This window comes from Dokdonella soli (assembly GCF_039523175.1).
Taxonomy (GTDB): domain Bacteria; phylum Pseudomonadota; class Gammaproteobacteria; order Xanthomonadales; family Rhodanobacteraceae; genus Dokdonella_A; species Dokdonella_A soli.
Genome location: NZ_BAAAEU010000010.1, coordinates 113728 through 226338 on the forward strand (window position 1 = coordinate 113728; position 112611 = coordinate 226338).

At 66.7% G+C, this 112611-nt stretch carries 109 protein-coding genes and 1 other RNA gene (2 of these 110 cut by a window edge); 66 read left to right on the forward strand and 44 right to left on the reverse strand.

What is annotated here, in order from left to right; all coding sequences use genetic code 11:
* From rpiA to ABD002_RS11180, 7 genes are all read right to left on the reverse strand, one after another.
* On the reverse strand, window positions 1–140 hold the 5' end (the start) of the coding sequence (rpiA, locus tag ABD002_RS11150; protein WP_343791011.1) for a ribose-5-phosphate isomerase RpiA. Its footprint begins 505 nt before the window's first position; only the first 140 of its 645 coding nucleotides appear in the window; the start codon lies at window positions 138–140; the stop codon falls past the left edge of the window.
* A 48-nt stretch (window positions 141–188) separates the two neighbouring features.
* A complete protein-coding gene (locus tag ABD002_RS11155) occupies window positions 189–647 on the reverse strand; it encodes an EVE domain-containing protein (RefSeq protein ID WP_343791014.1) in 459 nt (152 codons plus the stop codon).
* Between the two features lie 57 nt (window positions 648–704).
* Window positions 705–1340, reverse strand: a complete 636-nt coding sequence (locus ABD002_RS11160; protein WP_343791017.1) for a 5-formyltetrahydrofolate cyclo-ligase — start codon at window positions 1338–1340, stop codon at window positions 705–707.
* Between the two features lie 195 nt (window positions 1341–1535).
* Window positions 1536–1723: non-coding RNA, 6S RNA (gene ssrS / locus ABD002_RS11165), on the reverse strand.
* A 7-nt stretch (window positions 1724–1730) separates the two neighbouring features.
* A complete protein-coding gene (locus tag ABD002_RS11170) occupies window positions 1731–2033 on the reverse strand; it encodes a cell division protein ZapA (protein WP_343791020.1) in 303 nt (100 codons plus the stop codon).
* Window positions 2030–2248, reverse strand: a complete 219-nt coding sequence (locus tag ABD002_RS11175; RefSeq protein ID WP_343791023.1) for a TIGR02449 family protein — start codon at window positions 2246–2248, stop codon at window positions 2030–2032. Before ABD002_RS11175 ends, ABD002_RS11170 begins: the two co-directional genes overlap by 4 nt.
* Window positions 2249–2323: 75 nt before the next feature.
* Window positions 2324–6856, reverse strand: coding sequence for an EAL domain-containing protein (locus ABD002_RS11180; protein ID WP_343791025.1), 4533 nt, complete (start codon window positions 6854–6856; stop codon window positions 2324–2326).
* 168 nt (window positions 6857–7024) lie between these two features.
* Here ABD002_RS11180 and ABD002_RS11185 point away from each other — a divergent pair, with 168 nt between their 5' ends.
* The 6 genes from ABD002_RS11185 to ABD002_RS11210 all read left to right on the forward strand — a co-directional run bounded on the left by ABD002_RS11185 (window position 7025) and on the right by ABD002_RS11210 (window position 11760).
* Complete coding sequence (locus ABD002_RS11185; RefSeq protein WP_343791027.1) at window positions 7025–7576, forward strand: UPF0149 family protein; 552 nt, start codon at window positions 7025–7027, stop codon at window positions 7574–7576.
* Between the two features lie 123 nt (window positions 7577–7699).
* A complete protein-coding gene (gene pepP, locus ABD002_RS11190; RefSeq protein ID WP_343791029.1) occupies window positions 7700–9013 on the forward strand; it encodes a Xaa-Pro aminopeptidase in 1314 nt (437 codons plus the stop codon).
* Window positions 9010–10410 (forward strand): AcvB/VirJ family lysyl-phosphatidylglycerol hydrolase, encoded by a 1401-nt coding sequence (locus tag ABD002_RS11195; protein WP_343791031.1) that lies wholly within the window; start codon window positions 9010–9012, stop codon window positions 10408–10410. Before pepP ends, ABD002_RS11195 begins: the two co-directional genes overlap by 4 nt.
* A gap of 84 nt (window positions 10411–10494) precedes the next feature.
* Window positions 10495–10908: a hypothetical protein gene (locus ABD002_RS11200; RefSeq protein WP_343791033.1), complete on the forward strand. Its 414-nt coding sequence runs from the start codon at window positions 10495–10497 to the stop codon at window positions 10906–10908.
* A 118-nt stretch (window positions 10909–11026) separates the two neighbouring features.
* The gene (locus tag ABD002_RS11205) at window positions 11027–11485 is read left to right on the forward strand and encodes a hypothetical protein (protein WP_343791035.1); all 459 of its coding nucleotides are present in this window, start codon (window positions 11027–11029) and stop codon (window positions 11483–11485) included.
* An 8-nt stretch (window positions 11486–11493) separates the two neighbouring features.
* A complete protein-coding gene (locus ABD002_RS11210; protein ID WP_343791037.1) occupies window positions 11494–11760 on the forward strand; it encodes a hypothetical protein in 267 nt (88 codons plus the stop codon).
* 9 nt (window positions 11761–11769) lie between these two features.
* Here the strand turns inward: ABD002_RS11210 and mprF are convergent, their stop codons facing one another.
* From mprF to ABD002_RS11260, 10 genes are all read right to left on the reverse strand, one after another.
* Window positions 11770–14397: a bifunctional lysylphosphatidylglycerol flippase/synthetase MprF gene (gene mprF, locus ABD002_RS11215; RefSeq protein ID WP_343791039.1), complete on the reverse strand. Its 2628-nt coding sequence runs from the start codon at window positions 14395–14397 to the stop codon at window positions 11770–11772.
* 69 nt (window positions 14398–14466) lie between these two features.
* Window positions 14467–15339, reverse strand: a complete 873-nt coding sequence (locus tag ABD002_RS11220; protein ID WP_343791041.1) for an alpha/beta hydrolase — start codon at window positions 15337–15339, stop codon at window positions 14467–14469.
* Between the two features lie 282 nt (window positions 15340–15621).
* Window positions 15622–15753: a cytochrome bd-I oxidase subunit CydX gene (cydX, locus tag ABD002_RS11225; protein ID WP_343791043.1), complete on the reverse strand. Its 132-nt coding sequence runs from the start codon at window positions 15751–15753 to the stop codon at window positions 15622–15624.
* Window positions 15754–15872: 119 nt separating this feature from the next.
* The gene (cydB, locus tag ABD002_RS11230; RefSeq protein ID WP_343791045.1) at window positions 15873–17006 is read right to left on the reverse strand and encodes a cytochrome d ubiquinol oxidase subunit II; all 1134 of its coding nucleotides are present in this window, start codon (window positions 17004–17006) and stop codon (window positions 15873–15875) included.
* Window positions 17007–17011: 5 nt separating this feature from the next.
* Complete coding sequence (locus ABD002_RS11235; RefSeq protein WP_343791048.1) at window positions 17012–17170, reverse strand: hypothetical protein; 159 nt, start codon at window positions 17168–17170, stop codon at window positions 17012–17014.
* Entirely contained in the window at window positions 17167–18720 is a 1554-nt protein-coding gene (locus tag ABD002_RS11240; protein WP_343791051.1) for a cytochrome ubiquinol oxidase subunit I, read from the reverse strand. Before ABD002_RS11240 ends, ABD002_RS11235 begins: the two co-directional genes overlap by 4 nt.
* Window positions 18710–18928 (reverse strand): cytochrome oxidase putative small subunit CydP, encoded by a 219-nt coding sequence (gene cydP / locus ABD002_RS11245; protein WP_343791054.1) that lies wholly within the window; start codon window positions 18926–18928, stop codon window positions 18710–18712. Before cydP ends, ABD002_RS11240 begins: the two co-directional genes overlap by 11 nt.
* A gap of 122 nt (window positions 18929–19050) precedes the next feature.
* A complete protein-coding gene (pepQ, locus tag ABD002_RS11250; RefSeq protein ID WP_343791057.1) occupies window positions 19051–20385 on the reverse strand; it encodes a Xaa-Pro dipeptidase in 1335 nt (444 codons plus the stop codon).
* Window positions 20386–20478: 93 nt separating this feature from the next.
* Window positions 20479–21090 carry an NAD(P)-dependent oxidoreductase gene (locus tag ABD002_RS11255; protein ID WP_343791060.1) on the reverse strand — a complete coding sequence of 204 codons (612 nt, stop codon included), beginning with the start codon at window positions 21088–21090 and terminating at the stop codon, window positions 20479–20481.
* A 108-nt stretch (window positions 21091–21198) separates the two neighbouring features.
* On the reverse strand, window positions 21199–21711 hold the full coding sequence (locus tag ABD002_RS11260; protein WP_343791063.1) for a DUF3016 domain-containing protein: 513 nt from the start codon (window positions 21709–21711) through the stop codon (window positions 21199–21201).
* 436 nt (window positions 21712–22147) lie between these two features.
* Between ABD002_RS11260 and thiC the strand changes: the two genes are divergently transcribed.
* From thiC to ABD002_RS11275, 3 genes are read left to right on the forward strand one after another with little or no spacing between them, the layout of a single operon-like run.
* Window positions 22148–24025 (forward strand): phosphomethylpyrimidine synthase ThiC, encoded by a 1878-nt coding sequence (gene thiC / locus ABD002_RS11265; RefSeq protein ID WP_343791066.1) that lies wholly within the window; start codon window positions 22148–22150, stop codon window positions 24023–24025.
* A gap of 56 nt (window positions 24026–24081) precedes the next feature.
* Window positions 24082–25074, forward strand: a complete 993-nt coding sequence (locus ABD002_RS11270) for a DUF2333 family protein (RefSeq protein ID WP_343791069.1) — start codon at window positions 24082–24084, stop codon at window positions 25072–25074.
* Window positions 25075–25111: 37 nt separating this feature from the next.
* Window positions 25112–26824 carry an ArnT family glycosyltransferase gene (locus ABD002_RS11275; protein ID WP_343791072.1) on the forward strand — a complete coding sequence of 571 codons (1713 nt, stop codon included), beginning with the start codon at window positions 25112–25114 and terminating at the stop codon, window positions 26822–26824.
* 44 nt (window positions 26825–26868) lie between these two features.
* Here the strand turns inward: ABD002_RS11275 and ppa are convergent, their stop codons facing one another.
* The 3 genes from ppa to ABD002_RS11290 all read right to left on the reverse strand — a co-directional run bounded on the left by ppa (window position 26869) and on the right by ABD002_RS11290 (window position 31306).
* Entirely contained in the window at window positions 26869–27417 is a 549-nt protein-coding gene (gene ppa, locus ABD002_RS11280; RefSeq protein ID WP_343791075.1) for an inorganic diphosphatase, read from the reverse strand.
* A 233-nt stretch (window positions 27418–27650) separates the two neighbouring features.
* Complete coding sequence (locus tag ABD002_RS11285; protein WP_343791078.1) at window positions 27651–28946, reverse strand: thioredoxin family protein; 1296 nt, start codon at window positions 28944–28946, stop codon at window positions 27651–27653.
* A 329-nt stretch (window positions 28947–29275) separates the two neighbouring features.
* Window positions 29276–31306 (reverse strand): sodium-translocating pyrophosphatase, encoded by a 2031-nt coding sequence (locus ABD002_RS11290; RefSeq protein WP_343791081.1) that lies wholly within the window; start codon window positions 31304–31306, stop codon window positions 29276–29278.
* Window positions 31307–31495: 189 nt separating this feature from the next.
* Between ABD002_RS11290 and ABD002_RS11295 the strand changes: the two genes are divergently transcribed.
* Complete coding sequence (locus ABD002_RS11295) at window positions 31496–31729, forward strand: hypothetical protein (RefSeq protein WP_343791083.1); 234 nt, start codon at window positions 31496–31498, stop codon at window positions 31727–31729.
* On the opposite strand, the gene ABD002_RS11300 is transcribed toward ABD002_RS11295, so the two are convergent.
* The gene (locus tag ABD002_RS11300) at window positions 31708–33315 is read right to left on the reverse strand and encodes a hypothetical protein (RefSeq protein ID WP_343791086.1); all 1608 of its coding nucleotides are present in this window, start codon (window positions 33313–33315) and stop codon (window positions 31708–31710) included. The genes ABD002_RS11295 and ABD002_RS11300 overlap by 22 nt on opposite strands.
* Window positions 33316–33391: 76 nt before the next feature.
* Complete coding sequence (locus ABD002_RS11305; RefSeq protein ID WP_343791089.1) at window positions 33392–34645, reverse strand: 6-phosphofructokinase; 1254 nt, start codon at window positions 34643–34645, stop codon at window positions 33392–33394.
* A 155-nt stretch (window positions 34646–34800) separates the two neighbouring features.
* On the opposite strand from ABD002_RS11305, the gene ABD002_RS11310 reads away from it, so the two are divergent.
* The 5 genes from ABD002_RS11310 to ABD002_RS11330 all read left to right on the forward strand — a co-directional run bounded on the left by ABD002_RS11310 (window position 34801) and on the right by ABD002_RS11330 (window position 38547).
* Window positions 34801–35391 (forward strand): adenylate kinase, encoded by a 591-nt coding sequence (locus ABD002_RS11310; protein WP_343791092.1) that lies wholly within the window; start codon window positions 34801–34803, stop codon window positions 35389–35391.
* A gap of 54 nt (window positions 35392–35445) precedes the next feature.
* Window positions 35446–35994: a hypothetical protein gene (locus tag ABD002_RS11315; RefSeq protein WP_343791095.1), complete on the forward strand. Its 549-nt coding sequence runs from the start codon at window positions 35446–35448 to the stop codon at window positions 35992–35994.
* A 26-nt stretch (window positions 35995–36020) separates the two neighbouring features.
* Complete coding sequence (gene mpl, locus ABD002_RS11320; RefSeq protein ID WP_343791097.1) at window positions 36021–37373, forward strand: UDP-N-acetylmuramate:L-alanyl-gamma-D-glutamyl-meso-diaminopimelate ligase; 1353 nt, start codon at window positions 36021–36023, stop codon at window positions 37371–37373.
* Between the two features lie 65 nt (window positions 37374–37438).
* Window positions 37439–38026: an LON peptidase substrate-binding domain-containing protein gene (locus tag ABD002_RS11325; RefSeq protein WP_343791100.1), complete on the forward strand. Its 588-nt coding sequence runs from the start codon at window positions 37439–37441 to the stop codon at window positions 38024–38026.
* 83 nt (window positions 38027–38109) lie between these two features.
* Window positions 38110–38547, forward strand: a complete 438-nt coding sequence (locus tag ABD002_RS11330) for a VOC family protein (protein ID WP_343791103.1) — start codon at window positions 38110–38112, stop codon at window positions 38545–38547.
* Window positions 38548–38559: 12 nt separating this feature from the next.
* Here the strand turns inward: ABD002_RS11330 and ABD002_RS11335 are convergent, their stop codons facing one another.
* Window positions 38560–39678, reverse strand: a complete 1119-nt coding sequence (locus tag ABD002_RS11335) for a trans-sulfuration enzyme family protein (RefSeq protein WP_343791106.1) — start codon at window positions 39676–39678, stop codon at window positions 38560–38562.
* A gap of 167 nt (window positions 39679–39845) precedes the next feature.
* Between ABD002_RS11335 and ABD002_RS11340 the strand changes: the two genes are divergently transcribed.
* On the forward strand, window positions 39846–41096 hold the full coding sequence (locus ABD002_RS11340) for an acetylornithine transaminase (protein WP_343791109.1): 1251 nt from the start codon (window positions 39846–39848) through the stop codon (window positions 41094–41096).
* Window positions 41097–41265: 169 nt separating this feature from the next.
* Complete coding sequence (locus ABD002_RS11345; protein WP_343791112.1) at window positions 41266–41949, forward strand: hypothetical protein; 684 nt, start codon at window positions 41266–41268, stop codon at window positions 41947–41949.
* 116 nt (window positions 41950–42065) lie between these two features.
* Here ABD002_RS11345 and ABD002_RS11350 read toward each other — a convergent pair whose 3' ends face one another.
* The 4 genes from ABD002_RS11350 to thiE form a co-directional block, all read right to left on the reverse strand.
* Complete coding sequence (locus ABD002_RS11350) at window positions 42066–42722, reverse strand: helix-turn-helix transcriptional regulator (RefSeq protein ID WP_343791115.1); 657 nt, start codon at window positions 42720–42722, stop codon at window positions 42066–42068.
* Complete coding sequence (locus ABD002_RS11355; RefSeq protein WP_343791118.1) at window positions 42719–43387, reverse strand: hypothetical protein; 669 nt, start codon at window positions 43385–43387, stop codon at window positions 42719–42721. Before ABD002_RS11355 ends, ABD002_RS11350 begins: the two co-directional genes overlap by 4 nt.
* Before the next feature lie 102 nt (window positions 43388–43489).
* A complete protein-coding gene (gene hemL, locus ABD002_RS11360) occupies window positions 43490–44782 on the reverse strand; it encodes a glutamate-1-semialdehyde 2,1-aminomutase (protein WP_343791121.1) in 1293 nt (430 codons plus the stop codon).
* Window positions 44783–44905: 123 nt separating this feature from the next.
* The gene (thiE, locus tag ABD002_RS11365) at window positions 44906–45541 is read right to left on the reverse strand and encodes a thiamine phosphate synthase (RefSeq protein ID WP_343791124.1); all 636 of its coding nucleotides are present in this window, start codon (window positions 45539–45541) and stop codon (window positions 44906–44908) included.
* Between the two features lie 37 nt (window positions 45542–45578).
* Here thiE and ABD002_RS11370 point away from each other — a divergent pair, with 37 nt between their 5' ends.
* Complete coding sequence (locus ABD002_RS11370) at window positions 45579–45830, forward strand: rubredoxin (protein WP_379989066.1); 252 nt, start codon at window positions 45579–45581, stop codon at window positions 45828–45830.
* A 268-nt stretch (window positions 45831–46098) separates the two neighbouring features.
* Here the strand turns inward: ABD002_RS11370 and ABD002_RS11375 are convergent, their stop codons facing one another.
* On the reverse strand, window positions 46099–46542 hold the full coding sequence (locus tag ABD002_RS11375) for a DUF192 domain-containing protein (protein ID WP_343791130.1): 444 nt from the start codon (window positions 46540–46542) through the stop codon (window positions 46099–46101).
* A gap of 57 nt (window positions 46543–46599) precedes the next feature.
* Complete coding sequence (locus ABD002_RS11380; RefSeq protein ID WP_343791132.1) at window positions 46600–47538, reverse strand: carbohydrate kinase family protein; 939 nt, start codon at window positions 47536–47538, stop codon at window positions 46600–46602.
* 283 nt (window positions 47539–47821) lie between these two features.
* Here ABD002_RS11380 and ABD002_RS11385 point away from each other — a divergent pair, with 283 nt between their 5' ends.
* The 12 genes from ABD002_RS11385 (at window position 47822) to ABD002_RS11440 (ending at window position 61822) form a co-directional block, all read left to right on the forward strand.
* A complete protein-coding gene (locus ABD002_RS11385) occupies window positions 47822–48868 on the forward strand; it encodes a rod shape-determining protein (protein ID WP_343791135.1) in 1047 nt (348 codons plus the stop codon).
* Between the two features lie 131 nt (window positions 48869–48999).
* Complete coding sequence (gene mreC, locus ABD002_RS11390) at window positions 49000–49938, forward strand: rod shape-determining protein MreC (RefSeq protein WP_343791138.1); 939 nt, start codon at window positions 49000–49002, stop codon at window positions 49936–49938.
* On the forward strand, window positions 49935–50423 hold the full coding sequence (gene mreD, locus ABD002_RS11395) for a rod shape-determining protein MreD (RefSeq protein ID WP_343791141.1): 489 nt from the start codon (window positions 49935–49937) through the stop codon (window positions 50421–50423). The genes mreC and mreD overlap by 4 nt, the downstream gene beginning before the upstream one ends.
* Window positions 50424–50434: 11 nt before the next feature.
* Window positions 50435–52336 (forward strand): penicillin-binding protein 2, encoded by a 1902-nt coding sequence (gene mrdA / locus ABD002_RS11400; protein ID WP_343791144.1) that lies wholly within the window; start codon window positions 50435–50437, stop codon window positions 52334–52336.
* Window positions 52333–53451 carry a rod shape-determining protein RodA gene (gene rodA / locus ABD002_RS11405; protein ID WP_343791147.1) on the forward strand — a complete coding sequence of 373 codons (1119 nt, stop codon included), beginning with the start codon at window positions 52333–52335 and terminating at the stop codon, window positions 53449–53451. Before mrdA ends, rodA begins: the two co-directional genes overlap by 4 nt.
* 245 nt (window positions 53452–53696) lie before the next feature.
* Entirely contained in the window at window positions 53697–54602 is a 906-nt protein-coding gene (gene mltB / locus ABD002_RS11410) for a lytic murein transglycosylase B (protein WP_343791150.1), read from the forward strand.
* Window positions 54599–55582, forward strand: a complete 984-nt coding sequence (locus ABD002_RS11415) for a septal ring lytic transglycosylase RlpA family protein (RefSeq protein ID WP_343791152.1) — start codon at window positions 54599–54601, stop codon at window positions 55580–55582. Before mltB ends, ABD002_RS11415 begins: the two co-directional genes overlap by 4 nt.
* 344 nt (window positions 55583–55926) lie before the next feature.
* Window positions 55927–57300: a D-alanyl-D-alanine carboxypeptidase family protein gene (locus ABD002_RS11420; protein ID WP_343791154.1), complete on the forward strand. Its 1374-nt coding sequence runs from the start codon at window positions 55927–55929 to the stop codon at window positions 57298–57300.
* A 67-nt stretch (window positions 57301–57367) separates the two neighbouring features.
* Window positions 57368–57658 (forward strand): DUF493 family protein, encoded by a 291-nt coding sequence (locus tag ABD002_RS11425; RefSeq protein WP_343791156.1) that lies wholly within the window; start codon window positions 57368–57370, stop codon window positions 57656–57658.
* A gap of 68 nt (window positions 57659–57726) precedes the next feature.
* A complete protein-coding gene (lipB, locus tag ABD002_RS11430; RefSeq protein ID WP_343791412.1) occupies window positions 57727–58422 on the forward strand; it encodes a lipoyl(octanoyl) transferase LipB in 696 nt (231 codons plus the stop codon).
* Window positions 58419–59426: a lipoyl synthase gene (gene lipA, locus ABD002_RS11435; protein ID WP_343791158.1), complete on the forward strand. Its 1008-nt coding sequence runs from the start codon at window positions 58419–58421 to the stop codon at window positions 59424–59426. The genes lipB and lipA overlap by 4 nt, the downstream gene beginning before the upstream one ends.
* Before the next feature lie 116 nt (window positions 59427–59542).
* Window positions 59543–61822: a carboxy terminal-processing peptidase gene (locus ABD002_RS11440; RefSeq protein ID WP_343791160.1), complete on the forward strand. Its 2280-nt coding sequence runs from the start codon at window positions 59543–59545 to the stop codon at window positions 61820–61822.
* A 173-nt stretch (window positions 61823–61995) separates the two neighbouring features.
* Here ABD002_RS11440 and ABD002_RS11445 read toward each other — a convergent pair whose 3' ends face one another.
* The 4 genes from ABD002_RS11445 to ABD002_RS11460 form a co-directional block, all read right to left on the reverse strand.
* Complete coding sequence (locus ABD002_RS11445) at window positions 61996–63369, reverse strand: leucyl aminopeptidase family protein (protein WP_343791162.1); 1374 nt, start codon at window positions 63367–63369, stop codon at window positions 61996–61998.
* A gap of 82 nt (window positions 63370–63451) precedes the next feature.
* Window positions 63452–64174 (reverse strand): HAD family hydrolase, encoded by a 723-nt coding sequence (locus tag ABD002_RS11450; protein ID WP_343791164.1) that lies wholly within the window; start codon window positions 64172–64174, stop codon window positions 63452–63454.
* Window positions 64174–65541 (reverse strand): substrate-binding domain-containing protein, encoded by a 1368-nt coding sequence (locus ABD002_RS11455; protein WP_343791166.1) that lies wholly within the window; start codon window positions 65539–65541, stop codon window positions 64174–64176. The genes ABD002_RS11450 and ABD002_RS11455 overlap by 1 nt, the downstream gene beginning before the upstream one ends.
* 121 nt (window positions 65542–65662) lie before the next feature.
* Complete coding sequence (locus tag ABD002_RS11460) at window positions 65663–67069, reverse strand: DegQ family serine endoprotease (protein WP_343791168.1); 1407 nt, start codon at window positions 67067–67069, stop codon at window positions 65663–65665.
* A gap of 11 nt (window positions 67070–67080) precedes the next feature.
* On the opposite strand from ABD002_RS11460, the gene ABD002_RS11465 reads away from it, so the two are divergent.
* Complete coding sequence (locus tag ABD002_RS11465; RefSeq protein WP_343791170.1) at window positions 67081–67383, forward strand: hypothetical protein; 303 nt, start codon at window positions 67081–67083, stop codon at window positions 67381–67383.
* A gap of 151 nt (window positions 67384–67534) precedes the next feature.
* The gene (locus ABD002_RS11470; RefSeq protein ID WP_343791172.1) at window positions 67535–71002 is read left to right on the forward strand and encodes an adenosylcobalamin-dependent ribonucleoside-diphosphate reductase; all 3468 of its coding nucleotides are present in this window, start codon (window positions 67535–67537) and stop codon (window positions 71000–71002) included.
* Window positions 71003–71008: 6 nt separating this feature from the next.
* Here ABD002_RS11470 and ABD002_RS11475 read toward each other — a convergent pair whose 3' ends face one another.
* Window positions 71009–71302: a hypothetical protein gene (locus ABD002_RS11475; RefSeq protein WP_343791174.1), complete on the reverse strand. Its 294-nt coding sequence runs from the start codon at window positions 71300–71302 to the stop codon at window positions 71009–71011.
* Between ABD002_RS11475 and ABD002_RS11480 the strand changes: the two genes are divergently transcribed.
* From ABD002_RS11480 to lepB, 3 genes are all read left to right on the forward strand, one after another.
* Window positions 71289–71630 (forward strand): hypothetical protein, encoded by a 342-nt coding sequence (locus ABD002_RS11480; RefSeq protein WP_343791176.1) that lies wholly within the window; start codon window positions 71289–71291, stop codon window positions 71628–71630. The genes ABD002_RS11475 and ABD002_RS11480 overlap by 14 nt on opposite strands.
* A gap of 133 nt (window positions 71631–71763) precedes the next feature.
* The gene (locus ABD002_RS11485) at window positions 71764–72564 is read left to right on the forward strand and encodes a TSCPD domain-containing protein (protein WP_343791178.1); all 801 of its coding nucleotides are present in this window, start codon (window positions 71764–71766) and stop codon (window positions 72562–72564) included.
* A gap of 690 nt (window positions 72565–73254) precedes the next feature.
* Window positions 73255–74151: a signal peptidase I gene (gene lepB, locus ABD002_RS11490; protein ID WP_343791180.1), complete on the forward strand. Its 897-nt coding sequence runs from the start codon at window positions 73255–73257 to the stop codon at window positions 74149–74151.
* Between the two features lie 295 nt (window positions 74152–74446).
* On the opposite strand, the gene ABD002_RS11495 is transcribed toward lepB, so the two are convergent.
* Window positions 74447–74869, reverse strand: coding sequence for a DUF6326 family protein (locus ABD002_RS11495; protein WP_343791182.1), 423 nt, complete (start codon window positions 74867–74869; stop codon window positions 74447–74449).
* 100 nt (window positions 74870–74969) lie between these two features.
* Window positions 74970–75839 (reverse strand): DUF4386 domain-containing protein, encoded by an 870-nt coding sequence (locus tag ABD002_RS11500; protein WP_343791184.1) that lies wholly within the window; start codon window positions 75837–75839, stop codon window positions 74970–74972.
* Window positions 75840–75866: 27 nt separating this feature from the next.
* Here ABD002_RS11500 and ABD002_RS11505 point away from each other — a divergent pair, with 27 nt between their 5' ends.
* Window positions 75867–76511: a hypothetical protein gene (locus tag ABD002_RS11505; RefSeq protein WP_343791186.1), complete on the forward strand. Its 645-nt coding sequence runs from the start codon at window positions 75867–75869 to the stop codon at window positions 76509–76511.
* Between the two features lie 210 nt (window positions 76512–76721).
* On the opposite strand, the gene ABD002_RS11510 is transcribed toward ABD002_RS11505, so the two are convergent.
* Both ABD002_RS11510 and ABD002_RS11515 read right to left on the reverse strand, forming a co-directional pair.
* Window positions 76722–77552, reverse strand: a complete 831-nt coding sequence (locus tag ABD002_RS11510) for a hypothetical protein (RefSeq protein WP_343791188.1) — start codon at window positions 77550–77552, stop codon at window positions 76722–76724.
* 42 nt (window positions 77553–77594) lie between these two features.
* Window positions 77595–78731: a glycosyltransferase gene (locus ABD002_RS11515; protein WP_343791190.1), complete on the reverse strand. Its 1137-nt coding sequence runs from the start codon at window positions 78729–78731 to the stop codon at window positions 77595–77597.
* 336 nt (window positions 78732–79067) lie between these two features.
* On the opposite strand from ABD002_RS11515, the gene ABD002_RS11520 reads away from it, so the two are divergent.
* Window positions 79068–79685, forward strand: a complete 618-nt coding sequence (locus ABD002_RS11520) for a hypothetical protein (RefSeq protein ID WP_343791192.1) — start codon at window positions 79068–79070, stop codon at window positions 79683–79685.
* A gap of 54 nt (window positions 79686–79739) precedes the next feature.
* Here the strand turns inward: ABD002_RS11520 and ABD002_RS11525 are convergent, their stop codons facing one another.
* Window positions 79740–80486, reverse strand: coding sequence for an AraC family transcriptional regulator (locus tag ABD002_RS11525; protein ID WP_343791194.1), 747 nt, complete (start codon window positions 80484–80486; stop codon window positions 79740–79742).
* A 140-nt stretch (window positions 80487–80626) separates the two neighbouring features.
* Between ABD002_RS11525 and ABD002_RS11530 the strand changes: the two genes are divergently transcribed.
* The 16 genes from ABD002_RS11530 (at window position 80627) to ABD002_RS11605 (ending at window position 95880) form a co-directional block, all read left to right on the forward strand.
* A complete protein-coding gene (locus ABD002_RS11530; protein WP_343791196.1) occupies window positions 80627–81568 on the forward strand; it encodes a 4-hydroxyproline epimerase in 942 nt (313 codons plus the stop codon).
* The gene (locus tag ABD002_RS11535) at window positions 81565–82665 is read left to right on the forward strand and encodes an NAD(P)/FAD-dependent oxidoreductase (RefSeq protein WP_343791198.1); all 1101 of its coding nucleotides are present in this window, start codon (window positions 81565–81567) and stop codon (window positions 82663–82665) included. Before ABD002_RS11530 ends, ABD002_RS11535 begins: the two co-directional genes overlap by 4 nt.
* The gene (locus tag ABD002_RS11540; protein ID WP_343791200.1) at window positions 82662–82913 is read left to right on the forward strand and encodes a (2Fe-2S)-binding protein; all 252 of its coding nucleotides are present in this window, start codon (window positions 82662–82664) and stop codon (window positions 82911–82913) included. Before ABD002_RS11535 ends, ABD002_RS11540 begins: the two co-directional genes overlap by 4 nt.
* The gene (locus ABD002_RS11545; RefSeq protein WP_343791202.1) at window positions 82906–84195 is read left to right on the forward strand and encodes an FAD-dependent oxidoreductase; all 1290 of its coding nucleotides are present in this window, start codon (window positions 82906–82908) and stop codon (window positions 84193–84195) included. Before ABD002_RS11540 ends, ABD002_RS11545 begins: the two co-directional genes overlap by 8 nt.
* Window positions 84196–84197: 2 nt before the next feature.
* Window positions 84198–85103: a dihydrodipicolinate synthase family protein gene (locus tag ABD002_RS11550; RefSeq protein WP_343791204.1), complete on the forward strand. Its 906-nt coding sequence runs from the start codon at window positions 84198–84200 to the stop codon at window positions 85101–85103.
* Between the two features lies 1 nt (window position 85104).
* The gene (locus ABD002_RS11555; RefSeq protein WP_343791206.1) at window positions 85105–86721 is read left to right on the forward strand and encodes an aldehyde dehydrogenase family protein; all 1617 of its coding nucleotides are present in this window, start codon (window positions 85105–85107) and stop codon (window positions 86719–86721) included.
* A complete protein-coding gene (locus tag ABD002_RS11560) occupies window positions 86718–87920 on the forward strand; it encodes a M24 family metallopeptidase (RefSeq protein WP_343791208.1) in 1203 nt (400 codons plus the stop codon). Before ABD002_RS11555 ends, ABD002_RS11560 begins: the two co-directional genes overlap by 4 nt.
* A 41-nt stretch (window positions 87921–87961) precedes the next feature.
* Window positions 87962–89377 (forward strand): amino acid permease, encoded by a 1416-nt coding sequence (locus ABD002_RS11565; RefSeq protein ID WP_343791210.1) that lies wholly within the window; start codon window positions 87962–87964, stop codon window positions 89375–89377.
* A gap of 318 nt (window positions 89378–89695) precedes the next feature.
* Window positions 89696–91090: an NfeD family protein gene (locus ABD002_RS11570; protein WP_343791212.1), complete on the forward strand. Its 1395-nt coding sequence runs from the start codon at window positions 89696–89698 to the stop codon at window positions 91088–91090.
* Window positions 91090–91845: a slipin family protein gene (locus tag ABD002_RS11575; RefSeq protein WP_343791214.1), complete on the forward strand. Its 756-nt coding sequence runs from the start codon at window positions 91090–91092 to the stop codon at window positions 91843–91845. Before ABD002_RS11570 ends, ABD002_RS11575 begins: the two co-directional genes overlap by 1 nt.
* Before the next feature lie 101 nt (window positions 91846–91946).
* On the forward strand, window positions 91947–92771 hold the full coding sequence (locus ABD002_RS11580) for a DUF4097 family beta strand repeat-containing protein (protein ID WP_343791216.1): 825 nt from the start codon (window positions 91947–91949) through the stop codon (window positions 92769–92771).
* A gap of 65 nt (window positions 92772–92836) precedes the next feature.
* Window positions 92837–93553: a uracil-DNA glycosylase family protein gene (locus ABD002_RS11585; protein WP_343791218.1), complete on the forward strand. Its 717-nt coding sequence runs from the start codon at window positions 92837–92839 to the stop codon at window positions 93551–93553.
* Window positions 93550–93933: a DUF488 domain-containing protein gene (locus ABD002_RS11590; RefSeq protein ID WP_343791219.1), complete on the forward strand. Its 384-nt coding sequence runs from the start codon at window positions 93550–93552 to the stop codon at window positions 93931–93933. Before ABD002_RS11585 ends, ABD002_RS11590 begins: the two co-directional genes overlap by 4 nt.
* A 97-nt stretch (window positions 93934–94030) precedes the next feature.
* Window positions 94031–94357 (forward strand): thioredoxin, encoded by a 327-nt coding sequence (gene trxA / locus ABD002_RS11595; protein WP_343791221.1) that lies wholly within the window; start codon window positions 94031–94033, stop codon window positions 94355–94357.
* 18 nt (window positions 94358–94375) lie between these two features.
* Window positions 94376–94939, forward strand: a complete 564-nt coding sequence (locus ABD002_RS11600; protein ID WP_343791223.1) for a hypothetical protein — start codon at window positions 94376–94378, stop codon at window positions 94937–94939.
* Window positions 94940–95121: 182 nt separating this feature from the next.
* Complete coding sequence (locus ABD002_RS11605) at window positions 95122–95880, forward strand: NYN domain-containing protein (RefSeq protein ID WP_343791225.1); 759 nt, start codon at window positions 95122–95124, stop codon at window positions 95878–95880.
* A gap of 25 nt (window positions 95881–95905) precedes the next feature.
* Here the strand turns inward: ABD002_RS11605 and ABD002_RS11610 are convergent, their stop codons facing one another.
* Window positions 95906–96397, reverse strand: coding sequence for a hypothetical protein (locus ABD002_RS11610; protein ID WP_343791227.1), 492 nt, complete (start codon window positions 96395–96397; stop codon window positions 95906–95908).
* A 28-nt stretch (window positions 96398–96425) separates the two neighbouring features.
* Here ABD002_RS11610 and ABD002_RS11615 point away from each other — a divergent pair, with 28 nt between their 5' ends.
* The 5 genes from ABD002_RS11615 to ABD002_RS11635 all read left to right on the forward strand — a co-directional run bounded on the left by ABD002_RS11615 (window position 96426) and on the right by ABD002_RS11635 (window position 100533).
* On the forward strand, window positions 96426–96878 hold the full coding sequence (locus ABD002_RS11615; protein WP_343791229.1) for a hypothetical protein: 453 nt from the start codon (window positions 96426–96428) through the stop codon (window positions 96876–96878).
* 164 nt (window positions 96879–97042) lie between these two features.
* Window positions 97043–97858 carry a hypothetical protein gene (locus ABD002_RS11620; protein ID WP_343791231.1) on the forward strand — a complete coding sequence of 272 codons (816 nt, stop codon included), beginning with the start codon at window positions 97043–97045 and terminating at the stop codon, window positions 97856–97858.
* A gap of 9 nt (window positions 97859–97867) precedes the next feature.
* Window positions 97868–98743 (forward strand): hypothetical protein, encoded by an 876-nt coding sequence (locus ABD002_RS11625; RefSeq protein ID WP_343791233.1) that lies wholly within the window; start codon window positions 97868–97870, stop codon window positions 98741–98743.
* A gap of 220 nt (window positions 98744–98963) precedes the next feature.
* Window positions 98964–99983 (forward strand): S1C family serine protease, encoded by a 1020-nt coding sequence (locus ABD002_RS11630; protein WP_343791235.1) that lies wholly within the window; start codon window positions 98964–98966, stop codon window positions 99981–99983.
* A gap of 64 nt (window positions 99984–100047) precedes the next feature.
* Window positions 100048–100533, forward strand: coding sequence for a TlpA family protein disulfide reductase (locus ABD002_RS11635; protein ID WP_343791237.1), 486 nt, complete (start codon window positions 100048–100050; stop codon window positions 100531–100533).
* Between the two features lie 190 nt (window positions 100534–100723).
* Here the strand turns inward: ABD002_RS11635 and ABD002_RS11640 are convergent, their stop codons facing one another.
* Both ABD002_RS11640 and ABD002_RS11645 read right to left on the reverse strand, forming a co-directional pair.
* Entirely contained in the window at window positions 100724–101059 is a 336-nt protein-coding gene (locus ABD002_RS11640; RefSeq protein ID WP_343791239.1) for a cupin domain-containing protein, read from the reverse strand.
* The gene (locus tag ABD002_RS11645) at window positions 101056–101520 is read right to left on the reverse strand and encodes an OsmC family protein (protein ID WP_343791241.1); all 465 of its coding nucleotides are present in this window, start codon (window positions 101518–101520) and stop codon (window positions 101056–101058) included. Before ABD002_RS11645 ends, ABD002_RS11640 begins: the two co-directional genes overlap by 4 nt.
* A 188-nt stretch (window positions 101521–101708) precedes the next feature.
* Here ABD002_RS11645 and ABD002_RS11650 point away from each other — a divergent pair, with 188 nt between their 5' ends.
* The 3 genes from ABD002_RS11650 (at window position 101709) to ABD002_RS11660 (ending at window position 104204) form a co-directional block, all read left to right on the forward strand.
* Window positions 101709–101948 carry a DUF1272 domain-containing protein gene (locus ABD002_RS11650; RefSeq protein WP_343791243.1) on the forward strand — a complete coding sequence of 80 codons (240 nt, stop codon included), beginning with the start codon at window positions 101709–101711 and terminating at the stop codon, window positions 101946–101948.
* Between the two features lie 92 nt (window positions 101949–102040).
* Window positions 102041–103234 (forward strand): phosphoglycerate kinase, encoded by a 1194-nt coding sequence (locus ABD002_RS11655; RefSeq protein ID WP_343791245.1) that lies wholly within the window; start codon window positions 102041–102043, stop codon window positions 103232–103234.
* A 277-nt stretch (window positions 103235–103511) separates the two neighbouring features.
* Window positions 103512–104204: an HAD hydrolase-like protein gene (locus tag ABD002_RS11660; protein ID WP_343791247.1), complete on the forward strand. Its 693-nt coding sequence runs from the start codon at window positions 103512–103514 to the stop codon at window positions 104202–104204.
* Between the two features lie 112 nt (window positions 104205–104316).
* On the opposite strand, the gene ABD002_RS11665 is transcribed toward ABD002_RS11660, so the two are convergent.
* Window positions 104317–104748 carry an organic hydroperoxide resistance protein gene (locus tag ABD002_RS11665; RefSeq protein ID WP_343791249.1) on the reverse strand — a complete coding sequence of 144 codons (432 nt, stop codon included), beginning with the start codon at window positions 104746–104748 and terminating at the stop codon, window positions 104317–104319.
* 171 nt (window positions 104749–104919) lie between these two features.
* Here ABD002_RS11665 and pyk point away from each other — a divergent pair, with 171 nt between their 5' ends.
* The 5 genes from pyk (at window position 104920) to ABD002_RS11690 (ending at window position 109742) form a co-directional block, all read left to right on the forward strand.
* Window positions 104920–106386 carry a pyruvate kinase gene (gene pyk / locus ABD002_RS11670; protein WP_343791250.1) on the forward strand — a complete coding sequence of 489 codons (1467 nt, stop codon included), beginning with the start codon at window positions 104920–104922 and terminating at the stop codon, window positions 106384–106386.
* 30 nt (window positions 106387–106416) lie between these two features.
* Window positions 106417–106962, forward strand: coding sequence for a hypothetical protein (locus ABD002_RS11675; RefSeq protein WP_343791251.1), 546 nt, complete (start codon window positions 106417–106419; stop codon window positions 106960–106962).
* 182 nt (window positions 106963–107144) lie between these two features.
* Entirely contained in the window at window positions 107145–107525 is a 381-nt protein-coding gene (locus tag ABD002_RS11680; RefSeq protein WP_343791252.1) for an energy transducer TonB, read from the forward strand.
* Window positions 107526–107541: 16 nt separating this feature from the next.
* Window positions 107542–108600, forward strand: a complete 1059-nt coding sequence (locus tag ABD002_RS11685; RefSeq protein ID WP_343791253.1) for a hypothetical protein — start codon at window positions 107542–107544, stop codon at window positions 108598–108600.
* Between the two features lie 131 nt (window positions 108601–108731).
* Entirely contained in the window at window positions 108732–109742 is a 1011-nt protein-coding gene (locus ABD002_RS11690; protein ID WP_343791254.1) for a class I fructose-bisphosphate aldolase, read from the forward strand.
* 199 nt (window positions 109743–109941) lie between these two features.
* On the opposite strand, the gene ABD002_RS11695 is transcribed toward ABD002_RS11690, so the two are convergent.
* Window positions 109942–112611, reverse strand: the 3' portion of a protein-coding gene (locus tag ABD002_RS11695) for a hypothetical protein (RefSeq protein ID WP_343791255.1). 732 nt of this gene lie beyond the right edge of the window; only the last 2670 of its 3402 coding nucleotides appear in the window; its start codon lies beyond the right edge, outside the window — the gene reads right to left on this strand; it ends in the stop codon at window positions 109942–109944.

A 112611-nucleotide genomic window follows, 5' to 3' on the forward strand; every position in this document is an offset into this window, starting at 1 on the left:
TCGATCAGATGCTTGCGTTCGGCCAATGCGTCGATGAAGTGCGCGACGGTGGAGCCGGTGCCGACACCCACGACCATGCCGTCCTCGACATAGCGCAGGGCAGCGCGGCCGGCGATGCGTTTTTCCTCGTCCTTGGTCATTCGTCGTCTCCGGTCATGCGTGGAAAAGCATCGCGGTGGAAGCCGCTGCTACCTTGTTTCGAGGGAAAGGATGCAATCCCATTGCGGCTTCGTCACCGGCAGCACGGACAGGCGGTTGCCGCGGCGGAGCAGCGAGAATTCATCGAGCTTGGGCAGCTCCTTGAGTTCGGTCAGCGTGATCGTGCGCTTCAGCTTGCGCTTGAACGCGACGTCGACCAGCATCCAGCGCGGATTCTCGGTTGTGCTTGCCGGATCGAAATAGTCGCTCTTGCGATCGAACTGGGTCGGATCCGGATACGCCTCGCTGGCGACCTCGGCGATGCCGACGACGCCGGGCTCCGCACAACTCGAATGGTAGAACAGCACGCCGTCGCCGGGCCGCATGCCATCGCGCATGAAATTGCGCGCCTGGTAGTTGCGCACGCCGGTCCAGGGCTCGGTCCTGACCCGCGCGAGGTCGTCGATCGAGAACGCGTCGGGCTCCGATTTCATCAGCCAGTAGTGCATGGGCGTTTGCCTTCGCCTCGGGATGGCGCGAACTTTAGCAGCCGCGGCTTGTCGCGATCACGCCGCGGGTGGAGTGAGATCGATCAGCTCGCGCTCGGTTGCGACATAGTCGAGCCGGACGTCCCATGGCATCGCCGTGATCGGCGCGACTTCCTGCAGCGCATAGCCGACACCGACCAGCACGGGCTTGCCGACATCGGTGCGGTCGCGCAGGAACGCGAAGCTGCGATCGTAGTAGCCGCCGCCGAAACCGAGGCGATGGCCAGCACGGTCGAAACCGAGCAACGGAAGCAGTACGAGATCGAGCTGTTCCGGCGTCAGCAGGTCCGCGACTGCGTGTTCGGGTTCCGGAATGCCATATCCGTTCGTCGAAATCGCGATGCCCGGGCGCCACGGCGCGAAACGCAGCAGCCGGTCCGCGCCGATGACCGGCAGGTACCAGGTCTGCCCGCGCTCGCGCAGGCCAGACATCAGCGCAGCCAGCGGCAATTCGCCGGCCACGGCCCAGTAGCCGCCGACGCGCCGATCGGTCAGGAATTCGGGTATCCGCTCGAGTTGGGCGACCAGTCCCTGCGATGCGGCGATGCGCTCTGGGGCGGACAGCGCCGCACGCTGCTCCCGCAGCCGCTTGCGCAAGGCGGAGCGTTCGTTGTCGTTCGGCGGCAGCGAAGATGCAGGCACGTCGGATTGCATGGCATGCCCCGGTTCGCGTCAGGCCGTCAAACGACCGCACGACGACGTCCGTCGAAGCCTGCTGTTTGTTGAGAAGTGCGGCCACGGGTGGCCGCTTCTGGACCCTGTGAGCGCGTTGGACTACACGAACAATCGTGCCCGAACAATCGCGCCTGCAGGTGGTGGCGATCACGGACGATCGCAAAAACAAAAGCGGCGTCCTCCGCCATGTCGGTGCGCATCGAACGACCTTGATCCATCGGGATCAGGTGGGAAGACTGACGAAGCCATAAGGCTTTCCACACGAGGGTGGACGTGCACACAGGCTTTCGTTTCGTCGTCCCGGGTCGTCTATAGGAACAAGGCAATATGTAAGAGTGCGCTGCCGGGCACCGCAGAGGACACCTGCCGCTATTGTAGTGACGTCGCGAAGGCGCGTTCAAGCTTCGCGTGCAGTGCTTGCAGTTTCTCTGCCAACTGCGTCGAATCGGTCGAATTGCGGCGACGCTCGTCCAGCAACTCGTGGCTGATGTTCAATGCGGCCAGGATCGCGATGCGATCGAGCGTCGCCGAGCGCGCGTTGTTGCGCATCTCGCGCATCTTGGCGTCGAGATAGTGTGCCGCGTCGAGCAGGCCGGGACGCTCCTCGGCCGTGCAGGCGATCAGGAATTCGCGGTCGAGGATGCTGACCTTGACCGGCTCGCTGGCGCTCATCCTTGATTCTGCTCCAGCGACTTCAGCCGCATGATCATTGCCTCGACGCGCGAGCGCGCCTGCTCGTTGCGTGCGAGCAACTGTGCCCGCTCGGTCGCCAGTTGCTCCTGGCTGTGGCGCAGGCTGCGGTTTTCCTCCTGCAGGGCCCGGCACAGTTCGAGGAGCCGATCGAGTCGGTCCCCAATGGCCAGCAGGCTTTGCTCATGCGCGGACATGCGCTGAAATATAGCATCGCCGCCGCGCGGTTTGTCATCCGTGGTAGCGCGAGGACCGAACCGCGACGACGAGCGTCAGGGATGCGGTTCACCGAGGGCGACACGCCGCCGCTGCGCGCGTTCGCGCAGGAACGCGAGGCACTGGTCGGGCGGCAGCGGGAACGCCAGCCAGTGGCCCTGGATCTCGTCGCAATCCTGTTCGCGCAGGTACTCGACCTGCTCGGCGCGTTCGACGCCTTCGGCGACGACATTCAGTCCGAGCGAATGCGCCATCGTGATCACGGTCGCGGTGATCGCCTCGTCGTCCGGATCGGTGGTGATGTCGCCGACGAACTCCTTGTCGATCTTCAGCGTATCGATCGGCAGGCGCTTCAAGTAGCTCAGCGACGAATAGCCGGTGCCGAAATCGTCGATCGCGAGCGTCACGCCGATCGCCTTGAGCCGGCGCAGCGTGGTGATCGACTGCTCGGCGTTCGCCATGACCATGCTTTCGGTCAGCTCGAGTTCGAGCTGGTTCGGCGCGATGTCGTGCTCGGCGAGCACGTCGCACAGGCGTCGGATCAGGTCGCCGCGCCGCAGTTGCGCGACCGACACGTTGACCGACATCGTGATGTCGTGGATGCCGGCCTCTCGCCAGCGTGCGAGCTGCGCGCAGGCCTGCGCGACGACCCAGTCGCCGATTTCGACGATCAGGCCGGTTTCCTCGGCGATCGGGATGAACACGCCCGGCGAGACGTTGCCGAGGTCTCCGCTGCGCCAGCGCAGCAGCGCCTCGACACCGGTGATGCGCTCGTCGAGCAGCGACAATTTCGGTTGGTACACCAGCGAGAGCTCGTTGCGCTCCAGCGCCTTGCGCAGCGCGGCGACCGTGGTCGCACGCAGGCGCGCGGCCGCGTCCATCGCCTCGGTGTAGACCATCCAGGTCTTGCGGCCGTGTTCCTTGGCCTGGTACATCGCGGTATCGGCGAACTTCAGCAGGTCGGTCGGCACCTGGCCGTGGTCCGGGTAGAGGCTGATGCCGATCGACGGCGAGATCACGACTTCCTGGCCGTTGTCGAGTTCCAGCGGCTCCTCGAACGCGGCGATGACCTTCTCGGCGACGCGTTCGGCTTCGGCGCTGCCGATATCCTCGAGCACGATCGTGAATTCGTCGCCGCCGAGGCGCGCGACCGAATCGCCCTCGCGCACGACCTGACGCAGACGATTGCCCGCGGCCTTCAGCATGCGATCGCCGGCGGCGTGACCCATCGAATCGTTGACGTGCTTGAAGCGGTCGAGGTCGAGGAACAGCACCGCTATCTTGTGCGCGCCGCGCCGCGCGCGGACGATCGCGTGACCGATGCGTTCGCTGAGCAGGGTGCGGTTCGGCAGGCCGGTCAGCGCGTCGTAGTTGGCGAGGTAGCGCAGCTCCTGCTCGGTGCGCTTGCGATCGGTGATGTCGGAAATCACGCTGACGTAGTGCGTGCGCACGCCGTTGGCGTCGCGCACCTCGGAAATCTCGGACCAGCTGAGGAATTCGTCGCCATCCTTGCGCCGCTGCCAGAGTTCGCCGCGCCAGTGTCCGCTGCGGGCGAGCTTGTCGCGTATCGCGACGTAGTGCTCGGCCGGATGCTGCGAGCAATTCAGCAGCGCGGTCGGCTGCCCGGCGATCTCCTCCTGGCGCCAACCGGTGATGCGCGTGAATGCGGGATTGACCGTGAGGAAGTGATAGTCGAGGTCGCTCACCGCGACCGCCTCGGCCATGCTGCGGATGACTTCCTGGGCGACGCGACGGTCCTGCTCGGCGGCGCGCTCTTCGGTGACGTCGCGCGCGGTGCCGCACATGCGCAGTGGCTGGCCATCCTCGTCGCGCTCGACGATCTTGCCGCGCGCGAGCGACCAGGTCCAGCGGCCGTCGCGGCGGCGCAGGCGGTGTTCCGACTCGAACGTGTCGGTGGTGCGGTTGATGTGGTTTTCCAGCCGGCGCTCGACCGCCGGCAGATCGTCCACATGCAGGTGCTCGCGCAGCCATGCGTAGGGAAGCCGCGCCGGCCGTCGCTGCACGCCCTTGAACAGATCGCCGGTACCGGTCACCACGACCTCGTTGCGCGCGATGCTCCAGTCCCAGAAATCGTCGCCCGAGCCCCACAGCGCGAGGCGCAGGCGGTCCTCGCGCTCCTTGAGGTCGCGGTGATAGGCCCGCTCCTCGCTGCGCCGCCGCCGGTGTGCGCGCCAGGCGAGCAGGAGCGCGGCCGCGGCGATCAGCACGTACGCCACCTTTGCGGCCGGGCTGTCCCACCATGGCGGTGTTACGTGCAGCGCGATCGTCGCGATGCGGTCGTTCCAGTAGCCGTCGTGGTTGCTTCCACGCACCTTGAACGTGTAGCGCCCGGGGTCGAGATTGGTGTAGGTCGCCTCGTGCCGCGCACCGGCTTCGATCCAGTGATCGTCGAAGCCGTCGAGCTGATAAGCAAACTGGTTGCGGTCGGGCGCGGTGAAGTCGAGCGCGGCAAACTCGAAGCGAACGATGCGGTCGGCCGCCTCCATCTGCAGCTGGCTGCCTTCGTGCAGCACATGCGCATCGCGGTTGCCGATGCGCACGTTGGTGAACACGACCGGCGCCGCATAGCGGCTGCCGACGATCGCCTGCGGAGAGAACAGGTTGAGGCCGTTCACTCCGCCGAATGCGAGCTGGCCGTCACGCAGCATCGCGCAGGCACTGCCGTTGAATTCCATCCCCTGCAGGCCATCGGCGAGCGTGAACGTGCGGAAGGTGCTGCTGGTGCGATCGAACGAGGCGATGCCGCGGTTCGTGCTCAGCCAGAGTCGACCCATGCGGTCATCCGCGATCGCATACACGGTGCCGCTCGGCAATCCGTCGCGGGGCAGCCAGCGCGTAAACCGCGCATGTTCCGCGTCGAGCACATCGAGCCGGTCGAGGCCGGATTGCGTGCCGATCCACAGCTGGCCGTCCTCGGTTTCCTGGAATGCGCGCACGAGGTTCGCGGAAAGCGAGTGTGCATCGGCGGGATCGTTGCGGAACACGCGCACGCTGCGCTGGACCGGATCGATCAGGTTCAGCCCGGTCATCGTGCCGACCCAGATGCGCCCTTCGCGGTCTTCGTGCAACACCACGATGCGGTCGTCGGCGAGGCCACCGATCGCGGTCTCGCTGGCGTCGCGACGGAACAGGGTCCATGTCCGCTTCCCCGGACTGTGCTGCACGAGGCCGCCGCGCGCGCTGCCGATCCACAGTGTGCCGTCGCGTGCGCTGAGCAGGCTGCGCACGTCGACATCGGGCAGCCCGTGCGCGCCCTTTGCGTCCGTGGGCAGGAACGAAGCCTGGCGATGCACGGGATCGAGCAGGGCTACGCCGTGATTGGTTCCGACCCAGAGCCGTCCACCGCCGGCGTCTGCGAAGGCAGACACGGTCACCCGCGGGTCGCGCGCGGTGTCCTTCAGGCCGTTGGCGATCAGGTCGGTGTAATGATCGAACCGGTTCGCGGCACGATCGTAACGCTTCGGCCCGTCGCCATCCGCGCCCAGCCAGAGTCCGCCGCTGGCGTCCTCGAACAACGCGCGGATGTAGTTCGCCGCGGTACTTGCGGGCCCGGGTTCGCGATCGGCCACATAGCGAAACAGCGTTCCGTTCGGATCCACCTTGGCGATCCCGCGTTCCAGCGTGCCGACCCAGAGCAGGCCGGAACGATCGATGTCGAGGCTGGTGACGGTGGCGTCAGGCGGGCTCCCGGCCAGGCCATTGTCCGGCTTGAGCCACTGGGTCTGGTTGCCGGCGGCGTCGAACACGGCCAGGCCCTCGTTGGGAACCGCGAACCACAGGCGGCCACGCGGATCCTCGACCATCGCGGTGACCGGATAGTGGCCCTGCGCCGGCCATGCCTGTTCCGCCGAACCATCCGGCATGATCCGGTAGACGCCATTCGCCGTCGCGACATGCAGTCGCCGGGCGTGGTCGAGCAGCAGCGCCTGCGGGTCGTCGATCCGGTCCGTGGCGACGCGCTCCAGCGCATCCGTGCCCGGTACCAGACGCAGCAGGCCAGCCGAACTGGCGATCCACAGTGTTCCGTCGTCGGTGAGATCGAGCTTGCGCACGTGCAGCGCGCCGTTGTCCTCCTGGACGATCGGCAATCTGCGTTTCGTGCGGCCGTTGGTGGTGTCGACCAGCGCGATGCCCGCGTCGCTGGCGATCCACAGCCCCTGTCGCGGATCGAACCGCAAGGCGCGCACGGTCGACCAGGAGGCGTCCGTACCGGGCTCGGTCGTGCCCATGTGTTGGAACACGCCGGTCGACGGCGTGTGGCGGATCAGCCCGAGCGTGCTGGAGCCGATCCAGATGTTGCCGTCGCCATCCTCGGCCAGCGCCGTCACCGGACCCGCGGGCGGGCTGTCCGGGTCATCGCCGGAATGCTCGTAGGTGTTGAAGCCGTAGCCGTCGTACTGCTGCAAGCCGCCCGCGGTGCCGATCCAGATGAAACCGGCACGGTCCTGCAGGAACGCGATCACCGAGTTCTGGGCGAGGCCATGATCGGTGCCGATCGTCTGGAAGAAGAAATCACGCCGGACCGCTTCGCCCTGTGCCGACGCCGAGCACACGATGCAGGCGATCAACAGGCAGGAGCGCCAACACCAACGCCGACGCGACCCCGCCAATGGCGACCCGGAAAACTTCATGGGCGCGAGCTTACAGACTCCAACGTTGTGCCAGTGTAGGCAAACGCAGTCGGCTCCGCCACGCGCAGGTAGACTGATGCCGACTCCGAAGCCAGCCGGTCCGCGATGCACCCCGACCTCACCCATGCCGAACTCGCGAAAGCGCTCGACAGACTGCGCCTCGGCGTCAATGCCAGCGACCTGCACGGCTCGCTGACCGGCTACCTTTGCGCAGGCGCGCAAACCGACGCCGACGGTTGGCTGGACGCTCTGCAGCTCGATTTCGACGATCCCGGCCTGGCTCGCAACGAGATCCTGCAGCGGCTGTATCGCAGCTGCCTCGCCCAGTTCGGGGCCACACCCGCCAGCGTCGATCCGCTGTTGCCTGCGTCCAGCGCGCCGCTGGCGTGCCGCGCCGACGCGCTGGTCGAATGGTGCCGCGGTTTCCTTGGCGGCTTCGGACTCGCTGGCGCGGCGGCGCGCGCCGGGCTGACCGCCGATGCGACCGAGATCCTCGCTGACCTCGGCACCATCGCGGCATCGCGCTTCGACTACGCGGACACCGCCGGCGATGAGCAGGCGCTGGCTGACGTGCTCGACTTCGTGCGCACCGGTGCCGCGCTGCTGCATCGTGATGTCCGGCGCGCCGCTCGCGCTGCGCCGCATTCGCTGCACTGACGCGTACGCAGCGCCGTTGCAACGCGTGGTGGCCACCGAATCGGCGTCGAGCTCGAACATCGTCGTGCCGATTCAATAGAATGGGCGGCGCAATCCGCGGCCACGAACCGGACCCATGCATCGATGATCGAACCCAGGGAATACGCGCGCCGTCGCCGCCAGTTGATGCGCATGGCCGGCAACGACGCGATCGTGATCGTCGCCGCCGCGCCGGAGCGCGTGCGCAACAACGATGCGCACTATCCGTACCGCCAGGACAGCGATTTCCACTACCTGACCGGCTTCGCCGAGCCGGATGCGGTGCTCGCGCTGGTGCCCGGACGCGAACCGGGCGAGATGATCCTGTTCTGCCGCGAGCGCGATCCCGAGCGCGAACGCTGGGACGGCCCGCGCGCCGGCACCGAGGGCGCGGTCGCCGCGTTCGGCATGGACGATGCGTTTCCGATCGACGACATCGACGACATCCTGCCGGGATTGATCGAAGGCCGCGCGCGCGTCTACTACCACTTCGGCCGCGACACCGAGTTCGACCTGAAATTGATCGGCTGGGTCAACCGCGTGCGCGCACAGGTGCGTCAGGGCGCGAAGCCGCCGCACGAGTTCGTCGCGCTGTCGCACCTCCTGCACGACCTGCGCCTGTACAAGTCGCGCAACGAACTGCGCCTGATGCGCAAGTCCGCGAAGATCGCCGCCGATGCGCACCTGCGCGCGATGCAGGCGGCCCGACCCGGCATGAACGAGCACGAGGTCGAGGCGGAACTGCTGCACACCTTCCGCAAGCATGGCGCGGTGCCGAGCTACGAGCCGATCGTCGGCGGCGGCGCGAATGGCTGCGTGCTGCACTATCGCGCGAACAACGCGCCACTCGTTGATGGCGACCTGCTGCTGATCGACGCAGGCGCCGAGTACGAATGCTACGCGTCCGACATCACGCGCACGTTCCCGGTCAACGGACGTTACTCGCCCGAACAGCGCGCGCTCTACGACATCGTGCTCGCCGCACAGCTCGCGGCGATCGAGGAAGTACGCGCCGGTCGTTCGTTCGACGCCTACCACGACGCGGCGGTGCGTACGATCACCAAGGGCTTGATCAAGCTCGGCCTGCTCGGTGGCAGCGTCGACAGGAACCTGCGCGAGCATGCGTACCGCAAGTTCTACATGCACAAGACCGGACACTGGCTCGGCCTCGACGTGCACGACGTCGGCGACTACCGCGTCGACGGCGAGTTCCGTGTGCTCGAACCCGGCATGGTCGTCACCGTCGAACCCGGTCTCTACATCGCGCCGGACCAGAAGGGCGTGCCGGCGAAGTTCCGCGGCATCGGCATCCGCATCGAGGACGATGTCATCGTGACCGACGGCGAGCCGGAGGTCATCTCCGCCGGCGTGCCCAAGCATGCGGACGAGATCGAAGCGCTCATGGCGGCACGCGCATGAGTGCACTGCAGGCGTTGCTCTCGCTGCTGTTCGGCCTGTTCGCGTCTGCCGCGTCTGCTGAGACGCTCGACTACGGCTTGTTCGGTACGCTCCATCTCAGTCGTCCGGCCGGTGCGATCGCACATACCGTGCTGCTGTTTTCCGATCGCGACGGCTGGACGCCGCGCCAGGATGGCCTCGGCGATGCGCTCGCGAAGCAGGGCGCGTTCGTGGTCGGCATCGATCTGCCGGCGTATCTGAAGCGCATGGAGTCGATCAAGGACAAGTGCTCGTATCCGGCCGGCCATGTCGAGGAGGTCGCGCACTGGATCGAGCGCCACGAAGGCTTGGCAAGCTACACGTATCCGCTGGTGGTCGGCGATGGCGCCGGCGCAACGTTCGCGTATGCACTGGCCGCGCAGGCGCCGGCCGGTACGTTTGAGGGCCTGCTCACGCTGGGCTGGGATGCGGGATTGCGTTTCCCGAAAGGATTCTGTCCCGGCGACGCCGGCGCGATGACCGCGTCCGGCGATGGCGGCTTCCATGTCGTGCCGGTGCCGAAGTTGCCGCTGCCGTGGCTGCCGCAACCGTTCGCTGCCGGTGCGCGGATCGGCGGTCTCGGCGCATCGCTGGCGACCGGCTGGCATGCGCTCGGCGCATTGCTGCCGCCGCTTGCAGTGCGTGAGGCCGGCCCCGGTCTCGGTGTCGCCTACGCGCGCTGGCGCCATCGCGAGGACGCCGCGACGACCGCGCTGCCGGACGACGTCGCCGACCTGCCGCTGACCGACATCGCGCCGACCGCTGCAGCGAAGCCGGATGAGGCACACCGTATCGCGATCATCATCACCGGCGATGGCGGCTGGGCCGGCCTCGACCGCGGCGTCGCCGATGCACTGACCGCGCACGGCATCCGCGTGATCGGTTTCTCCACGCTGAAGTTCTTCTGGCACAAGCAGACGCCGGACGCCGCGGCCGCGGCGATCAGTCGCGTCATCGCGCACTACGGCAAGGGCGATCCAGCGGCCCGCTTCGTGCTGATCGGCTATTCGTTCGGCGCGAGCCTGGTGCCGGTCTTGATCAATCGCCTGCCCGAGGAATCGCGCCAGCGCGTGCAGGGCGGCGTGATGATCTCGCCGGATGACACCGCGGTGTTCGAGATCCATGTCGGCGACTGGTTCGGTTCGACGAAGCACGATGATGCGCTGCCGATCGGTCCCGAGCTTGCCGCGAGCAAGGTGCCGCTGGTCTGCGTGCACGGCTCGGACGAGGACGACAGCTTTTGCCTGAAACCGCAGCCGACGCAGGTCCGCGTCGTCGATCTCGCCGGCGGACATCACTACAACGGCGACTACGCGGCGCTCGGTGCGCTGATCGTGAGCAGCTTGCCGATGGCGCCGGCTGCGGCGCGTTCGCCCTAGGCTGGAATGCGGCCACGCGGCGGTTCCGGCGCCGTGCCCGTATACTTGTGGCCCCACGCCTCACACCCCGCCAGCGCAGCGCCGATGATCAGCCGACCGAATGTCCCGAACGCCGCGCACGCGTGCTTTGCGATCGTTGCCTTGGCATTGGGCGGCATCACCGGCGACCTGCGCGCCGATCCGCCGCTGCAGTCGGCGCAAGGCCACACAGAGCAGGCGGCCGCACCGACGATCGCGGTCGTCACCCTGCACGCGGCAGGGGAGGAAGCGGATCCCGATATCGTTCCCGCTCCGGGTGCAGGGCCTGGCATCGCTTTCGACGAACTGCCGCGTGAGATCGGCGTACGCGTACGCGTGCTCACGCGTGGCGAACACGTGCATGTCGGCATGGTCCGCGCTGCTGATGCGCGCCACGTCACGCTGTCGGTATCCCAGCGCGGCGGCAGCGCGACCTATGTGTTGTCGCGCGACCAGATCGAGCGCATCGATCCGGGCTGAGCACGCCCTTCCGCACCTGCAAAAGTGACCGCTGTAGCGGAATGCGTCACCAGGTTGTGCTCCCATGCGCGTGCCATCGCGCGACCGCGCGGTCGCCGGACGCGAGGGGGTTCGGGCAATGACGAAGAAGATTCCGACCGGCTGGACGCTGGGCTGCGGATTGCTGTTCGCTCTGTCCGCGCAGGCGGCAACGCTGGAGGAGGACGAGGCACGCATCGAGGCGTTGCTGCAGGCCGAGCATGCCGCCGCGGTGCGCTCCGATATGTCCACGATCGCGGTCGCGGTCCCCGACACACCGGCGCCGGTGGTTGCAGAGGTTGTCGCTCCGCCCGCGGATGCAGTCACGAATGAGGACTGGCTGGCGCCGGCGCCAGCCCGCGACAGTGATCTGCAATTCGCCGATCTCGCTCAGCATGTCGGCGGCAGGGTCTCGATCGTCACGGCCGGCGAGCGCGTGCATCGCGGCACGATCGTTGCCGCGAATGCGCGCCAGGTGATCCTGCAGGTGCGCCAACCCGGCGGCCATGCGAGCTACACGTTGCGTCGCGAACAGGTGGTCCGCATCGACGCGCGCTGAGCGCCGCCATGTTCACGTTGATCTATCTCGTCTTCATGATGCCGGTGCTGGCCGGGCTGCTGTACCTGCTGGGTGTCGCGCGTGTCTGGCGGCAGAGTTGGGTTCTGGCGGTGTTCATGCTGCCGTTCTGGCCGACTGTGCCTGCGCAGCGCCTGCTCGCCGGGCGCACCGACTACGCGCACGGCGAGACGTACTCCGACCACGGCTTGCTCGACCACAGCGCGCGCTACGACCTTGCCGGCCTCGTCACCGGCACGAGCCTGCTGCCACGCTGAGCCCCGCGATCAGCGACCGATCAGGAACCGGCGATAGCCGCCGGCGACCAGCGCCGCGATGTCGATCAGCAGCCCCGGCACCCACAGCCCGCGCGGGTAGGCGAGGTAGGAGCCGGTCCACTCCGGACCGAACTTCTCCTTGTAGCGGCGCAGGCCCTGGTAGTTGTAGAAGCGGCCGCCGTACTGGAACGCGAGCGCGGCGAGGCGCTCGTTGACTCGCGCGTACGGGTTGTCGCCGACCGCGGACAAGGGCGCCATGCCAAGGCTGAAGCTCGCATAGCCCTGTTCCTTGGCCCATTGCATGACCCGCGCGAACAGGAAGTCCATCGTGCCGCGCGGTGCGCCATCGATGTGGCGCATCAGGTCGACGCTGGCGGTGCCGTTCGGTCCGTACGGCGGCAGCACGTTCGCGAACGCGATCACCTCGCCTGCGCGGCGCACGAGTGCGAGCGGACTCCACGCGAAATAGTCCGGATCGAAATGGCCGAGCGAGAAGCTCTTCTCGTGCGCGCCCTTGTCCTCGAGCCAGGCGTCGGAAACGCGCTCGAGGTCGGTCATCAGCACGGTGTCGAACGGCGGTTCGACGAGTTCGAACGTGAGTTGTTCCTTGACCGAGCGATTGACCGCCTGGCGCAGGTCTTCCCAGCGCTTGCCGGCCAGCGTGAACTCGGAAAGACGGATCGTCGCGAGTTCGCCGAGCTTGAACAGGTCGAATCCGAGGTCGTGGTACAGCGAGAGATCCGGTTCGAGCACCTCGTAGAACACCGGCACGCGATCCTGCGCGTCGGCGAAGTGGCGGAAATCGAGGATCGCGCGCTTGATCGCGGCTTCCGGGCCGCACGGCGAGCCGAGCGCGACGAGGCGGTCGCGCACCGCGCCATAGGCGACTACCGCGTGATTGTCCGCGGACCAGAACAGGTGCTTGTCGCCCATGAACGACAGATGCGCGAATTCGCCGCCGCCATGCGCGTGGTACACCGTACGTGCGCGCTCCAGCTCCTCGTGCGCCGGCAGTTTCAGCGGTGGGCGCCTGACCGAGAACGACTGCCAGATCAGGTAGATCGCCAGCCCGAGCAGAGCCGCGAACAGGCCGCGGCCGATCCGCGAGGAATGCTCGCCGACGCCGAAATACCAGAGGTCGAAGCTGTCGTCGCCCAGCACGGCCCAGACGCCGACCGCGAAGAACGCGCAGACGACGATGATCAGGCCGCTGAGCCAGGTGAACGTGGTCAGCGAGGTCAGGCTCATCGCGCGCTGGGTGAATTCGCGCTTGCGCATGCGCAGCAGCACCGCGACCGCAAGCAGGAACAACGCCTCGCCGAAATGCAGGCCCTTGGTCACCGCGAGCACCGCGCCGACCACCAGCACCCAGAGCGTGAGCCGGTAGGCGACACGCAGGCGTCCGTCGATGCCGCGGCCGAGGCCGAGCAGCAGCACGCCGGTCAGGATCGACAGCCAGTACGAGCTTTCGACCGCGGCCAGTGGCAGGTGCTGGCGCACCACCTCGATGTGCTCGCGCACGGCCGGAATCGCGGCCGAGCCGAGCAGCACCAGCCCGGAACCGAACGTGAGCACCGCGAGCACGCGGATGCCGAGACCGGCGAGCAGACTCGCCGGCAGGCCGAGCACGCCGAACAGCGGATGCGTCTGCAGGCGTGCGGCGACGCGCGCGACGCCGGGCAGCTGGCCGGCGAGCATGCCGGAGCCGACATAGAGTCCGGTCAGCAGCGGCAGCAGGTAGTAGCCGATGCGGAACAGGAACAGACCGGACAGCACCTGCGCGTTGTCGTAGCCGCCGCTGGTCAGCGCAAGCAGCATCAGGCCATCGAAGACGCCGAAGCCGCCCGGGATCAGGCTGAGCAGGCCGAGCGTCTGCGCCGCGGCGAAGCTCGCGAGCAGCGGGCCGGGTTTCACGTGCGCGCCGGATATGTACAGGCAACCGTACAGCACGGCCGCGCTCAGGACCCAGTCGATCAGTGACAGCGCGGCCAGCGCCAGCTTCAGGCGCAGCGGCGGCAGGTCCAGCCCGCGCGGCAGCCAGCGCATCAACCGACGCCGCGTGGTCAGGATCAGGAATGCCGGCAGGTAGCACGCGGCCGCGACCAGCACCGCTACGCTGAGCCAGCGCGTCGTCGCGCTTGGCGTGATCGGCAGCGAGCCGAACGCGAGCGTCGCGATGATCAGCACGGACAACCCGAGCGGCAGCGACAGCACCTGCAACCCGATCAGCGCGGCGCCGACCGGCAGTTCGACGCGCCGTGCGGTGAAGCCGAGCAGGCGCACGCCGGAACCGATCGCGCCGGAGAGGTTGAGGACGTTCGCGAGCGCATTCGCGACGAACGCGAGGCGGAACACCTCGCGCGTCGGCACGTGCATGCCGAGCCAGCGCGCGATCACCACATCGATCAGGCCGGTGAACGCGACCGCAACCAGCGCGAGCAGTGCGATGCCGAGCGCGGGCCAGGTCGGCACGTCGAGCAGCGTGCGCTGCATTTCGGGCAGGTCGAACTCGTCGATGCCGCGCACGACCAGCCAGCCGACCAGCGCGAGGAACGCGATCGGCACCAGCCAGCGCAGGCGTGCCGCCCAGCCGCGCGCGACCGGCGGACTGGGGCTGGCAGCGGTTTCGGTGCTCATGCGAACGCCCTTCTTCCCTGAGACTTCGCGAAGTTTAGCCGCGCGGGACGCCCACGCGCGCGACCCCGATCAATACTTCGCGCTGGCGTCGAGCAGATCCTTGACGCTCTGCACGTACTGCGGCATCCAGTTCTTCGGCACGCCGAAACCGTGGCCGACCTTCGGCAGCATGACGGCTTTCGAGTCCTTCTGTCCGGCGGCGAAATCCGACGCGAACTTCGGATCGCAGACCTGGTCCGCCTCGCCCTGCAGGATGCGCCACGGTGCGTTGACCGTCTCGCGTTTGTCGAACATCCAGGTCGGCGGTTGCTTCTGCCAATGCTGGGTCAGGCCGCCGGCGCCGGCGCAGAACGGTTTGTGGATCAGCAGGTCCGGACAGAAACCGAGGCTGATGCCGCCGCCGAGACGCTGGCCGGCGTCCGCGGCGAGTGCGGCGTACACGATGGTGGCGCCGGAGGAGTAGCCGATCACGATCGGGCGCGTGTCCGGCGGCAGGTTCAGCTTGCGCGCGAGATCGGCGCCGAGCTTCGCGAGCACGCCGTGCGCGTCGCTGCACTGCGCGCCGCCGCCGTCGAGGCCCTTCAGGAACTGCGGCGTGCTGAAGCCGGCGACCCAGTAGCCGAGCGCGGCCGCCTGGTGTGCCATGTCGGTGACGCCGAGGTTCCAGCCGCCGTCACCGGAGGCAAACAATGCGAGTCCCTTGCTTTCGCCGGCCGGCCGGTACACCGCGACCTCGCCGAAGCCGTCGATGCTGATCCAGCGGTCGACCTGCGGATCGCGGACAGGTGCCGCGGTCTTGCGCGGCTTGGACGGCACCTTGCCCGAGTGCGCGGTGGCAGGCTTGGTCGCGTCGCCCAAGGAGGGATCGGCGGCCTGCGCGGTCAGGGCGGTGCAAAGGGCGAATGCCAGCGTAGTGGCGGCGAAGCGGGAAGAACGGCTCAAGCGACGGATTCCGGGACAGACAACCGCGGCACGCTAGCCGATGACGGCGTTGCTGTCACGCGGTCGCAGTTTGAATACCCACCACCGTTCGCGCTGTGGTATCGAGGGGTGAACGGTTTCTGGGTCCGCCGTTCATGGTGACTCGCGCCATCCTGGCGCTCGCCCTACGGGCCAGCTTCGCTGTTCGCGCGCGTTCCTGCGCGCGTCGTCGATACCTCGCCACGAACGGCTATTCATTCAAACAGAGGCAGTACGCGCGCGCGCGGACTGATTCGCGTCGATTCAGTGCGGCGGCGCTTCTTCGTCGGCCTTGCGCCGCGCGACATCGTCGGCGTGCAGTTCGAACCACATCGCATTCAGGATCGCGAATGCGCAGGCGAGGCCGAGGCCGAGAATCCAGCTGAAATACCACATGGGGCAAACCTCCGGTTTGCGGGAATGGAGAATGGGGAATCGGGAATGGCAGAGCGGTCCGTGAGCACGTGGAGCCGCTGTTCGCATTCCCGATTCTCAATTCCCGATTCCCGGCTCCATCAATACATTCCGTGCGATTGCTTCACATGTTCCAGGCTGACCCGTCCGCGCAGCACGCGGTACACCCAGGTCGTGTAACCGATCACGATCGGCAGCAGCACGGCCGTGACCAGCAGCATCAACCCGAGTGTGGTCCTGCTGCTCGATGCGTCCCAGACGGTCAGGCTGCTGCGCGGATCGAGGCTCGACGGCAGCAGGAATGGAAACAGCGCGAAACCCGCCGAGGTGATCGTGCCGGCGACCGCGAACGCGCTGGCGACGAACGCACTTGCATGGCGCCGACGCACGGAAAGCCGTGGCGCGGCCAGCGCAGCGAGGATTGCGATGCCCGCGGCGACGCAGGCCCAGTTGCCGAGCGGGCCGTTGCCAAGCCAGCCCCCGCTGTGCGCGACCTCCTTCAGCAGCGGATTGGACGGCCCCCCCGCGGCAATGCCGCCGTCAATCGCGTAGCCGGTCACGCCAAAGGCGAGCCACACGCCGGCAGCCACGTACAGCGCGACGAACGCGAACGACAGACTGCGCAGCAGGTGTTCGGCGCGCCGCGCGATCACCTCGTCCGCCTTCACCGCCGCCCAGGCGGCGCCATGCATCAGCAACAGCGCGACCGACACCAGGCCGACCAGCAACGGGAACGGTCGCAGCAGTCCGAGAAAGCCGCCTTCGTAACTCATGCGCAGCGTCTCGTCGTAGCGGAACGGCACGCCGAGGAACAGGTTGCCGAACGCGACGCCGAAGATCAGCGCCGGGATCAGGCCGGCGATCGTCAGGATCCGGTCCCAGGTTTCGCGCCAGCGCGGATCGGTGAGTTTGTTGCGGAAGTTGAAACCGACCGGGCGCACGATGAACGCGAGCAGCAGCACCAGCATCGCGAAATAGAAGCCCGAGAACGCGGCCGCGTACAGCAGCGGCCATGCCGCGAACACCGCGCCGGCGCCGAGGATCAGCCAGACCTGGTTGCCTTCCCAGACCGGCTCGATCGTCTCCAGCAATGCACGGCGTTCGTCGTCGTCCCGGGCGAGCACGCGCAGCAACGCGGCGACACCGAGGTCGAAGCCGTCCATGACCGCGAAGCCGATCAGCAAGGCGCCGAGCAGCAGCCACCAGACGATGCGCAGGGTTTCGTAGTCGAGCATAGGAGTCACCGTTGCTGCTCTTTTGTCGTCATTCCGGCGAAAGCCGGAATCCAGTTTCGCTCTGTTGGAAGATCAAGTTGGATTCCGGCTTGACCAGCCGTTCGGCTGTTTAAAGCCGCCGGAATGACGAAGTGGGCGCGTGGCGTGATGCCGCAAGTGTTCATGCTCGCGACTCCGCAGCCGGCGGCCACATGCCGAGGCCGTCGGGGCCCTTGCGCGCGTATTTCAGCATCAGGATCGCGTCGACGACCGCGAGCGCGGTGTAGAAGATCACAAAGCCGGCGAGGCTGGTCGCGACCTGCGCCGCAGACACCGACGACACGCCGAGCGCGGTCGGCAGCACGCCTTCGATCGCCCACGGCTGGCGGCCGTATTCGGCGACGATCCAGCCGAGTTCGATCGCCAGCCACGGCAGCGGCAGGCTCCACAGCGCGACCTTCAGGTACCAGCGATGCCGGTCGAGTTCGCGCCTTGCGGCGAGCCAGAACGAGAAGCCGAACAACGCGATGAACCACATCCCGCAGCCGACCATGATGCGGAATGCCCAGAACAGCACCGGCACGTTCGGGATCGTGCTCGCCGCGGCCTTGCCGATGTCGGCCGGCGTCGCCCTAGCCGGATCGTCGAGCACACGCTTGAGCAGCAATGCGTAGCCGAGATCCCTCTTGTGCGCCTCGAACTCCGCACGTGCCTGCGCGTCGTCGCGGTTCGCGTGCAACCTCTGCATCGCCGCGTACGCCTGCATGCCGTTGCCGATGCGCTGCTCGGCGTCGGCGACGAGTTCCTTGATGCCGGGAAGCACGCCACTCAGCGAGCGCGTACCGATGATGCCCATGACCCACGGAATGTGGATCGCGAAGTGCGTCGTGCGCTCCGCGACATCCGGGAACCCGAAAGCGGTGAACGACGCGGGCGCAGGTTCGGTTTCCCACATCGCCTCGATCGCGGCGAGCTTCATCTTCTGGTTCTCGGACACCGTGTAGCCCGATTCATCGCCGAGCACGACCACGCTGAGTGCGGCGGCGAGGCCGAAACTCGCAGCGACCGTCATCGAGCGCTTCGCGAAGTCCACATTGCGGCCCCTGAGCAGGTACCAGGCGCTGATCGACAGCACGAACATCGCGCCGAGCACGTAGCCGGCGCTGACCGTGTGCACGAACTTCGACTGCGCGACCGGGTTGAAGATCACTGCGCCGAAGTCGGTGATCTCCATGCGCATCGTGTCGAAGTTGAACTCGCTGCCGACCGGATTCTGCATCCACGCATTCGCGATCAGGATCCACAGCGCGGAAAGATTGGTGCCGAGCGCGAGCAGGAACGTGACGATCAGATGCTTCACGCGCGACAGCCGGTCCCAGCCGAAGAAGAACAGGCCGATGAAGGTCGCCTCGAGGAAGAACGCCATCAGGCCTTCGATCGCCAGCGGCGTGCCGAAGATGTCGCCGACGTAGTGCGCGTAGTAGGCCCAGTTGGTGCCGAACTGGAATTCCATCGTCACGCCGGTGGCGACGCCCATCGCGAAGTTGATCCCGAACAGCACGCCCCAGAACTGCGTCATGCGTTTCCAGATCTCGCGCCCGGTCATCACGTAGACCGCTTCCATGATCGCGAGCATCCACGACAGGCCCAGCGTCAGCGGCACGAACAGGAAGTGATACAGCGCCGTCAGCGCGAACTGCAGGCGCGACAGGACAACGACGGTCTCATCGATCATGCGCGGCCTCGGCGGCGGGTGCGAGCAGGCGGTTTTCGATCGCGCCTGGACGTGTGTCGGGACGCGGATGCGGACGGAAGCAGACGAACCAGATCAGCGTCAGCAGGATCAGCTTGACCACGATGATCGCCGTGAACTCGATACCGAAGCGGCGGCCGCCGCGGCTGCGGAACCAGGACGATGCTGACGGGCGATTCGGCATATCCATGAGGCAAGCTCCGGAACTGCCGCAAAAGTATACGCCGCCTCCGCGCGGGCCAATGCGGTGCGATGCCGCGCGGCCGGATGCCGCGCGGTGCATGGTCGCGGCGCGGCGCCGCGCCGCGAGGATCAGCCGGCGGCAGCGAACGCGTCGCGGGTCAGGTTTTCTGGCTCGCCGTCGGTGCAGACCACGTCGTCCTCGATACGGATGCCGCCGTACTTGCGGAACGCATCGACCTTGGTCCAGTCGATGTCCTTCGCGGCCGGTTTCGCCTTGAGTTCGGCGAGCAGCATGTCGATGAAATAGAGGCCCGGTTCGATCGTGACGACCATGCCGGGTTCGAGTACGCGCGTCATGCGCAGGTAGGGATGGCCGGCCGGGCGCGGGATCGTGCCGCCGCTGTCGCTGGCCTGGAAGCCGGCGACGTCGTGCACCTGCAGGCCGATCGGATGGCCGAGACCGTGCGGGAAGAACGCGCTGGTCACGCGGTTCTCCACTGCGCTCTCCGCGCTCATGCGGATGAAGCCGTGGTCCTTGAGGATGCCGGCCAGCACGTGATGCGCGTGGATGTGCAGCTCCGGATAGCTCTGTCCGGCACGCACCTTCGTGCAGAAGCCGCGCTGCGCAGCGTCGACCGCGTCAATCAGCGCGGAGAATTCCGACGCCTCCGCGCTGGCGTAGGTGCGCGTGATGTCGCTCGCATAGCCGTGGAAGCTCGCACCCGCGTCGATCAGGAACGAGTGTGCATGCGCCGGCGGCGCATGACCGAGTTCGGTGTAGTGCAGCACCGCACCGTGCTCGTTCAGCGCGATGATGTTGCCGTACGGGAGTTCGTTGTCGGTCTGGCGCGTCGCGGCAAGATATGCCAGGTGGATGTCGAACTCTGACTCGCCGGCGCGAAACGCGGCCTCGGCGGCCCGGTGAGCACGCGCGCCGAGCTTGCTCGCCACGCGCATCATCGCCAGTTCGTACGCGGTCTTGTACGAACGCTGGTAGTGCAGATAGTCGAGCGCCGCGGCCGGATTGTTCGGCGTGAAACCGTCGAGCGCCGCGTTCGCCTCGCCGAGGATCGCGCAGCGCGCGGCGTCGTTCGGCAGATGCGCGCGCGCTTCCTTCGCGTCGCGGATGATCACGATGTCGAAGTGCTCGACCCAGTAGCCGGCCGGCGCCTCCGGCACGACATGCCAGTAGTCGTGCGGCTGCAGGTAGACCAGCTTCGGCTTGCGCCCCGGCGTGTAGACCAGCCACGATCCCGGCGCCTTGGTCACCGGCAGCCAGTGCTTGAAATGCGGATTCACCGCGAAGGGATACGGGCGGTCGTCCAGGAACTGGTACGCCGCCTGTCCGGCGGCGACGACCAGGTGATCAAAGCCGCCGCGCAGCAGCGCCTTGTCGGCGCGCGCCTTCAACGTCGACAGGTGGGGCGGATAGAGCTGGTGCAGATCGGGATGCTGGATGTCCATGGGCCAATCCTTGCGACGAACGCCGATTCTGCCACGAGCACGCGCCGACGCACCGCCGCACGTTCTCGGCGGCGCACCGTTGCGGGCATGCCATCAGTAGCCGACCGTGAAGCGCCGTCGTGAATGCGCCGGGCGTTCCAGCTCGTCGAGGAACGCGATCGCGAAATCCTCGATCGAGACCCAGCTCTTGCCGGTGGCATCGGTCAGCAGGCTGTCGCCGCCCAGGCGGAATTTCCCGGTGCGCTGCCCCGGCATGAAGCTTTCGGATGGCGAAAGGAAGGTCCAGTCGAGGTCACGTTCCCGGCGCAGTGCACCGAGGAAATCGCGGCCTGCGTTCGCCTCGCCGAGATAGGCGGCCGGGAAGCCTGGCGTGTCGGCCAGCTGAACGCCGGGCCCGACCTCGAGGCTGCCAGCGCCGCCGACGACGAGCAGGCGCCGCACACCGGCGCGCTTGACCGGACCGATGATCGCCGCGGCTGGTGCGCCGAGGAATCTGACTGCGCTGAATACCGCATCGTGGTCGGCCAGCGCGGCGACCAGCGCATCGCCGTCCGCAATGTCGACATTGCGCGTGGTCAGGCGTTCGCGCGGCGCAAGCGAAGACGCGTGGCGCGCCAGCGCCGTGACGCGATGTCCGCGCTGCAGCGCCTCGTCGAGCAGGCGGCTGCCGACGTTGCCGGTTGCGCCGATGATCGCGATGTCCATGATCGACTCCCGCGGAAGACGGTGCGCGGGACATTGTGCGCCGAATCGACGCATTCTGTTGATGCCGGTTCCGGCGCCATCAGTCCCGCAGGCGTCGTTCCGTCCGCGCTAATCGTGCCGCGTGCGCGGCGCCGCGAACTCGCGAAGTAACCAATCGTCGAGCAGGCGCTTCTCGTAGCGCAGCGGATCGTCGCGGTTGGGCGTGGAGCGATTCAGGAACGCGGGATCGCGCAGCTTTTCCTCGCCGCCGCGCAGGCGCGCGCCGTCACTGCCGGTCAGCGTGTAGCGCAGGTCGATGCTCGGCGGGTAGATGTCCTTGACGATGCGGATATCGTCCCAGCGCGGTCCGCGCCACGGCTCGCAGATACCGGCCCGGCGGATGTCGGTGATGGTCACGTCCAGATGCTGGCCGGGAGCGAGCACCTGGTCGGCACGCCGCCGCAGGTGGCGCGCGAGTTCGCCCAGCCATTCCACGGGTTTCGCGCGGGTGCTGCATGCGCTCTCGCGCACATCGGCGAAGCCGGCCGGATCGGTCCAGTCAACGCCGATACGCGATGGTGGTTCGCTCTTCGCGAGCGCGGTCGCGCCGGCGGTCGTCAGCGCCAGAGCGGCGGGGATCAACGGCAGCCAACGTCTGGAAGTTCGCAAGCATTTCATAATTTTCACCTCTCCACGCTGCGTGCGGCGCATGAACGCCTGCGCGCACGTCTACCGTCAAGGACGAACCCACGCAGCAAACCGTCGCCGGTGCGCGGAGGGCTTGCGCCGCGACAACGGAATCCGCGCCGGATCCCGGCGAGCCTTCGTGTTTGCAGTGTCGCGCCCTTGCCGGATAGCGGCTGCGCGGCGAACGTGCTTGAATGCGCATCTTGAAGCGGGGGTGCCGGCGGTCGTCGGCTGAGAGAGTCCCTTGGAACCTGATCCGACGGCTTGCATCAAGCAAGCCTCCACCGGCGTAGGGAGCTTCGCGGCATCGGCGTCAGGCCGGCGCGGCGCCCCGCTTCGTCGAGATCCCCGCTTTCCCTGCGGGGGATTTTCACAAAAGCAGGACGTTACGATGAACGCCGTACCCACACCGCTGCTGCGCGAAGCCGCCGAACTCTCCGAATCCGTCGTCCGCCCGGTTCCGGGCTCGCGCAAGATCCATGTCGCCGGCTCGCGCGATGACATCCGCGTGCCGATGCGCGAGATCGCGCTGGCCGATACGCCGTCGATGTTCGGCGCGGAGAAGAACGCGCCGTTCGCGACGTACGACACCTCCGGTCCGTACACGGATCCCACCTATCGGGTCGACCTTTCCGCCGGCCTTCCGACCCTGCGCGCGCGCTGGATTGCCGAGCGCGGTGACAGCGAGGCGCTGGCCGATTTCAGTTCGCCCTTCACGCGCCGGCATGCGAGTGCGCTTTCGCTGAGCGATGTGCGATTCCCGAACATCCCGAAGCCGCGCGTCGCAAAATCCGGCGCGAACATCAGCCAGATGCACTACGCGCGGCGCGGCCTCGTCACGCCGGAGATGGAATACATCGCGATCCGCGAGAACCAGAAGCTCGACGCGATCCGCGAGATGCACCTCCTGAAACAGCATCCGGGCCAGAGCTTCGGCGCCAATCTGCCGAAGCTGATCACGCCGGAGTTCGTGCGCGACGAAGTCGCACGCGGCCGCGCGATCATCCCGAACAACATCAACCATCCGGAATCCGAGCCGATGATCATCGGCCGCAACTTCCTGGTGAAGATCAACGCGAACATCGGCAACTCGGCGGTGACCAGTTCGATCGCCGAGGAAGTCGAGAAGATGGTCTGGGCGATCCGTTGGGGCGCCGACACCGTGATGGACCTCAGCACCGGCAAGCACATCCACGAGACGCGCGAGTGGATCTTGCGCAATTCGCCGGTGCCGATCGGCACGGTGCCGATCTACCAGGCACTGGAGAAGGTCGGTGGCATCGCCGAGGACCTGAGCTGGGAACTGTTCCGCGACACGCTGATCGAGCAAGCCGAGCAGGGCGTCGACTACTTCACGATCCACGCCGGCGTGCGCCTGCCGTTCGTGCCGCTGACCGCGAAGCGCGTGACCGGCATCGTCTCGCGCGGCGGCTCGATCATGGCCAAGTGGTGCCTCGCGCACCACAAGGAAAGTTTCCTCTACGAACGCTTCGAGGAAATCTGCGAGATCATGAAGGCCTACGACGTCGCGTTCTCGCTCGGCGACGGACTGCGTCCGGGCTCGATCGCGGATGCGAACGACGAGGCGCAATTCGCGGAACTCGACACCTTGGGCGAGTTGACCCAGATCGCGTGGAAGCACGACGTGCAGACCATGATCGAAGGGCCCGGCCACGTGCCGATGCACCTGATCAAGGAGAACATGGACCGCCAGCTGGAGAAGTGCGGCGAGGCGCCGTTCTATACGCTGGGGCCGCTGACGACGGACATCGCGCCCGGTTACGACCACATCACCAGCGCGATCGGCGCGGCGATGATCGGCTGGTTCGGCACCGCGATGCTCTGTTACGTGACGCCGAAGGAGCACCTGGGCCTGCCGAACAAGCAGGACGTGCGCGACGGCATCATCACCTACAAGATCGCGGCGCACGCGGCCGATCTCGGCAAGGGCCATCCGGGCGCGCAGGCGCGCGACAACGCACTCAGCAAGGCGCGCTTCGAATTTCGCTGGGACGACCAGTTCAACCTCGGCCTCGATCCGGAGAAGGCGAAGGAATTCCACGACGAGACCTTGCCGAAGGATGCGCACAAGAGCGCGCACTTCTGCTCGATGTGCGGCCCGAAGTTCTGCTCGATGAAGATCACCCAGGACGTGCGCGATTACGCGAAGGAACACGGCGTCGGCGAAGCCGAGGCATTGAACGAAGGCATGGCCGAGAAGGCCGCCGAGTTCCGCGCGCAGGGCGCCGATGTGTACCGGCCGGCCTGACCGGCCGCGGCGGAACGTAGAATCGAACGCGATACAGCGCCAGCGAGGCATCGAAGATGACAGGCAGATGGAATTGGCTGACACGTGGCATCGTGGCGTTCGTCGTTGTCTACGCGCTCGGAGTGCTCGCGCTGATGTGGTGGTGGAGTGACGAGCCACCGCACTTCGATGTCAGCGCGGCGGCGCACGCGCGTGCCGCGGCGAAGCACGAGCCGGTCGTCACCGGCAGTGTCACGACTTCGGCCTGGATGACCACGGCGGAAACCCTGCTCGACAAACGCGGTGGCTACCTCAGCAACGACAAGTTCCCGCCCGGCGTTCTGATGGACGATCTGCCGAACTGGGAATTCGGTGTGTTGACCGCGACACGCGACCTCGCGCGCGAAATGCGCAACAAGTTCGCTCGCTCGCAGTCGCAGTCCGAGGAGGACACCGACCTCAAGGAAGCCGATCCGCTGTTCTCGAGTCCGAGCGATCGTTGGCTGTTGCCGAGTTCGGAGAACCAGTACCGCAAGGCGATCGCGCACGTCGATGGTTATTTCGAGCGGCTCGGCAAGAACGATCCGAACGGCGCGCAGTTCTACGCGCGCGCCGACAACCTCGCCGACTACCTCGATCTGGTCTCGAACCGGCTCGGCAGCCTGTCGCAACGGCTCTCGGCAAGCGTCGGCCAGCTGCGTCTGGAAGGCGACGCGCCGGTCGATGCGACGGCGCCGCCGGCCCCGCAGGGCCAGCAGGTCGTGCGCACGCCGTGGACCAAGATCGACGATATCTTCTACGAGTCGCGCGGCTACAGCTGGGCGCTGCTCGAGCAACTGCAGGCGTTCGAGGCGGATTTCGCGCCGATTCTCGAGCGCAAGGGCGCGATGGTCAGCCTGAAGCAGATCATCCGCGAGCTGCAGGAAGCGCAGAAGCCGGTGCACAGCCCGATCATCCTCAACGGCAGCCCGTTCGGCTTCTTCGCGAATCACTCGCTGGTGATGGCGAACTACATCTCGCGCGCGAACGCGGCGGTGATCGACTTGCGCGAGCTGCTGAAGCGCGGCTAGCGCAGGAAGGCGTCGCGCCATTCGCGCGCGACAGCGCATGCGTCCGCATGCCAAGATTCCCGCCTTTCCCGCCCGCATCCCGTTCGTGAAGACGATTCCAGCGCCCTCCACCCATCCCGACCTGCCGCTCTGGCGTGCGGTGCTGGAACACCCGCTCTTCCTCGGCCTGCTGCTGCTGGCGCCGATCGTGTTCCTGCTGCCGCCGCTGCCGATCGACGAAACGCGCTATCTCGCGGTCGCCTGGGAAATGCGCCAGACCGGCGAATTCCTGGTGCCGCACCTGAATGGCGCGACCTACGCGCACAAGCCGCCACTGCTGTTCTGGCTGATCAACGCCGGTTGGCTGCTGACCGGCGTGCATGCGTGGACCGGGCGCGCGATGACCCTGCTGTGCTCGGGGCTCAGCCTGATCCTGCTGTACCGCCTCACCTTGCGCCTGACTGCCTCGGTCGCGGCCGCGCGCGTGTCGATGTGGATCCTGCTCGGCGCGGTCTACTTCGCCGCGTTCGCGAACGCGATCATGTTCGACGTGCCGCTGACCACCTGCGTGCTGCTCGCGATGCACGGCATCTGCGATCTCGCCGAGGGTCGCGCGCGTCGCGGCATCGTGGTCACCGGTGTTGCGATCGGCCTCGGCATCCTGGTCAAGGGACCGGTCATGCTGCTCGACATCGCGTTCGTCGCGCTCGGTGCGCCGTGGTGGAGCGACCAGCTGGCCGGCCGGCGCGCGCGTTATTTCGGAGCGTTCGCACTCGCGATCCTGCTCGGCGCGGCGATCGCGCTGGGCTGGGCGATTCCGGCGGCGCTGCACGGCGGCACGGACTATGCGCGCGCGATCTTCCTGAACCAGACCCTGGACCGCATCGAGGCGGTGCAAGGTGCCAGCACGCATGCGCGTCCGCTCTGGTGGTACCTGGCGATCTTCCCGCTGATGCTGCTGCCCTGGCCGCTGGTGATCCGTGGCTCATGGTCGAAACTGCGCGCGCTCGCGGATCAGCCCGCGCTGCGCATGGCTCTGGTCTGGGTCGTGCCCACCTTCGTCGCGTTCTCGCTGGTCGGCGGCAAGCAGCCGCACTACCTGCTGCCGGTGATTCCGGGTGTCGCGCTCGCGCTTGCGTTCGCGCTGGATCGCGGCGCGCTGCGCGTGCGCGTCGGCCTGCTCGCGCTGGTGTTGGTCGCGATCGGCCTCGCGATGGCATTGTTGCCGCGTTTCTCGGCGGCGCGTCCCGCGCTCGCCTATGTCGGCGACATCTCGCCGTGGTGGGGCATCGCGGTCATCGCGCTCGGAATGGGCCTGCTGGCGGGCATGCGCCGCCTCGCGCAGCCGATGTGGCCGGCGCTGGCGATGGTCATGCTGGCGCTGCTGGTCAAACTCGCCGTCATTGAAGGGACCGGCGAACGCTATGACATCGAGGCGATTGCATCGCGCATTCGCGACGCGCAGGAGCGCGGTCAGCCGATCGCGCATCTCGGCTGGCATCACGGCGTTTATGAATTCGCGGGCCGCCTGACGAGCCCGCTGACTGCGCTCAACAGCGAAGAGGAATTCAAGGCCTGGGCGCAGCAGCACCCGGACGGACTGCTGGTCAGTTTCTATCGGCGCTACCGCTTCCGCGCGCAGCCGGTCTATTCGCAGCGCTTCCGTGGCGGCGAGGTATCGATCTGGACCGCACGTGACGCGCTCGCTTCCGGCATCGATCCTTCGATCGCGCATCAGAAGGAAAGCAGCGAAGACGCCTCTGATGAATGAGTAGATGCCGCGCGCGATGCCGAGTGGCATCGCGCGGGGCGTCGTCAGAACCCCGGTTTTTGCGCCGCCGAGCGGTAGCGCTCGACGCCGGCAAGGATTTCCTGCTTGGCCGCGGCCGCGTCGACCCAGCCGTCGATCTTGACCCACTTGCCCTTCTCGAGATCCTTGTAGTGCTCGAAGAAGTGGCCGATACGTTCCAGCCAGTGGCCGGAGACCTGGCCGATGTCGGCGATGTGCGCGTAGCCCGGAAAGGTTTTCGGATGTGGCACGACCACCAGCTTCTCGTCGGCACCGGCCTCGTCGGTCATGCGCAGCATGCCGACCGGACGGCAGCGGATCACCGAGCCCGGCACCAGCGGCAGCGGCAGGATCACCAGCGCGTCGAGCGGATCGCCGTCGCCGCCGAGCGTCTGCGGCACATAGCCGTAGTTGCACGGATAGCGCATCGGCGTGGACAGCACGCGGTCGACGAAGATCGCGCCGCTGGCCTTGTCGACCTCGTACTTGACCGGTTCGGCGTCCTTCGGAATCTCGATGACGACATTGATTTCGTTCGGCACGTCGCCGCCGGCGGGGACCAGATCGAGGCCCATGCGATTGCTCCTTGATGTTGCGTGCCCATACCGGGCGAAGGGCGCGAAGGATACGGCAATCCCTGCTGCATCGCACCACGATTGCTCGTCGATGGCGTCCGACGTTGAGGCAGAAGCGGGGATTCCCGCGGCGGGACGGTCGTTCAGCAGACGCCTGAACGCCGAAGCCCCGCGCGAGGCGGGGCTTCGGGAGGTCGTGCCGTGGCCAGTCGCCTGACGGACTTCCGTCATTGTCAGGACTTCAGCGCGTCCTTGAGCTTTGCGACCTGCTCCGGGAACCATTGGCCGTTCTGTTCGAGCACATCGGCGACGACCTTCTCGGCGTCATCCTGGCGCTTCAATGCCTTCAGCGCCTTCACGCGCTGCATCGCAACCGCGAGTCGGTTCTCGCCGTAGGCCTTGTCGGCCGCTTTCTCGAGCAGCAGCAGCGCCGCGGCCGGCTGGCCGCGCTCGAGCAGACTGCGGCCATAGCGGTACGGATACACATAGTCGTCCGGATACGCGGCGATCAGCTTCGGATACAGCGCATCGAGTTCATCGGTGCGCTTGGCCCGGGCGAGGTACACGCGCAGGTTGTCGGCGAGGTTGCGATCCTTGCCCAGGTTGGCGCCGAGCTGGCCACGCGCGGCCCCGATGGCGCGATCGAGCACGGCGCTCTCCGACGCGCTGTCACCGAGCGCGGCATCAACGTCGGCCGTCGTGATCACCGTGCTGCGCTGGTCGGCGCAGGCCGGCTTGGCGATGAAGACCTGCTTCGACAGCATCGCGTCGAGTGCGATCTTCTGCGGCGCGAGCAGCGCAGTGCGCTCCGCTTTCGGCAGTTTCTCACTCGCTTCAAGCAACTGATCGACGACATACGGCCGGTCGCAGTCGATGTCGCCGGCGAGCACGCGCTTCGCGGCGGCGACGACGCCGGCGTCGTCCTTCGCGTTGGCTGCGCGCGCGAGTTCGAGGCGGTCGAGCCAGAGTGCGACGTAATGGTTGCTGCCGGCCGCGGCCTGCACATTCTCTTGCAGACCCTTGTACCAATCGAGCCCGGCCCGGCCTTCGCCGCGCGCCTGGTACGAACCGAGCACGGTCGCGACCGCATCGAACGAACCCGCGGCCGCCTTGCGCTTGAAGTCATCGAGCGTGCTCGCGCCCGCGATGATCCCGTCGAGATTCGGATAGAACTTCTCGCGTGGCTGCTCGGCGAGGATGCGGCCGAGCTCGTCGCCGTTTTCGTTGAGCACTACATAGGCAGGCAACGCCTTGACCTCGAGTTTCTTCATCCACGCCGCGCCATCCGGTGAATCCGCATCGACCTCGGCGACGACGGTCTTCGCTTCCACGGCTTTCCATTCCTTGCCGTTCAGCACGTGCGTGGCCATGAAGTAGCACGAGTAGCACCAGGGCGCCGAGAAATCGATCAGCACCGGTGCATGTGCCTTCTTCGCCTTGGCAAGCGCGGCGTCGACGGAGGAAACGGGCTCGGCTGCATGCAGTGAGCCGACGAATGCGAGCGCCAGCAGTGGACGTATCGGCTTCATTCGATGCCTCGATTGGGTGATCCGGAGGAAACGCTGCACACAAAGCGGGTGCCATCTTGCGCAGTGCGTCGTCGCGTTGTCCATATGTGGAATGGCAGTCTGCCGCGTCGTGCGGTCCCGCCGATGAAGCCGAAAAAACGAAGCCCCGCGAGAGCGGGGCTTCGTGTTGCTTCTGGGGCCGCCGGGATCATGCGGTAGCTATCCGATCAAGGGGTCGTGTCGCGCTGGCGCGCGACGGTGAATCTGCCCCTCACCCTTTGCCCTCTCCCCGCGTGGCGGGGAGAGGGGAACGCGTGGCGTCGCGCTTGCGCGCGACCATCGTTGCCCGATTAGAGCAGGGGGACCAGCAGCAGCGCGACGATGTTGATGATCTTGATCAGCGGGTTCACTGCGGGGCCCGCCGTGTCCTTGTACGGGTCGCCGACGGTGTCGCCGGTGACCGCGGCCTTGTGCGCGTCCGAGCCCTTGCCGCCGAAGTGGCCATCCTCGATGTACTTCTTCGCATTGTCCCAGGCGCCACCGCCGGTGGTCATCGAGATCGCGACGAACAAGCCGGTGACGATGGTGCCGATCAGGACGCCGCCGAGCGCCTTCGGGCCGAGCAGGAAGCCGACCAGGATCGGCACGGCGACCGGCAGCAGCGACGGGATCATCATTTCCTTGATCGCGGATTGGGTCAGCAGGTCGACCGCGCGCGAGTAGTCCGGCTTGGTCGTGCCTTCCATGATGCCCTTGATCTCGCGGAACTGGCGGCGCACTTCCTCGACCACGCTGCCGGCCGCGCGGCCAACCGCTTCCATCGCCATCGCGCCGAACAGGTACGGGATCAGGCCGCCGATCAGCAGGCCGATGATGACCATGTGGTCGGAGATGTCGAACGTGAAGATCTTGTCCGGGTGCTCGGCGCCAAGCTTGTGCGTGTAGTCGGCGAACAGCACCAGCGCAGCGAGGCCAGCCGAGCCGATCGCATAGCCCTTGGTGACCGCCTTGGTGGTGTTGCCGACCGCGTCGAGCGGATCGGTGACCGCGCGCACTTCCGGCGGCAGTTCGGCCATCTCGGCGATGCCGCCGGCGTTGTCGGTGATCGGGCCGTAGGCATCGAGCGCGACGATCATGCCGGTCATCGACAGCATCGCGGTCGCGGCGATGGCGATGCCGTAGAGGCCGGCAAGGTGATAGGCGCCCCAGATCGCGGCGCACACCGCGAGCACCGGCCATGCGGTCGCCTTCATCGACACGCCGATACCGGCGATGATGTTGGTCGCGTGGCCGGTCGTCGACGCCTGCGCGACGTGGCGCACCGGGCCGTACTCGGTTGCCGTGTAGTACTCGGTGATCACGACCATCGCGCCGGTCAGCACCAGACCGATCACCGCGCAGCCAAAGATGTTCCAGACGCCGTAACTCGAGTCGGCCATCAGCTGCTGGGTGACCGGGATGAACCCGAGCAGCGCGATCACGCCGGAGACGACCACGCCCTTGTACAGCGCGTTCATGATCTTGCCGCCGGCACTCGCTTTCACGAAGAACGTGCCGATGATCGAGGCAATGATCGACACACCGCCGATAACCAGCGGATACAGCACCGCGTGCGCGCCGGCCTCGGCCGCCATCACGCCGCCGAGCAGCATCGTCGCGATCAGCGTGACCGCATAGGTCTCGAACAGGTCCGCGGCCATGCCGGCGCAGTCGCCGACGTTGTCGCCGACGTTGTCCGCGATCACCGCCGGGTTGCGCGGGTCGTCTTCCGGAATGCCGGCTTCGACCTTGCCGACCAGGTCCGCGCCGACGTCGGCGCCCTTGGTGAAGATGCCGCCGCCGAGGCGCGCGAAGATTGAGATCAGCGAGGAGCCGAACGCGAGACCGACCAGCGCATGCAGCGCCTGTTCCTGGGTGCGGCCGAAATGCATCAGTGCGACGAAGTAGCCGGTGACGCCGAGCAGGGCGAGGCCGACCACCAGCATGCCGGTGATCGCGCCGCCGCGGAACGCCACGGCGAGTGCGGCCGGGATGCCGCTGCGCGCGGCTTCGGCGGTGCGCACGTTCGCGCGCACCGAAATGTTCATGCCGATATAGCCCGTCAGGCCCGACAGGATCGCGCCGATCGCGAAGCCGATCGCGGTGCCCCAGTCCAGCGCGAAGCCGATCACGACGAACAGCACGACGCCGACCATGCCGATCGTGCGGTACTGGCGGTTCAGATACGCGCGCGCGCCCTCCTGGATCGCCGCCGCGATCTCCTGCATGCGCGGATTGCCGGCCGGCTTGGCGAGAATCCAGCGGATCGACCAGACGCCATACAGAATCGCAAGCACCGCGCAGACCAGCGCGATCAACAAACCGTGGTCATGAAACAGCATCGAACCCTCCCTTGACTTGCCAGGACTAAGACGGACAACGGGGAAAATCATGCGCAACGACCCGAGTATAGCCACGGCTTCGCGAAACGCGCATTGGCGCGACGCAGCATGCCGGGCACCTTTGGAGGGTGGTGATGATGGCGTTCGCGGAAGGTTTCGTGATGATCGGGAACGTCGCGCTTTTCCGCGTTGGAACCGGACGATGACCTGTTCCACGACGCGATCCCGGGCGCAGCGGTGATGCCGGCGAGTTTCTCGGTGCTGACGGCGGACGTCGGCGCGGGAAGCCTGCTGCCGCCGCCGAAAGATCAGCCCGGCCCGCAGTGGCAGCCCGCGATAGCCGAGTGGATGTGCGCGTTTCTTGGAGGGACTGCGCGCTCAGTCGCCGATCGCGCCGGCAGTCATCTGATCCGGCGGTACTGACGCACCGAAACGTGCGACCTCCGCCCGGTAGCCTCCATGCCGATTTCGACCATGCGGTCGCGCGCCAGCAGCAGAAAGCGTATGCGGTCGGAGTCGGCGGATTCCGCGTCTTCGCATTGCATCAGCACCTGCTTATAGCGCTTGCGCCGATCGAGGGGCGCGAGCGCCTGCCGCGCTTGCGCGGCGTCGATGTAGCCGAGCGCCGTGTGCACGTCGCCGTTGGGAGTCTCGTCGGGCAGATAGGTCAGGCCGCCGCTGTAACGCAGGGTGCATGCGCCGACATTGGCGAACGGCTCGGCGGCCTGTGCCGCGGTCACGCTCATCGTCATGCCGCGGCCGTCGCGGCGGATGACCGCATCACCGCTCGCCGGCTGCATCGGCTTGTCCCAGTCTTGTGTCTGCGCGGCGAGCCGCCAGCGCCCCGCCCACGCGGGATTGAGCGCTTGTGTCGTGCTCTGCATGCCCTGCGGCACCCATTCGTGAAGACCGACGCGATGCAGCAGGAACACGCCCCAGCGCGGATCCTGCTTCAGCCAGGCATCGATGGAGGCTTCGGTCGCCGCCAGCGTTTCGGCCAGTTCGTGGCGGAACTGCGCATCGTCCGCGCCGGAAACGGCGATCTCCTCCATCGAATCGCCGCGCGGCACGAAAACCCGGGTCGGCGACGAGCGCCAGTAATGCGGACCGGTGTAGATCCGTGGACTGCCGCCGAAGTACAGGCGCCGACCCCAGGTCAGGTATCCCGGTGTCAGCGCTTGGCGATTGACGCGCAACGCCGAAAACGCACTGGTTCTCCAGCTCTCGTACGTGCCCGGCGTCACCGTGAATGCGCGCGGCGCATCCTGCAATGCGGCTTCGATCACTGCGTAGTTCCGGTAGGACTGCAAATCATCGGCGGTCCTGGCGACGTTGCCGTCTGTGGACACTTCCATCGTGTCGAAGCCGAGCGCGCCGTGACGGATCGCCTCCAGCGCGCGCTGTTGGCTGTCGAGCTGGCTTTTGCGTTGACCGGGGGATTGCTGCCAGTTCGGAAACTCGATGTCGAGCGCCGCCGTGAAACCGATTTCGCGCAGGCGTTTCATCGCGACCGATTTTCGCGGCTCCTCGTCGCAGGTCGACTCGATGCCGCTGCGATCGAGCGCCTTGGTCGTCGCGCACTGGCGCAGGATGACTTCGGCCACGGTATCGCCCTTGGCGATTGCGTTGCGGATCGCGGGCAGCCATGCGTTGTTGAATGCGGCGAACAGCTTTTGATACGCCGCGTACCTGCGCTGGACGTTCTCGATGCAGGCTTGCTTGGCGCGCTGCTGGCGCCGCTGTGCGCGGTCGTCGAGCGGTTCGTCGGCCTCGCCGCCTTCGCGTTCGCAGACCTCGATTTCAGCGTGGTCGCTGCCGTCGGCGTAGCGCGCTTCGACGACGGCCACGTCGTGGCGCAGCCGCCACACATCGATGTAGCCCCGCGCGTCCACCGCCGGCGAGAATTGAAGTCCATCGCGACCCGTCGCGGTTCGCGACCCTGCCGCTGCGGGTTCGAGGCAGCCACATGCGAGCAGCGCGGCGAGCGCCGCGCCGAGACGAAATCCCATGGTGTTCCCCTGAATGGATGACCGGACGTTGCGACCGGTCCAAGCGTGAGGAACGATAGCAGCGTGCGCCGGCGCGTCAGCGACGCCAATCGGGCAGTTTCTTCGCGACCGCGGCGTTTTTCAGGGCAACGTATTTGGGCAGGCCACCGGTGCCGTACGGTGGTGGTGCCTCGCCACGCATCAACGGCGCGAGATAGCGGCGCGCCGTGTCGGTGATGCCATAGCCATCGCGACGCAAGAAGGTCTTAGGCAGCGTCTTCTCTGTATTCGCGATCTTGGCCAGCGGCGCCGGCGCGATCTTCCAGCGATAGGGTGCATCCGAGCTGCGCACGATCACCGGCATCACCGCGTTATGGCCGGCCAATGCATACTCCACCGCGGCCTTGCCGACCGCCTGCGCATGCGCGAGATCGGTGGCGGAAGCGAGATGCCGCGCCGAGCGCTGCAGGTAGTCGGGCACGGTCCAGTGCACCTTGAAGCCGAGCACATCCTTGACACGCGCGGCCAGATGCGGGGCGACGCCGCCGAGCTGGGAATGGCCGAACGAGTCGGTGCCGCCGGCTTCGGCGACGAAGCGTCCGTCGGCATAGTGGATGCCTTCGGAGGCGACCACCACGCACCAGCCGACGCGCGCGACCGTGGCTTTCACCCGTTCCAGGAATGCCGCTTCGTCGAATGTGCGCTCCGGGAACAGGATCAACTGCGGTGCATCGTCCGTTCCGGCGCCGGCCATGCCGGCGGCCGCCGCGAGCCAGCCTGCGTGGCGGCCCATCACCTCGTAGACGAACACCTTGGTCGAGGTGTCGGCCATCGCGGCGACGTCCAGCGCGGCCTCACGCACCGACACCGCGGTGTATTTCGCGGCCGAGCCGAAGCCGGGACAGCAGTCGGTGATCGCCAGATCGTTGTCCACGGTCTTGGGCACGCCGATGCAGGCGAGCGGATAGTCGAACTCGGCGGCGATCTTGGACAGCTTGTGCGCGGTATCCGCCGAATCGTTGCCGCCGTTGTAGAGAAACCAGCGGATGTCGTGCGCGCGGAATACGTCGATCAGGCGTTCGTAGGGCGCGCGGTCCTGCTCCGGGGCTTTCAGCTTGTAGCGACACGAGCCGAACGCGCCGCCAGGGGTGTGGCGTAGTGCCGCAACCGCGGCCCGGCTTTCCTTCGAGGTGTTGATCAGCTCCTCACGCAGCGCGCCGAGGATGCCGTTCCTCGCCGCCAGCACCTCGACCTTGTGTTTACGTGCGGTCTCGATCACCGCGCCGGCGGTCGCATTGATCACCGCGGTCACCCCGCCCGATTGCGCGTACAGCAGCCTGCCCCGATTCATGCTTCCTCCTCGTCCGACGCGGTTTGACACTGTTCTGGCCAGCCGCTAGCGTTACCGTCATTCTAGATTGGCGTGGAATGCGCGTCCTGCGCTGACGCGGCCCAGTCGACTACCTTTGGCGAATGCAAACGCCCTCGCGGCGGCATCGGAGCATCATGCGACTCGTTCTACTCGGCGCGCCCGGATCGGGCAAGGGCACCCAGGCGGAGATCCTGAAGACCGAGCTGGGCGTCCCGCATATCTCCACTGGCGACCTGCTGCGTGCTGCGGTCAAGGCGGGCACGCCGCTCGGGCTCAAGGCCAAGGCGGTCATGGAGGCCGGTCAACTGGTCTCCGACGATATCGTGCTCGCGATGCTCGAGGAGCGCCTGGAAAGACCCGACGCTACGGCAGGATTCATCCTCGACGGCTACCCGCGCAACGTCGCCCAGTGCGAGGCGCTCGAGGCGCTGCTGGCGCGGATCGGGCAGCCGTTCGATGTCGCGATCAAGCTCGATGTGCCGAGCGAATTGATCGTTGACCGCATCGCCGGTCGCGCCGCGGCCCAGGGCCGCAAGGACGATACGCCGGAAACCGTGCGCGAACGCCTGCGCGTCTACGCCGAGCAGACCGAGCCGGTCGCCAGCCATTTCGCGCAGATCGGCAAGCTCAAGATCGTCGATGGCGTCGGTGAGCTGGCGGAAGTGTCGCGGCGCATTCTCGCGGCGTTGCCGGCACAAGATGGCGACGATCGCCTGCGCGCCTGAGCTGCTTGCACGTGTTGTGTTCGCGTCGGCGGCGCGCTTGAAGCTGCGCGCGCGATGAATTCCCCACGTGCCCCGTTCCTGTCCGGCCTGCCGGCCCGGGTCGTCAACCTGTGCCGCTTGCGCGGCGGTCCACAGGACCTGCCGTATTCGCCGAACCTGCTCGCTCTGCTGGTCGTGGCCGGTACGGCGCTCGATGCGTTGACCGGCGGGCTGCTCGGCGAAGTCGGCACCACGCTCGCGCGTTCGCTGCTCTCGACCGGCGTCGTGCTCGCACTGTGCTGGCTCGCGCTCGCGATCCGCAACCTGCGCAGCCGCTTCGTTCAGACCGCGACCGCGCTGGTCGCGTGCAGCATCGTGTTCTCGCTGCTGCAATTGCCGCTGGCGCTGCTGGCCGGGCCGCCGCCCGTGAACGCAGGCGCGTTGACCGGTCTGCAATTGCTGCTCGGTTGGATCACGATCGCACTGTTTGTCTGGCAGCTCAGCGTGGACGCGCACATCATGCGTCACGCGATGGAAGCGCCCTACGCGCTCGCGTTCGCGCTGGTGGCATCGTGGGTGCTCGCGTATTGGGCGTTCGATCGCCTGCTGCTCGGTGCGGGCTGAATCGGAATTCTTGGCAAGCGATCGACATGCGACTGCACATCCTCGGTATCTGCGGCACCTTCATGGGCGGCATCGCCGCGCTTGCACGCGAACTCGGCCACACGGTCGAGGGTTCGGATGCGAACGTGTATCCGCCAATGAGCACTCAGCTCGAACAGCTCGGCATCGCGCTGAAGCAGGGCTTCAAGGCCGAGCACCTGCAGCCGGCGCCCGAGCTCGTCGTGGTCGGCAACGCGCTGTCGCGCGGCAATCCGGCGATCGAGCACATGCTCGACGCGCGCCTGCGCTACGTGTCCGGTCCGCAGTGGCTCGGCGAGACCCTGCTCGCGCAGCGCCGCGTGCTCGCTGTCGCGGGCACACACGGCAAGACCACGACGACCTCGCTGCTTGCGTGGATCCTCGAGTCGCAGCAGCTTGCGCCGGGCTTCCTGGTCGGCGGCGTGCCGGCGAACTTCGGTGTGTCCGCGCGCGCGGGCGCCGGGCCGGATTTCGTGATCGAAGCGGACGAATACGACACCGCGTTCTTCGACAAGCGCTCGAAGTTCGTGCACTACCGGCCGAGCATCGCGATCCTCAACAACCTCGAGTACGACCACGCGGACATCTTTCCGGATATCGCAGCGATCCAGCGCCAGTTCCATCACCTCGTGCGCACCGTGCCGGGCAACGGCCGGCTGATCGTGAACGCCGAGGACGCACGTCTCGCCGAGGTGCTCGGACAAGGCTGCTGGACGCCGGTCGAGAGCTTCGGCATCGACGCCGGCGACTGGCGTGCGCGGCTGACGGCAGCGGACGGATCGGCGTTCATCGTCTCGCACAAGGGCCGCGAATTCGGCGAGGCCCGCTGGGCGCTCAGCGGCCGCCACAACGTGATGAACGCGCTGGCCGCGCTCGCCGCGGCACACGCGGCCGGCGTCGATATTGAACGCGCGCTGGCGGCGCTGAGCGAGTTCCGCAACGTCGCGCGGCGCATGGAACTGGTCGGTGAGGCCGGCGGCGTGCGTGTCTACGACGACTTCGCGCACCATCCGACTGCGATCGCGACCACGCTCGCCGGCCTGCGCGCGAAGGTCGGCAGCGCGCGCATCCTGGTCGGCATGGAGCCGCGCTCGAACTCGATGCGCATGGGCGCGCATGCGGACGAGCTCGCGCCCAGCCTGCGCGACGCCGACGCGGTCGTGTTCCTCAAGCGCGCCGAATTGTCGTGGGATGCGACACGAGTGGTAGCCGCACTCGCCGGCCGCGGCCGCACCGCAGCCGGCGTCGATGAACTCGTCGCCGCCCTGCGCGCCGAAGCGCGCGCCGGCGACCACGTCGTGTTCATGTCGAACGGCGGCTTCGAGAACGCACCGCGACGGTTTCTCGCCGCACTCGGCTGAGGCGATCCGCCAGGCGCGCTGCGTTGCGCTTTTCCGTTCGCGACGCAGGGCCTAGACTGACTGCAATGCTGAAGGCGATTCCGCTGTTCCCGCTCGACACCGTGCTGTTTCCCGGCGGCCCGCTCAGGCTGCGCATCTTCGAACAGCGCTATCTCGATCTGGTGCGCGACTGCGCGCGCGACGGTCGCGCCTTCGGCGTCTGCCTGATCCTCGAGGGGCGCGAAGCCGGCGAACCGGCGTTGCCCGCCGCGGTCGGCACGACGGCGCGGATCACCGATTTCTACACCCTGCCGGACGGTCTGCTCGGGATCAGCGCGGAAGGCGGCGAGCGCTTCCAGGTCGCCAGCACGCGCGTGCGCGATAACGGCCTCGTGTACGGCGAAGTGCGCTTCTGGCCGGATGAACCGGCGGTCGCGGTGCCGCCCGAGCACGGGCTGCTGGCAACGATCCTGGAACGCCTGCTCGACGAGATCGGCGGCGTGTTCGCCAAGGTCGAGCGCACCCGCTACGACGACGCGAGCTGGGTCGGCTTCCGGCTCGCTGAAACCCTGCCGCTCGCGCAGCCGGAGAAGCAGCAATTGCTGCAGATGACGGATCCGCTGCAGCGGCTCGCCCGGATCCAGCACTACCTGCCGAGGTTCCAGCGCGCGTGAGTCGGGGTCAGAGTCATTTTCCTCGCAACCCGCATGCCGACGACGAATTGCGGAAAATGACTCTGACCCCGCTGGAGAAGCCCATGAAATACCTGCACACGATGATCCGCGTGCGCGATCTCGACGCGACGCTGAAGTTCTTCTGCGAGGGCCTCGGCCTACGCGAAACGCGTCGCATGGACAATGCCCCCGGCAAGTACACGCTGGTGTTCCTCGCTGCGGACGAGACGCCGGACGCCGAGATCGAGCTCACCTACAACTGGCCCGCTTCGGACGGTGCGCCGACCGAGGATTACGGCTCCGCGCGCAACTTCGGCCATCTCGCATTCCGCGTCGATGACGTCTACGCGACCTGCGCGCACCTGCAGGCGATGGGCGTCACCATCAACCGCCCGCCACGCGATGGCCACATGGCGTTCGTGCGCTCGCCGGACCTGATCTCGGTCGAGCTGCTGCAGAAGGGCGAACGGCTGCCGCCGCGCGAGCCGTGGGCGTCGATGCCGAATACAGGCAGCTGGTAGCGCACACGCAGCTCAGGCCAGCGCCTGGGCGAGATCGGCGATCAGGTCGTCGGCGTGCTCGAGGCCGATCGACAGGCGCAGCAGGTTCTGTGGCGACACCGGCTGCGACCCCTCGACCGAGGCGCGATGCTCGACCAGCGATTCGCAGCCGCCGAGCGAGGTCGCGTTGGTGAACACCTTCAGGCGCGACGCGAAGTCGAGCGCGGCGTCGCGGCCGTCGCGCAGCTCGATGCTCAGCATCGCGCCGAAGTCGCGCATCTGCCGCGTCGCGACGGCATGGCCGGGATCTGCGGCCAGGCCAGGCCAGTTCACCCGCTCGATCTTCGGCTGCGCCGCGAGGAACTCGGCGACGCGGCGCGCGTTGGCGCAATGCCAGGCCATCCGTGCCGGCAGCGAGCGAAGGCCGCGCAGGGTCAGCCACGCGTTGAACGGCGACATCACGCTGCCGGTGATGTGGCGGCGGTGGGCGATCGCGGCGTGCAGCTCGTCGCGCCGCGCGAACACCAGCGCGCCACCGAGCACGTCGCTGTGGCCGCCGAAATACTTCGTCGTCGAATGCATCACGACATCGGCGCCGAGCGCGAGCGGCTGCTGCAGCAGCGGCGTGGCGAAGGTGTTGTCGCAAGCGACGAGCGCACCGTGTGCGTGCGCGAGCGCAGCCAACGCTGCGATGTCGCAGACGCGCAGGCGCGGATTCGACGGCGTTTCCAGCCAGAGGCAGTGCGTCTGCGGCGTCAACGCCGCGCGCACGGCCTCGGGATCGGTCACGTCGACCGCGGTCGCGACGACCCCGCGCTGCGGCAGGAACTCGGTCGCCAGCACGCGCAGGCCGGCATAGCAGTCCTGCGGATACAACAGATGCGCGCCGGGAGGAAGCGCGTCGAGCAACGCGGTGATCGCGGCCATGCCGGACGCGAATGCAAGCGCCGCGTCGCCGCCTTCGAGCGCGGCGAGCGCAGTCTCGAAGCGGTCCTGGGTCGGATTGCCCTCGCGGATGTACTCATAGCCAGCGCGCCGTTCGCCGGCCGGGCCGTGTGCGAACGTGGTTGCCAGATGCAGCGGCGGCGCGAGTGCGCCGGTCTGGGCGTCGGGCTCGGCGCCGGCGTGGACGAACAGCGTTTCGGGGCGCATGGCGGCACATGGTCGGGAAGATGCTTCGAGTATTCGCGGAGCTGCCGTCGCGGGCAAGCATGCGGCGCATGGCCGCGCCGCATCCGATCCCCGGTGCAACGGCAATCCGCGCTGCGGCGGCTCGCGCATAATGTGTCGTACCGTTTCCGACACTGCAGAGATCCTCCATGTCCGTCCAGTCGCCATCGCTTTCGCCGGAATCGCGCGCGCTCATCGAGCGCGGTGCGCGCTACTGGCTGCCGGTGTACCGGCCGCGCGAACTGGTGCTCGACCACGGCAAGGGCGCGCGCGTATGGGACCGCGACGGCCGCGATTACGTCGATTTCGGCGCCGGCATCGCAGTCAACGCACTCGGCCACTGCGATCCGGACCTGGTCGCCGCGCTGACCGCGCAGGCGCACAAGCTTTGGCATGCGAGCAACGTGTTCTACACCGAGCCACCGTTGCGCCTCGCCGAGGAGCTGGTCGGTGCGTCAGGGTTCGCCGAGCGCGTGTTCCTGTGCAACTCCGGTGCCGAGGCCAACGAGGCCGCGATCAAGCTGGTGCGCAAGTGGGCCGCGGCGCAGGGCCGCGCACCGGAACGGCGCGTGATCGTGACCTGCCACGGCTCGTTCCACGGCCGCACGCTGGCGACCGTCACCGCGACCGCGCAGCCGAAGTACCAGGCCGGCTACGAGCCGCTGCCGGGCGGCTTCCGCCACGTCGCGTTCAACGATATCGATGCGCTCGCGGCCGCGTTCGCGCCGGGCGACGTCGCCGCGGTGATGCTGGAGCCGGTGCAGGGCGAGGGCGGTGTGCTGCCGGCCGCAGCGGGTTTCCTCAAGCGCGTGCGCGAACTGTGCGACGCGCACGATGCGCTGCTCGTGCTCGACGAGATCCAGTGCGGCATGGGCCGCACCGGCACGTTGTTCGCCCATGTGCAGGACGGCGTCGTGCCGGACATCGTCACGCTCGCGAAAGCACTCGGCTGCGGCTTCCCGATCGGCGCGATGCTGGCGGGCCCGAAGGTCGCCGAAGTGATGCAGTTCGGCGCGCACGGCACCACCTTCGGCGGCAACCCGATGGGCGCAGCGGTCGCGCGCGTCGCCTTGCGCAAACTCTCGTCACCGCAAGTGCTCGACAATGTCGAACGACAGGCGCGTGCGCTTCGCGACGGTCTCGCCACGATCCATGCCGAGTTGGGTGTGTTCGCCGAAGTGCGTGGGCGCGGCCTGATGCTCGGCGCGGTGCTTGCCGACGAGCACAAGGGCAAGGCGGGCGCGATCCTCGACCACGCTGCCGCACAGGGCCTGCTGGTGCTGCAGGCCGGTCCCGATGTACTGCGTTTCGTGCCGCCGTTGACCATCACCGATGCTGACGTAGCCGAAGGCCTGCGCCGATTGCACGCGGCGCTCATCCGTTTCATCGCCGCGCGTTAGGCGCCGCGGCAGCGCCGGTCGATTCGCTTGCCGTTGCCTGCCGCGCGGCCTACCCTTGCCGCCGGCGCGCCGCGGCAGGGGACGCATGAGCTTGCGTGAGCACGCCTCGTCGGACGTATGAGCTTGCGTGAGCACGCCTCGTCAACTCATCCGAGAAGGGACTGTCCGAATGCGATCCGTCATCCGTGATCCGAGGGTGCCGCGCCAGCTGGCGCGCGCAATGCTGCTTTCCTCGTTGCTGTTCGGCGCCGCGCAAGCGCACGCGGACCTGATGTTTCACCAAGGCTTCGAGACGTGCTGGACGCCGTCCTCCAGCACGACGCAGTTTCTCGACAGCATGCGCACCCGCATCGAGGGCCTGCACGGCTGCGTTCCGCAGCAGTCGGGCACGACGAGCGGCGTCACCTACAGCGTATGCGGAACGCCTGCCTGCGATGGCGGGGCAATCGGTTGTCCGATCGTGCTGCATGCGCAGGCATTCAGCGGCGATTTCCCGACCGGCGTGTTCTCCGCTCCGGGCACCGCCGACAGCATCACTCTGCCGGTCAGCTACGCCAGCAGCACGTTTGGCAACGGCGCATGCAACAAGATACTGAGTGCGATCGCGCTGACGTACAAACCCGACTACACCATGCTGGTGGACGGCCCCGGCGTGTATTCCGACGCGCTTGCCCAGGTCGCCGTGACGATCAACAGCTACACGCTCGGCGGCACCACTTGCGGCCTGCTGGACGGGTTCGTGGTTCAGGCCATAACCAACGCCATCCCACAGGCGCAGAACGCGGCAGCGCAGGCGGTCAGCACAGCGTTGGCGCCTACAGTGGGCGTGACGACCTGTCCGCTGACGCCGTAAGGGCAATGCCGATCAACGCTCCGCTTTCGATGGGGCCATCCTGATTGCCTTCCGGGGGTGGTAAATCCATCCCTGTGCAAGGCGCATGAAACATGGATGGGGCCGTGCCCTGTTGACTACGGTTTGCTGGCTGCGGCCGTGCCGATGCGGAACCGGCAGGCATGCCCGCCGCGCAGCAGGCATTCCATGTGCTGGATCGGGCGGCCGGTCGCGGCCTCCATGAACGCGAGGTCGAAGCGGCACACATCCGGATGCGCCTTGGCCAGCGCATGGAACACGCAGTTGTAGGCTTCGATCTGGGTTTCCCCGTCGCGACGCACGGCCTGTGCCTCGTAGCCGAGTGCGTCGAGCTGTTCCGCCAACGCGGTCGCCACCTCGGCGGGATCGGCCGTGTCGATGCGCTCCGCGGCGGCGGCACCGAGCTCGCGGCCCATCGCGACGAGCAGCGCCTGGACACCTGCCTTGCCGGCGCTCGCATACAGATGTTCGAGGATCCCGGTCGCGATCAGGCCGTAGTTGCGCGGAAACAGCTCGCGACCGGCCGACAGCAGCACGTAGCGGGTCTGCGGCCGGCCGCCGGTCGGGCGCGCCGTGCCGCGCTCGACGAAGCCCGCGGCGATCAGCGCGGTCAGGTGCTGCCTGACCGCGTTGTGGGTCACGCCGAGCGCCTCGCACAGCGACTCGACGCTTGCGCCCTGCGGCGCGCTCAGCAACCTCCTCAGCAGTTTCTGCTGGGTGGATCCGAGTTGGCGCAGGGCGCTCGCCGGGTTCATGTCGCCTTCGCGGGGAACTGCTTGGCGATGCCGTCGGCGAGTGCGTCGGCGAACGTGTTCATGTGTGCCTGCATCGCCTTCCAGGTCGTGGCCTCGGCCTGCATGTCGCCCTTCATGATCTCGCCGATCTGCGCGGAATGATGGCCGACGTGGGTCATCACCAGGCCGCGCACCGCGGCTTCGGGCAGATTCGGATTCGCGCCGGAAAGGAATTTCGCGATTGCGTCCGCGTTCGCGGTGAGATCCTGCATGGCCTTCGCGCTGGCCGCCTTGTCGCCTGCGTGGTCCGCGTCGGTCATCGCCTTGACGCCGCCCCAATGGCCGGCGAGCAACTTCAACATGGCGGCGCCGGCATCCGCGCCGTAGAACCTGCCGACCGCATCGGCGATCTGCTTGGCGTTGGCGACCACATCGTCAGCGGCCTTCTTCGCCGCGGTCGCATTGCCGGCCCTGACCGCCATCGCATAGGCGCGCGTGTGCTGGATATGGCCCTGCCAGAGTTCGCGCAACGCGACGTGCAGTTTCGGTGCGGCCGTTGCGGCAGCGGCAGGGGCGGTGGCCGGTGGCGCGGTCTGCGGCTGGTCGGCCGCGTACAGCGTCCCGCTCGCCGCGACGGTCATCGCAAGGCCCAGCGCAATCGCGCAGGCCATCGTTGTCGTTTTCATCGGAAGACTCCTCGCATGCCGTCGCATGACGGCAGGCGCCATCCTGACGATCTTCCGGAGATAGTAAATCGATCTATGTGTAAAGCGCGTGAAGCCGTGGTCTCAGGCCGACCTTTGGGCGGCTTCGGCGAACGCTGCGCGCGCCGCCGCGAGCGTATCCGCGATGACTTGGTCCGTATGCGCGATCGACACGAAGCCCGCCTCGAACGCGGACGGCGCGAGGTAGACGCCGCGCTTCAACATGCCGTGGAAGAAACGGTTGAACATCGCGACGTCGCAGGCGGTCGCCTGCGCATAGGTTTCGACGTTCTGCGCGGTGAAGAACAGGCCGAACATGCCGCAGACGCGATTCACGCTGAACGGCACGCCGGCTTCGAGCGCCGCGGCGCTCAAGGTGTCGGTGAGGAGGCGCGTGCGGCGGTCGAGTTCGTCGTAGAAATTCGGCGTTTGGATCAGCTCGAGCATTGCCAGACCTGCTGCCATCGCGACCGGATTGCCGCTGAGCGTGCCGGCCTGGTAAACCGGGCCGGCGGGCGCTACCATTTGCATGATGTCGCGACGGCCGCCGTAGGCGCCGACCGGCATGCCGCCACCGATGATCTTGCCGAAGGTGCTCAGGTCCGGCTTGACGCCGTACAACGCCTGGGCGCCGCCGAGCGCGACGCGGAAGCCGGTCATCACTTCGTCGAAGATCAGCAGCGCGCCGTGCTGCGTGCACAGCTCGCGCAAGCCCGCGAGATAGCCGTCGCGCGGCAAGATGCAATTCATGTTGCCCGCGACCGGCTCGATGATCAGCGCGGCGATCTCGTCACCGACCTCGCTGAAGAGTTTTCGTGCCGCAGCGAGATCGTTGTAGGGCAGGGTGAGCGTGAGATCCGCCAGCGCCTTCGGCACGCCGGGCGACGTCGGCACGCCGAGCGTCAGCGCACCGGAGCCGGCCTTGACCAGGAACGCATCGCCATGGCCGTGGTAGCAACCCTCGAACTTCACGATGCGCGTGCGGCCGGTGAAACCGCGCGCGAGACGGATCGCCGACATCGTCGCCTCGGTGCCCGAGTTGACCATGCGCACGACCTCGACCGACGGCACCAGCTTCGCGATCGTCTCAGCCATCGTGACTTCGGCCGGGCAGGGCGTGCCAAACGAGAGGCCATCCTGGATCGCACGCGCGACCGCTTCGCGCACGTGCGGATGGTTGTGGCCGACCACCATCGGACCCCATGAGCCGACGTAGTCGATGTAGCGCGTGCCTTCGACGTCCCAGAGACAGGCGCCGTCGGCGCGCGCGGTGAAGAACGGCTCGCCGCCGACCGACTTGAACGCGCGCACCGGCGAGTTCACACCGCCGGGAATGCGCGCGAGGGCGCGCTGGAAGAGTTCGTGGTTGGTGGTCATGGCGCTCCTTGGGTCGTCGTCCCGGCGTACGCCGGGACCCAGCGTCTCTATCGCACACGGACAAGGCACTGGGTCCCGGCGTTCGCCGGGACGACGAGAGAAGAGGACTGGAGCGATATTGTGTTACGAACGTGGCGACTCGAACAGCTCGGCGAAGCGGCGCGCGGCGGCGCGTACATCGCGCGCGCCGAACAGCGCCGAGATCACCGCGACGGCATCGGCGCCGGCGTCGATCAGGGAGCGCGCATTGTCGGTCGTGATGCCGCCGATCGCCACCAGCGGCAGGCGGAGCGCTTTCGCGTCGTGCAGCAACTGCGTCGTCGCGTGCCGTGCCAGCGGTTTGGTCGATGAATCGAAGAACGCGCCGAACGCGAGATAGTCGGCGCCGGCCGCGGCAAAGCGTCGCGCCCGCTCCAGCGAGTCGTAGCAGGACACGCCGATGATCGCGTCCGCGCCAAGCCGCGCGCGCGCGGTCTCGAACGCCGCGTCGTCTTCGCCGAGGTGCACGCCGGCGGCGCCGATGGCCGCGGCCAGCTCGACGTCGTCGTTGACGATCAGCGGCACGCGATGGCGTGCGCACAGCGCCTGCAATGCATGCACTTCCTGCAAGCGACGCGCGTGATCGGCGGTCTTGTCACGGTACTGCATCATCGCCGCGCCGCCGTCGAGCGCGGCCGCGCAGACCTCGAGCAGGTCGGCGCGTGGGCCGTCGGTGATCGCGTACAGGCCGCGCAAGGTGAAGCTTGCAGGATCGTTCATGGTGTCAGGTCGGCTGGCCATGCGCTTTCGCGCGCTGATGCAAGCTGAGAGAATACAAATCTTCCGTTCACCGATGCGTTCCCCGATGTCCGAGTCAACCGCCACCGCGCCTATCGACGCGCCATTTCGCACCTTCATGTGCGTGGTCTGCGGCTTCATCTACAACGAGGCCGAAGGCTGGCCGGCGGACGGCATCGAACCGGGCACGCGCTGGGACGATGTGCCCGAAACCTGGACCTGCCCGGATTGCGGCGTGACCAAGTCCGATTTCGAGATGGTCGAGATCTGAAGCACGCCGGCACGATCTGCCCGCGCGACGCCACCCCCTGTCTTGTCCGCGTCACGAGCGCGCCGCGATGCCGGCACGCCGCGTTGCTTGACTGCACGCAGTCAAACAACGCGGAGTTTTTCCATGCGCATTTTCGTGCCGATCGAGGACGCCAGCGTCGATCATGAGGTGGAGCCGCTGGTGCCGTATCGCTGCGGCCTCCCCTGCGTGCATGGCCTGCGCGAAGGGTTCGTCCTGGATGAAGACGGCTGGCTGCAGTTCGGATCGCTCAGCGATGGATCTGCATCTCGTCGCCCGGAGCCAGGCCCAGCTTGCTCGCCTGGCCACCGTTGAGCTCGAGCACATAGCGCGCCGGCGCACCGCTCGAGTACGCGGGGCAGGGATCGGCCGTACACGGCGGCACGTTGTGCTGCACGCTGACCAGGCGGCGGTCCGCATCGAAGAACAGCATGTCGAGCGGGATCTTCGTGTTCTTCATCCAGAACGCACGTGGCGTGTCGTCCTGGAACACGAACAGCATGCCGTGGTCCGCGGCCATCTCGGTGCGATCCATCAGGCCGTGCTCGCGCGACGCATCGTTGTCGGCGATCTCGATCGAATAAGTCTGGCCCTTGAGCTCGACGGAGGGACCCTTGGCTGCGCAAGCTTGGATCGACACCGTCAGGACGAGGGCCAGGAGTACGAGACAGGGCGAGCGGAAAGAGCGGTTCATGGCGGTCCTAGGGAAATCGGTTCGTCCTTCGATACCTCAGGACGAACGGTGGGGGGTTCAGCCCAGCGCGTAGCCGAACTGTTCCTTGAACTCCGTGGCGAACTGCGCGTAGTCGAAGCGCTGGTTCTGCGTGCCCGGATGCTCGACCTTCAGCGCGCCCATCAGCGAGGCGGCGCGGCCGACGGTTGGCCAGTCCATGCCGCGCATCAGCGCGAAGATCAGGCCGGCGCGATAGGCGTCGCCGCAGCCGGTCGGGTCGACGATCTGGCGCTCGCGCGCGGGCGGGATCTCGTGCGTGGTGCCGTCGCGTGTGTGGATCACCGAGCCGCGCGGGCCGTGCGTCACGATGTAGGCCTGGGTGCGCTGCGTGATCTCGCTGGCGCTCCAGCCGGTGCGCGCCTGCAGCAGCTGCGATTCGTAGTCGTTGACGATCACGTAAGTCGACTTGCTGATCATCGTGCGGAACTCGTCGCCGCTGAACAGCGGCATCGCCTGACCCGGATCGAAGATGAAGGGCACGCCGCGCGCGGCGAACTCGTTGACGTGCTGCAGCATGGCCTCGCGACCGTCCGGGGCGACGATGCCGAACGTTACGCCGGGCACGTCGCGCACATGGTTCTCGTGCGAGCTCGACATCGCGCCGGGATGGAACGCGGTGATCTGGTTGTTGTCGAGGTCGGTGGTGATGAAGCACTGCGGCGTGAACTGGTCGGCGAACTCGCGGACCTGATCGAGGCGGATGCCGCACTTGATCAGGTGTTCGCGGTACGGTGCGAAGTCCTGGCCGACCGTGGCCATCGGGATCGGGTCATCGCCGAGCAGCTTGAGGTTGTAGGCGATGTTGCCGGCGCAGCCGCCGAACTCGCGGCGCATGCGCGGCACCAGGAACGACACGTTCAGGATATGCACCTGATCGGGCAGGATGTGCTTCTTGAACTGGTCCTGGAACACCATGATGGTGTCGTAGGCAAGCGAACCGCAGATCAGTGCTGACATCGAAGGATTTCCGGAAGAGGCGCGGCGGTGCACGGGCGAATCGCCGCGCAAACCGGCGAAGCTTACCCGAGCCGCGCACCGAACCGGAATCCTCGCCGGCTGCGGCCTCGCCGTGTCGGGGCGGCCGGAAATGTCGACTGCGCCACGTTCCTCGCGGGTCCGGGACGCGCGGAAACCTGCGCCGGACAAGGGTTTTTTAACCTTCCCGTCCTTGCCCGCCCGCGCATTGCTGTCTACACTCGCGCGCTTTTCTCGCACTTTACGCAAGGCGCGCGCCGCACTCATGTTCAAAGGTCTCCGCGGACTCTTTTCCAACGATCTCTCGATCGATCTCGGCACCGCCAACACGCTGATCTACGTGCGTGGCCAGGGCATCGTCCTCAACGAACCCTCGGTGGTCGCGATCCGACAGGACCGCGGCCCGGGCGGCCCGCGTTCGGTCGCGGCGGTCGGCGGCGATGCCAAGCGCATGCTCGGTCGTACGCCGGCCGCGATCGTCACGATCCGGCCGATGAAGGACGGCGTCATCGCCGACTTCACGATGACCGAGGAGATGCTCAAGCAGTTCATCAAGAAAGTGCACCGCGCGCGCATGTTCCGGCCCAGCCCGCGCGTGCTGGTCTGCGTGCCGTGCGGCTCGACCCAGGTCGAGCGCCGCGCGATCAAGGAATCGGCCGAGTCGGCCGGCGCACGCGACGTCTACCTGATCGAGGAACCGATGGCTGCGGCGATCGGCGCCGGCATCCCGGTGCACGAGGCGCGTGGCTCGATGGTGCTCGACATCGGTGGCGGCACCTCCGAGGTCGCGGTGATCTCGCTGAACGGCATCGTCTATTCGCAGTCGGTGCGCATCGGCGGTGACCGCTTCGACGAGGCGATCATCAACTACGTGCGCCGCAACCACGGCACCCTGATCGGCGAATCGACCGCCGAGAAGATCAAGATGGAGATCGGCTGCGCCTTCCCGCAGTCCGAGGTGCGCGAGATCGAGGTGTCCGGGCGCAACCTTGCCGAGGGCGTGCCGCGCATGTTCTCGGTGAACTCGAACGAGATCCTCGAAGCGCTGCACGAGCCGCTGTCCGGCATCGTCAGTTCGGTGCGCAGCGCGCTCGAGCAGACTCCGCCGGAGCTGTGCTCGGACGTCGCCGAGCGCGGCATCGTGCTGACCGGCGGCGGCGCACTGCTGCGCGACATCGACCGCCTGATCTCGGAAGAGACCGGCCTGCATGTGCACGTCGCCGACGATCCGCTGACCTGCGTCGCGCGCGGCGGCGGCCGGGCCCTCGAGCTGATCGACCAGCACGGCAGCGATTTCTTCGCACCGGAATGAAAAGCAGTGATGGGTGATTCGTGATTCGTGATTGGAGGGAAGCGGGCGCGAAACCTGGGTGAGAGAGGTCTGACGCGTAAGGTTCGTTCGCTTTTCCGAATCACCAATCACCGATCACGAATCACCGCCCCATGCGCACCGACAACGCCACGCTGTTCGCCGAGGGCTCGGTCAGCACGCTGCGCCTGATCGTCTATCTCGCTTTCAGCGTTGCGCTGATGGTGCTCGACCATCGTGGCCACTACCTCGAGGTGCTGCGTCGCACGGCCAGCGCGCTGGTCGAGCCGGCCTATCGTCTGGCCGCGTTCCCGGCCGATGTCGCGCGCGCCACGCGCACCGCGGTCGCGACCCAGGACCGCCTCGCCGGCGAGAACCGCGAACTGCGCGAACAGCTTTTGCTCGCGCAGGCGCGCCTGAACCGCCTGGACACCCTGGTCGCGCAGAACGCGCGGCTCAAGGGCCTGCTGGATGCGCAGAAGAACCTTGGTCTCTCCGTGCAATTCGCACGGCTCGTCGATGTCGATCTCGACCCGTTCCGCCACCGCATCGTGCTCGACGTCGGCACCAACCAGGGCATCGCGATCGGCCAGCCGGTGATCGATGCGCATGGCGTCATGGGCCAGATCATCGAGGTACTGCCGAACACCGCGGTCGCGATGCTGATCACCGATCCGACCCATGCGATCCCGGTCGTCATCGAACGCACCGGCCTGCGCACGATCGCCTACGGCAGCGGTGCCATCGACCGCCTCGAACTGCCGAACATTCCGATCAGCGCGGACGTGAAACCTGGCGACAAGCTGCTCACTTCGGGGCTTGGCGGGCGCTTCCCGGCGGGTTTTCCGGTCGGCGAGATCGGGTCGGTCAGCAACGACAAGAGCGGCATGTTCGCGGCCGCGACCGCGCGGCCGTCCGCCGCGCTGGACCGCAGCGGCGAGGTGCTGCTGCTGCGTGACCAGCCGCAGCCCTACGGGCCGCCTGCGCTGCAGGGCGAGATGGGGCCGCCGGCCGAACTCGCCGGCCCGGCGCCGGATGCGCCGCCAGCCGCCGCCGCGGCGACTTCGCCATGAACCGCGCACGCGTTCAGGGTTGGCTGTTCGCCGGCAGCTTTGCGCTGGCGTTGCTGCTGCAGTTGATGCCGCTGCCGCTGGCCCTGGCGCCGCTCAAGCCGTACTGGATCGGCCTGGTGCTGATCTACTGGGCGATCGAGATGCCCGAGCGCGTCGGCCTCGGCTTCGCGTTCCTGTTCGGCATGGCCGGTGACGTGATGACCGGCGAACTGCTCGGTGAGCAGGCGCTGCGCCTGGTCGTGCTCGCGTTCATCGTGCTGCGCTTCCGCGCACGCCTGCGCTTCTTCCCGATGGGACAGCAGACGCTGGCCGTGCTCGCGTTGCTGCTCAACGATCGCATCGTGATGCTGATGGTACGCGGGTTCTCCGGTGAGGCGATGCCGCCAGCGACGTTCTGGCTGGCGCCGCTGACCGGAATGCTGGCGTGGCCGTTCGTGTATCTGCTGTTCGACGATCTGCGCGCACGCCTGCGCGCGAGCGAATAGCGGGTCCGGAGATGCCCCGCGCATTCAAGCCGTTGAAGGAGGCGCGCCACGAGGCCGCGCTGTTCCGGCGCCGCGCGCTGGCCGGCTTCCTGATCATCGTCGCCTGCCTGATCGTGCTCGGCGTGCGCTTCAGCGTGTTGCAGGTCCGCCAGCACGACGAATTCAGCGCGCGCTCGGAGGCGAACCGCGTGCTGACCCGCCCACTGGCGCCGGCGCGCGGCCTGATCTACGACCGCAACGGCGTGTTGCTCGCCGAGAACGTCGCGGCATTCCGGCTCGAAGTCACGCCGGAACACGTGCGTGACATGCCGGGCCTGCTCGCCAGGCTCGGCGGGATCGTGCCGATCAGCGACGACGACATCGCGCGCTTCAACGCGCTGCGCAAGAGCAAGCGTTCGTACCAGAGCGTGCCGCTGCGCATGAAGCTGTCCGAGGAGGAGATCGCGAAGTTCTCGATCAACCGCTGGGCCTTCCCGGGCGTCGAGGTCGTGCCGTACCTGACTCGCTCGTATCCGCTCGGCGCGGAGTTCGCGCACACCGTCGGCTACGTCGGGCGCATCGACGAGGACGACCTCGCCAAGCTCGACAGGGGCGACTACGCCGGCACCACGCACATCGGCAAGACCGGCGTTGAGCGCTACTACGAGGATCGCCTGCACGGTGAACCCGGCTACGAGCAGGTCGAGGTCAATGCCGATCATCGTCCGTTGCGCGTGCTCGATCGCGTCGCGCCGAAGCCCGGCCAGAACCTGTACCTGACCATCGACTCGCACCTGCAGGAAGTCACCGAGGCCACCTTCGAGGGTCGCGCGGGGGCCGCGGTCGTGATCGATCCACGCAACGGCGAGGTGCTGGCGATGGTCAGCGTGCCGAGCTTCGATCCGAATCCGTTCGTGAACGGCATCGCCGGCGTGGACTACGCGGCCCTGCTCAACGCGCCGGACAAGCCGCTGCTGAACCGGGTCATCCGCGGCGGCTACGCGCCCGGCTCGACGATGAAGCCGTTCGTCGGACTTGGCGGCCTCGAGCTCGGCCTGCGCCGGCCGAGCGATACCGTGCTGTCGACCGGCGAATTCTTCATCCCGGGCCAGTCGCGTGCCTACCGCGACGACGTGCGCGGCGGCCAGGGCCGGGTCGACCTGGTCCAGGCGATCGCGAAATCGGTGAACACGTACTTTTATTCGCTGGCGCTCGACATGGGCATCGATCGCTTCAGCGATTTCATGGATCGCTTCGGGTTCGGCAGGCCGACCGGCATCGACCTGGTCGGCGAAGGCAAGGGCGTGCTGCCCTCGCGTGACTGGAAGCGCGGGCGCTTCAACCAGGCCTGGTATCCGGGCGAAACCGTGATCGCCGGCATCGGCCAGGGCTACTGGGTGGTCACGCCGTTGCAGCTCGCGAACGCGGTCGCGACATTGGCCGACCGCGGCCAGCCGCACACGCCGCACCTGCTGCGCGCGGTGCAGAGCGGCCTCGACGGCCGACCCGAACCGGCGCCGCGCGTGGCCGCGCCAGCGAACGTGATCAAGCGGCCGGACAACTGGCTGGCCGTGCAGCAGGGCATGATCGAGGTGGTCAAGAGCGGCACCGCGCGCGGGCTCAACGACGGATTTCCGTACGCGATTGCCGGCAAGACCGGCACTGCCGAGCGCTATTCGCGCACGACCGAGGAGTGGACCAGCATCAGCGCCAGCCCGATCGAACGCCACCAGGTGCTGTTCGAGGCGTTCGCGCCCGCCGACGATGCGCGCATCGCAGTGATCGTCGCGCTCGAGGCCGGCCGCAGCGGCGCGCACGACGCGGCACCGATCGCGCGCAAGATCCTCGACGCGTGGCTGCCGGGCGACCAGGAACAGCAGGGCCGCGACACGCGCACCAAGATCGCCGCCGCGTCACCGGAGCCGGCGCGATGATCGACGAACTGATCCTCGAATGGCGTCACCGCCTGGGCTCGATGTGGCGCAAGCCGCGCGTCGACCTGCCCCTGCTGGGAGCCTTGCTGCTGCTGATGGGCGTCGGCCTGATGACGCTGTACAGCGCCAGCGACCTCGATCGCGGTCAGGTGATCTCGCAGGCGCTGCGCTTCGTGCTCGGACTCGTGCTGATGGCCGCGATCGCGCGCATCCCGCCACTGACCCTGCGCAACTGGACGCCGTGGCTGTACGCGGGCAGCGTGGTGCTGCTGGTCGTCGTCGTCGTGCTCGGCGAGGGCCGCGGTGCGAACCGCTGGCTGGACCTGCGCATCGTGCGCTTCCAGCCGTCCGAACTGCTCAAGCTGACCATGCCGATGATGGTCGCCTGGTATCTCAACGGGCGACCGCTGCCGCCGGGCTGGACCACGCTCGGCGTGGTCGGCGGTCTGATCGCGATTCCGGCCGCACTGGTCGCCAAGCAGCCCGATCTCGGCACCGCACTGCTGATCGCCGCCAGCGGCGCGTTCGGCGTGTTCCTCTCCGGCTTGGCCTGGTGGCGCATCGGTGTGCTGCTCGGCGCGTTCGCGGGTGTGGTGCCGGTGGCCTGGCACTTCCTGCACGACTACCAGCGCAATCGCGTGCTGACCCTGCTCGACCCCGAGGCCGATCCGCTCGGCAACGGCTGGCACATCATCCAGTCGAAGATCGCGGTCGGCTCGGGTGGCCTATGGGGCAAGGGTTGGCATCACGGCACGCAGTCGCGCCTCGAATTCCTGCCCGAACACACCACCGATTTCATCTTCTCGGTGTTCGCCGAGGAATGGGGCCTGGTCGGCGTACTGCTGTTGCTCGCGCTGTACGTGTTCATCATCGCGCGCTGCCTGTGGATTGCGGCCGAGGCGAAGGACACCTATGCGCGCCTGCTCGCCGGCGCGATCAGCATGGCGCTGTTTGTCTACGTGATGGTCAACGGCGGCATGATCACCGGCATGCTGCCCGTGGTCGGCGTGCCGTTGCCGCTGGTGAGCTACGGCGGCACCTCGGCGGTCTCGCTGCTCGCCGGTTTCGGCGTGCTGATGTCGATCCACGCGCATCGCAAGATGGTCGCGAGTTGAGAGATACGCCGGCGAGGCGCGGTTCGGCATCGCCGCGGATCACGGAGGTCCACGAAGCGACTGATCTTCCTGATCCGGCATCGCTCACCCTCCAGCGTCTCCGGCGTTCGAGATGCTACATTACCCGCATGTTGGAAGCCGTTCGCGCCGCGTGCGCTCATCTTGTCCTCGCGTCGGTCTGCGCCCTGGGTGCGGAGAGTGTCTTCGCTTCCGCACAAAGTGCTGGTGTCGAAACGGTAGAAACGGTGGAGCGCGCATTCGCGGCCGAGGTCGCGAAGGCCGGCGGACCGTCCGAATCGAGTGTGCTCGCCACACTGGCGGGTGCGAAGATGCAGCAGAGCATCCTCGATGCGATCGCGCGCCCGGCCGAGGCGACCAAGCCGTGGAGCGAGTACCGGCCGATCTTCCTGACCGACAAGCGCATCGATGACGGCATCGCGTTCTATCGCGCGAACCGCGTGCTGCTCGATCGCATCGGCAACGAGTACAGCGTGCCGCCGCAGGTCGTCGTCGCGATCATCGGTGTGGAGACCGGCTACGGGCGCATCACCGGCAAGTACCGCGTGCTCGACGCGCTGGCCACGCTCGCGTTCCACTACCCGCCGCGCGCCACATTCTTCCGCGGCGAGCTGAAGCAATTGTTCCTGCTCGGCGACCAGCAGCTCGCCTACCCGATCGATGAACTCAGGGGCTCGTACGCCGGCGCGATGGGCTGGGGCCAGTTCATGCCGACCAGCATCGCGAAGTGGGCGAAGGACGAGGACGGCGATGGTCGCATCGACCTGTGGAATTCGCTGCCCGACATCACGGCCAGTGTGGCGAACTATTTTGCCGCGCACGGCTGGCAGAAGGATCAGCCGGTCGCCGTGCGCGTGCAGGCGGCCAGCGACGCGCGCGCTCTCAATCCCGCCAATTTCGAGCCCGTCTATCCGGTGCAGCAGATGGAGGCCTGGGGCTATGCGCCGATCGAGTACGTCGACGCCGACGTCGCCTCGACGCTGCTCAGGCTCGACGGCGAACGCGGCCCCGAATACTGGCTCACGTTCAAGAACTTCCAGGTGATCACGCGCTACAACAAGAGCCCGCTGTATTCGATGGCGGTGTGGCAGCTTGCCCAGGCGATTGCCGCGGGCGCGGCGACACCGCCGTGACGCGCGGGCGCGTGCTGATCCTGGTCGGCGTGGCCATAGCGCTCGCGGCCTGCGCCGGCCACAAGCCGCGGCGCGACGCGGGCCCTTCGTCTGCGTCCGGCCCGCGCAGCGGCCGCCTGCCGGCCGAGACTGCCCGGCCGCAGTCCGAACGCTACAGCCAGAATGACGACAATGGCCCGGCCGCGCCGCCGATCGATGTCAGCAAGATCCCCGAACCGGTACCGAAGGACGAGCCGCGCTCGCGCTATGGCAACAAGGAAACCTACAGCGTGCTCGGCCAGACCTACCGTGTGTTGTCCGACGGAAGCGGCTATGTCGAGCGCGGCATCGCCTCGTGGTATGGCAACAAGTTCCACGGCTACATGACGTCGTCGTTCGAGCCGTATGACATGTACGCGTTCACCGCCGCGCACAAGACGCTGCCGCTGCCGAGCTACGCGCGCGTGACCAACCTCGACAATGGCAAGAGCGTGGTCGTGCGCGTCAACGACCGCGGACCGTTCCACGAAAACCGCATCATCGATCTCTCGTATGCGGCCGCGGTCAAGATCGGCGTCTGGCCGAAGGGCACCGGGCTGGTCGAGGTACGTGCGATCGATCCCGCGCATCCGGATGCGCCGTTGCCGGCGACGCGCACTGCTGCGGTTCCGGCGGCGCTGCCGCGTGCGGCCGCGCCGGCCCGTGAGGTTGCCGTACAGGCGCCTGCGCCCGTGTCTGCGCCCGCGCCCGACAGCGGCGGTGCCCCGCGTATCTATCTGCAGCTCGGCGCGTTCGGTGAGCGCGGCAATGCCGAGCGTGCGGCTGCGAGCGCGGCGCGCGCAGGTCTCGATCACGTCGACATCCAGTCGATCGCGGTCGCCGGACGCACCGTGCACCGCGTGCGCGTGGGGCCGCTCGCCGACGTCGACGCGGCCGATGCGCTGACCGCGCGCATCGAGAAGCTCGGGCTCGGCGCGCCGCGTGTCGCGATCGAACACTGAATGAGCACGCCTTTGCGCCATGAACGCAGGGCATACCGCGGTCGCAGCGCTACCGCTCACGTGATGTTTTGGCGGGCACGCTCTGCGACAATTCCGCCTTTGGAGCGGTTTCAAGAACCGCTCCCGCACATGGATGTGCGGCCGCGTCGGGCACGCAAGTGCTTGACGCGACAGACGTGGCGCGGCTCTGCCGCGACCGTTGTTTGCACGGTGTCCGCCTGGAGCGGACACGAACGGCGAAGCCGGGCCGAAAGGCCGAGCCGCAGGATGCGGCGAGTAACCCGCGGCAGGATGCCCGGTTTTGCCAACCGACTATTGATCCATTGCAGGACCGGATTCCCGAAATGAAGTTGTCGTCTCTCGTCGCCCTCGTCGCCCTTGTGTTCGCCAGCGCCCAGCTCGAAGCGCGCACCAAGCATCCGCAATCGGCCCCCGCCCAGCAGCCGTCGCAGCAGGCGGCCGCACCGGCGACGCCCGCACCCGCCACCGAGTCGACGGCGACGAGCGCGAATCCGAACCTGCCGACGCCGCAGCCGGTACCCAAACCGGCTCCCGCGACGCCGACGCCGCAGCCCGGCACGCCAGGCGCCGGGCCGACCCCGCCGCCGCCCGCGATCGAGGCGAAGGGCTGGGTCCTGATGGACTATGCCAGCGGCCAGGTCCTCGCCGGCGACAATCCCGATGCACGCGTCGCGCCGGCCTCGATCACCAAGGTGATGACCTCGTATGTGGTCTCCGCCGAGCTCGCGCACGGCAAGATCCACATGGATGACCAGGTGTTCATCAGCGAGCGCGCGTGGCGCTCCGGCGGCGCCGGCACGGACGGCTCGACCAGCTTCCTTCAGCTCAACAGCAAGGTGGCGCTGAAGGATCTGCTGTACGGCATGATCATCCAGTCCGGCAACGACGCCGCGATCGCGCTCGCCGAACACACCGCAGGCTCCGAGGAAACCTTCGCGCAGCTGATGAACCAGTACGCGGCGAAGCTCGGCATGACCGGCACGAACTTCGTCGATGCGAGCGGCCTGCCCAATCCGAACCACTACACGACCGCGCATGACATCGCGCTGCTGTCGCGCGCGCTGATCCACGACTATCCCGAGGAATACAAGATCTACGCGATCAAGGATTTCGAGTGGAACGGGATCAAGCAGCACAACCGCAACACGCTGCTGTGGCGCGACTCGACCGTCGACGGCATCAAGACCGGACACACCTCCGAGGCCGGCTTCTGCCTGGCCACCTCGTCGCTGCACGGCGACCAGCGCCTGATCGCGGTCGTAATGGGCGCACCGAGCGAGAAGCAGCGCGCCGACGACAACCAGGCGCTGCTGAGCTATGGCTTCCGCTTCTTCGAGACGCACAAGCTCTACGAGGCGAACAAGCCGCTGGCGACGCCGGAACTCTGGAAGGGCGCGGTCGCGAGCCTGCCGTTGGGCATCGCCGAGGATGTGCTGATCACATTCCCGCGTGGCCGCTACGCCGACCTCAAGGCCAGCCTCGACATGCCGGCGCGTCTGGTCGCGCCGATCGGCAAGGGCAAGCAGGTCGGCACCTTGAAAGTGCAACTCGACAACAAGACATTGCTGGAACGGCCGCTGATCGCGCTGGCCGACGGCGCTGAGGGCGGCTTCTTCAAGCGCATGTCCGACGGCGCGTGGATGTGGTTCAAGGGCGATGCCGGCGGCAACGTGTCGGCGGCGCCGAAGGGCAACTGATCCGGACCAGATTACGACGCGAGGGCGCGCCGCGCAGACGGCGCCCCCCAACAAGGTGAATGGCTTGATGAAAGATCTTGACGCAATCCAGGCGCAGAATCCGGAGCAGGGCTTCCAGTTCCCGGGTGTGTTCGAGATCACCGCGATGGGCGCGGCGGCTGCCGCGCTGGAGAGCCGGGTGCCGCAGATCCTCGAACAACTTGGCCTCAGCGTGCTGGCCGGCTCGGTGCGCGTGCGACCCTCGCGTGAGGGCAACTACGTGTCGGTCACGGTCAGCTTCACCTGCCCCGCACGCAGCAAGTACGACGAGGCGCACGCCGCGCTGCGTGCCGATCCGGATATCCGCTGGACGCTTTAGAGCCAGTCGCCGGGAATGGCAGAAGCTGAAGAGATGCGAAGGACTTGAGCGCCGATTCCCCATTGCCGATGGCCGACTCGCGGCCCCTGATCGTCCGCCGTCCGCCCGGTCTGCAACCCTACGAACCGGTCTGGCGCGCGATGCAGGCGTTCACCGACGCGCGCGGGCCGGACACGCCGGACGAGCTCTGGGTGCTCGAGCACGAACCGGTGTTCACGCTCGGCCAGGCCGGCAAATGGGAGCACGTACTGCTGCCGGGCGACATCCCGGTGGTGCCGGTCGACCGCGGCGGCCAGGTCACCTACCACGGCCCTGGCCAGATCGTTGCGTATCCGCTGTTCGACCTGCGCCGACTCAAGGTCGGGGTGCGCGAGCTGGTGAACCGCATCGAGCAGGCGATCATCGACACGCTGGAGACCTGGAACATCGTCGCGCTGCGCCGTGATGGCGCGCCGGGCGTCTATGTCGGCGGCGCCAAGGTTGCCGCGCTTGGCCTGCGCGTGCGCCGCGGTTGCTCGTTCCACGGTCTCGCGTTCAATGTCGCAATGGATCTGGAGCCGTTCCACCGCATCAATCCGTGCGGTTATCAAGGCCTTGCGGTCACCCAGGTGCTAGACTTGGGCGGACCGGGATCGCTCGCCGCGGTGGAAGCGGTCCTGATCGGTGAACTGGCCCGCCAGTTCGGGCTGACGCCCACACCCGCCGCCTCCGAAATCCCCCGCATTCCGACCGACGACGTCCCGCGCGTCGCGCAGCCCGCATGAGCGAAACCCAGAAGACCATCCCGTTGACCCTCGTCGAGCAGGCGCCCGTCCACCCAGTGCCCGTCGAAAAGCAGCTCGGTGAGGACAAGATCGCGCGCAACCGCGCCGGGTTCGCCGACGCGCCGATCCTGCGCAAGCCGTCCTGGATCCGCGTGCGCATCCCGCCCGGCAATGCGGTCGCGAAACTCAAGGCCAAGCTGCGCGAGAACCGCCTGGTCACGGTCTGCGAGGAAGCGTCCTGCCCGAACATCCACGAATGCTTCGGCAAGGGCACCGCGACCTTCATGATCCTCGGCGAGGTCTGCACGCGGCGCTGCTCGTTCTGCGACGTCGCGCACGGCCGGCCGAAGCCGCCCGATCCGCTCGAACCGGCGCACCTGGCCGGCACGATCCGCGACATGGACCTGAAATACGTCGTGATCACCTCGGTCGACCGTGACGACCTGCGCGACGGCGGCGCCGCGCATTTCGCGGCCTGCATCAAGGCGGTGCGCTTCGAGAATCCCGGCATCCGCATCGAGATCCTGACCCCGGATTTCCGCGGCAAGGGCCGCATGGAACGTGCGCTCGAGGTGCTCGCCGCGGATCCGCCGGACGTGTTCAACCACAACCTCGAGACGCCGCGCGCGCTGTACCGCGAAGTGCGTCCGGGCGCCGACTACGACTGGTCGCTGGACCTGCTCAAGCGCTTCAAGGCGCAGCACCCGGACGTACCGACCAAGTCCGGAATCATGCTCGGACTCGGTGAGACGTTCGAACAGGTCGAGGAAACGTTGAACGATCTGCGCGCGCACGATGTCGATATGGTTACGATCGGCCAGTACCTGCAGCCGACCACGCATCACCACCCGGTGCTTCGCTACTGGACGCCCGACGAATTCAAGGCGTTCGAGGAACTCGGCTACCGCATCGGTTTCGAGCATGTCGCGTCGGGACCACTGGTGCGCTCCTCGTACCACGCGGACGAGATGGCGCACGCGGCAGGGTTCGTTCAGGTCGCCTAGAGTCCAAATGGGGCCTTGATAGCCGGCTCCTCTGGTTGGGAAGTCCGCACAGGATGTGCGGTTTTGATTTTTTCCTTTCGCGAAAGGGATTTCGCGTGAAGCAACGGAGACACGCAATGCGGAAGTTCTTGCTCACCCTGGTCCTCACCGCCCTGATCGGGCCGGTGTTCGCCAAGCCCGCACCGGAGGCAGGTGCGCCGCTGCTCAAGGCGACTCCGGCCGAGGGCGAGGCGGCGATCTGGGCGACGCGCTTCCTGACCCGCTTCCACTACAAGCCGATGCCGCTCGACGATGCGATGTCGGAGAAGATCTTCAAGCGCTACCTCGATGCGCTCGATGGCGACCGACTGTTCTTCACCCAGGCCGACATCGACCATTTCGCGGCCTACAAGGACAAGCTCGACGACGCGATCTACGACCAGAACCTGGCCGCGCCGTTCGCGATCTTCAACATCTACGAGCAGCGTGTCGGCGAACGCGTCGCCTACGCACGTTCGCAACTCGCCAAGGGCTTCGACTTCAGCGTCGACGAGAGCTACCAGTACGACCGCGAGAAGGCGGTGTGGGCGAAGGACGACGCCGCAGTCAACGACCTCTGGCGCAAGCGCATCAAGAACGACTGGCTGCGTCTTAAGCTCGCCAGCAAGTCCGACAAGGACATCCGCGACACACTCGACAAGCGCTACGCGAACTACCTCGACCGCGTCCACCAGCTCAACAGCGAGGACGTGTTCCAGACCTTCATGAACGCGTACGCCTCGTCGATCGAGCCGCACACCAACTACCTCGGCCCGCGCGCGTCGGAGAACTTCGACATCGCGATGAAGCTCTCGTTGGAAGGCATCGGCGCGGTGCTGCAGCGCGACGATGACTACACCGCGATCCGCGAGATCGTGCCAGGTGGTCCGGCCGCGCTGTCGAAGAAGATCAAGGTCGGCGACCGCATCGTCGGCGTCGGCCAGGGTGAGAACGGCCCGATCGTCGACGTGGTCGGCTGGCGTCTCGATGATGTCGTCGAGAAGATCCGCGGCGCCAAGGACACCGTGGTGCGCCTCGAGGTGCTGCCCGTGGATGCAGGGCCTGACGGCAAGCACGTCATGCTTGCGCTGGTCCGCAAGAAGGTCAGCATCGAGGAGCAGGCCGCCAAGAAGTCGGTGATCGAGGTCAAGAACGGTGCTCGCACGCGGCGCATCGGCGTGATCTCGCTGCCGACGTTCTATCAGGATTTCGATGCGCGTCGCCGCGGCGACAAGGACTACAAGAGCGCGACGCGCGACGTCGAGCGCCTGCTCGGCGAACTCAAGACCGACAAGGTCGATGGCGTGATCGTCGACCTGCGCAACAACGGCGGCGGCTCGCTCGCCGAGGCGACCGATCTCACCGGCCTGTTCATCGACAAGGGCCCGGTCGTGCAGGTGCGCAACGCCGGCGGCCAGGTCGAGCAGGAGGAGGACACCAACCCGGGCATGGCCTGGGACGGCCCGCTCGCGGTGCTGGTCAACCGGGCCTCGGCGTCCGCATCGGAGATTTTCGCGGCCGCGATCCAGGACTATGGCCGCGGCGTGATCATCGGCGAGCCGACGTTCGGCAAGGGCACCGTGCAGAACCTCGTCGACCTCGACGACGTCGCGCACAACGAGAAGCCGACCTTCGGCGAGGTCAAGATGACCATCGCGCAGTTCTTCCGCATCAACGGCGGCTCGACCCAGCTGCGTGGCGTCACGCCGGACATCAGCTTCCCGCTGACCGTCGACGCCAAGGACTTCGGCGAATCGAGCTACGACAACGCGCTGCCGTGGACCTCGATCGCGCCGGCGAAGTACCAGCCGGTCGCGGACCTGAAGCCGATCGTGCCGATGCTGCTCGAGCGCCACAACGAGCGCATCGCGAAGAACATCGAATGGCAGAACCTGCAGTCCGACCTCGCCGACATGCGCAAGCTGCGCGACGAGAAGACGGTCTCGCTGAACGAGCAGGTGCGCCGCAAGGAGCGCGACGAGCAGGAGGCCAAGCGCAAGGCGCGCGAACTCGCCAGCGGCGACGCAACGCCGGCCGCGGATCCGGCCAGCAAGACCCTGCAGAAGATCAACGACGACGCGAAAGGCAACGCGTCCGCCAGGCGTCGTGCGACCGTCGGCGCCGATGCGCAGGCGGCTGACGCGAAGACTCCCCCGGTCGCGAAGGACGCCTCATCCGAGGACGACGGCCTGCAGCCCGACGAGCGCAGCATCAGCAGCGACCTCAAGCGCGAGCAGGACGCAAAGAGCAAGCGCGACGTCGTGCTCGACGAGGCCGCGCACATCCTCGCCGACGAGATCGGTCTGATCCGCACCGACACCAAGTTGGCCGCGCGCGTGCTGCCGCGCGGCGTGGTCACGCCGGTCGAGGTCGACTGAGCGCGATCGGCACGTCTGCAGCCGGTGCCTTCTTGTAGGAGCGGCTTGAGCCGCGATGCTGTTGCCAGCCGTGAACACCATCCCTACTCACCCCTCCCTTGAAGGGAGGGGTGACGCATCGCGGCTGAAGCCTCTCCTACATTTGTGCGGAGCCGGAATCGCGCTCGGCAGGATCAGCGATAGCGTTGCTGCAGGAACGCGAAATACGCGCGCAAGCCCTGCGCCTCGCCGCCGCGCGGATGGCCGGGTTTGTCGGCGTCGTTCCAGGAATACACGTCCAGATGCGCCCAGGCCTGCGCCTCGGGCACGAAGCGCTCGAGGAACAGCGCCGCGGTGATCGAGCCGGCATGGCGTGAGGCGCCGGCATTGGCTAGGTCCGCGACGTACGAGTCGAGCATCGCCAGGTAGGGCCGCCAGAGCGGCATGCGCCACAGCGGATCGCGCGCGCCGTCGGCGGCACCCAGCAACGCGTTCGCGATCTCGTCGCGGTTGGCGAACAGTGCCGGCAGCTCGGGCCCGAGCGCGACCCGCGCCGCACCGGTTAGCGTCGCGAAGTCGAGGATCAGGTCCGGCTTCTGCTCCGCCGCGTACGCGAGCGCATCGCAGAGCACGAGGCGGCCTTCGGCGTCGGTGTTGTCGATCTCGACATTGAGGCCGGCGCGCGTCGTGATCACCTCGCCGGGCCGGTACGCGTTGCCGGCGATCGCGTTCTCGACGGCCGGGATCAGCAAGGTCAGCCGCACCGGCAGTTTCGCCTCGAGCACGAGGCCGGCCAGCGCGATCGCGTGCGCGGCGCCGCCCATGTCTTTCTTCATCCAGCGCATGCCGTCGCCGGTCTTGATGTCGAGGCCGCCGGTGTCGAAGCAGACGCCCTTGCCGACCAGCACCAGATGCGGCGCGTCGGCGGCACCGTGCGTGAGTTCGGCCAATCGCGGCGCGCGGTGGCTGGCGCGGCCGACCGCGTGGATGGTCGGGAAATTCTCCGCGAGTAATTCATCGCCGACCCACTCGCGGTAGGCCGCGCCGTGGCGTTCGGCCAGCGCACGCACCGCGCCGGCCAGCTCGGCCGGGCCCATGTGTTCGGTCGGCGTGTTGATCAGGTCACGCACGCGGTAGATCGCCTCGGCCATCGGAGCGATGCGCGTGGCGGTCGCGGCGTCGATCACGAGCTGGGCCGGCGCGCGCATCGGCTGCTTGTAACGCGCGAACTGGTAAGCGCCGAGCGCCCAGCCGAGCGCGATGTCGCCGGCATCGAGCGCGAGGCTGCGCGCGTCGAGCGCGTATCGGCCTTCCGGCAGGCGCACCGGCAGCGAGGCCAGGCTGAAGATCGGATCGCGGCGGTCACAGCCGGCGAGCACCGCGCAGGCTGCGCCATCGGCGCCGGGCAGCGTTACGAAGCGTCCGGGTTCACCGGCGAACGCGTTTGCGGCGCACCAGCGCTGTGCCGCGTCGCCGAACGCGGCGATGGTCGCCGCGAACGTCTCGCGGTCGATCGCGAGCAGCGGCGTCGCGTCGCCGGCATCCGCGGAAATCACCCATGCATTCATTGCAAATCCTCGTTGTGAAACCTTTGCTGGTCATCCCGGCGGCTCTCAACAGCCGAACGGCTGGTCAGGCCGGAATGACGAGCTATTTCGTTTTCCCTTGATCTTCAATCCAGCGTGCGAGTTCGCCAAGGTCGCGGATTTCGAGATCGGGTGTCGCGTCGGCGTGCGCCGGGTATTGCGCGACACGCTCCGCCCACGTCGCCGCGTGGCGGTTCAACCATGCGGTGTGCAGCCCGGCCGCGTGCGCGCCGATCACATCGAGCAGCGGATCGTCGCCGACATGCAGCACGTTCTCCGGCGCGACGCCGAGGCGCGCGCAGGCCTCGTGAAAGATCGCGGCAGCCGGCTTGGCGACACCGAGCTCGCGCGCCGAAATGCTGTGCCGGAAATGCTGGCGCAGGCCGATCCGCTCGAGGTCCGCATTGCCGTTGGAGATGCTGACCAGCGGCAGGCGCGCCGACAGCGCCGCCAAGGCGGGCAGCGCATCGGGGTAGCAGTCGACGCGGTTGCGCGCCGCGTAATACACCTCGAACGCGGCGTCGACATGTTCGTTGCCGATGCCGCAGGCGGCGAATGCGCGTTCGAGTGTGAGCAGCCGCTGCGTGGTGAAATCGTGCGAGAGATCGGGGCGCTCCGCCGAGACCTGCTCGCGCAGGTCTCGCAGCGCGGCGATCGGCCACGCCTCGGCGACCGCGGCGTGGTGGCGTTTGAGCCAGTCGTCGAGATGCCGCTCGGCGGCGAGGATCGCCGGCTCGATCGGCCACAGCGTGTCGTCGAGATCCAGCGAAACCGCGAGGATGCGCATCAACCGCCGTTCGCGCCGCCGCTGACGTTGCCGAATGACGCCGCTTTCGGCGCAGCGGCCTGCGCGTCGGCCTTCGCGGGCATCTTGGTTTTCTTCGGGGCCGGCTTGGTTTCCTTGGCGACCTTCGCCTTCGACGGCGCGCCGGTCGCGTGCTTCGCGGGAGCGGTCGTTGCCGCCACGGACGTTGCGGCGGCGGCGCTCGTCGCGGCCGTCGCCTGGGCGGCGCTTGTTACTGCCGCCCGGTTCGCGGCAGCCTCGCGTTCGGCCGCCTTCTTCGCTTCGGCGCGGGCGAGGTTCTCGCGCGCAGCCTGGGTCGACTCCGCAGTCGGTGCGACGGCGACCTTGGATTCCAGCATTGCGCGCGGTGCGGACACCGGCGTCGGCGGCTGCGCCGCTGCGGTCGCGGGCGCGGCCTCGGCGGCTTCGGCCGCGGCGATCGCCGCGGTCGTGCCCGGCGCGCGGCCGAGCTGTGCATCAAACCAGTCGATGCGCTTGGTCTCGCGCGCGGCGAGGTCGAGGACGTCGCTGATCGGTACCAGCTGGTGGCGGCGCAGGATGTCCTTCGCGGTCGGCGTGCCGAGGAATTCGACGAAGCGGTCGATCGCGGCCTGCTTCGGCGAGTTCGCGGGCGTCACCAGGTAGAGCTTGATGTAGAGCGGATAGCTGCCGTCGACGATGCTGGCCGTCGATGCGTTGATGCCGTCGACCTGCAGCGCCTTGACGCTCTTGTTCGTCCAGGTGCCGGCCAGCGTCGACAGGCCGAGGCCGGCCGGGTCGATCGAGATCGCTTCCTCGAGCTTGCTGGTGTTCATGTAGAGGCGCGGAGCCGCTACGCGCTGGTCGCCGCGACCGAACACGAGTTGGCGCAGCGAGTATTCGACACCGTCGAGCGATGCCGCGATGCCGTACAAGTTGATCGGTTTGTCCTCGCCGCCGAGCTCCTTCCAGTTCGTGATGCGGCCGAGGTAGATGTCGTGCATCTGCTTCAGCGTGATGCTGTTGACCGGGTTGCGCGGGTGCGTGATCAGCACCGCGGCGTCGAGCGCGCCCGGCACGAAGGTCAGGTTCGCTTCCTCGGCACGGCGTGCGTACTTGCCGCGCGCGCTGCCGGCAAAGTCGGCGCTGCCCTGTGCGACCGCGTCAAGGCCGGACACGGTGCTGAACGGCTGCAGCGTGATCTTGCCCATCTTGCCCTTCGCGTATTCCTTGGCGAGATCCTCCATGAGCGCGCGGCCGGTCGCGTGATCGCCGCGCCAGACCAGTTCATCCGGCGCCGCGGCGGGCGCGGGCGAGGCGAGGCAGAGGAGGAGGAACGCAAACGCGAGCGAGGCAAGGGAACGGCGTGGCGACATGGTCGGAAGATTCACGAAAATGGGGGAAAAACGGCCGCAACCTTACCACGCGACCCCGCGCGTTGCCGCAACCGTGCGTCACGAATTGCGGGTGCGCGGTGCGTTCAGCTTTGAGGCCGGCACGCCGGCCTCCGCATCACTGCAGCAGCAGGTAGTAGGCTTCCTCGCCGCGCAGCAGGGTCAGCATCAACTGGCGCGGATGCGCGCCGACCAGCTGGCGGAAATCCGCTTCGCCGGCGAGGTCGCGCCGGTTCACCGCGACGATCACGTCGCCGTTGCGCAGGCCGCTCGCGAACGCGCGGCTGTTCTCGTCGATGCGTGTCACGCTGACCCCGCCGATGCCCTGGCGGCGCAGGTCGTCGCCGACCTCTGCGAACTGGATGCCGGCGAGGCGCTTGTCCAGCGTTTCGCCCTTGAGCACGCGCACCTCGCTCGCCTTGAGCGCGGTGCTGATCGCGAGCGGCTTGCCGTCGCGCAACAGGCCGACGCTGACGGTCGCGCCGGGTGCGGTCAGGCCCTCGATGTTGTGCAGGTCCTGCTCGCCGGCGACCGGCTTGCCGTCCAGCGAGACGATCACGTCGCCGGGCTTGAGGCCGGCGAGTTCGGCCGGCGTGCCTGCGCGCACGCGCGTGACCACCGCGCCCTTGGTGTCCTTGAGGGCAAGCAGGTTCGCGAGCTGCGGGGTGACGTTCTGCGCCTCGACGCCCAGCACGCCGCGCTTGACCTCGCCGGTCGCGACCAACTGGCGCATCACGTCCACGGCGAGGTTCGACGGAATCGCGAAGCCGATGCCGACGTTGCCGCCGGACGGCGTGTAGATCATCGAGTTGATGCCGACCAACTCGCCGCGCAGGTTGACCAGCGGGCCGCCGGAATTGCCGGGATTGATCGAGGCGTCGGTCTGGATGAAGTTCTGGTAGCCCGAGCCGCGCAGGCCGGAGCGGCCGAGCGCGGAGACGATGCCCGAGGTCACGGTCTGGCCGAGTCCGAACGGCTCTCCGATCGCGACCACGAAATCGCCGACGCGCAGCTTCGACGAATCGGCGATCGGCAGTGCGATCAGCTTCCCGGCCGGGATCTGCAGCACGGCGAGATCGGTGTCCGGATCCGTGCCGAGTACCTTGGCCTTGACGGTCTGACCGCCGGTCAGCGTAACCGAGATGTCATCGGCACCGGCCACGACATGGTTGTTGGTCAGCACGTAACCCTTGTCCGCGTCCACGATCACGCCGGAACCGAGCGACTGCTGCACCCTTTCCTGCGGCGTGTTCGGCATGCCGAAGAAGCGCCGGAAGATCGGATCGTCGAAGTACGGATTGCGCACCGCGACGCGCGTCTTCGAGGCGATGTTGACGACCGTCGGCGTGACGTGATCGAGCATCGGCGCGAGCGAGGGCAGGGCTTGGCCGTTGACCACCGGTGGCAGCGCGGCCGGCGCGCGGCCGGCGCCTGCGAACAGCGCGGCGGCGAGCACGGTCCCAGCCAGCAGGGCTCGTGCGGCGCGGGTCGGGCGGCCACCGAAATCGCGGAAGAATCTGGGCATGGAAAGCATCCTTGTTGCTGGAAGAGGGCAAGCATCGGCGGATCGTTCAGACCGCGCAAATCCGCTCCGGTTTCCGTGTTTTCAAGCGTGCCGATGAGATCGCGGCGCGCACGGTTCAGCTTCGGCAAGTGCGCGCGTCACGCCGTCAAAAAACTGCTTTACTTCGCCAGTCCGCAAGCGTACGTTACCGAACGGCGTCACAATATGTTGTGGTTGATGACGTCTTGTTAACCAATACATTGGGTATTGTTACGCGCAATGCCGCACAGCGGTGCGGGGCCTGGAGAGGGCGGCGGGGTGACGATTCAACCTGATCTGCGCTGCCACGCAGCGCCAGCAATTTCTGTGGATGGACCGCGTCGTGGGCGGGCGTCGCTTTCGCCGGCGGTGCGCGCCGCGTGGTCAAGCGTTGGATGCAACAAAACCGGGCCCTGACCCGGCCGAATTCCGGAGGAACGAACAACAATGAGCACGGTGCGCCTCGAGCAGCTCGCACGCGGGGCGGCGGAGATTCCGCTGCAGCCGGCGTCCTACGACATCTGGGACAAGAAATACCGCCTGAAATCCAAGCAGGGCGAACCGGTCGACCTCTCGATCGACCACAGCTACCAGCGCGTCGCCAAGGCGCTGGCCGATGTCGAGGAAACGCCGGAGAAGAAGAACTACTGGTACGACCGCTTCCTGTGGGCGCTGCGTCGCGGTGCGATCCCGGCCGGGCGCATCACCTCCAATGCCGGCGCGCAGGAGCACAAGCCGAAGACCTCGACGATCAACTGCACGGTGTCCGGCACGATCGACGACTCGATGGACAACATCCTCGACAAGGTGCACGAAGCCGGGCTTACGCTGAAGGCCGGCTGCGTCGCGCCGGGGACCTGGGTCGTCACCGAGCACGGCCTGGTCACCGCCGATCAGGCGGTCGCCGGGAAGCATGCGCGAATCCTCAGTTACGACCGTGATGCGCGCCGCTTCGAGATGCGCGCAATCGAGAAACACCTGACCACGCACGTCGCACGCGAGGACAACATCCGCATCCGCGCCAACGGCGTGGTGCTGACCACGTCCGTTCGTCATCCGGTGCTGGTTTACCGCGACGGCGTGCAGCGTTACGTGCGTGCCGACGAGGTCACCGAGGGCGACGCGCTGGTGCAGAAGGCGTACGCGTGGCGCGCCGACGACGCGACGATGCTGAATGCGTGGTTTGCCGGCGCGCATCTCGGCGACGGCTCCGCCTACGAAAAGCAGCATGACTACCGCGCGAATCGTACCGCCTGGAGGCGGCGCGCCGAGGCGATGGGCCGTCGCTTCGTATTCAAGATCCGAGCGGCCGAGCGGGAAGTCGTAGAGCGCTACGCGGCATTCTTCGCGGCGTTCTGCGCGTCGCGCGCACAGGTAGTCGCGACGACCACGCCGAACGGCACGCCGGTGTGGGACTACACAGTGGCGAGTTTCGCGGCGAGTCGCGCGACGACCCTGATCGACGATCAGGTCGGCGCCAAGACCGCGCATCTGCATGTGCCCGCCTGGATCGCGCAGCATCCGGAGCGGCATTTCCTGCCGTTTCTGGCCGGTCTCATCGATACCGACGGTACGGTCGGCCGCGAGCATGGCAGCGCGACCATTGCGACGCAGAACGCGGCGTTCGCCGGCGAGCTGAAGGCCCTGCTCGGCCTGTTCGGCGTGCACGCCAGCCTAACCCTTCGCCAGCCGCGCAGCCACGATTACCACGGCGCTACGATTCGCGACGGCGGCGGCGCGATGCTGAAGATCTCCGACTCCGCGTTCCTGCGCGAGGTCGCGCGCTACATGGCCGATGGCGGCAAGCGCGGTCGCATCCACGCGCATGCGAGCCAGTCGGGCCAGTACGACCGCTATGTGCTGCCGAAGGATCTCGGCAATGCGCTGGTCGAGCTCGCCGCGACACTCGGCCATGAGGAGCGTCAGAGCCTCGGTTTCTACCACGGCTACCACACGCGCCACGTGGTCAGCCGGGTCTGGCTCGACCGCTGGGCCGAACGCTTTCCGGCGCTGCGGCCGCTGATCGATTTCGCGCGCTGCCTGCGCCCGCTGGAAGGCATCGAGCGCGGACTCGACCTGCCGGAGACGTTCTACGACTTCACCGTCGCGGAGCACAACAACTACCTTGCCGGCAACGCGGGCTTGTTAGTCATTCACAACTGCGGCATCGGCTATGAATTTTCGACGCTGCGCCCGCGCGGCGCGTACGTGTCCGGCGCCGGCGCGTACACGTCCGGGCCGCTGTCGTTCATGGATATCTACGACAAGATGTGCTTCACGGTGTCCTCGGCCGGTGGTCGCCGCGGCGCGCAGATGGGCACGTTCGACGTCAGCCATCCGGACGTCAAGGAATTCATTCGCGCCAAGCGCGAGGACGGGCGCCTGCGCCAGTTCAACCTGTCGCTGCTGATCACCGACGGTTTCATGGACGCGGTCGAGCACGACGCGGACTGGCCGCTGGTGTTCCCGGTGCACATCAAGGAACAGCACGAGATCGACCTCGCCGACACGGAAAAGGTGGTCTGGCGCGACTGGCCGACGCACCGCAACTACGTGACCCGCGACGACGGCCTGGTCGCTTGCAAGATCTACGGCCACATCCGCGCGCGTCACCTGTGGGACATGATCATGGTCTCGACGTACGACTACGCCGAGCCGGGCTTCATCCTGATCGACCGCGTCAACGAGATGAACAACAACTGGTGGTGCGAGCACATCCGCGCGACCAACCCATGCGGCGAACAGCCACTTCCGCCGTACGGCTCCTGCCTGCTCGGCTCGGTCAACCTGACCACGTTCGTGCGCGATCCGTTCGGCCCGAAGGCGCGTTTCGACTGGGAGGAATACAAGGAAGTCGTGCGCGTGTTCACGCGCATGCTCGACAACGTGGTCGAGATCAACGGCCTGCCGCTCGCGCAGCAGCGCGACGAGATCACCCAGAAGCGGCGCCACGGCATGGGCTTCCTCGGCCTCGGTTCCACGCTGACCATGCTGAAGATGCGCTACGGCGCCAAGGACGCCTGCGCGTTCACCGAGGACGTCGCGCGCGAAATGGCGCTGGCCGGCTGGGAAGTCGCGCTGTCGCTGGCCAAGGAAAAAGGCCCGGCGCCGGTGCTGGCGCGCGATTTCGAGGTCACCGGCGAGATGCTGCGCAAGCGCCCGGAAATGGTCGCGGACGGCTACAAGGCCGGCGACACGATCCCCGGTCGCGTGCTGCACGCGAAGTATTCGCGCTACATGCAGCGCGTGGCCGAGGCGGCGCCAGAGCTGGTCGCCGAGCTGGCCGAGGTCGGCGCGCGCTTCACGCACCATTCCTCGATCGCGCCGACCGGCACGATCTCGCTGTCGCTCGCGAACAACGCCAGCAACGGCATCGAGCCGAGCTTCGCGCACCACTACAGCCGCAACGTGATCCGCGAGGGCAAGAAGTCCAAGGAGAAGGTCGAAGTCTTCAGCTTCGAGCTGCTCGCCTACCGCGAACTGATCAACGGCAAGGCGATGCCGGGCTCGCAGGAAGCCGACGAGAAGCTGCCCGAGTACTTCGTCGCCGCGGACGACATCAGTCCGGTCGAGCACGTCGATATCCAGGCCGCCGCACAGCGCTGGGTCGATTCCTCGATCTCCAAGACCGCCAACGTCCCGACCGATTATCCGTACGAAGACTTCAAGGACATCTACCGCTATGCCCATCGGCAGGGCCTGAAGGGCTGCACCACGTTCCGCTTCAATCCGGCGGCCTTCCAAGGAGTGCTGGTGAAGGAGCATGATTTGGCCAACACCACCTACCGTTTCGAACTCGAGGACGGTTCCGTGGTGGAGGTCAAAGGCAACGAAGAGATCGAGTACGATGGCGAAACGCACACCGCGGCGAATCTGTTCGATGCGCTCAAGGAAGGCTACTACGGCAAGTTCTAGGGCGCTTCAGTGCAGGTTCCGAACATCGGTCGCGTACGCGTCGGGTCCATGAAACTCGTGATGTCCGTTCAACCCATCAGGCTCACAGAAAACGGAGAGGGGAACACCCATGCATAGCGAAGGCGGCAGTTCCGGTAGTTCGTTCGATAGTCTGAGAGAAGGTGCATCGCAGATCGGCAGTGCTGTCGCCGACGCGGCGAGCGCGGTGGTGACTTCGGTCGGCACTGCGGCGTCCGACGCGAAGCAGGCGGTCGAGAACACCGCGAAGAAGGTCGCAAAGAAGGCCGTGAAGGCGCGCAAGCAGGCCGCGCGCAAGGTCAAGGCGGTCGTCGCCAAGGCCAAGCAGGTGGTCGCGAAGAAAGCTGCACCGAAGAAGGCGGCGAAGAAGGCTGCGCCGGTGAAGAAGGCCGCCAAGAAAGCAGCCAAGAAGGTCGCGAAGAAAGCCGCGCCGAAGAAGGCTGCAAAGAAAGTGGCAAAGAAGGCTGCCGTGAAGAAGGGCGCCCGGAAGGCGGTCAAGAAAGTTGCAAGGAAGGGCGCAGCAAAGAAAGCCGCTGTGAAGAAGGGCGCCAGGAAGGTCGCGAAGAAGGCAACGAAAAAAGTGGCGAAGAAGGCGGCCAGGCGCCGCTAGTCCGTCGCGTCACCCGCCATCGACCGGCCTGCACCGGCCGGTCGATGGTGAATCCATCCAGGGAATGCGCGCCGCTCCGCGCGCCGTGCCGGCCACGCCGGAACCACCACGTACCAGCAAGCAGTCACTACCCATGAAGATCAGCAAGAAGATCAAGGGCTACAGCGTCGTCAAGCCGGAAGAAACCACCAAGGTCGTCCCGGCAGCCGAGGCGCCCGAAAGCGCGCCGTCCGTGCCGATGGCCGAAGTCATCCAGATGCACGAGAAAGTCGAGCGTCCGGACACGCTGATCGGCGCCACCTACAAGATCAAGTCGCCTCTGTTCGAGCACTCGCTGTACGTCACGATCAACGACATCGTGCTCAACGCCGGCACCGAATACGAACTGCGCCGCCCCTTCGAGATCTTCATCAACTCGAAGAACATGGAGCATTTCCAGTGGATCGTCGCGCTGACCCGCATCATGAGCGCGGTGTTCCGCAAGGGCGGCGACGTGACCTTCCTCGTCGAGGAACTGAAAGCGGTGTTCGATCCGCGAGGCGGCTACTTCAAGGCCGGCGGTGTCTACATGCCGAGCATCGTCGCCGAGCTCGGCTACGTGATCGAGACGCATCTCAAGATGATCGGTCTACTGGTCGATCCGGAGATGAGCCCTGAGCAGCGTAACCTGATCGCCGAGAAGCGCGCGGCCTACGACGCACGCGCAAAAAAAAACTCTGAAATAAGCAATGACCTTGCGGGCGCTGGTGCCGAAGCCGCCCGCAAGGACGCCACCGCTTCTGTAGGAGCGGCTTCAGCCGCGATGCCCTCGTCCGATTCCGCCAGTGCCTTCCCTCCTGGCGCCACCATGTGCAGCAAGTGCAACACGAACGCGGTCATCCTGATGGACGGCTGTGCAACGTGTTTGAATTGCGGCTACAGCAAGTGCGGTTGATGGGGAGGGAATGTCCTCAATCTTGCTGTGGGGAAGGATAATTAGCGCAATTTTGTGAAGAAGTACTGCAAGTGCCCTGTGCGCCTTGCGAGTAGTGCCACAAGTAGGCTTGTCGAATCTACTCTCGCACTGCGAGTCTATGATCCGTCGCGAATTTTGCACGTCGCGTGAGTGACTTCCGTGAGTGCGGTGCAGGCGAAGCGGTCGCTGAGGTGGGGCTCGCCGTTGGGCGAGCTTCGTCGGGGATCGACTTAGCCGCAAACGAAAGCGCGCAGAGCATAGATGGCGCAGGTGGCTATGATCCCGGAAAGGTACTTCGCCGAAAAAGCTTTAGCCTTACGTCGAACCAGTTCAACGCGATCGAAGAGTTGATGCAGAGAACCGGTTTCTGGAATCTCCCGTCACGCAACGGAGGTGTGGGCCTCGATGGCTCGGAGCGGATAGTCGAAGGTGCCACCGACAAATACCACGTCGTCAGCAGATGGACGCCTAGCTCCGGCCCAGTTCGCGAAATCGGTGAGAAGTTCTTGTCCCTTACTGAGTGGCAGTATGGGCCGTTCTACTAGGAGGCATATGCCTCGCCGAGTCTGATCGGAACTACTATTCGAGCTGATGGCGGGCGACCACGGGCCGCCCGTTTCCAACCGCTGCGGAAGGCGGCTTGCAAATTCGAGAGCGAAGTCTTGTCACATGAGCGAACGCATTGAGCCGTCCCTTGGCGACGTCAGCTTTGATTTGGGGTCTGAGCGCTCTCCCAGAAAAGGTCCGGAAAGACTTCGGCGAAAGCCGTGGCTTGCCTTCCTACTTGGCTTCTTAGTGGGTCCACTTTCGTGGATCTACATAGGGCGCTACGGCGTCGGCGTGCTCATTTACGTAGTCCAACTAGCCGTCCTTGCGTTGTTTGGCGTCACTGGTTGGGCACAGAGCGTGGGCGGAGTATGGTTCATTGGCTTATTCGGCCTTGCTACAAACCTGATTTCGATCGTTGCTGCTTGGCTAATCGCACGCCGAATTCAAAATAGCTTTGAACCGCGCTGGTATAACCGATGGTATTGGTATCCCGTTCTATGGCTTGTCGTCGTCGTACCCGTTGGCTATGCGGCATTCCACAAAGCGATATTTCTTGGCTTCGATACTTACCGCATACCAAGCGGGAGCATGGAGCCAACGATCGCAATCGGTGATTTCGTCGTCGCCGACACGCGGTCCAAAGCAGTGCAAGGGGTCTCGCGAGGAGAGATTGTCGTGCACTACTCCAAGCGTGACCCCGACGTCCTGCACATACGTCGCGTTGTTGGTCTCCCTGGCGAGCATGTTGTGGTTTCCGCCGGTGCCGTGCAGATTGACGGACAGAACCTGCCCCAAGGAAAGATGGGTTCGAATTTTCTAGACGAGAAGTGGATGCGCTACCGAGATCTGAAGCTGGGTCCGGACGAATACTTCCTGATGGGCGACAATCGGGAAAACAGTTTCGATAGTCGTACAGAGGGCCCCTACGCGCGCGATTCCATTGTCGGCGTAGCCACAACGAGGTGGTATTCTGCAAAAGGAATGACGCTAGGATCCTTAGCAAAATCAACGCCTTGAGAGCCTGACAACCTTTTGCGCAAAACCACGCCGGAAACTAAGCTTTTACGCGAGATCCGCACAACCTTCTACGTGCGAGGCTGATGTAACCGATTGATTTTCCATGGTCACCAAACCAAGCTTTTACGCGAGCGGACACGTGTCCGCTTGCGCAATAGTTGTATTCCTAGCGCATAAGTCTGTTTTTCTTTCGCAAAAGTTTGTTCGGGGCCCCTTTTTGGGCCTCTTTTTTTCGCTGGTTACCGCTAATCAGTAGCTGTTCCACAGCCGGCGTCCACGCCAGAATTAAACCCTTTTATGTTGCTTCCTGCTTGGGCCAATTCCATGCATACCAGGCAATGAGTCCCGTCAGTAAGACTTCAATGATCCCGAAGAATATGTAAAACGCCCAATCCCACATTGTTATAAGAATGATCGCCGTATAGATCGCGCCGAAGATGATGTTCAGCCAGCGATTGAGGTTCGGCTTTAACACCAGTGACAGGAAAATCATGATGCTCGGGATCGCCATCATGAGCGAGGTTCCCAACAAAACCCCTTGAGTAGTTGGTCCAAGCGGTCCCATTTTTCCTTCGAGCATCTTTTGCAGCGTCCCCGGCACGTAGAGCCCGAAGTAATCCGCATAGATGTAACAGAACATCAGACTTGCCCACAGGGCTGAAATCTTCATCTTCACGTGGATCCTGATGTCGTCCAAGGTTGTTCCGGCTTTCTTCATTGAGTCCAATTGGTTTCTCCTTCGAATACACTGAGGTGAGCGCGAGCGGCTTCAAGCGGACGGATTACTCCAAGCAGATCCGCGAGCAACGCGCCCACGACTATGCTCCGCTAATTCGCCTAGCGTTTGCCTTCCCAGCATCCACTCCCATCACCAACAGCCACAGGCAAAGTGCTAGTTCCGCTATTCCGCCGAGCATCGAGAGATCGGGCAGATGAGCTGCGAACGAGGGCGAAAGAAAGATCGCGAAGCTATCGATCACATAGCCTATGCCCCCGATCGCCATCAGCGCTCCCAATATTCGAGGTAGAAAGCCAGACCTGAAAACCAGATATCCGATCATCAGGCAATAGACCCCGAAGAATACCCCTGCAATGTTGTAACCCCGCGCATGCATCTTGAGAGCAATAAGCGCAAGGGCTTGCAACTGAGTTGGTTCAAATGCGCTCAAATAGTGAGCGTTTCCTAGGAGGACCAGAGGGGCCAGATGGTTGAGGGAGTTGACGGCCAAGACGGCAATGCCCACCAAGCTGGAGAAGGCGGCGAGCAGAGAGAGGCTCCTGCCCGCCGATTTGAACAAGCTGTAGAAGAGGAGCGTCACGGCGATATAACTCGCGAGCATGATGAGATCGGCGGCCAGACCCAAACGATACAACGGCTCGTGCGCCAGGATGTTCGTTGCTGTCGCTGCGGCGTCATCGCGCACGACAAGTGTGCCGCGAACAAAGACCTCGGCGAACACACCCATGATGATGGTGATCAGATAGAAGGCGCCGGCCAATCTGGCCCATAGGCGCGGCGATGTTTCAACGCCCCCGTCCATCATTTTGGCCCCTGGTAAGTATAGGTAGACACCCGGTAGTGTGACGATGCTGCCAAACGTGGCAAAGCCGTTTGCGACGAACGAAGGCCCTCCGCGGTCGAGGCGCGGTTTGGGCCGACGAACGGCAATGCGAAGTTGATACGCCACCTTTGCACTCGTTGGGGAAGATCGCGCATGAACATCCGGACGGTTTCCTTCATCGTCGCAGCGGCACTGACGCAGACACCCACGCTCGCGGCTGCGGCGCCGGGGGCTCAATCGTTCGATGCCGCTATGTCGGGTTCGTCCCCGCCCCTGGAAGTGGTCGACGCCGCCCACGCGGTCGTCGGGCGCTACGTCCGCTCCACGCCGGACCTGCAAGGCGCCGTAGTGCTGAACGCAAAGGGCTACAGCTTCGCTATCCAGGCGGCCAATGCGCAACTCTATGGCAACGAAGTCTTTCCACTGGATGGATTCGCGGCCGATGCCTTTCCGGCGTACCGCGCCATCGGCCATCTGTCGTCTGACTGCTCCGGATCGGCCTACCTGCTGGTGCCGGAAGCGGGGTACGTGGTGCGCACCACCGTCTACAACGGCAGCTATCAGATGGTCTTCGCGCCGATCGGAGAACTCCCCCTCGTACGCACGTTCGGGTCTGTCCGAACGGAGAGCTCATCCGATTGCGGACGCCTCGGTTCGCCGGAAGATCATTGGTCCGTGAGCGCCTATCCCAACAGCGAATACGTGACCGGTTTTCCGCTGAGCGGGTATGTGGCGCCGCTGGCGATCCGTATCGTCGATGACATTTTCGTCGATGGCTTCGACCCTGCCGCGCCTTGAAAGAGCTGGCGGCGTCAGAGCTGAGCGGCGCCATTGGTCGTGAATCCGGATTCCACGCACAGCTCCCATCGCGCCGCGGGCATGTTGTAACCGAGCCAGGCCGCACCCAGGAGAGGTAGTTTTCCGCCTTGAACCCTGACTGGGTGCTAGCGGGAGTTGCCGCGGCGGCCAGGAACGTCTATTTATGGCGTCTATTCACAGGTATAGAAGTCAGCAATAGCGGTTCGCAACGACGTTCGAATGCCACGGGCGCACCCACTCTTCAGGGGAGTTGTTCATGTCGATGTCCCGGCTTCGTCGCACCGTCATTGCTGCAGCCATTGCCAGCACGCTTGCGTGCGCAGATGCGTTCGCGCAGAACGTCACGGTGACACCGCCGAGCGGCGGCGGCTTCGTGGTGAACAACGCGGCCAATACGGCGATGTTCACGATCGATGCAAACGGAAACCTGGCGATCGCCGGGCTCGCCGGGCTCGGCGGCGCGGCGGCGCGGACCAGCCCGGTCTGATTCGATTCGGTGACCGGCGCCGTCGGTCCGAGCGCGTCCGGTGCACTCGTCGGACCAACGGGGCCGACCGGAGTGATGGGCGCAACCGGTGCCACGGGCCCCACGGGTCCGACTGGCCCTACCGGCGCAACGGGCGCAACCGGGGTCGTATCGCTGACCACTTTCACGACGAACGTGGCAATCTCTATTGCAGGAAACAACACCGTCGTTGCTACCTGCGGATCAGGTATCGCGATCAGCGGAGGATGCACATCGGATCCTATCCAGGACTTGATTTCTTCGTCGTACCGCAGCTCGGCGACGACTGGACCTGCAGGATCTCGAGTTCGGGCGCTACCTGTCGGCCCAGGTCTACTGCAATTGATCGAGGCTGCCGGCTGCCGGCTGCGCGTCAACCGCTCAATGATCGGATTCGCGCAACCGGCGAACGCCTGACGGCAACCGACCGTCCGGCGGACGAGGACGGTTGCGGCCAGGGCTTCCGGATCGGCAAGTTCCTGCGTCGAGGGAATGCGGGCATGGACCGGGTCCATGGCCTGCCTAAGTATCGCGCAACATCGCCTGCGACGCGGCCTTCAGATGTCCTTGCCGAACCGTGCATTCGCCGCGACGCGCTCGCGTTCGCCGGCTGGCAGCGCCGGATTCGCAAGCAGGGCTTCGCACAGCGCAGCCGATTCGGCGCGTCGGTCGATGTAGTACGCCGCCACCGCCTGTTCGTCGCGTGCGCGCCAGCGGTAGACCGAAAGATCCAGGAACAGGAGGTCGGCCGGCAGCGGCAATTCGGCCGCGGCGCGCGCGTGCAGATACGCGCTTGCGTAGCGATGCCTGAGACGCAGGAAACGTGCGAGCTCGCATAGCGGTTCGGCGCGCGTCGCGCGTGTCTCGTACGCTGCTAGATACGCGTTGATGATCTCGGCCTCGCCGGCGGCGAGGCGTTCGAGCATGGCCGCGATCTGGAAGCGCGCGTACCACACTTCCTCATCCCATCCGCCCATCGCGGCGCGGCGCCGGTATGCGTCGAGCGCACGCACGTTCTCGCCGGCATCGCGCAGACTCTGCGCGAGGTAGAACGCATACCGCGCATTGTCGGGCTCCTGCCGCAGAGCCGCTTCAAGCACCTTGGCATCGGCCAGATACTTTTCGCGCTGCGGACGCTGGCTGCGCGCACCGTCGGGGAAGCTGCACACGCGCAGGCCATCGAGCAGTTCGATGCGCGGTTGCGGATCGACCGCGGGATATTCATGCAGCACGCCGTGCCAGCGCCAGCCGGCATCGTGGCGCAGGAGTTTTGCACTGCGGTATTCGAATTCGCTGTCGGCCAGGCGCTGGTTCACGTAATACGCCGGTGCATCGAGGTGCCCGGGAAAGCGTGCGGCGCGGTCGATCTCGATGATCTCGTCGGCGTCGAGGATCAGCGCGTAGTCGCCGTACTGCCGCGCAAGCTCCAGGGCCTGGTTGCGATTGCTCGCGAAATCGACCCACGGCCGTTCAATCAAGGCACCCGGCAGATCGGCGAGCAGGTCGCGGATCAACGATTGCGTGCCGTCGCTCGATCCGGTGTCGACGATCGCCCACGCGCCGATCAGCGGGCGCACGGAGGCGAGGCATCGGCCGATCACCGCCGCCTCATTCTTGACGATCATGCTGAGGCACAGCTGGGGTGCGAACGGTGGCCCGTTCGCGCGCGCCGCGCTGACATCGGATGCGCTCATCGGCTGCCGAGAGTGCCGGCAAGATACGCTTGGGCGTGAACGACAGCGTGCGCGATCATTCTTCCGGTCTTCCGTTGCAAGCGGACGGCGCGCCGGATGCGCGCGCTCCCGAAGCGTGGCATCGACAACGGAATGCGGTCGCGCCTGTGGATCGATCGTAAGGGCCGCTCCCGCGGCGTGCAAGGCCGCCGCCACGGTGGGACCGCAGGGCGACGCGAGCGCAATTTCGCGATCTATTGCGCGCGACCGGCCTGATCGCCGACGATGGACCTGTCCAGGGCTTGCGGAGGCATCGTGATGGGATCGCGAATCCGAAGTGTTGCAGCAGGCACCGTCATGCCTCGTGCCTCGCGCACGGCGACTTCCGCTCTTCACGGCGCGCGCATCGCGCTCGCGGGCGGCCTCCTTCTGACGGGCGGCGCTGCGAATGCGGCCGTGGGTGCGACGGCGGTCGCCGGCGGCTCGCTCATCGTCAATGGCACGCTGGCGAACACGACGGTGAACGTTTCCAACAACGGCACGCTGGGCGGAAACGGCACGATCGGTGGTGACGTGATACTCGCGCCGAGCGGCACCGTCGCGCCGGGCGCAGTCGGTGCGGTCGGCGAACTCGACGGCAATGCATTCACCTGGCAGGCCGGTGGAGCGATCGCATTTCAGCTTGGCACGAACAACGCCGCATCCGATCACCTCGTGTTCGCGGGGAGCCTTGCCAGGCAAGGCACCGGAACATTCCAGTTCAAGTTCACCGACGGTGTCGCACCGCCGACACCAGGAACGACCTACACACTGATCACGTTCGCGAACCAGAGCGGCTTCAGCCCGACCGACTTCAGCTATGCGTACAACGGCGCCCTGAGTGCGCTCAACGGCCAGTTCCACCTCAGCGCGACCGCGTTGACGTTCAGCGTGATCTCGACGCCGGTCGAGCTGCAATCGTTCGAGGTCAACTGAGAGTGGATCGGCATGCACTGCCGAGTTCGGCAGCGCCGTAACGAGCAGCCCGGATCAGCTTGCCGGCTTGATGGCCGCTTCCTGCATCTTCCGCGTTTGCAGCGAAGCCATGCCGCGGTAGTCACGCGGGCTCATGCCCACGGTCGCCTTGAACTGACGCGCGAATGCGCTCTGATCGGCGAAGCCGCAGGCCAGGCCGATCGCGGCGACGCTGTCGGTGCCGTGCAGCAGGCGCATCGCCGCCTCGATGCGCAATTTGGTCTGCACCTGCTGCGGCGTGAGCTGGAACACGCGCCGGAAATGCCGTTCCAGCTGGGCCACGGAGAGGTCGGCCAGCTCGGCCAGCGTGTGCACGCGCACGCTGTCCGCGTAGTGCTCCTGCAGATAGGCCAGCACCCGGCGCAGGCGCAGGTAGGTCGGGTGGCGGCCATCGGGCTTGCCGAGATCGCGCGAGATGCCGACCACACCACGCACCTTGCTGCGCGACCACAGCGGCCGCTTGCAGGTGAGGCACCAGCCCGGCTCGCGGTTCGGAAAGATATGCACTTCGAGCTGGTTCTCGATCACTTCGCCCTGCAGTACGCCGAGGTCTTGCGTGGCGTAGGAGCCGCCCAGGATGGCCGGAAATAGTTCGGTCACGCTGTGGCCGATCACCTCGCTGCGATGCTTGAGGCCGAGCCGGCGCACGAGCGTGAGATTGGCGTGCGTGTAGCGGCCGGCGTCGTCTTTCACGAAGAACACGACATCCGGCAAGGCATCGAACAGCGCCTGGAGTTCGTCGGCTGGAATCTTCACGCCCATCGATATGTTCCCGGCGGCTCTCGAGTAATGGCAGGCTTGCGCGTGCTGCGTTGCACACGCGCCGCATTGTGCCGATTTCCGCACCCGCTGAAAGCAAGCGTTTCTAGACGCACGGACAGCGGTCCGGCGAGCATGGCCGTATGCATAGCATAGACGTGATCGACTCCCACACCGGCGGCGAACCCACCCGGGTCGTCATCGCTGGCTTTCCCGATCTCGGCGGCGGCACCTTGGCCGAACGGCGCCAGCGCTTCCACGACCACTACGACCGCTGGCGCAGCGCGATCGTGTGCGAGCCGCGCGGCTCGGCCGCGGTGGTCGGCGCGCTGCTGCTGCCGGCGCAGAGCCCCGATGCCTGTGCCGGGGTGATCTTCTTCAACAACACCGGTTATCTCGGCATGTGCGGCCACGGCGCGATCGGCGTGATCCGCACGCTGGCGCATCTCGGCCGCATCGCAGCCGGCAGCCATCGGCTGGAGACGCCGGTCGGCACGGTGGGCGTCGACCTGCACGAGGACGGCCGCGTTTCCATCGACAATGTGGAAAGTTACCGGCATGCGGCCGATCTGCGCATCGACGTCCCTGGGTATGGCAGCGTGCGCGGCGACGTGGCCTGGGGCGGCAACTGGTTCTTCATCACCAAGGACACGCCGCTGCCGCTGGAGATCCGCCATCAACGCGAGCTGACCGTCTACACCGAGGCGATCCGTCGCGCGCTGGAGGCGGGCGGCATCAGCGGCGCCCACGGCGGCGAGATCGACCACATCGAAATCAACGCGGCCTCGCCCACACCCGGCATGGACGCACGCAACTTCGTGCTGTGTCCGGGCCTCGCCTACGACCGCTCGCCGTGCGGCACCGGCACCAGCGCCAAGCTGGCTTGCCTCGCGGCCGACGGCAAGCTCGGCGCGGGTGAAACCTGGCTGCAGGAGAGCATTCTCGGCAGCGTCTTCGAAGGTCGCTACACAGCGGGCCCGCGCGGCGTGCTGCCGCGGATCACCGGCAGCGCGCATGTCGTCGCCACGGCCACCCTGCTGATCGACGAAGCCGACCCGTTCGCCTGGGGCAGCGGCGCGGAATGACCGGTTATGACCTGATCGTGGTCGGCGCCGGCATCATCGGCGCCAGCTGCGCCGACGCGGCGGCGGGCGAAGGCCTGCGCGTCGCGATCGTCGAGCCCGGCCCGATCGGCGGCGGCGCCACGGCGGCGGCGATGGGTCATCTGGTCGCGATGGACGACGATCCGGCCGAGCTCGCGCTGGCGCGCTATTCGTTGCAGCAGTGGGATGCGTTCGCGGACCTCCCCGAGGCCGAGTTCAGCCGCTGCGGCACCTTGTGGGTCGCGCGCAGCGAGGCCGAAACCCGCGCGATCACAACGCGTGTCGCGCGCCTGGCAGCGGCCGGTGTCGACGCGCAGGCGATCGATGCGCAAACCCTGTACGAGCTGGAGCCGGAACTCGCACCGGGTCTGTGCGGCGGCATGTTGGTGCCGAACGAAGCGGTGGTCTATCCGCCACGCGTAGCCCGCTATCTGGTGCAACGCGCGCAGGCTCGAGGCGCGCAACTGCATGGCGGCCGCTCCGCGCGAAAGCTGGAGCGCGGCAGCGTGGTGCTGGACGACGGCACGCGGCTGAGCGGTCCCGCGCTGATCGCGACCGGCTGCGCGCTGCCGGTCTTGCTGCCGCAGCTGCCGATGCGCGGACGCAAGGGTCATCTCGTGATCACCGATCGCTATCCGGCGCTGCTGCGCCATCAGCTGATCGAACTGGGTTATGCCGACAGCGCGCACGGCGACGCCGACAGCAGCGTCGCGTTCAATGTGCAGCCGCGGCCGACCGGACAGATCCTGATCGGCTCCTCGCGCGAATTCAACGCGACCGATGCGACGGTGTCGCCCGCGATGGTGCGGCGCATGCTGGAACGCGCGTTCGGTTTCATGCCGGTGCTGCACGGCCTGCAGGGGCTGCGCGTATGGACCGGTTTTCGGCCGACCACGCCCGATGGCCAGCCCTATCTCGGCGCCGTGCCCGGACAGCAGGATGTGTGGGTCGCGGCCGGTCACGAAGGCTTGGGCGTGACGACGGCATTGGGCAGCGCGCGCTTGTTGCTGGATCTGCTGCTTCAACGCAAGCCGGCGATCGACCCGACGCCGTACGCGCCGTCGCGGATGGCCGCATGAACCTCTCCGGACGGGTGCGCCTGACGGTGAACGGACAGCCGGTCGAAGTGCCGGCGGGCGCAAGCGTGGCGGCCGCAGTCGCACACGTGACGCTGCAGTTTCGTCGCGCGGTGCACGGCGAACCGCGTGCGCCGTTGTGCGGCATGGGCGTGTGCTTCGAATGTCGCGTACAGGTGGACGGCGTCGCGCATGTGCGCGCCTGCATGACACCCGCGCGCGATGGCATGCGGGTGCAGACCGATGACTGAGCGCTACGACGTGCTGATCGTCGGCGCCGGGCCAGCCGGCCTGGCCGCGGCGCAGGCGGCGGCCAGCCATGGTGCGCGGGTCGGTCTGCTCGATGCGCAGGCGCGGCCGGGCGGCCAGGTCTGGCGTCACGACGTTCGGCGCGCTGCACCGCGTGCCGCGCGCAAAGCGATCGCCGCGCTGCATCAAGTGGAAATCCTCACGCAGCACCATGTGGTTGCTTGCGAAGATCACGCCTTGCTGGTCGAAACGCCGCAAGGCGCCGAGCGCCTGACGTACGGGGCGCTGGTGCTCGCGACCGGCGCACGCGAACTGCTGCTGCCGTTTCCCGGCTGGACCTTGCCCGGTGTCGCCGGCGCCGGTGGATTGCAGGCGCTGCTGAAGCAGGGCTGGCCGATCGCCGGCAAGCGCGTGGTGGTGGCCGGCAGCGGTCCGCTGCTGCTCGCCGCCGCGGCGACCTTGCGCGCACACGGCGCCCGGCTGCTCGGCATCTACGAACAGGCGCCGGCGGCAACGGTCAATGCATTCGCGCGGCAGCTGCTGCACTGGCCTGCGCGGGCCGCACAGGCGATCAGTCTGCGCGCGCGGCTCGCCGGTGTGCCGTACCGCTGCGGCTCGATCGTGCGCAGCGCGCACGGCGAAGGCCAGCTCGGCGCGATCGAGATCGAGGGCGCGCGCGGCGTGCATCGACTCGAATGCGATCAGCTCGCAGTCGGCTACGGACTGGTGCCGAATGTCGAACTGGCCGGCCTGCTTGGCTGCGCAATGGAACACGATGGCGCGCATCCGCAGGTGCAAGTCGACTCGCTGCTGCGCACCAGCGTTGCGGACGTCCATGCGGCCGGCGAGTTGTGCGGCATCGGCGGTCTGGCGGCTGCGCGGATCGAAGGCGCGATCGCCGGCCATGCGGCCGCGGGTGATGACGAGGCAGCGACTGCGCTGCTGCCGCAACGCGCCCAGGCGCGGCGCTTCGCCGATCTGTTGCGCCGCCATTTCGCGCTCGACCCGCGTCTGCATGCGCTGGCCACGCCGCAGACCCTGGTCTGCCGCTGCGAGGACGTGACGCTGGCCGCGCTGGACGGCTTCACCGATGCGCGTGCCGCCAAGCTGGCGACGCGCTGCGGCATGGGTGCTTGCCAAGGCCGCATCTGCGGCAGCGCGCTGGCCGAACTCGGCTGTTTTCCACGCGGCGGTGTACGACCGCCCTTGTTCCCCGCCCGATTGGCCACGCTCGCGTTGGCCGAATCGGAGCCTTCCTTTTCAGACGAGTATCGAGGCAACTGACCATGAGCAATGCATCCCTCTGGCGCGGCGTCATTCCCGCCATCACCACGCCGTTCACCCCCGATGGTCAGGTCGACCATGTCTTTCTCGCCGAACACGCGCGCACGATGATCGCTGCCGGCTGCACCGGCATCGTGCCGCTGGGCTCGCTCGGTGAGGCGGCGACGCTGGGCTTCGAGGAGAAGCTGGCGATCCTGCGCACGCTGGTGAAGACGCTCGACGGCCGCGCGCCGGTGATCCCCGGCATCGCCGCGCTGTCCACCGACGAGGCGGTGCGCCTCGCGCGCGAGGCCAAGGCGATCGGCTGCAGCGGCCTGATGGTATTGCCGCCGTACGTGTATTCCACCGACTGGCGCGAGATGGGCGCGCATCTGCGCGCGGTGATCGCGGCCACCGACCTGCCGTGCATGCTCTACAACAATCCGATCGCGTACAAGACCGATTTCACGCCGGCGCAGATTGCCGAACTCGCGCGCGACTATCCGAACGTGCAGGCGGTGAAGGAATCTTCCGGTGACGTGCGCCGCTTCGCGGCGTTGCGCGCGTTGCTCGGTGATCGGCTGCAGCTGCTGGTCGGCATGGACGACGCGGTCGTCGAAGGCGTGTGCATGGGTGCGACGGGCTGGATCGCCGGCCTCGTCAACGCCTATCCGAAGGAGTCGGTGAAATTGTTCGAGCTGGCCCGCGACGGCGGCGCCAACGCAGCCGCCGAGTTGTATGCCTGGTTCCTGCCGCTGCTGCGGCTGGATACCGTGCCGAAGTTCGTGCAGCTGATCAAGCTGGTGCAGCAGAAGGTCGGCATGGGCAGCGAGCGCGTGCGCGCGCCGCGGCTGGTGATGGATGGCAGCGAACGTGAGGCTGCACTGCAGGTGATCGACCACGCGATCGCCACCCGCTCGGCACTCTGACATGTCCACGCAACCGTCATCCGTGCGGCCCGTGTTGATCGGCGGCGACTGGCGCGCGGCGCAGGCGCTGCACGGCCATTTTCGCGCCGAGGATCCGGCGCAGGGCGTAGCGATCGGTCCGGAGTTTCCGGTCAGCGGCGCGGCCGACGTGCAGGCGGCACTGGCCGCGGCGGTCGCGGTGGCCGACGAGCTGGCGGCCATGCCGCCGGAGCGGATCGCCGCGTTCCTCGACTCTTACGCCGATGCGATCGACGCCGACGTCGACACTCTGGTCGCGCTGGCTCACGCCGAGACCGCTTTGCCGAAGGAGCCGCGTCTGGCCAAGGTCGAGCTGCCGCGCACCAGCGGCCAGTTGCGTCAGGCGGCGCAAGCGGTGCGCAGCTACGCGTGGACGCAGCCCGTGATCGATACGGTGGCCGGCCTGCGCGCGCACTACGCGCCGCTGGCCAAGCCGGTGCTGGTCTTCGGACCGAACAATTTCCCGTTCGCGTTCAACGCGATCGCCGGCAGCGACTTCGCGTCGGCGATCGCCGCGCGCAATCCGGTGATCGCCAAGGCGCATCCCTCGCATCCGGCCACCAGCGAGCGATTGGCGCAGTTGGCTCACACCGCGCTGCGCCAGGCCGGCTTGCCGGCCGCCGCAGTGCAGATGCTCTATCACTTCGACCACGCGCTCGGCGCCGCACTGGCCGGCGACGCGCGCCTCGGCGCGATCGGCTTCACCGGCAGCCGCGCCGGTGGCCTCGCGCTGAAGGCGGCCGCGGATGCGGCCGGCGTGCCGGCGTACGTCGAACTATCCAGCGTCAATCCGGTGTTCCTGCTTCCCGGTGTGCTGGCCGAACGTGGCACGGCGCTGGCGCAGGAGTTCTTCGCCTCCTGCACGATGGGCAGCGGCCAGTTCTGCACCAACCCCGGCATCGTCGTGGTGCCGAACGGCGCGGCCGGTGATGCGTTCGTCGAAGCGGCCACCGCGCATTTCGCCGCCGCCGCACCGAACGTGCTGTTCTCGCGCGGTGTGCAGGAACATCTGGAACGTTCGCTGGCCACGCTGCGCGCAGCGGGCGCAACCTGTCTGACCGGCGGCGCGTCCGCCGGCCCGGGCTATCGCTTTCAACCGACTCTGCTGAGCGTCGATGCGGAGACCTTCCTGCGCGAGCCGCGCGCGTTGCAGACCGAAGCGTTCGGCCCGGTCGGCCTGCTGCTGCGCGCCACCGACGCGGCGCAGATGGCGGAACTCGCGCGCGCGTTCGAGGGCAATCTCACCGGCACGCTGTACGGTGCACGGGACAGCAGCGACGACGCGGCGTGGGCGCACATCGCGCACGCGCTGCGTCCGCGCGTGGGCCGGCTGATCGGCAACAAGATGCCGACCGGCGTGGCGGTGAGCCCGGCGATGAATCACGGCGGCCCTTACCCCAGCACCGGTCATCCCGGCTTCACCGCGGTCGGCATGCCGGCCGCGATCCGCCGCTTCGCCGCCTTGCACAGCTACGACAACGTGCCCGAGCCGCAACTGCCGACGGAACTGCGCGATCACAACCCGGGCGGTGTCGCGCGGCTGATCGACGGCCATTGGTGCATCGACGACATCGGCAACCACGGAGACCACAAGGAATGACCGCACAGATCGGTGGCCTCGACCTCGCGCAGGCGCACGCCGCGCTGAAACCCTGGCCCACGACGGCGCCAGCGATCGGCGCCGAGGAATACCAGCAGCGCCTGGAGCGCGCGAGACGGCTGATGCGCGAACAGCGCGTCGATGCGCTGCTGATCACCGCCGGCGCCTCGCTGCGTTATTTCAGCGGCATCGCCTGGGGCCTGAGCGAACGCCTGGTCGGCCTGCTGCTGACGGCACAGGGCGACCCGATCGTGATCTGCCCGGCGTTCGAAGCGGGCTCGCTCGCGCATGCGCTGCGCATCCCCGCGGACGTGCGGCTGTGGGAGGAACACGAGGATCCGCAGGCGCTGGTGCGCGCGGCGATGAAGGAACGCCACGCCGGCAGCCTCGCGCTCGATCCGGCCACGCCGCATGCGATGTTCGAACGGCTGCGCGCCGTGCTCGGCGCCACACCCATCGTCGGCGCCAGCGCGATCGTCGACGGCTGCCGCATGTGCAAGTCGGTGGCGGAACTCGCGCTGATGAAGCAGGCCACCGCGATGACGCTGCAGGTGCATCGCCTCGCGGCCGGATTGATCCGTGCAGGCATCAGCACCACCGAGCTGCGCCACTTCATCGACACCGCGCATCGCGCGTTCGGCGCGGACAACGGCTCGACGTTCTGCATCGTGCAGTTCGGCCAGGCCACGGCCTATCCGCATGGAATTCCCGGCGAGCAGCGACTCGCAGAGAACGAGCTGGTGTTGATCGATATCGGCTGCAGCGTGCAGGGCTACAACTCGGACATCACGCGCACGTACATCTTCGGACGCCCCAGCGCCGAGCAGGCGCGCATCTGGGAACTGGAGCAGGCTGCGCAGCGCGCCGCGTTCGAAGCGGTGCGGCCCGGCGTGCGCTGCGAAACGGTCGATGCGGCCGCGCGCGGCGTGGTGGAACGCGCCGGACTTGGTCCTGACTACCGCCTGCCCGGTATCCCGCATCGCACCGGCCATGGCTGCGGACTCAGCATCCACGAGACGCCGTACCTGGTGCGCGGCGATGCCACAGTGCTGGAACCGGGCATGTGCTGCAGCAACGAACCGATGATCGTGGTGCCGGAGCAATTCGGCGTGCGATTGGAAGACCACTTCTTCGTCACCGCGGAAGGCGCCGAGTGGTTCACGCCACCATCGCCCGCGATCGATCAGCCGTTCGCCTAGCTGGCCTGCGCGCGGGCACCACCACCACCGGGGAGTGATTCATGGGCCTGATAAACGACATGGTCCGGCGCAAGCCGGTGGAAGCCCTGCAGGGCGAAGCCTCCACCGGCGGCAGCGGACTGCGTCGCGTACTCGGGCTCTGGCAGCTCACCGCGATCGGCCTCGGCGGCATCATCGGCGTCGGTATCTTCGTGCTCACCGGCACGGTGGCCGCGACCCAGACCGGGCCGGCCGTGGTGCTGTCGTTCCTGATCGCCGGCATCGCCAGTGCGGCGGCGGCGCTCTGTTACGCGGAATTCGCCGGGCTGATACCGGTCTCGGGCAGCGCCTATACCTACGGCTATGCCGTGCTCGGCGAATTTGCCGGCTGGATCATCGGCTGGGATCTGCTGCTGGAATACGCGCTGATCGCCGCGGTGGTGGCCGTCGGCTGGTCGGGCTACGCGCAAGCCCTGCTGGACGCCGCCGGCATCCCGTTGCCGGCGTGGGCGCAAGGTGCCTGGGGCAGCGCGCCGGGGCGCGTCGTGAACCTGCCTGCGATCGTGATCTCGCTGGCGATCACCTCGCTGCTGGCGATCCGCATGGAATGGGGCGCGCGCTTCAACACGCTGATCGTGGCGATCAAGATCGCCGGCGCCGCGCTGATCGTGATCGCCGGCGCGGCCTACGTGAAACCCGAGCGCTGGCATCCGTTCATGCCGTTCGGCATGCATGGCGTGGTGACCGGCGCGGCGGTGGTGTTCTTCGCGGTGTTCGGCTACGACATGCTGACCACCGCGGCCGAGGAATCGACGAATCCGCAACGCGACCTGCCGCGCGCGGTGCTGCTGTCGCTGGGCATCGCGATGCTGCTGTATTTCGCGATCTGCCTGGTGCTGACCGGCATCGTGCCCTACACCACGCTGGACAATGCCGCGCCGGTGGCCGGCGCGTTCACCCGCATCGGCTTGCCCTGGGCGATGGTGGTGATCTCGCTGGCTTCGGTCTGCGGCATCACCAGCGTGATCTTCGCGAACCTGATGGCCGGCGCGCGCATCGGTTTCAGTCTCGGTCGCGACGGCTTGTTGCCGGCCTGGTTCGCCGGCGTGCATCCAAGATGGCGCACGCCGCATCGCTCGACCATGCTGCTCGGCGGTGTCACCACGGTGGCGGCCGGCCTGTTTCCGCTGGACGAACTGGCCAAGCTGGTGAACATCGGCGTGCTCGGCGCGTTCATCGTGATCTGCACCGCGGTCGCCGTGCTGCGCTGGCGCCGGCCCGACCTGCATCGCCCGTTCCGTACGCCCTGGGTGCCCGTGGTGCCGTTGATCGGCGTCGGCTTCTCGTGCTGGCTGATCTGGGGTTTGCCGTCGATCACCTATGTGCGTTTCACGCTGTGGCTGCTGCTCGGCTGCGTGCTCTATTTCGGCTACGGACGGCAGCATAGCCGCCTGGCCGCATACCCGGCCGAGGCCTGACTGTGCCCAATTCCGCATGCACTGCGCGCGATCCATGCAAGATCGCGCGCACTGTGCGTGGCAATCTGCTGGCCGATCCGTGTGTGCAGCCTGTCGTTCCCTCACGACCTCTCCTGGCGCGCACGCGGATCTCTCCATTCATCCGACGCTGCGGCATCGCCACGCCGCGCCGAATACCGACCGAATCGAACGCAACCGATGCCGGCAGGGCCGCATGGGTGCCACCCGGACCGAGCCGGATTCATTCGCGCGCCGCATTGAGATGGCGCCCATACGCCGCCATTTGCCAAGCAGGATGGGCTCTGTTGTGATGCCGGCATGGCAAGGTTGCTGCCCGGGTTGCTCTGGTCCGCGTCGCTGCTGCTGGCAACGCCTGCGGTTGCGCGCGACGTGTCTGCCGCCGAGCCGCCGGCGTCTGCCGTGCTGCTGCGCGTGGAGGGCGCGATCAGTCCGGCCAGCGCCGACTACGTCGAGCGAGGCATCGCCCGCGCCGCTAAGGCGCATGCCGCCCTCATCGTGCTGGAGATGGACACGCCCGGTGGCCTGGACAAGTCCATGCGCGGCATCATCAAGGCGATCCTCGCCTCGGAGGTTCCGGTAGTCGGCTACGTCGCGCCGGGTGGTTCACGCGCGGCCAGCGCCGGCACCTACATCCTCTACGCGTGCCATATCGCCGCAATGGCGCCGGCCACCAATCTCGGTGCGGCGACGCCAATACAGCTGATCGGACCCGGGCAGCCGACACCGCCGGCACCTGTGCCGGTGCCGTTGCCTCCGGACAGCAAGCAGCCGCCGCCAGCACCAACGTCCGACGCGGAGACGCGCAAGATCGTCAACGACGCCGTGGCCTACATCCGCGCACTGGCCGAGCGCCGCGGCCGCAACGCGGACTGGGCCGAACAGGCGGTGCGCGAGGCGGTCAGCGTGTCCGCTGAGCAGGCGTTGAAGCTGCACGTCATCGATTTGATCGCACCCGATTTGCCGCAGTTGCTGGTCGACATCGACGGGCGCCGCGTCACGATGCCCGATGGCGAGCAGGTCCTGCATACGCGAGGCATTACGGTGGAGCCGCTCAATCCGGACTGGCGCAGCCGCTTCCTGGCGGTGATCGCGGCTCCCGAGGTGGCCTATCTGTTGCTGCTGATCGGCCTCGGCGGACTGCTGTTCGAAGGTTACAGCCCCGGCGTCATCCTGCCCGGCGTGGTCGGCGCGATCTGCCTGCTGCTGGCGCTGTATGCGTTCCAGATGCTGCCGGTGAACTACGCCGGCCTGGCGCTGATCGCGCTCGGTGTGGCGCTGCTCGTTGCCGAAACGGTGGTGCCGGCCTATGGTTCATTGGGCATCGGCGGCGTGGTCGCATTCGTGATCGGTTCGGTGATCCTGATGGATACCAGCGTGCCCGGATATGGAGTCTCGTTGCCGCTGCTGATCGGGATCAGCATCGCTGCCGCGCTGGTCCTGGTCGGTATCGTCTGGATGGCCCTGCGCGCGCGCGGACGGCCGGTCGTCAGTGGCCGCGAACAACTGCTCGGCAGCCTCGGCGAAGCCATCGGCGATTTCGATCGCCGCGGCATCGTGCATGTGCACGGTGAGCGCTGGCAGGCGTTGTCCGAGGCGCCGTTGCACAGCGGCCAGGTCGTGCAGGTGATCGGTATCGACGGCCTGCTGCTCACCGTGAAACCGCTGCCAGTCGCAAGCAAAGGAGAACCGTGATGTTGTCCGTAGCCGCTGTCGTCGTTGCCTTCGTGCTGCTGCTGATCCTCAGCTCGGTCAAGATCCTGCGTGAGTACCAGCGCGCCGTGGTGTTCCTGTTCGGCCGCTTCCAGGCGGTCAAGGGACCCGGCATCTTCATCCTGGTGCCGGTGATCCAGCAGATGGTGCGGATCGATTTGCGTACCGTCGTGATGGCGGTACCGCCGCAGGACGTGATCTCGCGCGACAACGTGTCGGTCAAGGTCAACGCGGTGATCTACTTTCGCGTGATCGACCCCGAGAAAGCCGTGATCCAGGTCGAGAACGCGCACGAGGCGACCAGCCAGCTCGCACAGACCACGTTGCGTTCGGTGCTCGGCCGGCACGAGCTCGATGAAATGCTCGGCGCGCGCGACAAGCTCAACCAGGACATCCAGCTCATCCTCGATCAGCACACCGATGCCTGGGGCATCAAGGTCGCCAACGTCGAGATCAAGCAGGTCGATCTGGACGAGGGCATGATCCGGGCGATCGCCAAGCAGGCCGAGGCCGAGCGTCAGCGCCGCGCCAAGGTGATCAACGCGGAAGGCGAGCTGCAGGCGTCGGAGAAGCTGATGCAGGCCGCGCAGACCCTGATGCAGCAACCGCAGTCGATCCAGCTGCGTTACCTGCAGACGCTGGTCGAGGTCGCCGGCGATCGCACCAGCACGGTCGTGTTTCCGTTGCCGCTGGACCTGATCGAGCCGCTGCTCGCGAAGGCGCGGCCAAGGGAATAGGCGGACCCTGAACGAGTCCGCGAAGGATTATCCCGGCATCCCGCTAAACCCCGGTGCGCGTTTCCGCATCTGAGCAGCCGTCCACCTGTCGGAGTGATCTCATGCGCAGCCTGCTGTTCCTGATCGGCCTCGTCCCGGCGCTTGCCGCCGCCAACGAATGCAAGTTCACCGCGCAGCGCGACTTCGATGTCGACGCGGCCGGTTTGAAAACGGTGGCCTTCGCGCTCGGTTCCAGCGATGTCGTGGTCGAAGGCGCGCCGGACCTCGCCAAGGTCGAGGTGCGCGCCAGGGCCTGTGCGTCCGATCAGGCCTGGCTCGCCGATCTCACCGTCGACCAGCAGCGCAGCGGCGATCGCGTCACGATCACCCCGCACGAGGGCCGCGACACGAACTGGAGCTGGTTTCATTCCAGCTACGCCTACATCGAGCTGCATGTGCGCGTGCCGGCAAAACTCGCGATCGACATCAAGAGCAGTTCAGGCGACGCCGACGTCAGGAACGTCGCGGCGCTCGCCTTCGATGCGGGTTCCGGCGATCTGCGCGTCGACAGGATAGCCGGCACGCTGACCACTCACGCCGGTTCGGGTGACGTGACCGGCGCCGGGATCGGCAGCCTCGATGTGCGCGGCACCGGCTCGGGCGACATCACGCTACGCGACGTGCACGGCGACGTGAAGGTCGCGCACGTGGGTTCGGGCGACCTGCACTTTGCGAATGTCGGCGGCAGCGTCGACATCGGCAGCGTCGGCTCGGGCGACGTTTCGGTCGACCACGCCGAACGCGACGTGACGGTCGACTCGATCGGCTCGGGTGATCTCAGCGTGTCGAACATCGGCGGCAACTTCACCGTGCGCTCGCGCGGTTCGGGCGACGTGAATCACCGCGACGTGCGCGGCAGCGTGTCGGTGCCGCGCGACAACGACTGAGTCGGGCGCATCGTCGATACACCGGGCCGCGGGACGAAGCAGGCGCGCGGCGTACAATCGCGCGGATGAAACCGCACGGCGGCGTTGCGCCGCTCCCGATCCATGACGATCGTGAACGCGCATCGACGCGTGTGCGGTCGTCGCGAGCACATGCCGCGCTGAAACCAGTCGACGCCGAACGCGATCTCGCCACGCTGCTCGCCGCGATCCGCGCCTGCCGCGTGTGCGAGGCGCAACTGCCGCTGGGCCCGCGTCCGATCGTGCAGGCTGAGGCGAGCGCACGCCTGTTGATCGTCGGCCAGGCGCCGGGTGCGAAAGTGCATGCGAGCGGCGTGCCTTGGGACGATGCCAGCGGCGCGCGCCTGCGCGACTGGCTCGGCATCGACAAGGCGCTGTTCTACGACGCCGCACAGGTCGCGATCGTGCCGATGGGTTATTGCTATCCGGGTCGCGGTCGCGGCGGTGACCTGCCGCCGCGCCGGGAATGTGCGCAGCTGTGGCTCGACGCGCTGCTTGCACGCCTGCCGCACATCGAACTGACCCTGCTGATCGGCCAGTACGCGCAGCGGCATTTCCTCGGTGCGGCGAACAAGGCAAACCTGACCGACACCGTCGCCGCATTTGCCGACTACGCGCCACGCTTCATCCCGCTGCCGCATCCGTCGCCACGCAACACCGGCTGGTTCAAGCGCCATCCGTGGTTCGCGCGCGAGCTGCTGCCGATGTTGCGCGAGCGGGTGCACGCACTGTTGGCGCCGGCCACCAACGCGGCGCGTGCATGAGCCCCGCGCGGAAATCCGCCCATTGCGATATCGCGATCCAGCGCGCCTACGATGAACCGACGCCGCATGATGGTTACCGCGTGCTGGTCGACCGCTTCTGGCCGCGCGGTCGCAGCAAGGACGTGCTGAAGCTCGACGAGTGGGCGCGCGAACTCGCGCCGGGCGCGGACCTGATCCGCTGGTTCGGCCACGATCCGGCGCGCTGGGACGAGTTCCGCGAACGCTACCGGATGGAACTTGCGGAGCCGGCGCAACGCGAACGCCTGCACGCGCTGCTCGCCGCGGCCGGCGCGCAACGCATCACGCTGGTGTATGGCGCGCGGAGCGAGACCGAGAACCAGGCGGTCGTGCTGCGCGAAGTGCTGTCGGCGCTGCATTGAGGGGTTGCGTCACACGCCGCACCGCGTTCGTCGAGCGGCCTACGACCGTGCGTCACCATCGTGTGCGACGATTGGCACACCAGCGAGGAGTCATCCGATGAGCGAATTCGTCACCCATGCCACCGACGCGAGTTTCGAGCACGACGTGCTGCAGTCGTCGACGCCGGTGCTGGTCGACTTCTGGGGTGAGTGGTGCGGGCCGTGCAAGGCGATCGCGCCGATGCTCGAGCAGCTCGCTGCCGACTATGCGGGCCGGCTCAAGGTCGCCAAGGTTGAGCTCGACAAGAACCAGAAGACCGCGATCGCCTGCGGCGTACGCTCGGCGCCGACGCTGCTGCTGTTCAAGGGTGGCAAGGTGCAGGCGACGCAGATCGGCATGGTGTCGAGGACGCAGCTCGCGGCGATGGTCGAGCGCGCGCTGTAGCGGCACGGGGAGCGCGACGTGGATGCTTTCAGCTATCTGTCGGTCCTGCTGTCGATCATCCTGGGCCTGGCCATCACGCAAGTCCTGAAAGGCTTTCGCGGCCTCATGCAGACGCGTTCGCGCCTGCGACCGTACTGGCCCGCCGTCGCCTGGGCGATCCTCGTCCTGGTCATCGCCGTGCAGTCGTGGTGGGCGATGTTCGGTTTGCGCCAGCGCGTGGACTGGACCTTCTTCGAATTCTCCGTCGTGCTCGCGCAGACGATCGTCGTCTATCTGCTCGCTGCGCTCGTGCTGCCGGATTTCTTCGGCGATGCCACGGTCGATCTGCGCGAACACTACTACGCGAATCACCGCTGGTTCTTTGCGCTCGCGGTGCTGCTGATCGTGATCAGCGTCGGCAAGGAATTCCTCCTGGCCGGCCGAATGCCCGAACCGCTGAATCTCGGGTTTCAGGCGACGTTCGCGACCCTCAGTGCCGGCGCCGTCTCGACGCGCAACGCGCGTTACCACGAACTTGCGACGGTGACCGCTGCAATCGGCATCGGCGCCTACATCGGCGTGCTGTTCACGCATCTGGGCTGAGCGCGTTGCGCACGAACGGTCTCCGGGCGATTGGCCGCGACGTTCAGCGCGTAGTGGACGATCGCCTGCAGGAACCACGAGCCGAGTTCGGTCAGCCTCGCCTCGGCTGCGCAACGGCGCCAGGATGGCGCGTGCCCGACGTAGCGGAGTAGGCTGGCTGGCACGCGTTCCAGGAGCATGACATGGCCTCGCTATCACCCAAGCTCGCGGTGCTGATCGACGCGGACAACGCGCAGCCGGCGGTCGTCGAGGGCTTGCTCGCCGAGATCGCGAAATACGGCACCGCGACGGTCAAGCGCATCTACGGCGACTGGACCGGGCCGCAGCTCAAGGGTTGGAAGGAGGCGCTGCTGAAATACGCGATCCAGCCGATCCAGCAGTTCCGCTATACGACCGGCAAGAACGCGACCGATTCCGCGTTGATCATCGACGCGATGGATCTGCTCTACGGCGCCAAGCTCGGCGGTTTCTGCATCGTGTCGAGCGACAGCGATTTCACGCGGCTCGCCGCGCGCGTGCGCGAAGCGGGCCTGGTCGTCTACGGCTTCGGCGAGAAGAAGACGCCGACGCCGTTCGTGTCGGCCTGCGACAAGTTCATCTACACCGAGATCCTGGTCGACAAGGAAGATGAGGACGAGACCGTTGCGCCGCGCTCGAGCGCGCAGCTCAAGCAGGACACGCGCCTGGTCGCGCTGCTGCGCAACGCGGTCGAGGCCTCGTCCGACGATTCGGGCTGGGCCAACCTCGGGCCGGTCGGCAGCAATATCGCCAAGCAGGCGCCGGAGTTCGATCCGCGCAACTATGGCTATCGCAAGCTCGGCGAACTGGTCGTTGCGAGCGGTCTGTTCGAGATCGAGAAGCGCAAGCTCGGCGACGGCACGACCACGGCGACCTACTTGCGCAGCCGACGCCGCGCTGCGCGCAAACCGGCCGAAGGCTGAGCGGTCACGGCAATCGGGCGGGGAGCTATTCGTCGGCCGCGAAGTGCAGGCCGCTGAGATCGATATCCTGGTGCGCATGTCGCTCACGCATGCGTTCGATCGTTTCGCGCGAGGAGGCGCCGGTACGTCGGCGCGCGAACTCCGGCAGCAGTGCGCGGATCTGGTCAAGCAGGCCGGACTTCGCGACCGGGACCAGCATCGGCAGCAGGTTCGGCGCGGCGGCGTGTACATCCGTCGGTGCGCTCGAATAGCCATTGCGCACACGCACGGCCCAGGCCTCGACCTCGTGTTTCGCATCCTGCAGCGAATCGAACAGTTCGAGCTGGCGCTGCGGCAGCGGACGCTCCCACCAGGTCAGCGCGAACTTGTCCGACCACGGCCCGGAAATGCCGGCGACCGCCTTGCCGTCAACGTAGGCGATCGCCACCAGGCCGTCGTAGCGCGAACGCCACTCGACCGGGCAATCGGCCGGTCGGAGTCTGGCGCAACCGCTGCGTTGCTGGAATGCCTCGGTCATCACCGACCCGTACGATTGGAGGAGTTCGTTGCCCACGCCGGACCCGAAGCAAGAAGCGCGCCAGCTTTCCTCGGCCGCTTGGCCCGCGATTTCCCCGGTCCGAAGCGGCCAAAGTGAGATCTTTTTGGCATTTTTTGCCGTTGTTTCCGTGCATGGGCGTATGGCCCGCGCAGGCCGTCACGCGCTACCCGCTGGATCGCGATCGCGCCGAGGGTGCGCCGTTGGCGGCCTGCCCGAGTGTGCACTACTGCACAATGGAAAATTCGGCGTTGCCAGGCGCGACATCCTCGTCGACCGGGTCGCCGCCGCAGGCAAGCCGCAGGACGACGAGCAGAAGACCTGTGCGCAGACGCTCGGCAAGCGTACTGACTCGGTAGGATCGGTCGCCGATGCGCCGTTCCGCCAATGGAACGGCGAACTCGTGAGATGCCACGACCTGATTGGCGTCGATTACGACTCGCAGGCTTCCCCTTCCGCGTAACACACTGCTCCTGTGGCGTGCCCTTCGGGCCAGCTCCGCTGTTTGCTCCGGCGTGTTGCCTTCACATGTTCGGTTTGCTCGTCGCGTCTCGTTGATCCAGGCAACAGCGAAAAGCAGGCACGTGTTCCGCCTGTGGGCAGTGGCCTGGTTTGAGGAGACGCAGCGTGTATCCAAGACTGAGCAAGAAACCGATCGCCGCGGCGCTGGGATTGATCGCGATTCTCGCCGCACAGGGCGCCGGGGCCGATGCGCCGCTGATTGCGCATTTGCAGTACTCGGCCGACATCGGCGCGAACATCGTCGGCCCGGGATTGTTTGCCGCGCGCAAGGATTTCGTCGACGACGATCTCGCCGGCGCCCGCCAGCGCATGCAGATTGCCGGGCTGCCCGACAACGCCGTGCTCCATGATTTTCACATCGAGGGTAACGGCAACATCCTGTTCGCGCTGGATATCGGCGTCACGCTGGGCGGAACCTACTTCGACCCGGCCGATGTGATCCGTTTTTCCGGCAGCTCCTTCAGCAAGCAGTTCGACGCCGCTGCGGCCGGCGTGCCCAGAGGCGTGCACTGCGATGGCGTCGCGCGGCTGGGCAGCAATGGCCCGCTGCTGCTGTCGTTCGACAAGACGTTCTCAGTCGGAGGTATCACGATCCAGCCAGCCGACGTGATTGCGTTCAGCGGTAATGCGTTCGGCGCCAAGTTGCTCGATGCGCGAGCGCTTGGCTTGTCGGCGAATCTCAATGTCGATGCCATCGATACGTTCGGCACCAAGAGCTATCTGCTCGTTTCCTTTGACACGGGCGGCACGATCGCCGGCATCACGTTCGCCGATGAAGACGTGATGCAACTGCATCTGACCGATGGCACGTGGAGCAAGCGCTTCACCCTGCTCAATTTTTCCGATCGCTGGGGCGCCGCCAATCTCGACGGCCTGGCTGCGACCAACAACGACACGATCTTTGAAGACGACTTCCAATAGGAGCGCGACATGAACGGCAATCAGGCACTACGCTTTTCAATCCTTGCTCTGGCGCTGGCGCCGCTGATCGCGAGCGCAGCCGGTGGCGGCGCGTTCGAGATCAACCAGGACTGCGCCATCGCAGGGTGTTTCGCGGGCGATGGTGCGGGATTTCCGATCACGATCAGCGCACCGGGGTCTTATGTGCTGACGTCGGACCTGCTGGTAACGGCAGCTGGCGCTAATGCGATCAACATCAACGCCTCGCCGGTCGATCTGAATCTCAACGGTCACACGATCGATGGCGGCGGCAGTTGCACCGGCATGCCGGTGACGTCGTGCACTCCGGGCGCAGGCAGTGCCGGTATCAGCGCCTACGCCGGAGGCGCGCCGGTCGGCGCATTGCATATCCATGACGGCACGATCCGAGGGTTCACCGGCAGCGCCGCGTCCACCGCGGCGATATACATCAGCGATGCCGGCGACGGCACCGTGTTGGAGCGTCTGAATATCGTCGAGAACTATGGCAACGCTGCGGTCCAGTTCTATACATCCGGGGCTGGCGGAACCGTACGGCTGCGCGATTCGCAGGTTGCGCGCAACGGATCCCATGGCGTCAATAGAGCCGGTGGTGCGATCAAACTCATTGTCGAAAACAGCGACATCAGCGGCAACCGGATATACGGTGCGGCGGGAGCAGATGGAGCTACGTTCAGCGGCAACCGCTTCAACAACAACGGCAACTATGCGATCAACGGTATCGGGGGCACGGTCGCGCTTGGCGCGAATACGTTCAGTGGCAACAATCTGGGCGGCAACCAGTACACGATCACCAATGTCGCCAACCTCGGCGGCAGCGCGAACAACGTCTGCCTGGATCATTCACCGGGTTATGCGTGTCCGTAACGGATCATGTGCAGGAAAATGACGGAGATTTCGAGCATTTGACCCTTTCCGGATTCGCGCCGAACCTCAGCCGACATGCTTCATCGCGGCACGCAGAATCGGCTCTGCACAAGGCTGGGATTCTGCGCGAATCAGGTGCCACGATGTGTCGCTTCGCGCATCCGAGGCCAGGCTCGCGTCGTCGACTTGAGGCGTGCAGCGCGATCCCCATTTCCACCGCATGCTCGATATCGATCCCGGTTCACACAGTGACGTACCGTCCACGCCGGACAACGGCGCGCCTCGCGATGAGGGGAGTGCCGCGCTCGACGCCTATTCGCGCGTCGTCACCAGCGTCGTCGACGCGGCCGCCAGCGCGGTCGTCGCGATCACGGTCTCCGGCCGCACCGACGACAGCGGCCGCGCGCAGCCGGGCGGCGGCGGTTCCGGCTTCCTGTTCACGCCGGACGGCCTGATCCTGACCAATTCGCATGTCGTGCATCGCGCGCGGCAGATCGAGGTCGCGACCACGGCGGGTCAGACCTTTGCGGCGGATCTCATCGGTGAAGATCCGCACACCGACGTTGCGCTGCTGCGCGTCGCCTCAGCGCAGCCGCTGCCGACGCTGCCGCTCGGGTCGGCGCGCACGATCCGCGTCGGCCAACTGGTCATCGCGATCGGCAATCCGCTCGGTTTCGCCTGCACGGTCACGGCCGGCGTGGTCAGCGCGCTCGGGCGCAGCCTGCGTTCGACCGGCGGGCGCCTGATCGAGGACGTGATCCAGACCGATGCGGCGCTGAATCCTGGCAATTCGGGCGGCCCGCTGCTGGACGCCAACGGCCGCGTGATCGGCGTCAATACCGCGATCATCGCCGGTGCGCAGGGCATCTGCTTCGCGACCTCGATCGACACCGCGAACCAGGTCGTCGCGGAGCTGATGCGGCACGGCCGCGTGCGCCGCGCCTCGCTCGGTATCGGCGCGCAGAATCTCTCGCTGCCGCGCCGCTACGTGCGCTGGTTCGACCTGCCGGCGAGCACGGCCGTGCGCGTGATGGAAGTTGCCGAGGGCAGTCCGGCCGCACGCGCAGGGCTCGAAAGCGGCGATATCGTGGTCGCGTTCGAGGAACGCGCCGTCGACGGCATCGACGCGCTGCATCGGGTTCTGAACGCCGACGCGATCGGCCGCGAATCCGTGGTCGACGTGCTGCGCCGCGATCGCCGGCTCAGGCTGAAAGTCGTTCCGCGCGAACTGGCGCCCTGAACCCATCGCGCAAGCAATCGGCCGCGGTGCCGGTCTGCATGGACATTCGTCCTGGAGACTGCCAATGCGCGCGCTGCTGTTCCTCTTCGTTTTCCTGTTCACCGGATCCGCGTTCGCGCAGGAGCGCGCGATAGCGTGGCAGGGTGCCGGCGCCGATGGCCACACCATTCGTTTCGATCCGGATCATCTGCAGCGTCCGACGATCCTGTTGTTCTGGGCGACCTGGTGCCCGTACTGCAAGGCGCTGATGCCGCATCTGCAGGCGGTCTACGATGCGGCCGGCAAGACGAAGCTCGACGTCTATGCGATCGACATCAAGGACGATGGCGACCCGGTTGCGGAATTGCGCGAGCGACACCAGACCTTCACCCTGGTCCGCGACGGCGATCCGATCGCCGACCAGTATGGAGTCAAGGGCACACCGGCCCTGTTGCTGGTCGATCGCAAGGGTGACGTGGTGTACCGCCGTCTCGGTGGCGATGCGCCGGAAAAGGTCGAGACCATGCTGCGCGAGAAACTGCAACTGCCGGCCGAATCAGACAAGAAGTAGTTGGGTGCTCTGATTTTGTCCCCTCTCCCCCAACGGCTTCATCGTTGGGGGAGAGGGCAGGGTGAGGGGGCTTTTGCTGTTGCGGCTAAGGCGTCGCGAAAACAACAGCAACAGCGCTCGCGCCTTTGGCGCTCACCCCCTCACCCTAACCCTCTCCCCGACCGGAGGTCGGGGAGAGGGGATATCTTCCTCAGATGTTCTCGCCACCTTCCGGCCCGTAGAACATCACCCAGACCGCGAGGTCGTCGCTGAAATCCTCGAAGCGGTGCATGACGCCGGCCGGCACGAACAGTGCGTCGCCGGTCTCGAACCGCGAATGGGTCCCGTCGCAGAAGAAGGTGCCGGAACCTTGCACGACGATGTAGACCTCGTCGCGCGCATGCGGCTGCTGCGGGTCGCTGTCGCGCGGCGCATACAACTCCAGTGTCAGCGCGCCGTGCGTGAACAGTTCCACGAAGCGCTTGCCGGTGGGCGTCGGCAGTCGCGCCAGCGCGTCGCGCAACCCGACCGTGGCGCCGCGCGTCACGACCGCGTCTCGACGCGGATTGCGCTCTTCACCGAGTTCGCGATGAAGCAGCGTTCGTGCGCGGCTTCGTGCAGTGCCTCGAGTGCTTGCGCGCTCGGTGCGTGGCCCTCAGCGAACGTGATGCGTGGGCGCAGCACGACTTCGGTGATCGCCTGGCGCTGCGGTGCAATGCGCCCCATCGTGCCGACGGCTTCGTCCTCGTAGCGATCGACGATGACGCCCCGCTCCGCCGCGATCGACAGGAACCACAGCATGTGGCAGCTGGAGATCGCCGCGACGAAGGCTTCCTCGGGGTCGACGCCGGCCGGGTCCGACCACGGCGCCGGGACTACATGCGGCGACGGCGATGCAGCCACCACCGTGCCGCCATCGAAGCGCCATTCGTGGCGGCGCGAGTAGTGGCCCTTCGCGAAATCCGCCTCGCCTCGCTGCCAGCGAACGGTCGCCGTGTGTGTGCTCATCGTGTATCGCTCCGGATCAGGCGGGAGCGCATCCTAACGCCGGCGATTGCTCGACGCAGGAGCCACTGCGGATCGCCGCGCCGGAACCACGTGCGGCCCGATGGGCTCCGCACGCCGCCTGCGCGACGGCAGTTTCGTGCAGTCCGCATCAGGGCGATACTGGTGCCGTTCCCATGCGAGGTGGAGCCATGCTCGAACTCCGCGCACACTGCGAATGCTGCGGCAGAGGCCTGGCGCCGGATGCCGTCGATGCCATGATCTGCTCGTTCGAATGCACGTTTTGCGCGGCCTGCGTCGATGGCCGCCTGCACGGCGTCTGCCCGAATTGCGGCGGTGGCTTCGAACGCCGCCCGCGCCGGCCGGCTGCCCTGCTCGGGCAATATCCGGCCTCGACGGCACGGCGGCCGCTGGTGTGCGCCGATACCTGACTGTGCGACCTTCGGCACCGAGGCGAAAGCATTGCGTCGCTGCGATGCTCCGGCTGTAATGGCGGGCCGTCTTGTTGCCCAAGGAAATCCCGATGTCCGTCGTCCGCATGAGCGATCTCGATCTCGCCGGCCAGCGCGTGCTGATCCGCGAGGACCTGAACGTGCCGATCGCGCATTCCGATTCAGAGCCGGGTCGCATCACCTCGGAGACGCGCATCCTCGCCGCGCTGCCGACGCTGAAGCTCGCGCTCGCGAAAGGCGCCGCGGTCATGGTGACCTCGCATCTGGGCCGGCCGAAGGAAGGGCAGTGGACCGCCGAGGATTCGCTCGCGCCGGTCGCGAAACGGCTCGGCGAGCTGCTCGGCCGCGAGGTGCCGCTGATCAAGGACTGGCTCGACGGGGTCGATGTGCAGCCCGGCCAGCTCGTGCTGCTCGAGAACTGCCGCATGAATGTCGGCGAAGGCAAGGACGACGAGGCGCTGTCGAGGAAATATGCGGCGCTGTGCGACGTGTTCGTGATGGACGCGTTCGGCACCGCGCACCGCGCGCAGGCCTCGACGCATGGCGCGATCCGGTTCGCGAAGGTCGCGGCCGGCGGTCCGTTGCTGATGGCCGAGCTCGATGCGCTGGCGAAGGCGCTCGAACATCCGGCGCGGCCGCTGCTCGCGATCGTCGCCGGCTCGAAAGTCTCGACCAAGCTGACCCTGCTCGAGACCCTGGTCGGCAAGGTCGACCAGTTGATCGTCGGCGGCGGCATCGCGAACACGTTCATCGCGGCGTCCGGCCACAAGGTCGGCAAGTCGCTGGTCGAGATGGATCTGCTCGACACCGCGAGGAAGATCATCGCCGATGCAAAGGCGCGCGGCGCCGAGGTGCCGATCCCGAGCGACGTCGTCGTCGCGCCGGCTTTCGCGGCCGATGCGCCGGCGACCGTGAAGCCGGTCAATGCGGTCGGTGACGCCGACATGATCCTCGACATCGGCCCGGAGACCGCGAAGCACTACGCCACATTGATCGCGAAGGCCGGCAGCGTGGTCTGGAACGGTCCCGTCGGCGTGTTTGAGTTCGATGCGTTCGGCAAGGGCACCGAGACGCTCGCGCATGCGATCGCTGACTCGAAAGCGTTCTCGATCGCCGGCGGTGGCGACACGCTTGCGGCGATCGAGAAGTACGGCGTCGCCGACAAGGTCTCCTACATCTCGACCGGTGGTGGCGCGTTCCTCGAATTCCTCGAGGGCAAGGAGCTGCCGGCGGTCGTGGCGCTGAAGGCGCGCGGCGGAAGATAGGTGCCTCGGGTCGCTGGTGTGCACGCTTCTGCTCCCTCTCCCCCAGGCTGCGCCGGGGGGAGAGGGTTGGGGTGAGGGGGCGGGGGCTACACGGAGGCGATGGCGCTGGAGGTGCTGGCGTCTGGTCTGCAAACCTGTGATGGCGTCGTTCAGATCTGCGGCCATGCGCCTAAAACCAGGCCTCACCCCCTCACCCAACCCTCTCCCCCAACGATGAAGCCATAACGATGAAGCCATTGGGGGAGAGGGCTGGAACGCGAGCTTCGGGAGATTTTCATTGGCCTTGATCCTGTTCGACCTCGACGGCACGCTGATCGATTCCGAGCCCGGCATCACCGCGAGTCTTGGTTACGCGTTCGCGAAGGTCGGGGCCGAACTGCCGCCGCGCGAGGTGTTGCGCAGCTGGATCGGACCACCGTTCTGGCAGACGTTCCCGAGCGTGCTCGGCGACGATCACGCGCGCATCGAAGCGGCGATCGACCACTACCGCGCGCGTTTCGAGGACATCGGCTGGTCCGAACATGCGGTGTATCCGGGCATCGCCGAGCTGATTCCGGCGCTCGCCGATGCCGGCAGTGCACTCGCGATCGTCACCACCAAACCGCAGCCGCAGGCGCAGAAGATCATCGACAACCTGCCGTTCGGCCATGTGTTCGCGCGCGTCTACGGTCCCGACATCAAGGGCCGGCACTGCGCCAAGGCGGAGATGATCGCGCAGGCGCTGGTGGATTTCGATGCGCGCGCCGAACAGGCGGCGATGATCGGCGACCGCCATTTCGACATGGAAGGTGCGCGCGCGAACGACGTGCGTGCGCTCGGTGTCGGCTGGGGTTTCGGCAGCGAAGAGGAGTTGCTTGGTGCCGGTGCGGAGGCGATCGCCATGGATGCATCCGAACTGCATGAGCTCTTGCGCACGCATCGAAAGTCCATTCCCTCTCGCCAAGCGCTTCATCGCTGGGGGAGAGGGTAGGGTGGGGGGCGAGCGTTGCGATGTTCCGCAACGTTTCATCTGTGGCGTAGCTCCGCCCCCTCACCCCAGCCCTCTCCCCCAACATGCCGTTGGGGGAGAGGAAGCGCAGGCATCAGACCAGCTTGATCTGCACGTCCACGTTGTTGCGCGTCGCGTGCGAGTACGGGCAGATGTCGCGGTGTGCGGTATCGAGCAGGTCCTGCGCGACCGCGCGGTCGATGCCGGGCAGGCTGACCTCGAGCTGCACCGCGATGCCGAAGCCGGTCGGCTCGCGCGGGCCGATGCCGACGTGTCCCGTCACGTGCGTGTCGGCCGGAACCTGGATCTTGCGCTGGCCGGCGACGTAGCGCACCGCACCCTCGAAGCAGGCCGCATAGCCGGCCGCGAACAGTTGCTCCGGATTGCTGCCGGCGCCGCCGGGACCGCCCATTTCCTTCGGCACCTTGAGATCGAAATCGAGCACGCCGTCGCTGCTGTGCACATGGCCGGCGCGGCCGCCTTTCGCGGTTGCGGTTGCGGTGTAAAGGATCTTCGTGAGTTTCATTCAGGGGTCTCCTTGCGGGTCTGCGGGTGAATGCCGGATGCAATGCGCCGGCATTGTATGCGTCTGCCGACCTGTGAGTGGAGCCGCTTTGGTGCAACGCGCCTCGCGTATGATCGGGTTGGAAACCGACAACGACCGACATCGGCGAAACCCGCCGCAGGAGAACCGCACGTGCAAGAGCAGCTGCGCCGCACCAAGATCATCGCCACGCTGGGACCGGCCACCGACGCGCCGGGCGCGCTGAAGCGTCTGCTCGCCGAAGGCGTCAACGTGGTGCGGCTGAATCTCTCGCACGGCAGCGCCGACGATCACCGCCAGCGCGCCGCCGCGGTGCGCGCGGCGGCGGCGGAACTCGGCAACGAGGTCGGTGTGCTCGCCGACCTGCAGGGCCCGAAGATCCGCATCGAGCGCTTCGCGGCCGGCCCGATCCAGCTCGAGCCGAACCAGCCGTTCACGCTGGACTGCCGGCCGGATGCACCCGCCGGCGACGCGACGCGCGTCGGCGTCAGCTACCACGACCTGTGGCGCGACGTGAAACCGGCCGACGTGCTGCTGCTCGACGACGGCTTGATCTCGCTCGAAGTCATCGACGCGGCCGACCAGCAGATCCGCTGCAGCGTGCTCGCCGGCGGTCGCCTGTCCGACCGCAAGGGCATCAACCGGCTCGGCGGCGGACTCACGGTCGCCGCGTTGTCGGACAAGGATCGCGCCGACATCAAGCTCGCGGCCGAACTCGATGCGGATTTTCTTGCCGTGTCGTTCGTGAAGACCGCAGCCGACATCGAGCAGGCGCGCGCGCTGCTGCGCGAGGCCGGCGGCACGGCCGCGCTGGTCGCGAAGATCGAGCGCGCCGAGGCGATCGAGAACCTGAGCGAGATCGTCGAGGTCTCCGACGCGGTCATGGTCGCGCGCGGCGATCTCGGCGTCGAGATCGGCGATGCGGAACTGCCCGGCCTGCAGAAGAAGATCATCCGCGAGGCGCTGGTGCAGAGCCGCGTCGTGATCACCGCGACGCAGATGATGCAGTCGATGGTCGAGTCGCCGATCCCGACCCGCGCCGAGGTGCTCGACGTCGCCAACGCGGTCATCGACGGCACCGATGCGGTCATGCTGTCGCAGGAAACCGCGGCCGGCAAACATCCGGCGATGGCGGTCGCCGCGATGCGCCGGGTCTGCCTCGGCGCCGAGCGCCAGTTCGAGCCGACCGAAGATCTGTCGCCCGGCGCGCACCGCCTCGACCGCACCGACCAGGCGATCGCGCTGGCCGCGATGTTCATGGCCGGCCAGGTCGGCGTGCGCGCGATCGTCGCGCTGACCGAGAGCGGCGCGACCGCGCAGTGGCTGTCGCGCTACCGCTCGACCGTGCCGATCTACGCGCTGTCGCGCAATGCCGCCGCTCGCCGGCGCATGCTGCTCTATCGCGACGTACATCCGGTCGAGTTCGACGCGCGTGGCGTCGGCCCGACCCAGGCCGCGCGCGACGCGATCCAGCACCTGTTCAAGCTCGGCTTTCTAGCGGTGGAGGACCGTGTGATCGTGACCACCGGCGACCACACCGGCCAGCACGGAGGCACCAATACGCTGAAGCTGCTCAAGGTCGGGCAGGGTGGGGTGGCGGAAGGCTTGGGGGATTTGTAGTCCAGCGATGTTTCCATCAGGGGGATTGGCATGCGCACTTCGCTCTACAGCATTCTTTGCATCGTCATTCGGCTCGGAGCGGTGTTCCTTGCCTTCAAGACGCTCGGTAGCGTCCTGAGCGTGGTGGCCTCCTGGGGAAACGCGGTCAACATGCCCGAGCTCTGGCTTTCGATCGGTTTCACCGCTCTGACGTTGCTGATCGCGTTTCTGTTTTGGCTTTATCCCGGACCGCTCGCACGTCTGGCAGCGGGGAGCAGCAGTCAGCAAGTGTTTGAGAGTCCGATTTCCGCGCCGCAGATCCAATGGATCGCGCTGAGCGTACTTGGCATGTATTTCGTTCTCACGGGGTTCGCCGGACTGAGCTATTTCGGCATACGCCGAATGCTGATATCAGCGGTAGTCGATCAAGAGCAGAACAACCGCGAACGGATCGTCGACGCTTTCTATTGGGCCGTGCAGATCGGGCTCGGCGCGGCACTGTCGCTGGGCGCACGTGGACTGGTCGGGGTGTTTCATCGGCTGCGTTACGGCGATGCGTTGCAATCACCTGATTTTCCGCCTCAGTCTCGGGAATGAATCAGCGACGGCTTGCCGAGAGGGTCGTCACTCGGCCACTTCAGCAAGCAATTTCAGGGCGGGCAGTCGTAGACTGTACATCTCGCGATTCGTGGGCCAGGTGCCCAAAGGACCGTCACATGTTGCGCCGATCAGTTGCTGTCATTGCGCTCGTTTGTTGTGCAACCGCCGCCGCCCAATCGGTGGACCAGACGCCGCGTACGGTCGTACCCGAAAAGCTCGCGAGCTACTGGGTGATGATCAAGTCCTCGGTCGAGGCCAATGCGCCGAACTACGGCAAGAACATCCAGCAGCCCGGCTGCGCGACCGTGTCGTTCGTGGTCGAGAAGGACGGCAGCACGAGCGCGATCAAGGTGCAGCGCGTGGCGCCGGAGGGCGACCTCGGCAAGGTCGCGGCCAGTGCCGCGGCGACCATGAAGTTCGTGCCGAGCGTGGTGAACGCCGGCCGCGACCGCGTGTTCAGCTGGCTGATCTTCCCGTTCAATCTGCCGGCCGATCCCGCGGAGCGTACCGCGGTGATGCAGAAGTGCCAGATCGAAAAGCTCAGCTGGAAGGATCATTGAGCGCAGGGCTGACGCGATGCGGGTGAGTCTGCGGGCGGCGTGGTTCGCCGCGGCGCTGGTGATCGCTGACGCGCGCCCTGTCGCAGCGGCGACGATCGAGATCTATCCGTATCTGGGCGAAGGCGACAGCGCCGACCTGACGGTGCTGGTTGGCGGTGAGAGCCGCTGCTCGATCAAGATAGCGAACGCGGCGCGAGACATCAGCAAGACACCCGTCTGCAAATTCGAGCTGCCTGCCTCGGCGACATCGTTGACCGTGCGTCGCGGATACGGTGACGTTCACTCGGCGACGCAAAAGCGTCAACCCCGCAAGGGCGAGCAGAGCTGGCGAATTGTCGATTTCGGCGTCGCCGGAAGTCGGCTGGCGCAGTCTGGCAAGCCGTACGGTGAGCGCATGGTCGATTTCATCGCGGCGGCCGACGCTTTCGGCGCCAAGCAGTTCGGCGCGGACCACGGGCGATCGATCGCGATCGGCAAGCCGGTCGGACACGCCGAGGTCGAGGCGGCCGAGAAGCGACTCGGCTACGCGTTGCCGGTCGATTTCGTGTCGATGCAGGAAAAGGTCGGTGCCATCGCCATCGGCGACCACAGCCTCACCGCGATCGGCGATGTCGCGGATGCCTACACGCAGATGCGCAAGGTCTGGGGTACGCCCGAGGACGCGATGCAGAGCGACTATTCCGAGTCGATGCAAAAAACCCTCAAGGCCAGCACCTTGCTCTTTACCGAGGTCGGTGATGGCTATGGCGGCCTGTTCTACCGGCCGCCGCCGAGCAAGCGTTGCGGCGACAAGGGCTTCTACTACTGGACGTCGCAGGAAGGCGGCAGCGCCAGCTTGATGAACGAGGACGGCAGCTGCATGGATTTCGCCGCCGCGTTCCGCTGGGTGCTCGAGGGGTTCCTGCTGGAAGGTTACGCCGACGAACTGTCCAGCGAAAAGCGAGCCCTGCTGGTCGATTCGTCGAACCCGGTGCAGCCGTTGGTGCTGAGGACCAACTCCAATCGGTTCGGAATCGAACTGGGCGTCCGCTGGCAGGGGCCGAATGGTTTCTGGCGCAGCCCGGACACGCGATAGCGCGCCGGGGTCCGAACGGGGCGGCTGAACGCGGCGCGGCGAACTGGCCTATAATCGCCGCCCCTGAATAACCCGACCCCGGCCGGCGCGAGCCATAGGCCGCGGCGCGCTTTCGTTTGACGGAGCTAGTGATGAGTATCGAAGAGCTTGAAAGCATCGCCCAGGCGATGGTGGCACCGGGCAAGGGCATCATCGCGATTGACGAATCCACCGCCACGATCAAGAAGCGCTTCGACTCGGTCGGCGTGCCGAACACGGAAGAGAACCGCCGCGCCTACCGCGAGATGCTGCTGACTGCGCCGAAGCTCGGCGAGCACATCTCCGGCGCAATTCTTTACGATGAGACGATCCGCCAGGCGACCAAGGCCGGCGTGCCGTTCACCAAGATCATGATGGACGCCGGCATCCTGCCCGGCATCAAGGTCGACCTCGGCGCGAAGCCGCTGGCTGGCTTCCCCGGTGAACTGGTGACCGAGGGCCTCGACGGCCTGCGCGAGCGCCTCGCCGAATACGCCCGCCTCGGCGCGAAGTTCGCCAAGTGGCGCGCGGTCATCACGATCGGCGAGGACACGCCGAGCGGCACCTGCATCGAGGCGAACTCGCATGCGCTCGCGCGCTACGCGGCGCTGTGCCAGGAAGCCGGCATCGTGCCGATGGTCGAGCCCGAGGTGCTGATGGACGGCGACCACGATCTGGATGTTTCCTACGAGGTCACCGAGGCGACGCTGCGTTCGCTGTTCGGCGCACTGTACGAGCAGAACGTGATGCTTGAAGGCACGATCCTGAAGGCGAGCATGGTCATCTCCGGCAAGGACTGCCCGGACCAGGCCGCCGTTGACGAGGTCGCCGAAGCGACCGTGCGCTGCCTGAAGGCCGCGGTGCCGGCCACGATCCCGGGCATCGTGTTCCTGTCCGGCGGCCAGTCCGACGAACAGGCCACTGCGCACCTCAACGCGATGAACCAGATGGGCCCGCACCCGTGGCCGCTGTCATTCTCCTACGGCCGCGCGATGCAGACCGCCGCGCTCACGCTGTGGGGCAAGGACATGCAGGCGAATTTCGCGGCGGCGCAGAACATGGTCGTCTTGCGTGCTAAGCAGAACGGCCTCGCCGCGTTGGGCCAGTGGAAGAAGGTCGCCTGACGCACACGCTGCTTCATTGGGTGTGACGAAAAACGGGCGCCTCGGCGCCCGTTTTTTTTTGTCCTTCCTGGGTACGGAGTCGGTCCGCTGCGCGACAGCGATATCGATGAACTTGAGTTCGGCCTGCCCCCGGATCAACCGCATTGGCGATTGATCCGGGGGGCGATCCGTCCTGGATCGCACCGCAGGTGTTTCCTTCCTATTGCTGAGGAATGTTGCCCCCATCGTTGCCGGGATCGAACCCGCTGCGGAACAGCACCAGGATGTCGTCATCGCTGGCTGTGTTGTTGGCGGGGTTCGGGTCGCCGGCGCTGCTCACGTTGACTGTGTAGACGACATCGCTGCCGACGGCATTGGGCAGCACCGGCGCGGTCACCAGCCAGCTGACGCTGCCGGCGGCCGGTACCACGATACCGCTGTCGCTCAACGCACCTGTGCCGCTGGCCGTGCAGGTCGCGCCGGGTCCGCCAAGGCAGGTCCAGTTCGCCTGATTGATGTTGAGCTGCGCCGGGAACACGCTGCTGATACTGGCGCTGCTGATCGGGTTCAGGGTGGGATTGCTCACTGTGACCGTGTAGGTCAGCGCCGCGCCGTATTGCGCGTAGGCGCGGCCATCGCTGATGCTGATGCCAAGATCGCGCGGCTGCACTGCGTTGAAGCTCGCATTGACCGTGCAGTCCGCGGTAACCGGCGCGGTCGTGTAGACATTGCCCGCGAGACTCCCGCCGCAACCGCTCACCGTGCCGATCGTGTAGCCGAGCGCAGGTGTCACCGTGAAACGGGTCGTGCCGCCGTCGCTGACCTGCACGGGCGTCGACGGCGAGATCGAGCCGTTGGTTCCGGCACCCGGTGTCACCGTATGCCCGACTGACGCGACGCAGCTTTGCACCTTGACATCGTCCAGCCACCAGCCGGGCTCTCCTTGTGAGTTGTCCGTGCCGAGCCGGTAACGGAACTGCACGTTCTGGCCCGCATAGGAAGCGATATCGACGACCGACTTGTGCCAGTCCTGGACGCCACACCAACCCTGCAGGTTCCCAAGCGGGTTCTGGTAGTTGGATGCGATCGGTCCGGTATAGGGATCGGTCAACAATGATGCGCTGCTGATCTGCGTCCAGGTGATGCCATCGGTCGACACTTCGAGGATGCCGCCGTCGAAGCACGCTGTCCCACTCGCCTGTTCGAGGTTCCACTTGGTCCAGAACTGCAACGTAAGCGGCAACTGCCCGGAAGGCAGCGCAATCTGTGGCGAGACGAAGCGCTGGTCGCTCGCCGTCGGAGATTCGGTGGCTTGCCACGAATGCGCACCACTGTGGACACTCGCCGTATTGTCTGTCCAGGTATTGACGCCGATACCGCCGTTGTGGGACGACCAACCGCTGAGTCCGGACTCGAATCCATAGCTGTACACGGTCTGCGCGGTCGTTCCCTTCGAGCAATCACCGGGCAGCGGCGCCGTGGTGAATGCAAACGTCGGCGATGCCGCGCCGGTACCACATGCATTGGTCGGCATGACGCGCCAGTAGAACGTCGTGTTCGAGACCAGATCCACGTTTGGCGTGGTCGAGGTTCCAGTGGCCGACTGCGTGAACACGATATTGGTGAACGCGGCGTCGGTCGCGATCTGGAGCGTGTAGGTTTCTGTATTGCTGCCGGTCCATGCAAAGGTCGGACGTGCCGGCTGATTTGTCGCTGCATTGGCCGGTGCCGTGAGTGTCGGCGCGGTCGGTGTCGTGGCGAACACCGACAGTTGGGTGGTTGCGCTTTGCGCGGCGGCACCGATCGCCGTGCCACTGACCGTGATCGGATAGAGGCCCGCCGCTACGCCTGCTGTGTTGCCGATCGTCAGCGAGCTCGATCCCGGGAGCGTGGAGACGACAGGCGGCATGAGCGTGGTCGTCGACGGCGCGGGGTTGCCCGATGCCACCAGCGTGACCGCACCGTTGTAACCAGCGGTGCTGCCGACGTTCACCGTGAACGTCGCCGGTGTGCCGGCGCAGACTGAAATGGCTGCCGGCGTCGCGCTCAGCGTGAAGCCGGGTGTAAGGCTGCAATTGGGGAACTTGAAGCTGCCGATGCGGGTTTTCCAGCTCCCGGTGGAATCGACGTACTCCCCGGTGTACCAGAACGTGCAATCGTCGACCGGATCGACGGTCAGGTCGCTGTAGTCACCCCAACGGTTGCCGCTACCGCTCTGGCTGCCGGTGCCGTCGAACAGATGTGCTTCCGCCTGACTCAGGACGCCCGGCGGGTCGCCGGCCAGTCGTCCGGCGTAACGCAGCTGCGGATGGAGGGTGGCGCTCGATGCGCTGTAACCGATCGCGATATTGCCCATGGTGTCCATCGCCGCACTGCCCATCCAGCGCCAGGTGTTATCCGGCTGATAGGTGCCTTCCTGGAATACCGTCGGCGCGCCGGTCGTGGCATTGCGCAGCTCGAACCAGCGCACGCCGGCCACGCTGTTCGCGCTCACCGTGTAATTGCCGACCAGCGCCTCGTGGTCGACGAAGTTTCTATAGGCCAGCCGGAACATCAGGCGGTCGCCGATACCGTCCAGTCCATCACCGACGCCCTGCTGAGGCACGCAGCTGCGGCTTGACGTGCACGCCGCGGTAAAAGCCGCCGCGGCCGGACTGCCGGCCACGGTGAACGTCGTGTTGCTTGGGGTCGCGAAATCGGCGTGGAAGTGAAAGACCTTGTAGACGGGAATGGTATCGCCCGGAAACTCCACGAACGGTTCCGCCGCGCCCAGCGCCGGCAGCATCTGACCATCCAGATTGGCGGGCAGGATCGGTGAATCGTTGGCGCTGATGATGCCGGTGCTCACGAAGGTGGCCGGATTGCCCTTGAGCATCGCGGTGCGATCGAA

What these genes read in the sequence shown, in the direction of transcription:
- ABD002_RS11175 (WP_343791023.1), bottom strand. Translation starts at nt 2,248, where the DNA reads ATGTCCGCGCATGAGCAAAGCCTGCTGGCCATTGGGGACCGACTCGAT.
- ABD002_RS11290 (WP_343791081.1), bottom strand. Translation starts at nt 31,306, where the DNA reads ATGCTGTTTCATGACCACGGTTTGTTGATCGCGCTGGTCTGCGCGGTG.
- ABD002_RS11170 (WP_343791020.1), bottom strand. Translation starts at nt 2,033, where the DNA reads ATGAGCGCCAGCGAGCCGGTCAAGGTCAGCATCCTCGACCGCGAATTC.
- ABD002_RS11340 (WP_343791109.1), top strand. Translation starts at nt 39,846, where the DNA reads ATGTCCGTCCAGTCGCCATCGCTTTCGCCGGAATCGCGCGCGCTCATC.
- cydP (WP_343791054.1), bottom strand. Translation starts at nt 18,928, where the DNA reads ATGGATATGCCGAATCGCCCGTCAGCATCGTCCTGGTTCCGCAGCCGC.
- ABD002_RS11380 (WP_343791132.1), bottom strand. Translation starts at nt 47,538, where the DNA reads ATGTCAGCACTGATCTGCGGTTCGCTTGCCTACGACACCATCATGGTG.
- ABD002_RS11495 (WP_343791182.1), bottom strand. Translation starts at nt 74,869, where the DNA reads ATGAAGAAAGCCGGAACAACCTTGGACGACATCAGGATCCACGTGAAG.
- ABD002_RS11335 (WP_343791106.1), bottom strand. Translation starts at nt 39,678, where the DNA reads ATGCGCCCCGAAACGCTGTTCGTCCACGCCGGCGCCGAGCCCGACGCC.
- ABD002_RS11350 (WP_343791115.1), bottom strand. Translation starts at nt 42,722, where the DNA reads ATGAACCCGGCGAGCGCCCTGCGCCAACTCGGATCCACCCAGCAGAAA.
- ABD002_RS11370 (WP_379989066.1), top strand. Translation starts at nt 45,579, where the DNA reads ATGCAAGCTGAGAGAATACAAATCTTCCGTTCACCGATGCGTTCCCCG.
- mreC (WP_343791138.1), top strand. Translation starts at nt 49,000, where the DNA reads ATGCGCACCGACAACGCCACGCTGTTCGCCGAGGGCTCGGTCAGCACG.
- ABD002_RS11575 (WP_343791214.1), top strand. Translation starts at nt 91,090, where the DNA reads ATGTTGTCCGTAGCCGCTGTCGTCGTTGCCTTCGTGCTGCTGCTGATC.
- mprF (WP_343791039.1), bottom strand. Translation starts at nt 14,397, where the DNA reads ATGAGCACCGAAACCGCTGCCAGCCCCAGTCCGCCGGTCGCGCGCGGC.
- ABD002_RS11275 (WP_343791072.1), top strand. Translation starts at nt 25,112, where the DNA reads ATGCGTCCGCATGCCAAGATTCCCGCCTTTCCCGCCCGCATCCCGTTC.
- cydB (WP_343791045.1), bottom strand. Translation starts at nt 17,006, where the DNA reads ATGCTCGACTACGAAACCCTGCGCATCGTCTGGTGGCTGCTGCTCGGC.
- ABD002_RS11420 (WP_343791154.1), top strand. Translation starts at nt 55,927, where the DNA reads ATGAAGTTGTCGTCTCTCGTCGCCCTCGTCGCCCTTGTGTTCGCCAGC.
- ABD002_RS11270 (WP_343791069.1), top strand. Translation starts at nt 24,082, where the DNA reads ATGACAGGCAGATGGAATTGGCTGACACGTGGCATCGTGGCGTTCGTC.
- ABD002_RS11185 (WP_343791027.1), top strand. Translation starts at nt 7,025, where the DNA reads ATGCACCCCGACCTCACCCATGCCGAACTCGCGAAAGCGCTCGACAGA.
- ABD002_RS11515 (WP_343791190.1), bottom strand. Translation starts at nt 78,731, where the DNA reads ATGAGCGCATCCGATGTCAGCGCGGCGCGCGCGAACGGGCCACCGTTC.
- ABD002_RS11460 (WP_343791168.1), bottom strand. Translation starts at nt 67,069, where the DNA reads ATGCCCAGATTCTTCCGCGATTTCGGTGGCCGCCCGACCCGCGCCGCA.
- lepB (WP_343791180.1), top strand. Translation starts at nt 73,255, where the DNA reads ATGAGCGAACGCATTGAGCCGTCCCTTGGCGACGTCAGCTTTGATTTG.
- ABD002_RS11160 (WP_343791017.1), bottom strand. Translation starts at nt 1,340, where the DNA reads ATGCAATCCGACGTGCCTGCATCTTCGCTGCCGCCGAACGACAACGAA.
- ABD002_RS11645 (WP_343791241.1), bottom strand. Translation starts at nt 101,520, where the DNA reads ATGAGCACACACACGGCGACCGTTCGCTGGCAGCGAGGCGAGGCGGAT.
- ABD002_RS11440 (WP_343791160.1), top strand. Translation starts at nt 59,543, where the DNA reads ATGCGGAAGTTCTTGCTCACCCTGGTCCTCACCGCCCTGATCGGGCCG.
- ABD002_RS11505 (WP_343791186.1), top strand. Translation starts at nt 75,867, where the DNA reads ATGAACATCCGGACGGTTTCCTTCATCGTCGCAGCGGCACTGACGCAG.
- ABD002_RS11630 (WP_343791235.1), top strand. Translation starts at nt 98,964, where the DNA reads ATGCTCGATATCGATCCCGGTTCACACAGTGACGTACCGTCCACGCCG.
- ABD002_RS11445 (WP_343791162.1), bottom strand. Translation starts at nt 63,369, where the DNA reads ATGAATGCATGGGTGATTTCCGCGGATGCCGGCGACGCGACGCCGCTG.
- ppa (WP_343791075.1), bottom strand. Translation starts at nt 27,417, where the DNA reads ATGGGCCTCGATCTGGTCCCCGCCGGCGGCGACGTGCCGAACGAAATC.
- ABD002_RS11545 (WP_343791202.1), top strand. Translation starts at nt 82,906, where the DNA reads ATGACTGAGCGCTACGACGTGCTGATCGTCGGCGCCGGGCCAGCCGGC.
- ABD002_RS11385 (WP_343791135.1), top strand. Translation starts at nt 47,822, where the DNA reads ATGTTCAAAGGTCTCCGCGGACTCTTTTCCAACGATCTCTCGATCGAT.
- ABD002_RS11550 (WP_343791204.1), top strand. Translation starts at nt 84,198, where the DNA reads ATGAGCAATGCATCCCTCTGGCGCGGCGTCATTCCCGCCATCACCACG.
- ABD002_RS11205 (WP_343791035.1), top strand. Translation starts at nt 11,027, where the DNA reads ATGACGAAGAAGATTCCGACCGGCTGGACGCTGGGCTGCGGATTGCTG.
- ABD002_RS11685 (WP_343791253.1), top strand. Translation starts at nt 107,542, where the DNA reads ATGCGGGTGAGTCTGCGGGCGGCGTGGTTCGCCGCGGCGCTGGTGATC.
- lipA (WP_343791158.1), top strand. Translation starts at nt 58,419, where the DNA reads ATGAGCGAAACCCAGAAGACCATCCCGTTGACCCTCGTCGAGCAGGCG.
- ABD002_RS11155 (WP_343791014.1), bottom strand. Translation starts at nt 647, where the DNA reads ATGCACTACTGGCTGATGAAATCGGAGCCCGACGCGTTCTCGATCGAC.
- thiE (WP_343791124.1), bottom strand. Translation starts at nt 45,541, where the DNA reads ATGAACGATCCTGCAAGCTTCACCTTGCGCGGCCTGTACGCGATCACC.
- ABD002_RS11305 (WP_343791089.1), bottom strand. Translation starts at nt 34,645, where the DNA reads ATGAATCGGGGCAGGCTGCTGTACGCGCAATCGGGCGGGGTGACCGCG.
- ABD002_RS11240 (WP_343791051.1), bottom strand. Translation starts at nt 18,720, where the DNA reads ATGATCGATGAGACCGTCGTTGTCCTGTCGCGCCTGCAGTTCGCGCTG.
- ABD002_RS11625 (WP_343791233.1), top strand. Translation starts at nt 97,868, where the DNA reads ATGAACGGCAATCAGGCACTACGCTTTTCAATCCTTGCTCTGGCGCTG.
- ABD002_RS11315 (WP_343791095.1), top strand. Translation starts at nt 35,446, where the DNA reads ATGAATTCCCCACGTGCCCCGTTCCTGTCCGGCCTGCCGGCCCGGGTC.
- ABD002_RS11210 (WP_343791037.1), top strand. Translation starts at nt 11,494, where the DNA reads ATGTTCACGTTGATCTATCTCGTCTTCATGATGCCGGTGCTGGCCGGG.
- ABD002_RS11300 (WP_343791086.1), bottom strand. Translation starts at nt 33,315, where the DNA reads ATGGGATTTCGTCTCGGCGCGGCGCTCGCCGCGCTGCTCGCATGTGGC.
- ABD002_RS11450 (WP_343791164.1), bottom strand. Translation starts at nt 64,174, where the DNA reads ATGCGCATCCTCGCGGTTTCGCTGGATCTCGACGACACGCTGTGGCCG.
- mrdA (WP_343791144.1), top strand. Translation starts at nt 50,435, where the DNA reads ATGCCCCGCGCATTCAAGCCGTTGAAGGAGGCGCGCCACGAGGCCGCG.
- ABD002_RS11285 (WP_343791078.1), bottom strand. Translation starts at nt 28,946, where the DNA reads ATGAAGCCGATACGTCCACTGCTGGCGCTCGCATTCGTCGGCTCACTG.
- ABD002_RS11610 (WP_343791227.1), bottom strand. Translation starts at nt 96,397, where the DNA reads ATGACCGAGGCATTCCAGCAACGCAGCGGTTGCGCCAGACTCCGACCG.
- ABD002_RS11565 (WP_343791210.1), top strand. Translation starts at nt 87,962, where the DNA reads ATGGGCCTGATAAACGACATGGTCCGGCGCAAGCCGGTGGAAGCCCTG.
- ABD002_RS11580 (WP_343791216.1), top strand. Translation starts at nt 91,947, where the DNA reads ATGCGCAGCCTGCTGTTCCTGATCGGCCTCGTCCCGGCGCTTGCCGCC.
- ABD002_RS11655 (WP_343791245.1), top strand. Translation starts at nt 102,041, where the DNA reads ATGTCCGTCGTCCGCATGAGCGATCTCGATCTCGCCGGCCAGCGCGTG.
- ABD002_RS11310 (WP_343791092.1), top strand. Translation starts at nt 34,801, where the DNA reads ATGCGACTCGTTCTACTCGGCGCGCCCGGATCGGGCAAGGGCACCCAG.
- ABD002_RS11650 (WP_343791243.1), top strand. Translation starts at nt 101,709, where the DNA reads ATGCTCGAACTCCGCGCACACTGCGAATGCTGCGGCAGAGGCCTGGCG.
- hemL (WP_343791121.1), bottom strand. Translation starts at nt 44,782, where the DNA reads ATGACCACCAACCACGAACTCTTCCAGCGCGCCCTCGCGCGCATTCCC.
- ABD002_RS11325 (WP_343791100.1), top strand. Translation starts at nt 37,439, where the DNA reads ATGCTGAAGGCGATTCCGCTGTTCCCGCTCGACACCGTGCTGTTTCCC.
- ABD002_RS11470 (WP_343791172.1), top strand. Translation starts at nt 67,535, where the DNA reads ATGAGCACGGTGCGCCTCGAGCAGCTCGCACGCGGGGCGGCGGAGATT.
- ABD002_RS11485 (WP_343791178.1), top strand. Translation starts at nt 71,764, where the DNA reads ATGAAGATCAGCAAGAAGATCAAGGGCTACAGCGTCGTCAAGCCGGAA.
- mpl (WP_343791097.1), top strand. Translation starts at nt 36,021, where the DNA reads ATGCGACTGCACATCCTCGGTATCTGCGGCACCTTCATGGGCGGCATC.
- trxA (WP_343791221.1), top strand. Translation starts at nt 94,031, where the DNA reads ATGAGCGAATTCGTCACCCATGCCACCGACGCGAGTTTCGAGCACGAC.
- rodA (WP_343791147.1), top strand. Translation starts at nt 52,333, where the DNA reads ATGATCGACGAACTGATCCTCGAATGGCGTCACCGCCTGGGCTCGATG.
- ABD002_RS11555 (WP_343791206.1), top strand. Translation starts at nt 85,105, where the DNA reads ATGTCCACGCAACCGTCATCCGTGCGGCCCGTGTTGATCGGCGGCGAC.
- ABD002_RS11605 (WP_343791225.1), top strand. Translation starts at nt 95,122, where the DNA reads ATGGCCTCGCTATCACCCAAGCTCGCGGTGCTGATCGACGCGGACAAC.
- ABD002_RS11530 (WP_343791196.1), top strand. Translation starts at nt 80,627, where the DNA reads ATGCATAGCATAGACGTGATCGACTCCCACACCGGCGGCGAACCCACC.
- ABD002_RS11195 (WP_343791031.1), top strand. Translation starts at nt 9,010, where the DNA reads ATGAGTGCACTGCAGGCGTTGCTCTCGCTGCTGTTCGGCCTGTTCGCG.
- mreD (WP_343791141.1), top strand. Translation starts at nt 49,935, where the DNA reads ATGAACCGCGCACGCGTTCAGGGTTGGCTGTTCGCCGGCAGCTTTGCG.
- ABD002_RS11590 (WP_343791219.1), top strand. Translation starts at nt 93,550, where the DNA reads ATGAGCCCCGCGCGGAAATCCGCCCATTGCGATATCGCGATCCAGCGC.
- ABD002_RS11510 (WP_343791188.1), bottom strand. Translation starts at nt 77,552, where the DNA reads ATGGACCCGGTCCATGCCCGCATTCCCTCGACGCAGGAACTTGCCGAT.
- ABD002_RS11690 (WP_343791254.1), top strand. Translation starts at nt 108,732, where the DNA reads ATGAGTATCGAAGAGCTTGAAAGCATCGCCCAGGCGATGGTGGCACCG.
- ABD002_RS11255 (WP_343791060.1), bottom strand. Translation starts at nt 21,090, where the DNA reads ATGGACATCGCGATCATCGGCGCAACCGGCAACGTCGGCAGCCGCCTG.
- ABD002_RS11675 (WP_343791251.1), top strand. Translation starts at nt 106,417, where the DNA reads ATGCGCACTTCGCTCTACAGCATTCTTTGCATCGTCATTCGGCTCGGA.
- ABD002_RS11330 (WP_343791103.1), top strand. Translation starts at nt 38,110, where the DNA reads ATGAAATACCTGCACACGATGATCCGCGTGCGCGATCTCGACGCGACG.
- thiC (WP_343791066.1), top strand. Translation starts at nt 22,148, where the DNA reads ATGAACGCCGTACCCACACCGCTGCTGCGCGAAGCCGCCGAACTCTCC.
- cydX (WP_343791043.1), bottom strand. Translation starts at nt 15,753, where the DNA reads ATGTGGTATTTCAGCTGGATTCTCGGCCTCGGCCTCGCCTGCGCATTC.
- ABD002_RS11540 (WP_343791200.1), top strand. Translation starts at nt 82,662, where the DNA reads ATGAACCTCTCCGGACGGGTGCGCCTGACGGTGAACGGACAGCCGGTC.
- ABD002_RS11585 (WP_343791218.1), top strand. Translation starts at nt 92,837, where the DNA reads ATGAAACCGCACGGCGGCGTTGCGCCGCTCCCGATCCATGACGATCGT.
- ABD002_RS11535 (WP_343791198.1), top strand. Translation starts at nt 81,565, where the DNA reads ATGACCGGTTATGACCTGATCGTGGTCGGCGCCGGCATCATCGGCGCC.
- ABD002_RS11635 (WP_343791237.1), top strand. Translation starts at nt 100,048, where the DNA reads ATGCGCGCGCTGCTGTTCCTCTTCGTTTTCCTGTTCACCGGATCCGCG.
- ABD002_RS11345 (WP_343791112.1), top strand. Translation starts at nt 41,266, where the DNA reads ATGCGATCCGTCATCCGTGATCCGAGGGTGCCGCGCCAGCTGGCGCGC.
- ABD002_RS11570 (WP_343791212.1), top strand. Translation starts at nt 89,696, where the DNA reads ATGGCAAGGTTGCTGCCCGGGTTGCTCTGGTCCGCGTCGCTGCTGCTG.
- ABD002_RS11375 (WP_343791130.1), bottom strand. Translation starts at nt 46,542, where the DNA reads ATGAACCGCTCTTTCCGCTCGCCCTGTCTCGTACTCCTGGCCCTCGTC.
- pepQ (WP_343791057.1), bottom strand. Translation starts at nt 20,385, where the DNA reads ATGGACATCCAGCATCCCGATCTGCACCAGCTCTATCCGCCCCACCTG.
- ABD002_RS11200 (WP_343791033.1), top strand. Translation starts at nt 10,495, where the DNA reads ATGATCAGCCGACCGAATGTCCCGAACGCCGCGCACGCGTGCTTTGCG.
- ABD002_RS11525 (WP_343791194.1), bottom strand. Translation starts at nt 80,486, where the DNA reads ATGGGCGTGAAGATTCCAGCCGACGAACTCCAGGCGCTGTTCGATGCC.
- lipB (WP_343791412.1), top strand. Translation starts at nt 57,727, where the DNA reads ATGGCCGACTCGCGGCCCCTGATCGTCCGCCGTCCGCCCGGTCTGCAA.
- ABD002_RS11235 (WP_343791048.1), bottom strand. Translation starts at nt 17,170, where the DNA reads ATGAACACTTGCGGCATCACGCCACGCGCCCACTTCGTCATTCCGGCG.
- ABD002_RS11355 (WP_343791118.1), bottom strand. Translation starts at nt 43,387, where the DNA reads ATGAAAACGACAACGATGGCCTGCGCGATTGCGCTGGGCCTTGCGATG.
- ABD002_RS11520 (WP_343791192.1), top strand. Translation starts at nt 79,068, where the DNA reads ATGCCTCGTGCCTCGCGCACGGCGACTTCCGCTCTTCACGGCGCGCGC.
- pepP (WP_343791029.1), top strand. Translation starts at nt 7,700, where the DNA reads ATGATCGAACCCAGGGAATACGCGCGCCGTCGCCGCCAGTTGATGCGC.
- ABD002_RS11560 (WP_343791208.1), top strand. Translation starts at nt 86,718, where the DNA reads ATGACCGCACAGATCGGTGGCCTCGACCTCGCGCAGGCGCACGCCGCG.
- ABD002_RS11665 (WP_343791249.1), bottom strand. Translation starts at nt 104,748, where the DNA reads ATGAAACTCACGAAGATCCTTTACACCGCAACCGCAACCGCGAAAGGC.
- ABD002_RS11425 (WP_343791156.1), top strand. Translation starts at nt 57,368, where the DNA reads ATGAAAGATCTTGACGCAATCCAGGCGCAGAATCCGGAGCAGGGCTTC.